At 72.1% G+C, this 111,121-nt stretch carries 108 protein-coding genes (2 of these 108 cut by a window edge); 56 read left to right on the forward strand and 52 right to left on the reverse strand.

The features are described 5' to 3' along the window. From paaZ to EZM51_RS06355, 4 genes are all read right to left on the reverse strand, one after another. Positions 1-880, reverse strand: the 5' portion of a protein-coding gene (paaZ, locus tag EZM51_RS06340; RefSeq protein WP_136707413.1) for a phenylacetic acid degradation bifunctional protein PaaZ. 1,202 nt of this gene lie to the left of the window's left edge; 880 of the gene's 2,082 nt are visible here — the first part of the coding sequence; its start codon is at positions 878-880; its stop codon lies off the left edge, out of view. Positions 881-1,010: 130 nt separating this feature from the next. Continuing rightward, positions 1,011-1,880 carry a 3-hydroxyacyl-CoA dehydrogenase family protein gene (locus tag EZM51_RS06345; protein ID WP_136707414.1) on the reverse strand — a complete coding sequence of 290 codons (870 nt, stop codon included), beginning with the start codon at positions 1,878-1,880 and terminating at the stop codon, positions 1,011-1,013. After that, positions 1,877-2,632, reverse strand: a complete 756-nt coding sequence (locus tag EZM51_RS06350) for an enoyl-CoA hydratase/isomerase family protein (protein WP_136707415.1) — start codon at positions 2,630-2,632, stop codon at positions 1,877-1,879. Before EZM51_RS06350 ends, EZM51_RS06345 begins: the two co-directional genes overlap by 4 nt. After that, complete coding sequence (locus EZM51_RS06355) at positions 2,632-3,831, reverse strand: acetyl-CoA C-acyltransferase (RefSeq protein ID WP_136707416.1); 1,200 nt, start codon at positions 3,829-3,831, stop codon at positions 2,632-2,634. The genes EZM51_RS06350 and EZM51_RS06355 overlap by 1 nt, the downstream gene beginning before the upstream one ends. A gap of 272 nt (positions 3,832-4,103) precedes the next feature. On the opposite strand from EZM51_RS06355, the gene EZM51_RS06360 reads away from it, so the two are divergent. Next, positions 4,104-5,057 (forward strand): virulence protein RhuM/Fic/DOC family protein, encoded by a 954-nt coding sequence (locus tag EZM51_RS06360; RefSeq protein ID WP_248305498.1) that lies wholly within the window; start codon positions 4,104-4,106, stop codon positions 5,055-5,057. Positions 5,058-5,124: 67 nt separating this feature from the next. Here EZM51_RS06360 and EZM51_RS06365 read toward each other — a convergent pair whose 3' ends face one another. Then, entirely contained in the window at positions 5,125-7,218 is a 2,094-nt protein-coding gene (locus EZM51_RS06365) for a DEAD/DEAH box helicase (protein WP_136707417.1), read from the reverse strand. Between the two features lie 286 nt (positions 7,219-7,504). On the opposite strand from EZM51_RS06365, the gene EZM51_RS06370 reads away from it, so the two are divergent. Then, on the forward strand, positions 7,505-8,518 hold the full coding sequence (locus EZM51_RS06370) for an alpha/beta hydrolase (protein WP_136707418.1): 1,014 nt from the start codon (positions 7,505-7,507) through the stop codon (positions 8,516-8,518). A 14-nt stretch (positions 8,519-8,532) separates the two neighbouring features. Here EZM51_RS06370 and EZM51_RS06375 read toward each other — a convergent pair whose 3' ends face one another. Beyond that, the gene (locus tag EZM51_RS06375; RefSeq protein ID WP_136707419.1) at positions 8,533-8,700 is read right to left on the reverse strand and encodes a methionine/alanine import family NSS transporter small subunit; all 168 of its coding nucleotides are present in this window, start codon (positions 8,698-8,700) and stop codon (positions 8,533-8,535) included. Continuing rightward, on the reverse strand, positions 8,697-10,313 hold the full coding sequence (locus EZM51_RS06380; protein WP_136707420.1) for a sodium-dependent transporter: 1,617 nt from the start codon (positions 10,311-10,313) through the stop codon (positions 8,697-8,699). The genes EZM51_RS06375 and EZM51_RS06380 overlap by 4 nt, the downstream gene beginning before the upstream one ends. 152 nt (positions 10,314-10,465) lie before the next feature. Between EZM51_RS06380 and EZM51_RS06390 the strand changes: the two genes are divergently transcribed. The 3 genes from EZM51_RS06390 (at position 10,466) to EZM51_RS06400 (ending at position 13,912) form a co-directional block, all read left to right on the forward strand. Further along, the gene (locus EZM51_RS06390; RefSeq protein ID WP_169053809.1) at positions 10,466-11,764 is read left to right on the forward strand and encodes a histidine kinase; all 1,299 of its coding nucleotides are present in this window, start codon (positions 10,466-10,468) and stop codon (positions 11,762-11,764) included. After that, the gene (locus tag EZM51_RS06395) at positions 11,761-12,432 is read left to right on the forward strand and encodes a response regulator transcription factor (RefSeq protein WP_136707423.1); all 672 of its coding nucleotides are present in this window, start codon (positions 11,761-11,763) and stop codon (positions 12,430-12,432) included. The genes EZM51_RS06390 and EZM51_RS06395 overlap by 4 nt, the downstream gene beginning before the upstream one ends. 118 nt (positions 12,433-12,550) lie before the next feature. Beyond that, positions 12,551-13,912 (forward strand): acyltransferase, encoded by a 1,362-nt coding sequence (locus tag EZM51_RS06400; RefSeq protein WP_136707424.1) that lies wholly within the window; start codon positions 12,551-12,553, stop codon positions 13,910-13,912. 35 nt (positions 13,913-13,947) lie between these two features. On the opposite strand, the gene EZM51_RS06405 is transcribed toward EZM51_RS06400, so the two are convergent. Continuing rightward, positions 13,948-14,892 (reverse strand): NADP-dependent oxidoreductase, encoded by a 945-nt coding sequence (locus EZM51_RS06405; protein ID WP_136707425.1) that lies wholly within the window; start codon positions 14,890-14,892, stop codon positions 13,948-13,950. A 52-nt stretch (positions 14,893-14,944) separates the two neighbouring features. Next, positions 14,945-15,730: an IclR family transcriptional regulator gene (locus tag EZM51_RS06410; RefSeq protein ID WP_211195833.1), complete on the reverse strand. Its 786-nt coding sequence runs from the start codon at positions 15,728-15,730 to the stop codon at positions 14,945-14,947. 179 nt (positions 15,731-15,909) lie between these two features. Between EZM51_RS06410 and hutH the strand changes: the two genes are divergently transcribed. Beyond that, entirely contained in the window at positions 15,910-17,484 is a 1,575-nt protein-coding gene (gene hutH, locus EZM51_RS06415; RefSeq protein WP_136707427.1) for a histidine ammonia-lyase, read from the forward strand. Positions 17,485-17,614: 130 nt separating this feature from the next. Next, positions 17,615-19,711 carry a peptidoglycan DD-metalloendopeptidase family protein gene (locus EZM51_RS21020; RefSeq protein WP_248305499.1) on the forward strand — a complete coding sequence of 699 codons (2,097 nt, stop codon included), beginning with the start codon at positions 17,615-17,617 and terminating at the stop codon, positions 19,709-19,711. Positions 19,712-19,714: 3 nt separating this feature from the next. Here EZM51_RS21020 and EZM51_RS06425 read toward each other — a convergent pair whose 3' ends face one another. From EZM51_RS06425 to EZM51_RS06440, 4 genes are read right to left on the reverse strand one after another with little or no spacing between them, the layout of a single operon-like run. Beyond that, on the reverse strand, positions 19,715-20,929 hold the full coding sequence (locus tag EZM51_RS06425; protein ID WP_136707428.1) for an ABC transporter permease: 1,215 nt from the start codon (positions 20,927-20,929) through the stop codon (positions 19,715-19,717). After that, complete coding sequence (locus EZM51_RS06430) at positions 20,926-21,585, reverse strand: ABC transporter ATP-binding protein (protein ID WP_136707429.1); 660 nt, start codon at positions 21,583-21,585, stop codon at positions 20,926-20,928. Before EZM51_RS06430 ends, EZM51_RS06425 begins: the two co-directional genes overlap by 4 nt. Next, the gene (locus EZM51_RS06435; protein WP_211195834.1) at positions 21,582-22,649 is read right to left on the reverse strand and encodes a peptidoglycan-binding domain-containing protein; all 1,068 of its coding nucleotides are present in this window, start codon (positions 22,647-22,649) and stop codon (positions 21,582-21,584) included. Before EZM51_RS06435 ends, EZM51_RS06430 begins: the two co-directional genes overlap by 4 nt. Then, positions 22,646-23,236, reverse strand: coding sequence for a hypothetical protein (locus EZM51_RS06440; RefSeq protein ID WP_136707430.1), 591 nt, complete (start codon positions 23,234-23,236; stop codon positions 22,646-22,648). The genes EZM51_RS06435 and EZM51_RS06440 overlap by 4 nt, the downstream gene beginning before the upstream one ends. A gap of 127 nt (positions 23,237-23,363) precedes the next feature. Here EZM51_RS06440 and EZM51_RS06445 point away from each other — a divergent pair, with 127 nt between their 5' ends. The 4 genes from EZM51_RS06445 to hutI all read left to right on the forward strand — a co-directional run bounded on the left by EZM51_RS06445 (position 23,364) and on the right by hutI (position 28,428). Continuing rightward, positions 23,364-24,020 carry a response regulator transcription factor gene (locus tag EZM51_RS06445; RefSeq protein WP_136707431.1) on the forward strand — a complete coding sequence of 219 codons (657 nt, stop codon included), beginning with the start codon at positions 23,364-23,366 and terminating at the stop codon, positions 24,018-24,020. 11 nt (positions 24,021-24,031) lie between these two features. After that, positions 24,032-25,231, forward strand: coding sequence for an ATP-binding protein (locus tag EZM51_RS06450; RefSeq protein ID WP_211195835.1), 1,200 nt, complete (start codon positions 24,032-24,034; stop codon positions 25,229-25,231). A 73-nt stretch (positions 25,232-25,304) separates the two neighbouring features. Further along, a complete protein-coding gene (hutU, locus tag EZM51_RS06455) occupies positions 25,305-27,011 on the forward strand; it encodes a urocanate hydratase (RefSeq protein WP_136707433.1) in 1,707 nt (568 codons plus the stop codon). Positions 27,012-27,171: 160 nt separating this feature from the next. Continuing rightward, entirely contained in the window at positions 27,172-28,428 is a 1,257-nt protein-coding gene (gene hutI / locus EZM51_RS06460; RefSeq protein ID WP_136707434.1) for an imidazolonepropionase, read from the forward strand. Positions 28,429-28,465: 37 nt separating this feature from the next. Here the strand turns inward: hutI and EZM51_RS06465 are convergent, their stop codons facing one another. The 4 genes from EZM51_RS06465 to EZM51_RS06480 all read right to left on the reverse strand — a co-directional run bounded on the left by EZM51_RS06465 (position 28,466) and on the right by EZM51_RS06480 (position 30,568). Continuing rightward, positions 28,466-28,762, reverse strand: coding sequence for a DUF503 domain-containing protein (locus tag EZM51_RS06465; protein WP_136707435.1), 297 nt, complete (start codon positions 28,760-28,762; stop codon positions 28,466-28,468). 155 nt (positions 28,763-28,917) lie between these two features. Further along, entirely contained in the window at positions 28,918-29,190 is a 273-nt protein-coding gene (locus EZM51_RS06470; RefSeq protein ID WP_136707436.1) for a DUF6510 family protein, read from the reverse strand. After that, complete coding sequence (locus EZM51_RS06475; protein ID WP_248305500.1) at positions 29,187-29,981, reverse strand: FAD-binding oxidoreductase; 795 nt, start codon at positions 29,979-29,981, stop codon at positions 29,187-29,189. The genes EZM51_RS06470 and EZM51_RS06475 overlap by 4 nt, the downstream gene beginning before the upstream one ends. Continuing rightward, complete coding sequence (locus EZM51_RS06480) at positions 29,978-30,568, reverse strand: sulfite oxidase-like oxidoreductase (RefSeq protein WP_136707437.1); 591 nt, start codon at positions 30,566-30,568, stop codon at positions 29,978-29,980. Before EZM51_RS06480 ends, EZM51_RS06475 begins: the two co-directional genes overlap by 4 nt. A 92-nt stretch (positions 30,569-30,660) precedes the next feature. On the opposite strand from EZM51_RS06480, the gene glp (EZM51_RS06485) reads away from it, so the two are divergent. Continuing rightward, positions 30,661-31,917 carry a gephyrin-like molybdotransferase Glp gene (gene glp, locus EZM51_RS06485; protein WP_136707438.1) on the forward strand — a complete coding sequence of 419 codons (1,257 nt, stop codon included), beginning with the start codon at positions 30,661-30,663 and terminating at the stop codon, positions 31,915-31,917. Further along, positions 31,914-32,786 (forward strand): NTP transferase domain-containing protein, encoded by an 873-nt coding sequence (locus tag EZM51_RS21025; protein ID WP_136707439.1) that lies wholly within the window; start codon positions 31,914-31,916, stop codon positions 32,784-32,786. Before glp (EZM51_RS06485) ends, EZM51_RS21025 begins: the two co-directional genes overlap by 4 nt. Positions 32,787-32,811: 25 nt before the next feature. Here EZM51_RS21025 and EZM51_RS06495 read toward each other — a convergent pair whose 3' ends face one another. After that, entirely contained in the window at positions 32,812-34,029 is a 1,218-nt protein-coding gene (locus EZM51_RS06495; protein WP_136707440.1) for an MFS transporter, read from the reverse strand. 312 nt (positions 34,030-34,341) lie between these two features. Here EZM51_RS06495 and EZM51_RS06500 point away from each other — a divergent pair, with 312 nt between their 5' ends. The 6 genes from EZM51_RS06500 to EZM51_RS06525 all read left to right on the forward strand — a co-directional run bounded on the left by EZM51_RS06500 (position 34,342) and on the right by EZM51_RS06525 (position 42,712). Next, positions 34,342-38,025 (forward strand): nitrate reductase subunit alpha, encoded by a 3,684-nt coding sequence (locus EZM51_RS06500; protein ID WP_136707729.1) that lies wholly within the window; start codon positions 34,342-34,344, stop codon positions 38,023-38,025. Positions 38,026-38,041: 16 nt separating this feature from the next. After that, positions 38,042-39,721, forward strand: coding sequence for a nitrate reductase subunit beta (gene narH, locus EZM51_RS06505; protein ID WP_136707441.1), 1,680 nt, complete (start codon positions 38,042-38,044; stop codon positions 39,719-39,721). Continuing rightward, on the forward strand, positions 39,718-40,431 hold the full coding sequence (gene narJ / locus EZM51_RS06510) for a nitrate reductase molybdenum cofactor assembly chaperone (RefSeq protein ID WP_136707442.1): 714 nt from the start codon (positions 39,718-39,720) through the stop codon (positions 40,429-40,431). The genes narH and narJ overlap by 4 nt, the downstream gene beginning before the upstream one ends. Beyond that, on the forward strand, positions 40,428-41,192 hold the full coding sequence (narI, locus tag EZM51_RS06515) for a respiratory nitrate reductase subunit gamma (RefSeq protein WP_136707443.1): 765 nt from the start codon (positions 40,428-40,430) through the stop codon (positions 41,190-41,192). Before narJ ends, narI begins: the two co-directional genes overlap by 4 nt. Positions 41,193-41,391: 199 nt before the next feature. Continuing rightward, complete coding sequence (gene moaA / locus EZM51_RS06520; RefSeq protein WP_136707444.1) at positions 41,392-42,459, forward strand: GTP 3',8-cyclase MoaA; 1,068 nt, start codon at positions 41,392-41,394, stop codon at positions 42,457-42,459. 1 nt (position 42,460) lies between these two features. Next, positions 42,461-42,712: a MoaD/ThiS family protein gene (locus tag EZM51_RS06525; RefSeq protein WP_136707730.1), complete on the forward strand. Its 252-nt coding sequence runs from the start codon at positions 42,461-42,463 to the stop codon at positions 42,710-42,712. A gap of 447 nt (positions 42,713-43,159) precedes the next feature. On the opposite strand, the gene EZM51_RS06530 is transcribed toward EZM51_RS06525, so the two are convergent. Genes EZM51_RS06530 through EZM51_RS06550 form a run of 5 tightly spaced genes read right to left on the reverse strand, consistent with a single transcriptional unit; the run spans position 43,160 to position 47,660 of the window. Then, positions 43,160-43,579 carry a molybdenum cofactor biosynthesis protein MoaE gene (locus EZM51_RS06530; RefSeq protein WP_136707445.1) on the reverse strand — a complete coding sequence of 140 codons (420 nt, stop codon included), beginning with the start codon at positions 43,577-43,579 and terminating at the stop codon, positions 43,160-43,162. Then, positions 43,572-44,624, reverse strand: a complete 1,053-nt coding sequence (moaCB, locus tag EZM51_RS06535; protein WP_136707446.1) for a bifunctional molybdenum cofactor biosynthesis protein MoaC/MoaB — start codon at positions 44,622-44,624, stop codon at positions 43,572-43,574. The genes EZM51_RS06530 and moaCB overlap by 8 nt, the downstream gene beginning before the upstream one ends. Then, entirely contained in the window at positions 44,621-45,823 is a 1,203-nt protein-coding gene (gene glp, locus EZM51_RS06540; RefSeq protein ID WP_136707447.1) for a gephyrin-like molybdotransferase Glp, read from the reverse strand. The genes moaCB and glp (EZM51_RS06540) overlap by 4 nt, the downstream gene beginning before the upstream one ends. Then, positions 45,823-46,977 (reverse strand): ThiF family adenylyltransferase, encoded by a 1,155-nt coding sequence (locus EZM51_RS06545; protein ID WP_136707448.1) that lies wholly within the window; start codon positions 46,975-46,977, stop codon positions 45,823-45,825. Before EZM51_RS06545 ends, glp (EZM51_RS06540) begins: the two co-directional genes overlap by 1 nt. 47 nt (positions 46,978-47,024) lie before the next feature. Then, complete coding sequence (locus EZM51_RS06550) at positions 47,025-47,660, reverse strand: SRPBCC family protein (RefSeq protein ID WP_248305501.1); 636 nt, start codon at positions 47,658-47,660, stop codon at positions 47,025-47,027. A 166-nt stretch (positions 47,661-47,826) separates the two neighbouring features. Between EZM51_RS06550 and EZM51_RS06555 the strand changes: the two genes are divergently transcribed. Then, the gene (locus EZM51_RS06555) at positions 47,827-48,261 is read left to right on the forward strand and encodes an OsmC family protein (protein WP_136707449.1); all 435 of its coding nucleotides are present in this window, start codon (positions 47,827-47,829) and stop codon (positions 48,259-48,261) included. A 29-nt stretch (positions 48,262-48,290) separates the two neighbouring features. Here EZM51_RS06555 and EZM51_RS06560 read toward each other — a convergent pair whose 3' ends face one another. After that, positions 48,291-49,043, reverse strand: coding sequence for a hypothetical protein (locus tag EZM51_RS06560; RefSeq protein WP_136707450.1), 753 nt, complete (start codon positions 49,041-49,043; stop codon positions 48,291-48,293). Positions 49,044-49,167: 124 nt separating this feature from the next. Here EZM51_RS06560 and EZM51_RS06565 point away from each other — a divergent pair, with 124 nt between their 5' ends. The 4 genes from EZM51_RS06565 to EZM51_RS06580 all read left to right on the forward strand — a co-directional run bounded on the left by EZM51_RS06565 (position 49,168) and on the right by EZM51_RS06580 (position 51,936). Then, positions 49,168-49,584, forward strand: a complete 417-nt coding sequence (locus EZM51_RS06565; RefSeq protein WP_136707451.1) for a helix-turn-helix transcriptional regulator — start codon at positions 49,168-49,170, stop codon at positions 49,582-49,584. Beyond that, positions 49,581-50,360, forward strand: coding sequence for a molybdate ABC transporter substrate-binding protein (modA, locus tag EZM51_RS06570; protein ID WP_136707452.1), 780 nt, complete (start codon positions 49,581-49,583; stop codon positions 50,358-50,360). Before EZM51_RS06565 ends, modA begins: the two co-directional genes overlap by 4 nt. A gap of 80 nt (positions 50,361-50,440) precedes the next feature. After that, on the forward strand, positions 50,441-51,214 hold the full coding sequence (locus tag EZM51_RS06575) for an ABC transporter permease (RefSeq protein WP_248305528.1): 774 nt from the start codon (positions 50,441-50,443) through the stop codon (positions 51,212-51,214). A 5-nt stretch (positions 51,215-51,219) separates the two neighbouring features. Next, a complete protein-coding gene (locus EZM51_RS06580; protein WP_136707454.1) occupies positions 51,220-51,936 on the forward strand; it encodes an ATP-binding cassette domain-containing protein in 717 nt (238 codons plus the stop codon). Between the two features lie 127 nt (positions 51,937-52,063). Here the strand turns inward: EZM51_RS06580 and EZM51_RS06585 are convergent, their stop codons facing one another. The 6 genes from EZM51_RS06585 to EZM51_RS06610 all read right to left on the reverse strand — a co-directional run bounded on the left by EZM51_RS06585 (position 52,064) and on the right by EZM51_RS06610 (position 58,436). Beyond that, entirely contained in the window at positions 52,064-52,549 is a 486-nt protein-coding gene (locus EZM51_RS06585) for a histidine phosphatase family protein (protein WP_136707455.1), read from the reverse strand. Then, positions 52,549-53,487, reverse strand: a complete 939-nt coding sequence (locus tag EZM51_RS06590; protein ID WP_136707456.1) for an arginase family protein — start codon at positions 53,485-53,487, stop codon at positions 52,549-52,551. The genes EZM51_RS06585 and EZM51_RS06590 overlap by 1 nt, the downstream gene beginning before the upstream one ends. A gap of 86 nt (positions 53,488-53,573) precedes the next feature. Then, the gene (locus tag EZM51_RS06595) at positions 53,574-54,113 is read right to left on the reverse strand and encodes a GNAT family protein (protein ID WP_169053810.1); all 540 of its coding nucleotides are present in this window, start codon (positions 54,111-54,113) and stop codon (positions 53,574-53,576) included. Positions 54,114-54,181: 68 nt separating this feature from the next. After that, positions 54,182-54,463, reverse strand: a complete 282-nt coding sequence (locus tag EZM51_RS06600) for an SHOCT domain-containing protein (protein WP_136707458.1) — start codon at positions 54,461-54,463, stop codon at positions 54,182-54,184. A 72-nt stretch (positions 54,464-54,535) separates the two neighbouring features. Then, on the reverse strand, positions 54,536-55,522 hold the full coding sequence (locus EZM51_RS06605; RefSeq protein WP_136707459.1) for an NAD-dependent epimerase/dehydratase family protein: 987 nt from the start codon (positions 55,520-55,522) through the stop codon (positions 54,536-54,538). Positions 55,523-55,583: 61 nt separating this feature from the next. Beyond that, entirely contained in the window at positions 55,584-58,436 is a 2,853-nt protein-coding gene (locus EZM51_RS06610) for a cation-translocating P-type ATPase (RefSeq protein WP_136707460.1), read from the reverse strand. A 310-nt stretch (positions 58,437-58,746) separates the two neighbouring features. On the opposite strand from EZM51_RS06610, the gene EZM51_RS06615 reads away from it, so the two are divergent. The 4 genes from EZM51_RS06615 to EZM51_RS06630 all read left to right on the forward strand — a co-directional run bounded on the left by EZM51_RS06615 (position 58,747) and on the right by EZM51_RS06630 (position 63,252). Beyond that, positions 58,747-60,840 carry a heavy metal translocating P-type ATPase gene (locus tag EZM51_RS06615; protein ID WP_248305529.1) on the forward strand — a complete coding sequence of 698 codons (2,094 nt, stop codon included), beginning with the start codon at positions 58,747-58,749 and terminating at the stop codon, positions 60,838-60,840. 182 nt (positions 60,841-61,022) lie between these two features. Then, positions 61,023-61,391 carry a nuclear transport factor 2 family protein gene (locus tag EZM51_RS06620; protein WP_169053811.1) on the forward strand — a complete coding sequence of 123 codons (369 nt, stop codon included), beginning with the start codon at positions 61,023-61,025 and terminating at the stop codon, positions 61,389-61,391. 116 nt (positions 61,392-61,507) lie between these two features. Continuing rightward, the gene (locus tag EZM51_RS06625) at positions 61,508-61,945 is read left to right on the forward strand and encodes a YciI family protein (protein ID WP_136707463.1); all 438 of its coding nucleotides are present in this window, start codon (positions 61,508-61,510) and stop codon (positions 61,943-61,945) included. Continuing rightward, entirely contained in the window at positions 61,945-63,252 is a 1,308-nt protein-coding gene (locus tag EZM51_RS06630) for an RNA polymerase sigma factor (protein ID WP_136707464.1), read from the forward strand. Before EZM51_RS06625 ends, EZM51_RS06630 begins: the two co-directional genes overlap by 1 nt. A gap of 166 nt (positions 63,253-63,418) precedes the next feature. Here the strand turns inward: EZM51_RS06630 and EZM51_RS06635 are convergent, their stop codons facing one another. Next, on the reverse strand, positions 63,419-66,562 hold the full coding sequence (locus EZM51_RS06635) for an efflux RND transporter permease subunit (RefSeq protein ID WP_136707465.1): 3,144 nt from the start codon (positions 66,560-66,562) through the stop codon (positions 63,419-63,421). Positions 66,563-66,685: 123 nt separating this feature from the next. Between EZM51_RS06635 and EZM51_RS06640 the strand changes: the two genes are divergently transcribed. Continuing rightward, positions 66,686-67,750 (forward strand): hypothetical protein, encoded by a 1,065-nt coding sequence (locus EZM51_RS06640; RefSeq protein WP_136707466.1) that lies wholly within the window; start codon positions 66,686-66,688, stop codon positions 67,748-67,750. Between the two features lie 98 nt (positions 67,751-67,848). Further along, positions 67,849-69,198, forward strand: a complete 1,350-nt coding sequence (locus tag EZM51_RS06645; RefSeq protein ID WP_136707467.1) for a chaplin family protein — start codon at positions 67,849-67,851, stop codon at positions 69,196-69,198. A gap of 53 nt (positions 69,199-69,251) precedes the next feature. Here the strand turns inward: EZM51_RS06645 and EZM51_RS06650 are convergent, their stop codons facing one another. Beyond that, positions 69,252-70,691: a PLP-dependent aminotransferase family protein gene (locus tag EZM51_RS06650; protein ID WP_136707468.1), complete on the reverse strand. Its 1,440-nt coding sequence runs from the start codon at positions 70,689-70,691 to the stop codon at positions 69,252-69,254. A gap of 61 nt (positions 70,692-70,752) precedes the next feature. On the opposite strand from EZM51_RS06650, the gene EZM51_RS06655 reads away from it, so the two are divergent. After that, positions 70,753-71,478: a hypothetical protein gene (locus tag EZM51_RS06655; protein ID WP_136707469.1), complete on the forward strand. Its 726-nt coding sequence runs from the start codon at positions 70,753-70,755 to the stop codon at positions 71,476-71,478. Between the two features lie 55 nt (positions 71,479-71,533). On the opposite strand, the gene EZM51_RS06660 is transcribed toward EZM51_RS06655, so the two are convergent. Next, complete coding sequence (locus EZM51_RS06660) at positions 71,534-72,292, reverse strand: MerR family transcriptional regulator (protein WP_136707470.1); 759 nt, start codon at positions 72,290-72,292, stop codon at positions 71,534-71,536. A 281-nt stretch (positions 72,293-72,573) separates the two neighbouring features. Between EZM51_RS06660 and EZM51_RS06665 the strand changes: the two genes are divergently transcribed. The 5 genes from EZM51_RS06665 to crcB all read left to right on the forward strand — a co-directional run bounded on the left by EZM51_RS06665 (position 72,574) and on the right by crcB (position 75,482). Beyond that, positions 72,574-73,452: a DUF4097 family beta strand repeat-containing protein gene (locus EZM51_RS06665; protein WP_136707471.1), complete on the forward strand. Its 879-nt coding sequence runs from the start codon at positions 72,574-72,576 to the stop codon at positions 73,450-73,452. After that, positions 73,449-74,075, forward strand: coding sequence for a PadR family transcriptional regulator (locus tag EZM51_RS06670; RefSeq protein WP_136707472.1), 627 nt, complete (start codon positions 73,449-73,451; stop codon positions 74,073-74,075). The genes EZM51_RS06665 and EZM51_RS06670 overlap by 4 nt, the downstream gene beginning before the upstream one ends. Positions 74,076-74,160: 85 nt before the next feature. Beyond that, entirely contained in the window at positions 74,161-74,676 is a 516-nt protein-coding gene (locus tag EZM51_RS06675; RefSeq protein WP_136707473.1) for a GNAT family protein, read from the forward strand. A gap of 9 nt (positions 74,677-74,685) precedes the next feature. Further along, a complete protein-coding gene (locus tag EZM51_RS06680) occupies positions 74,686-75,105 on the forward strand; it encodes a CrcB family protein (protein WP_136707474.1) in 420 nt (139 codons plus the stop codon). After that, the gene (gene crcB / locus EZM51_RS06685) at positions 75,102-75,482 is read left to right on the forward strand and encodes a fluoride efflux transporter CrcB (protein WP_248305502.1); all 381 of its coding nucleotides are present in this window, start codon (positions 75,102-75,104) and stop codon (positions 75,480-75,482) included. The genes EZM51_RS06680 and crcB overlap by 4 nt, the downstream gene beginning before the upstream one ends. 89 nt (positions 75,483-75,571) lie before the next feature. On the opposite strand, the gene EZM51_RS06690 is transcribed toward crcB, so the two are convergent. The 4 genes from EZM51_RS06690 to EZM51_RS06705 form a co-directional block, all read right to left on the reverse strand. Then, on the reverse strand, positions 75,572-76,810 hold the full coding sequence (locus tag EZM51_RS06690) for a Dyp-type peroxidase (protein WP_136707475.1): 1,239 nt from the start codon (positions 76,808-76,810) through the stop codon (positions 75,572-75,574). Then, on the reverse strand, positions 76,810-77,358 hold the full coding sequence (locus tag EZM51_RS06695) for a copper chaperone PCu(A)C (protein ID WP_136707476.1): 549 nt from the start codon (positions 77,356-77,358) through the stop codon (positions 76,810-76,812). Before EZM51_RS06695 ends, EZM51_RS06690 begins: the two co-directional genes overlap by 1 nt. Before the next feature lie 12 nt (positions 77,359-77,370). Continuing rightward, on the reverse strand, positions 77,371-78,015 hold the full coding sequence (locus EZM51_RS06700) for a copper resistance CopC family protein (protein WP_136707477.1): 645 nt from the start codon (positions 78,013-78,015) through the stop codon (positions 77,371-77,373). A gap of 100 nt (positions 78,016-78,115) precedes the next feature. Then, on the reverse strand, positions 78,116-78,721 hold the full coding sequence (locus EZM51_RS06705; protein WP_136707478.1) for a hypothetical protein: 606 nt from the start codon (positions 78,719-78,721) through the stop codon (positions 78,116-78,118). 95 nt (positions 78,722-78,816) lie between these two features. Between EZM51_RS06705 and EZM51_RS06710 the strand changes: the two genes are divergently transcribed. Genes EZM51_RS06710 through EZM51_RS06720 form a run of 3 tightly spaced genes read left to right on the forward strand, consistent with a single transcriptional unit; the run spans position 78,817 to position 79,980 of the window. Beyond that, positions 78,817-79,134, forward strand: coding sequence for a metalloregulator ArsR/SmtB family transcription factor (locus EZM51_RS06710; protein WP_136707479.1), 318 nt, complete (start codon positions 78,817-78,819; stop codon positions 79,132-79,134). Positions 79,135-79,136: 2 nt separating this feature from the next. Then, positions 79,137-79,526, forward strand: coding sequence for a VOC family protein (locus EZM51_RS06715; RefSeq protein ID WP_136707480.1), 390 nt, complete (start codon positions 79,137-79,139; stop codon positions 79,524-79,526). 25 nt (positions 79,527-79,551) lie between these two features. Then, entirely contained in the window at positions 79,552-79,980 is a 429-nt protein-coding gene (locus EZM51_RS06720) for a DUF1801 domain-containing protein (RefSeq protein WP_136707481.1), read from the forward strand. A gap of 12 nt (positions 79,981-79,992) precedes the next feature. On the opposite strand, the gene EZM51_RS06725 is transcribed toward EZM51_RS06720, so the two are convergent. After that, on the reverse strand, positions 79,993-81,162 hold the full coding sequence (locus EZM51_RS06725) for an NAD(P)-binding domain-containing protein (RefSeq protein ID WP_136707482.1): 1,170 nt from the start codon (positions 81,160-81,162) through the stop codon (positions 79,993-79,995). Between the two features lie 196 nt (positions 81,163-81,358). Between EZM51_RS06725 and EZM51_RS06730 the strand changes: the two genes are divergently transcribed. Beyond that, positions 81,359-81,562, forward strand: coding sequence for a DUF3073 domain-containing protein (locus EZM51_RS06730; RefSeq protein ID WP_136707483.1), 204 nt, complete (start codon positions 81,359-81,361; stop codon positions 81,560-81,562). 63 nt (positions 81,563-81,625) lie between these two features. Continuing rightward, positions 81,626-82,192, forward strand: a complete 567-nt coding sequence (locus tag EZM51_RS06735; protein ID WP_136707484.1) for an NUDIX hydrolase — start codon at positions 81,626-81,628, stop codon at positions 82,190-82,192. Here the strand turns inward: EZM51_RS06735 and EZM51_RS06740 are convergent. Together EZM51_RS06740 and EZM51_RS06745 are read right to left on the reverse strand one after the other, a co-directional pair. Further along, the gene (locus EZM51_RS06740; protein WP_211195836.1) at positions 82,137-82,790 is read right to left on the reverse strand and encodes a hypothetical protein; all 654 of its coding nucleotides are present in this window, start codon (positions 82,788-82,790) and stop codon (positions 82,137-82,139) included. The two genes, EZM51_RS06735 and EZM51_RS06740, sit on opposite strands and share 56 nt — an antisense overlap. Positions 82,791-82,840: 50 nt before the next feature. Continuing rightward, a complete protein-coding gene (locus tag EZM51_RS06745; RefSeq protein ID WP_136707734.1) occupies positions 82,841-83,206 on the reverse strand; it encodes a MerR family transcriptional regulator in 366 nt (121 codons plus the stop codon). A gap of 178 nt (positions 83,207-83,384) precedes the next feature. On the opposite strand from EZM51_RS06745, the gene EZM51_RS06750 reads away from it, so the two are divergent. Next, positions 83,385-84,905, forward strand: a complete 1,521-nt coding sequence (locus tag EZM51_RS06750) for a SulP family inorganic anion transporter (RefSeq protein ID WP_248305530.1) — start codon at positions 83,385-83,387, stop codon at positions 84,903-84,905. Between the two features lie 115 nt (positions 84,906-85,020). Then, positions 85,021-86,010: a proline dehydrogenase family protein gene (locus EZM51_RS06755; protein WP_136707485.1), complete on the forward strand. Its 990-nt coding sequence runs from the start codon at positions 85,021-85,023 to the stop codon at positions 86,008-86,010. On the opposite strand, the gene EZM51_RS06760 is transcribed toward EZM51_RS06755, so the two are convergent. Further along, positions 85,995-86,753 carry an LLM class flavin-dependent oxidoreductase gene (locus EZM51_RS06760; protein WP_136707486.1) on the reverse strand — a complete coding sequence of 253 codons (759 nt, stop codon included), beginning with the start codon at positions 86,751-86,753 and terminating at the stop codon, positions 85,995-85,997. The genes EZM51_RS06755 and EZM51_RS06760 overlap by 16 nt on opposite strands. A gap of 5 nt (positions 86,754-86,758) precedes the next feature. Next, positions 86,759-87,865, reverse strand: coding sequence for a phosphoribosylformylglycinamidine cyclo-ligase (gene purM, locus EZM51_RS06765; protein ID WP_136707487.1), 1,107 nt, complete (start codon positions 87,863-87,865; stop codon positions 86,759-86,761). Between the two features lie 69 nt (positions 87,866-87,934). Between purM and EZM51_RS06770 the strand changes: the two genes are divergently transcribed. The 4 genes from EZM51_RS06770 (at position 87,935) to EZM51_RS06785 (ending at position 90,111) form a co-directional block, all read left to right on the forward strand. Next, positions 87,935-88,543 (forward strand): zinc-binding alcohol dehydrogenase, encoded by a 609-nt coding sequence (locus tag EZM51_RS06770; protein ID WP_136707488.1) that lies wholly within the window; start codon positions 87,935-87,937, stop codon positions 88,541-88,543. A gap of 78 nt (positions 88,544-88,621) precedes the next feature. After that, positions 88,622-89,167, forward strand: a complete 546-nt coding sequence (locus EZM51_RS06775) for an Rrf2 family transcriptional regulator (protein WP_248305503.1) — start codon at positions 88,622-88,624, stop codon at positions 89,165-89,167. Next, on the forward strand, positions 89,164-89,649 hold the full coding sequence (locus tag EZM51_RS06780) for a cupin domain-containing protein (RefSeq protein ID WP_136707490.1): 486 nt from the start codon (positions 89,164-89,166) through the stop codon (positions 89,647-89,649). Before EZM51_RS06775 ends, EZM51_RS06780 begins: the two co-directional genes overlap by 4 nt. Before the next feature lie 27 nt (positions 89,650-89,676). Next, positions 89,677-90,111 carry a hotdog fold thioesterase gene (locus tag EZM51_RS06785; RefSeq protein ID WP_136707491.1) on the forward strand — a complete coding sequence of 145 codons (435 nt, stop codon included), beginning with the start codon at positions 89,677-89,679 and terminating at the stop codon, positions 90,109-90,111. Positions 90,112-90,367: 256 nt separating this feature from the next. Here the strand turns inward: EZM51_RS06785 and EZM51_RS06790 are convergent, their stop codons facing one another. The 7 genes from EZM51_RS06790 to EZM51_RS06820 form a co-directional block, all read right to left on the reverse strand. Next, positions 90,368-92,617 carry a TIM-barrel domain-containing protein gene (locus tag EZM51_RS06790; RefSeq protein WP_136707492.1) on the reverse strand — a complete coding sequence of 750 codons (2,250 nt, stop codon included), beginning with the start codon at positions 92,615-92,617 and terminating at the stop codon, positions 90,368-90,370. Continuing rightward, a complete protein-coding gene (locus EZM51_RS06795) occupies positions 92,614-93,759 on the reverse strand; it encodes a glycoside hydrolase family 15 protein (protein WP_136707493.1) in 1,146 nt (381 codons plus the stop codon). Before EZM51_RS06795 ends, EZM51_RS06790 begins: the two co-directional genes overlap by 4 nt. Positions 93,760-93,840: 81 nt before the next feature. Continuing rightward, positions 93,841-95,085 carry a sugar ABC transporter substrate-binding protein gene (locus EZM51_RS06800; protein ID WP_136707494.1) on the reverse strand — a complete coding sequence of 415 codons (1,245 nt, stop codon included), beginning with the start codon at positions 95,083-95,085 and terminating at the stop codon, positions 93,841-93,843. 68 nt (positions 95,086-95,153) lie between these two features. Further along, positions 95,154-96,032 (reverse strand): carbohydrate ABC transporter permease, encoded by an 879-nt coding sequence (locus tag EZM51_RS06805; protein ID WP_136707495.1) that lies wholly within the window; start codon positions 96,030-96,032, stop codon positions 95,154-95,156. Continuing rightward, positions 96,025-96,870, reverse strand: a complete 846-nt coding sequence (locus tag EZM51_RS06810; RefSeq protein WP_211195837.1) for a sugar ABC transporter permease — start codon at positions 96,868-96,870, stop codon at positions 96,025-96,027. Before EZM51_RS06810 ends, EZM51_RS06805 begins: the two co-directional genes overlap by 8 nt. A gap of 127 nt (positions 96,871-96,997) precedes the next feature. Then, positions 96,998-98,206, reverse strand: a complete 1,209-nt coding sequence (locus tag EZM51_RS06815; protein ID WP_136707496.1) for an ROK family transcriptional regulator — start codon at positions 98,204-98,206, stop codon at positions 96,998-97,000. A 205-nt stretch (positions 98,207-98,411) separates the two neighbouring features. Next, positions 98,412-98,990 (reverse strand): TetR family transcriptional regulator, encoded by a 579-nt coding sequence (locus EZM51_RS06820; RefSeq protein ID WP_136707497.1) that lies wholly within the window; start codon positions 98,988-98,990, stop codon positions 98,412-98,414. Between the two features lie 71 nt (positions 98,991-99,061). Here EZM51_RS06820 and EZM51_RS06825 point away from each other — a divergent pair, with 71 nt between their 5' ends. Then, positions 99,062-100,489 (forward strand): MFS transporter, encoded by a 1,428-nt coding sequence (locus tag EZM51_RS06825; protein ID WP_136707498.1) that lies wholly within the window; start codon positions 99,062-99,064, stop codon positions 100,487-100,489. Between the two features lie 144 nt (positions 100,490-100,633). Continuing rightward, the gene (purF, locus tag EZM51_RS06830; protein WP_136707499.1) at positions 100,634-102,091 is read left to right on the forward strand and encodes an amidophosphoribosyltransferase; all 1,458 of its coding nucleotides are present in this window, start codon (positions 100,634-100,636) and stop codon (positions 102,089-102,091) included. 119 nt (positions 102,092-102,210) lie between these two features. On the opposite strand, the gene EZM51_RS06835 is transcribed toward purF, so the two are convergent. Together EZM51_RS06835 and EZM51_RS06840 are read right to left on the reverse strand one after the other, a co-directional pair. Then, complete coding sequence (locus EZM51_RS06835) at positions 102,211-102,645, reverse strand: hypothetical protein (protein WP_136707500.1); 435 nt, start codon at positions 102,643-102,645, stop codon at positions 102,211-102,213. Between the two features lie 87 nt (positions 102,646-102,732). Then, positions 102,733-103,161, reverse strand: a complete 429-nt coding sequence (locus EZM51_RS06840; protein ID WP_136707501.1) for a sterol carrier family protein — start codon at positions 103,159-103,161, stop codon at positions 102,733-102,735. A gap of 154 nt (positions 103,162-103,315) precedes the next feature. On the opposite strand from EZM51_RS06840, the gene purD reads away from it, so the two are divergent. The 3 genes from purD (at position 103,316) to EZM51_RS06855 (ending at position 106,522) form a co-directional block, all read left to right on the forward strand. Further along, positions 103,316-104,629, forward strand: a complete 1,314-nt coding sequence (gene purD / locus EZM51_RS06845; RefSeq protein WP_136707502.1) for a phosphoribosylamine--glycine ligase — start codon at positions 103,316-103,318, stop codon at positions 104,627-104,629. Positions 104,630-104,642: 13 nt separating this feature from the next. Then, on the forward strand, positions 104,643-105,587 hold the full coding sequence (locus tag EZM51_RS06850) for a phosphoribosylaminoimidazolesuccinocarboxamide synthase (protein WP_136707503.1): 945 nt from the start codon (positions 104,643-104,645) through the stop codon (positions 105,585-105,587). A gap of 92 nt (positions 105,588-105,679) precedes the next feature. Next, complete coding sequence (locus EZM51_RS06855) at positions 105,680-106,522, forward strand: VOC family protein (RefSeq protein ID WP_136707737.1); 843 nt, start codon at positions 105,680-105,682, stop codon at positions 106,520-106,522. 203 nt (positions 106,523-106,725) lie between these two features. On the opposite strand, the gene EZM51_RS06860 is transcribed toward EZM51_RS06855, so the two are convergent. Continuing rightward, on the reverse strand, positions 106,726-107,379 hold the full coding sequence (locus tag EZM51_RS06860) for a TetR/AcrR family transcriptional regulator (protein ID WP_136707504.1): 654 nt from the start codon (positions 107,377-107,379) through the stop codon (positions 106,726-106,728). 224 nt (positions 107,380-107,603) lie between these two features. Between EZM51_RS06860 and kynA the strand changes: the two genes are divergently transcribed. From kynA to EZM51_RS06880, 4 genes are all read left to right on the forward strand, one after another. Then, the gene (gene kynA, locus EZM51_RS06865; protein ID WP_282568133.1) at positions 107,604-108,482 is read left to right on the forward strand and encodes a tryptophan 2,3-dioxygenase; all 879 of its coding nucleotides are present in this window, start codon (positions 107,604-107,606) and stop codon (positions 108,480-108,482) included. 3 nt (positions 108,483-108,485) lie between these two features. Continuing rightward, positions 108,486-109,505 carry a hypothetical protein gene (locus tag EZM51_RS06870; RefSeq protein WP_136707505.1) on the forward strand — a complete coding sequence of 340 codons (1,020 nt, stop codon included), beginning with the start codon at positions 108,486-108,488 and terminating at the stop codon, positions 109,503-109,505. Positions 109,506-109,537: 32 nt separating this feature from the next. Beyond that, positions 109,538-110,761, forward strand: a complete 1,224-nt coding sequence (locus EZM51_RS06875) for an aminotransferase class V-fold PLP-dependent enzyme (RefSeq protein ID WP_136707739.1) — start codon at positions 109,538-109,540, stop codon at positions 110,759-110,761. A gap of 65 nt (positions 110,762-110,826) precedes the next feature. Further along, positions 110,827-111,121: the 5' portion of an SRPBCC family protein gene (locus EZM51_RS06880; protein WP_211195838.1), read on the forward strand. Its footprint extends 203 nt past the window's final position; 295 of the gene's 498 nt are visible here — the first part of the coding sequence; its start codon is at positions 110,827-110,829; its stop codon lies beyond the right edge, outside the window.

The raw sequence follows: 111,121 nt of genomic DNA on the forward strand, positions 1-111,121 counted from the left end.
TCGTCATCTCGACCACGAGCTGCTTGACGTACGCGTCGAACTCGGGGGTGCCGGGCACGGCATCCGTGCCGAGCACGGAGGCGTTGATCGAGTCGGTCTCGCTCGTGAACCGCACGCCGCCGGTCTGCACCGAGTCGTGGGCGCGCAGGCGCTCGGCCGTCGATGCGGAGCCCGTGAACGCGACGAGGTCGCCGAGTCGCAGGTGGTCGAAGAGGTCGGGAACGCTGCCCGACACGAGCTGGAGCGAGCCCTCGGGCAGGAGGCCCGACTCGACGAGGATGCGCACGAACGCCTCGGCGAGGTACCCGGTGGGCGTCGCGGGCTTCACGAGCGTCGGCATGCCGGCCAGGAACGCGGGTGCGAACTTCTCGAGCGAGCCCCACACGGGGAAGTTGAAGGCGTTGATCTGCACGGCCACGCCGGGCAGACGCGTGTAGATATGCCGACCGAGGAATGAACCGTCCTTCGAGAGGTTCTCGACCGCACCGTCGACGTAGACCTTGGCGTTCGGCATCTCACGCCGGCCCTTGCCCGAATAGTTGAACAGCACGCCGATGCCGCCGTCGATGTCGACCCACGAGTCCTGCTTCGTCGCGCCGGTGCGTACGGAGAGCTCGTATAGCTCGGCCTTGCGCTCGGTGAGCGCGAGCGCCATCTGCTTGAGCAGCACGGCTCGCTGGTGGAACGTCAGCGCCCCGAGCGAGCGCTGCCCGACGGTGCGCGCGTATTCGAGCGCGGCGCCGAGGTCGAGGCCCTCGGTCGAGACGCGGGCGACCACCTCGCCGGTCGACGCGTCACGCACCTCGGTCGCGGATGCCGCGGCTGCACCATCCGGGGTCCACCACTGGCCGTTCACATAGCTCGGCAGGATCTCGGTCATCATGCTCCTTTCAATGGGGAGCCGGGTGCTCCCCTGCGCCAGTTACGCGGCCGGTGCGCCACGTCAAGTGGCGCAGACGCCGCACAAGTGGCGCGGTGCGTGTCGGTGGGGTGGTACGTCGGGACGCCGCTCACGGGGCATCCCACAGGTAGAAGCCCTCGCCGGTCTTACGGCCGAGCTTGCCCTCGGCGACCATGCGGCGCAGCAGGTTCGGCGGGTCGAACCGCTCGCCGAGCGTCGACGAGAGGTACTCGGCGATGCCGAGTCGCACGTCGAGCCCGACGATGTCGGTGAGCCGCAGCGGGCCCACCGGATGCTTGTAGCCGAGCGTCATGGCGTTGTCGATGTCCTCGGCCGACGCGACGCCGTCTTCGAGCATGCGGATGGCCTCGAGCCCGAGGGCGACTCCGAGCCGCGAGGACGCGAAGCCCGGGGCATCCGTGACCACGATCGGCGTCTTGCCGATGGCGTCGACCCACTCCCGGGCCTCGGCCACGAGCACGCCGTCGGTGGCGTCGCCGCTGACGATCTCGACGAGCTGCGACGCCGGCACGGGGTTGAAGAAGTGCATGCCGAGGAACCGCGACGGCCGCTCGAGGAGCGCGGCCAGCTGGTCGATCGAGATCGACGACGTGTTCGACGCGAGCGCCGCGTCGGGGGCCAGCTGCGCCTCCACGCGGGTGAGGGCGTCGATCTTCAGGTCGAGGTCCTCGGGCACCGCCTCGACCACGAGGCCGCAGCGGGCGAAGTCGGCGACGTCGGTGCTCGTCGCGAAGCGGGCGCCGAGGACGCCGGCGTCCTCGTCGGCGGTGCCGCGGGCGACGGATGCCTCGACGGACTCGAGCACCCGCTTCGAGGCCGCCGCCGCGGCATCCGCGTCGCGTTCGACGACCGTGACCCGGGATCCGGCCAGCAGGAACGCGTGCGCGATGCCCGCGCCCATGCGCCCGCCGCCGAGCACGCCGACGTCGGACGGGGCTCCGGTCGTGGTCTCGCTCACTTCTTCCGCCTCTCGAGGAACTCGGTCATGCGTCGGTACTTCTCAGGGCTCTCGAAGAGCACGGCCTGCTCCTCGAGGTCGACCGCGGGGTGCGCTCCGCGCGGCGCCCGGAACACGCGTTTCGTCGCGATCGTCGCGGCGCGGTCGTTGCGCGCGATCCGGTCGGCGATGGCGTGCGCGGCCGGCAGCAGTTCGTCGGCCGGGTGCACCTCGGTCACGAGGCCGATCTCGAGCGCCTCCTCGGCGCCGATCGTGCGGCCGGTGAGCAGCAGCTCGATGGCCCGCGCGTCGCCGACGATCTCCTTGAGCCGCCAGCTCGCGCCCGCGGCGGCGATGATGCCGAGTCCCGTCTCGGGATTTCCGATCTTCAGCGCGGGCGTCGCGATCCGGATGTCGGCCGCGTACGCGAGCTCGGCGCCGCCGCCGAGCGCGTATCCGTCGAGCGCGGCGATCACGGGCATCGGCAGCTCGGCGACGCGCACGAACGCATTGGCGTTGATGCCGGCGCGGGCATCGTCGGCGCGACGCTCGCGCAGCTGCGCGATGTCGGCGCCCGACGCGAACACGCCCGCAGCACCCGTGAGGATCAGGATGCGGGGGTCGGCCTCGAGCTCCGCGCAGAGGGCGTGCAGGGCATCGACGGTCGCCTGGTCGATCGCGTTGCGCACCTCGGGCCGGTTGAGCGTCGCGATGACGCGGTCGTCGCGGCGCTCGACGAGCAGCGGCCCCCCCGCGGCATCCGTCACCGACATCACACGCGCTCCACGATGAGCGCCGTGCCCTGGCCGACGCCGACGCACATGGTCGCAAGGCCGTAGCGCGAGTCCTCGCGCTCCATGCGGCCGAGGAGCGTCACCACCAGTCGCGAGCCCGACGAGCCGAGCGGATGCCCCAGCGCGATCGCCCCGCCGTCGGCGTTGACGCGCGCGGCGTCGAGCCCGAGGCGGCGCATCGACGCGATCGACTGCGTGGCGAACGCCTCGTTGAGTTCGATCGAGCCGAGGTCGTGCACTGTGAGGCCCGAGCGGGCGAGCGCCTTCTGGGTGGCGGGCACCGGGCCGAGGCCCATGATCTCGGGGGCGAGGCCGGCCGCCGCACCGACGACCACGCGGGCACGCGGCGTGAGCCCGTACCGTTCGACGGCCTCGGCGCTGGCGACCACGATGGCGGATGCCCCGTCGTTCAGCGCGCTGGAATTGCCCGCGGTCACGACCGAGCCGCCCGGCACGACCGCGCGCAGCCCCGAGAGCACCTCGAGCGTGGTCTCGGGGCGGGGTCCCTCGTCGACGAGCACCTCGCCGCGTGCGGTGGGCACGCCGACGATCTCGGCCTCGAACCGCCCTGCCTCGATCGCCGCGACGGCGCGCTGCTGCGAGAGCAGGGCGAAGGCGTCGGCCTCCTCGCGGGTGATGCCGTCGACGCGGGCGACCTCCTCGGCCGTCTCGGGCATCGAGAACGTCGCCTTGTCGCGGGCGAGGAGCTTGGGGTTCGGGAAGCGCCATCCGATGGAGGTGTCGTACGCCGCGCCGGGCTTCGCCCACGCCTTCTCGGGCTTGGCCTGCACCCAGGGGGCGCGCGTCATCGACTCGACGCCGCCCGCGACGATGAGGTCGGCGTCGCCCGCGCGGATCGCCTGCGCCGCCATGGTGATGGCCGACATGCCCGAGGCGCAGAGGCGGTTCACCGTGATGCCGGGCACCGAGTCGGGGAGCCCCGCGAGCAGCACCGACATCCGTCCGACGTTGCGGTTGTCCTCGCCGGCCTGGTTGGCGGCCCCGAGAATGACCTCGTCGACCGCGCCCGAGCCGATCGCGTCGGTGTCGAGGCCCGCGCGCTGCAGTGCCTCGCCGACCACGAGGGCCGCGAGGTCGTCGGGTCGCACGCTCGCGAGCGCGCCGCCGTAGCGACCGACCGGGGTGCGCACTCCACCGACGAGGTAGGCCTCCGCCATGTCTCACTCCTGACCGCGTTGTCTGTGATGGATCGCTCTCGCCCAGCGTAGGCGTCCGCCCGCCGTCTGGGCAGGAATAAGTGACCGACCGTTCAGGAAGTAATTATGGCAAACGGATGCCCCGGGCGCCACTCGGTGCCCCGGCATCCGCACCTGCCGCCCACGTCGCCATGTCGGCGGGGACCGATAGCCTGTCGCCGAGCTCGTGCCGAGACATTCAAGGGGCGCTGCATCGGCGGCGACCCGATCGCCTGACCCAGAGGAGTAGACCCTTGAACGAGGCAGAGACGGCACAGGTCGAGCTGTACCAGTCGCAAGACGGCTCGATCGCCCTCGAGGTACGAGCCGACGCCGAGACCGTTTGGCTGACTCGCCACCAGATGGCGTCGCTGTTCGGCCGCGACGTGAAGACGATCGGCAAGCACATCGCCAACGCCCGACGTGAGGAACTGGACGGGATTCCAACTGTCGCAAAATTTGCGACAGTTCAGCGTGAGGGCGACCGCCTCGTCGAACGCACCGTCGAGCATTACAACCTCGACGCGGTCCTCTCGGTCGGCTACCGCGTGAAGTCCGCCGAAGGCATCCACTTCCGCAGATGGGCGAACGCAGTACTGAAGAGGTACATGCTCGAGGGCGCCGCCCTCAACGAGCGCCGCCTCGAGCAACTCGGGTCGATCGTGCGGGTCCTCTCGCGCTCCAGCGACGAACTGGTCGCGGGCGTCGCCGACGTGCTCGCCGGCTACCTGCCTGGCCTCAGGGCACTCCGCGACTACGACGAGGGCACGATCACGTCACCCGCGGGCGACGCCCCGAGCTGGGTGCTGAACTACGACGAGGCGCGCTCGGTGATCGCCCGGATCGCTGCCGAGTTCCCCGACGACCGACTCTTCGGACGTGAGCGCGGAGACGGGCTCAAGAGCGTGGTCGACGCCGTCTACCAGACGTTCGGCGGGCAGCAGCTCTACCCGACGGTGCAAGACCAAGCGGCGAATCTGCTCTACCTCGTCGTGAAAGACCACCCGCTCTCCGACGGCAACAAGCGCAGCGCCGCCGCGCTCTTCGTGCATTTCCTCGCGAAGAACGGCGCCCTCCACGACCATCGCGGACTGCCGCGCATCTCGAACAACGCGCTCGCCGCCATCACGCTCATGGTGGCGATGAGCGACCCGAAGGAGAAGGAACTCATGGTCGCGCTCGTCATGCGCATGCTCTCCGAGGAGTGACCGCCCCGACGACGAAGGCCCGCCCCCCGGCGGGGCGAGCCCTCGTACGATCGGCTGAGCAGATGACTCAGACGGCGAGCTGCTCGCCGGCTGACTCGTCCGCGGCGAACGGGTCGTCGCCGAGCGCGACCCGCTCGAACGCGACGTCGATCTCGGCTCGACCGAGCAGGCCGGTCATGCGACGCTGGCGGTTGCCGGGGATGAGCGTGACGACGCGACCCTCCTTGCCGGCACGACCGGTGCGGCCCGCGCGGTGCAGGTACGTCTTGTACTCGTCGGGCGCGTCGGCCTGGATCACGAGGTCGATGTCGTCGACGTGGATGCCGCGGGCCGCGACATCCGTCGCCACGAGCACGTTCACCCGACCGCTCGTGAGCTGCTGCAGGTTCCGGGTGCGCCGTGACTGGTTGAGGTCGCCGTGCAGCGCGACCGCTCGGATGCCGTAGTCCTCGAGGTGCTCGGTGAGGTCCTCGGCGAAGGCGCGCGTGCGGCTGAACACGAGGGTCTTGCCCTCGCGGTTCGCGAGCTGGGCGACGATGTCGCGCTTCTCCCGGTTCTCGATGATGAACACCCGGTGTTCGATCGTCGACGACGCCTGGTCTTCGCCGGCCACCTCGTGCACGGCCGGCTCGACGAGGAACTCCTCGACGAGTTCGGCCACGCCCGAGTCGAGGGTCGCCGAGAAGAGCAGCTTCTGGCCGCCCTCGGCGGTGCGGCGCAGGATGCGCTGCACGGGCTCGAGGAACCCGAGGTCGCACATGTGGTCGGCCTCGTCGACCACGGTGACGACGACCTCGGAAAGGTCGAGTCGACGCTGCTCGATGAGGTCCTCGATGCGGCCGGGCGTGCCGATCACGATGTCGACGCCGCGCTGGAGCGCGCCGACCTGGCGGCCCTGGGGCACGCCGCCGTAGATCTGGGTGGTGAAGAGCCCGACGCTCTGCGCGATCGGCTGCACCGTGCGGTCGATCTGCAGGGCGAGCTCGCGGGTCGGGGCGAGGATGAGCGCTCGGGGCTTGCGGCCCATCTGGCGCTTCACGCGGCCGGTCCCTGAGCCGGCCGAAGGGCCGGACTCGGTCCACAGCTGCATCAGCCGCTCCACGGTGGGGGCGCCGAAGGCGATGGTCTTGCCCGACCCCGTCCTGCCACGGCCGAGCACGTCACGACCCTCGAGCACGACCGGGATGGTCGCGGCCTGGATCGGGAACGGCGACTCGGCCCCGAGGTCGCGGAGCGCGCGCACGATGTTGCCGCCGAGCCCGAGGTCGGCGAACGTCACGCCGTCGACCTCATCGGCCTGGATGGCCTCGGCCTCGAGACGCTCGAGCACGACGTCGTCGGCGGGTGCGTGGCGGGCCCGGTCCTTGGCGGGATAGAAGTCCGACGCGCGGCGAGCCGACTCGTTGAAGCCCGGGCGGTCGAACTCACGACGCGGGGCGCGGTCCTCGCGGTCGAAGCGGCGCGGACCGCGGTCGTCACGTTCGAAGCGGCGAGGCGCACGGTCGTCGCGGTCGAAGGCACGCGCGGGGCGGGCCGGGCGATCCGCGCGGTCGTTGCGCTCGTAGGAGCGGGCGGGCCGCTCATCGCGATCACGGCGCGGCGCACGGTCGTCGCGGTCGAAGGAGCGCGCCGGGCGGTCGTTCCGGTCGTATGAACGGGCGGGCCGCTCGTCACGGTCGCGACGGGGCGCACGGTCGTCGCGATCGAACGAGCGAGCGGGCCGGTCCTCGCGGTAGTGCGGGCGCGCCGGGCGGTCGCCACGGTCGAACTCGAGACGAGGGGCGCGATCGTCGCGGCCATACGCGCGGGGGGTGCGATCGCTGCGGTCGCTGCGGTCGAACCGGTCACCGCGGTCCGAACGGGCAGGGCGGCCGTCGCGATCGTCGCGACGCGCGGGGCGCTCGCCGGCGCGACCGGCGTCGCGGCCGTCACGGTCGCCGCGGTGCGGCGTGCGACCGGACGCCACGCGCTCGTCTCGCGACCAGCGCTCCTTGCGCGGAGCATCCGTCTCCTCGGGGCGGTAGCCGCGGTGGCCGGCGCTGCGGGAGCCGGGCTTGGCCGATCCGGCGCGCGCCGGACCGCCCTTCGAGCCGCCCTTCGCGTACGAGGGATCGAAGTTCCTGGCGGGGCGTCCGCCTTGGCGCTTGGTGTTCTTGGGCATGGTCGTGCTTCCTGGGTTACTTCGTGTACATGGCAGTACCGCTGCGGGCGCAGCACACTGAGAACCCGGAACATCGTCGACCGGGGCCGTTCACATACGGTGACTATCCGAGGCCCTTGCCTCGGAACCGGCCCTTTGGACTCACAAACCCATCCGCGCACAGCGCGGTGTCCAGAACCGACCCGGCAACGATACCGGATCGAGGCTGGGAAAGCGCCCCGCACCCGTCTCGCACCCAGCGCGCAACGTGAGGTAGCATCACTCCACCCCTGAACCCGGAGCCGGTGTGACCTCGACCCGAACCACAGGCGGCCCCGGCATCCGCGCCAGGCGGATCGCCCCGGCCGCGCTGGCCGTCATCGCGGCGGTCATCGGCGTGGGCGCGCTCTCGGGCTTCCACCTGCCCCTGCGCGAGATCGACCCGCAGGGCCCGGATGTCGCGAGCGAGGTCGCGAGCGCCGAGATCATCGGCATCCGCACGTTCACGGCGCCCGCCGGGCTCGACGTGCACGCCGACCTCGAGTACGGCACCCGCGAGGACGGCACGCTGCTCACCCTCGACGTGTGCGCCCCGCCCGCCGGGGCGCTCGCGACGGCGCGACCGGCGGTGGTGTCGATCCACGGCGGCAGCTGGGCACGCGGCGACAAGGCGAACGCCGACTGGCGCAACGTGTGCCTGTGGCTCGCGAGCGAAGGCTTCGTCGCGGCATCCGTCAACTACCGGCTCGTGCCCGACGTGCGATTCCCGGCCGCGATCGAGGATGTCGCGCTCGCGGTCGAGTGGCTGCGCGCGCCCGAGCAGGTCGAGCGCTTCGGCATCGACCCCGCACGCATCGGCGCGTTCGGCGGCTCGGCCGGCGGCAACCTCGCGGCGCTCCTCGGCACCACGGGCGACGGCCCCCTCGACGAGGGCTCGCGTGTCGCCGCCGTCGCCGAGCTGTCGGGTCCCGTCGGGCTCACCGCCCACGACCTCGACGCCGACGACGCCACGCCGTGGCTGCGCGGCATCATCCGCGATTACCTCGATTGCGAGCCCGACCCGAGTCTCGAGCTCTGCCCCCAGGCGATGGATGCCTCGCCCGCGACGCACATCGATGAGAGCGACCCGCCCGTCTTCATCGGGCACGCCGAGCAGGAGATCGTCCCCGCCGGGCAGTCGCAGCGGTTCGCGTCCGCCCTCGCCGCGGCCGGCGTCCCCGTCGAACTCGCGATCGTGCCGGGCGGCGAGCACTCGATCGGCATCCTCGACGAGGCGCTCCGCGCACGGGTCGCGGCGTTCCTTCGCGCGCACCTCGGCTGAGGCGAGCGGACGGGTCAGGTGTCGCGCTCGACGGGTGCCTCGTCCTCGCGGTGGTCGTCTTCACCACCGGGCGGCAGGCCGTCGGCGTGCGGGCGCCGACTCAGGAAGACGGCGCTCACGACGAGCCCGCCCCACACGAGCAGCATCGCGAGCACGAGGAAGACGACGGCGAGCGGGCTCATGACGCACCTCCGTTCGAGGTCGGTCCTTCAGGCTGCGACCCGGTCGCCGCGGCCATCCCGGCGCGCGGGCCCGGCGGATACGCCGGCCACGCATCGAACCGGTCGGGATCGAACCGCCACCGCATGCCCGTGAGCAGCAGCGCGCCGACCACGATCACGAGGATCGCGCCCCAGCCGACCGCGAGCAGGTACCAGCCCGGCATGTCCGCGTAGCCCTCGACGGTCAGCGTCACGATTCGCGAGACGAGCATGTAGCCGAGCACCACGGGCGCAAGCCCGCCGACGAGCACGATCCAGACCCGGCCGACCTTGAACGTGGAGACCGAGTTGAGGTGGTAGCGCAGCTCCGATCCGCGCCGGAGCACCCACAGCACCACCACGCTCATGAGCACGGCGGATGCCACGATGCCGATGTTGTTGGCCCACTGGTCGGCGACGTCGAGGGCGAGCAGCCCCGTCGTCGTGGAGAACAGCAGGATCGAGAGGATCGCCGCGACGCCGCCCACCCGCACGGCCGCCTGCCGTGCCGAGAGGCCGAACTTCTCCTGGAAGCCCGCCGAGACGACCTGCAGCACCGAGAGCAGCGACGTGAATCCGGCCATCGTGAGCGACCCGAAGAAGAGCACGCCGAAGATCGCCCCGCCTGGCATCTGCGAGACGATCGCGGGGAACGTCACGAACGAGAGCCCGACTCCGGTGAGACCCTCGAGCTCGCCGACGGCGACGCCCTGCTGGAACGCGAAGAACCCGAGCGTCGCGAACACGCCGATGCCCGCGAGGATCTCGAACGACGAGTTCGCGAAGGCGACCACGAGCCCCGGCGTCGTGAGGTTCGAGCGGCGCCTGCGGTACGACGCGTACGTGATCATGATGCCGAAGGCGATCGAGAGCGAGAAGAAGATCTGGCTGTAGGCGGCGATCCACACGTCGGGGTCGGCCAGGGCCGCCCAGTCCGGCGTGAACAGCGCGTTGAGCCCGTCGGCCGCGCCGTCGAGGAAGAGCGCCCGCACGACGAGCACCAGGAACGCGACGACCAGCAATGGCAGGAAGATCACGTTCGCCCGCTGCACGCCCTTCGCGATGCCGGCGGCGAGCACGAGGATGGTCGCGGCCCACACGAAGACGAGCGGGATGAGCACGCTCGGCACGAACTCGAAGCTGACGCCCGGATCGCCGACCTGCAGGTAGTCGCCGATGAGGAACCCTCCCGGGTCGTCACCCCAGCGCAGGTCGAACGAGAACACGAAGTAGCTGAGCGCCCACGCGATCACGACCGTGTAGTAGAGGGCGATGACGAAGCTGATCATCACCTGGAACCAGCCGAGGCTCTCGACCGCGCGGCCGCCGAGCCGGCGGAACGACGTCGGCGCCGAGCCGCGGAACCGGTGGCCGATCGCGTAGTCGAGGAACAGGATCGGGATGCCGGCGGTGATGAGGGCGACGAGGTACGGGATGAGGAACGCGCCGCCGCCGTTCTCGTACGCGACGCCGGGGAACCGCCAGATGTTGCCGAGGCCCACGGCCGACCCGATGGCCGAGAGGATGAATCCGATCTGGCCCGTGAAGAGCTCGCGCGGACGTGCTGCCGACCTGCCGACCTGTGTTTCCGACACGGGACTCCCTCGGATCTCCGCCCGTGACTCCACGGGCGCGCCATCGACCGTTACGGGCACGTTAGCAGAGCCGCCCCGTACCGTCGTAGGGATCTCGGATGGCTCCACGGAGGGATGCAGCGGCCCGACGTGCGTGACAGGCTGCTGCCACCATGGACGACGACCAGCACCCGATCGTGCCGCCGCCGGTGCCGCCGGCACCCCCGCGGCCCGCACAGGTACCCGCACCCGCCGACGCACCCGCCGCAGCACCCGCCGACGCGCCCGCGCCGCCGGCCGAGGCCCCCACCGACGATCGGCTCTTCCGCGCCTGGATGTGGGTCGCGACCTCGCTGCTTGCCGTGATGCTCGTGTCGGTCTCGGTCCCGCTCGCGGCGACCGTCTACGGCGTGCACCTGCTCGCCGCGTTCGCCACGTGCCTCGCGCTGGCGGGGGCGCTGCCGCTCGCCGTGCGCTGGCCGTGGCCCGCCGCGGTGCTGGCGACCGCGGGCGTGCTCGGCTTCGCCCTGCTCTCGGTGGACTCCGACGGCGCGCCGTGGCCCTGGCCCGTCACGACGATCGTCTCGCAGGGCGTGCTGCTCATCGTGCTCGGGCTCATGCGCGCGTGGTGGGTGGGGTTGTCGGCGTGGCTCGCGGGCGTAGTGGTGACCGTGCCGTTCGCCTTCGTCGACCCGGGCGCGGCCGCGAGCGTGGTGACCGCCGCGGCGGTGACCGCACTCGCCCTCGCCGTGGCGCTGCTCGTCGCCCAGCGCCGACTCATCGGCGAGGAGTTGTTCCACGCCCGGGCCGACACCGCATCGGAGCAGCAGCGCCGAGTGCTCGTCGAGGAGCGCAACCGCATCGCGCGCGAGCTCCACGACGTCGTCGCGCACGGGCTGTCGATCATCCACGTGCAGGCGACGAGCGCTCCCTACCGCGTCACGGGGCTGGACGACGCGGCGAAGGCGGAGTTCGCCGAGATCGCGGCATCCGCTCGCACCGCCATGGCCGAGATGCGGCAACTGCTCGGGGTGCTCCGCAGCGACGAGACGGCCGCCGACACCGCGCCGCAGCCCGGGGTCCGCGAACTGCCCGCGCTCGCGGCATCCGTCGAACGCGCGGGCGTGCCCGTGACGCTCGTGCTCGGCGACGGGCTCCCCGAGGCCGGCCTCGCCGCGACGTCCGCCTACCGCATCGTGCAGGAGGCCTTGTCGAACGTGGTGCGGCACGCACCGGGCGCGGCGACCCGAGTCTCCGTCGAGGCCCGAGGGGGCGATCTCATCGTCTCGGTCGAGAACGCGCCGGCGACGGATGCACCGGCGACCGACGCGAATGGCGGCGGCCACGGCCTCATCGGCATCGGCGAGCGCGCGGCACTGCTCGGCGGGCATGCCGAGTACGGGCAGCGGCCCGGCGGGGGCTACCGTGTTCTCGCGACCCTGCCGCTCGGGCCGGAGGGAGGAACGACGTGACGATCTCGGTGCTCGTCGCCGACGACCAGGCGATGGTGCGTGCCGGGTTCGCGGCCGTGCTGGCCGCACAGCCCGGCATCGACGTCGTGGGGCAGGCCGCCGACGGCGCCGAGGCGGTCGAGCTCGCCCGAGAGTTGCGTCCCGACGTCGTCGTCATGGACGTGCGGATGCCGCAGCTGAACGGCATCGAGGCGACTCGCGCCCTGCAGACGCCGCCGCGGAGCTCCGACTACGTGCCGCGCGTGCTCATGCTGACCACCTTCGACATCGACGAGTACGTGTACGAGGCGCTCCGCGCGGGCGCGAGCGGATTCCTGCTGAAGGATGCGACACCCGACGAGCTCACGGCGGCGGTGCGCATCGTCGCGGCCGGCGACGCCCTGCTCGCGCCGAGCGTCACCCGACGGCTCATCGAGGACTTCACCCGTTCGGCACCGCCGGCCCGCCCGTCGGCGACGCGGCTCAACGACCTGACCGAGCGGGAGCGCGAAGTGCTCACGCTCGTCGGCCGTGGCATGTCGAACAGCGAGATCGCCGCGGCGCTCTTCATCGCCGAGCAGACCGTGAAGACGCACGTCTCGAAGATCCTGCAGAAGCTGGGGCTGCGCGACCGCGTGCACGCCGTCGTGCTCGCGTACGATACCGGGCTCGTGCACCCCGGCGGCTGACCAGGCACCCCTACCCCGGTACGGGGGCGGAACGGCCCCGCCGGGTGATGTGCCCGACGGAACCGCGTCCGTAACCTGCCCACGCAGGGCGGAGGGACCGCCCGGATGGGGCACGATCATGACCGACACCCTGGCACGTCCGGTGGGGGCATCCGTTCGCGGCGAGGCATCCGCTCGGCAGCGCTCGGGAGTCGCGCGCGACACCAGCGTCGACGCGATCCGCATCGCGCTGCTCGTCGTCGTCTTCGCGCTGCACGCCATGATGTTCGGCGTCACCATGGGCCCCGACGGCCCGGTGCTCGAGAACGCCCTCGAGAACCAGGCCTGGTTCGCCCCCGTCAGCTGGGTCGTGCAGGTCATGCCGCTGTTCTTCATCGCGGGCGGCTTCTCGAGCCTCCACCACTGGCGTTCGATGCGTTCGCGGGGTGCGACGCCCGCCGACTACGTGCGGGGGCGGCTGGGCCGCCTGGTGCGGCCGGTCATCGCCGTCGTGGTCGTCGTGGCCGCCGGGCTCGTCGCCCTCTCGATCGCGGGGGTTCCGGCGGACGTCGTGGCGACGGCGGGGTTCCGCATCGGCCAGCCGCTGTGGTTCCTGGCCGTGTACGTCGGCCTCTCGGCGCTGGTGCCGCTCACGGTCCGCGCGCACGAGCGAGCCCGCGTGCTCACCCCGCTCGCGCTCCTCGGTGCCGTCGTCGCCGTGGACGTCACGCGCCTCTCGACGGGCATCGAGGCGATCGGGCTGGCGAACCTCCTGCTCGTGTGGCTGCTCGTGCAGCAGCTCGGCTTCCACCTCGCCGACGGCGGCCTCGACCGGCTCTCGCGCCGCACCCTGTGGGGCATCGCCGGCGGCGCGCTCTCGCTCCTCGCGGTGCTCACGGTGATCGGCCCGTACCCCGTCGACATGTACGACAACCTCAACCCGCCCACGGTCGGCCTCGTCGTGCTCGGCGTCGCGCAGCTCGCGCTCTTCCAGCTGACTCGCCCACGCATCCGCGCCTGGGTCGGGCGAGCGGATGCCTCGCGCGCCATCGCCGCGCTCGGCGACCGTGCCATGACCGTGTACCTGTGGCACATGCCCGTGCTGGTCGCCCTCGCCGGCGTGCTGCTCGTCGCGAACGCGACCTTCGGATTCGCGTTGCCCGAGCCGCTGAGCGCCGCGTGGTGGGCGTCCCGTCCGCTGTGGCTCGGCGTGGGCGCGGCCGCCGTGGTGCCCGTCGTGCTCGTGTTCGCGCGGTTCGAGCGGGGGCGCCGGATGTCCCGCACGGGATCGCCCGCGGCATCCGCAGCCCCGTCGAACCGGCCGACTGCGGCGGCCGCGTGGTCGACGGCGTTCGACGCCGCGTGCGGAGTTGCGGGGGTCGCGGTCGTGCTCGTGGCCGGGTTCGGTCCGCTGCAGGCTGTCGTCGCACTCGCACTGCTCGCGATCGCGCTGCGCGGCAGCGGACCGCTGCTGGCCGCGGTTCAGCGCAGGTCGCGGTAGCGCGACGTGCCCACGGGCCGGCCCGCGCCGCCGACTCAGGGGATCAGCACGATCTTGCCCCGCACGTGCCCGGCTTCGCTCTCGCGTTGCGCGTCCGCCGCCTCGGCGAGCGGGTAGCGCGCGCTGACCTCGACGTGGAACCGGCCCTCGGCCGCGAGCCGTGCCGCCTCGGCGACGCCCTCGGCGCGCAGCCGCAGCTCCTCCGGTCCCATGGTCGACGGGATGGCGCTCGACCACGTGCGGATGCCGAGATCCGCGGCGTCCATCATGCGCACGATCGTCGCGATGCGCGACCGATCGGCGACGAGCTCCAGGCAGGCCTCGATGGCCTCGTCGGTGCCGGCCGCGTCGAGTGCGACGTCGTACCCGCGCGGCGACGCCGCGCGCAGTCGATCGACGAGACCCGGGCCGTACGACACCGGCACCGCGCCCAGCTCGTGCAGCCGCTCGTGGTTGCCGGGCGACGCCGTCGCGACGACGTTGGCGCCCCACGCCCGGGCGAACTGGATCGCCGCCTGGCCGACCCCGCCCGACCCGGCATGCAGGAGCAGCGTCTCCCCCTCGCGGAGGCCGAGCGAACGCAGCACCTGGTAGGCCGTGCCCGCCGGGATCCCGAGCGCGGCGCCCTGCTCGAAGCTCAGCGCCGCGGGCTTGGGCGTGAGCTGCGAGGGCTTCGCCACCACGTGGCTCGCGTACGCGCCGGATGCGCTGTGCACGATCACCTCGTCGCCGGCCCGCACCCCGTCGACGCCCTCGCCGACGGCGACGACGACGCCCGAGGCATCCGCCCCCAGCCCCTGCGGTTCGCTGAAGTCGCGTGTGCCGCGCCTGCCGCTGCGGATCTTCGAGTCGACGGGATTCACGCCCGCCGCACGCACCTCGACGACCACGCTGCCGGCGGGCGCCTCGGGCACTGGTCCCTCGACCAGGGTGAGCACCTCGGGACCGCCGTGCTCGCGGTATCGGATGAACTGCGCCATGTGCCATCTCCTCGTCGTCGACTCTCCGTCCACGCTAGCCATCCCACAGGCGCTACCGGGCGCCGAGGATGCGCTTCGAGAGGGTCGCGGTCGCCTCCCGCACGGCCGGAACCACGAGCGGCTGCAGCTCGGGCGCCGAGTCCTCGGGGTACGTGATCGCGATGGCCGCGGCCGGCCAGCCGAGGTGGTCGAGCACGGCGGCGCCGACCGAGGCGAGCCCGCCCGTCACCTCCCCGTGCTCGCCCGCCCAGCCCTGCTCGCGGACGGTGGCGAGGACGCGCTTCAACCGGCCGTAGCTCCAGTCGTCATCGGCCTCCCCCTCGCCCCGGGGATGCCGCGTCGCGAACGCGGCCCGGTCGGGATACAGGGCGCGCAACTGCGCGGGCGGCAGTTCGGCGAGCATCGCGCGACCCGTCGCGGTGAGGTGTGCGGGCAGGCGCACGCCCACGTCGGTCACGAGCGAGGGACGGCGCGGGGCGCGCTCCTCGACGAGGTAGAGCACGTCGCGTCCGTGCAGCACGGCGAGGTGCCCCGACTCGCCGAGCCGGTCGACCAGCCCGGCCACGAGCGGACGCCCGAGCCTGGCGAGCGGCTGCTGGCGGCTGAACCCGCTCGAGAGCTCGAAGGCGGCGATGCCGAGGCCGTAGCGGCGCTCCTCGGGGAGGTGCACGACGAAGCCGCGCTGCTGCATGACCGCGAGCAGGTGGTACACCGTCGAGCGGGGCAGGGCGAGGGCGCTCGCGATGGTGGCGGCCGGAACCGGCCCGCGCTGCGCCGCGAGGTGCGCGAGGATCGCGAGCGCCTGGTCGGCCGCCGGCACCTTCGACACGTGTTCCATCCCCACCCCCGCCCTTCATCGACTCGTCGGTGATGGCTGCCTCCCGTGCCGATCCGGCGCCATCACTGACGACTCTGCGAACAGGCAGCCGCGGCCAGCCTACGCCGAGTCTGGGATCCCGGACGGATGCCGCGACGGCACCGTTCCCGCTCGCGCGGGCGCGGTGTGGAATCGGAGGCATGAGCACCATCGCGCCCACGCCCGCCCGTGCCGCTGCGGCATCCGTCACCGTCGGCACCGGACCGCTCGCGATCGAGGACGTCGTGGCGGTCGCCCGCCACGGGGCATCCGTCACACTCGACCCGGCCGCGCTCGACGGCGTCGCCGCGAGCCGCGCGGTCATCGAAGGACTCGCCGCCGACCCCGAGCCGCACTACGGCATCTCGACCGGGTTCGGCGCGCTCGCGACCACGTTCATCGCCGAGGACCGCCGCGCCCAACTGCAGGCGAGCCTCGTGCGCTCGCACGCCGCCGGCTCGGGTGCCGAGGTCGAGCGCGAGGTCGTGCGCGCGCTCATGCTGCTGCGCCTGTCGACGCTCATGACCGGACGCACCGGCGTGCGCCGCGAGACCGCCGAGACGTACGCGGCGATCCTCAACGCCGGCATCACGCCGGTCGTGCGCGAGTACGGCTCGCTCGGCTGCTCGGGCGACCTGGCGCCGCTCGCGCACTGCGCGCTCGTCGCCATGGGCGAGGGCGAGGTGCGGGTCGGTTCGGGCGAGCCGACGGATGCCGCGACCGCACTCAGCGCCGCCGGCATCACGCCGCTGCGCCTCGGCGAGAAGGAGGGCCTCGCGCTCATCAACGGCACCGACGGGATGCTCGGCATGCTCGCCCTCGCGATCGACGACCTCCGGATGCTCCTCGCCACCGCCGACGTCGCGGCGGCCATGAGCATCGAGGGGCTGCTCGGCACCGACGCGGTGTTCGCCGAGGACCTGCACGCCCTGCGCCCGCAGCGCGGGCAGGCGGCATCCGCGTCGAACCTGCGGCGCCTGCTCGCCGGGTCGCCGATCGTCGCGAGCCACAAGGGTCCCGAGTGCACGCGCGTGCAGGACGCGTACTCGCTGCGCTGCGCGCCGCAGGTGCACGGCGCCGCGCGCGACACGCTCGCGCACGCGGCATCCGTCGCCGACGCCGAGCTCGCGAGCGCCATCGACAACCCGGTGCTCACGCTCGACGGTCGCGTCGAGTCGAACGGCAACTTCCACGGCGCGCCGGTCGGGTACGTGCTCGACTTCCTGGCGATCGCGGTGGCGGATGTCGCGAGCATGAGCGAGCGGCGCACCGACCGGTTCCTCGACCGCTCGCGCAACCAGGGGCTGCCGCCGTTCCTCGCGCACGAGGTGGGCGTCGACTCGGGCCTGATGATCGCGCAGTACACGGCGGCGGGGATCGTGTCGGAACTGAAGCGGCTCGCGGTGCCGGCATCTGTCGACTCGATCCCGTCGTCGGCCATGCAGGAGGACCACGTGTCGATGGGCTGGGCGGCGGCGCGGAAGCTCCGGCGCGCGATCGACGGACTCACGCGCGTGCTCGCGATCGAGATCATGACGGCGGCGCGCGGCCTCGCACTGCGTGCCCCGCTCGAGCCCGGCGCGGCGACCGGGGCGGTGGTGTCGCTCGTGGCGCAGGTCGGCGGTGTGCCCGGCCCCGATCGGTTCCTCTCGCCCGAGATCGAGGCGATCGCCGGCCTCGTCGCCTCCGGCGCCGTGCTCGACCGCGCCGGAGCGGCGTCGGGGCGGCTCGACTGAGTCGGTTCGGGAGCCGCATTCCCTGTGCCCCGAACGGGGTGGATACCGGGGACTGGGGGTGTTGTCTCACCCGGGCGGCGATGTCAGACTGGACCCGATCGGCTCCCGGGCCGACGCCGAACGGAACCATATGACGCCCGACCGCATGGACTTCACTCCACAACGCCCGTGGTACGCACGCGGCGGCGGTCATCGAGGCGTCGTCGTCGCCACCGTCACGGCCGTCGCGTTGTTCGGCCTCGGCGGCGCCACGCCCGCGTACGCGGAAGAGGTCCAGCCGACCGATCCGGCGGTGTCGACGGAGACGTCGACCACCGAGGAGCCGACGCCGAGCGACCCGCCGACGACCGAGGAACCCACCGAACCACCCGCGACCGAAGAACCCACCGAACCACCCACCACCGAAGAACCCACCCAACCACCCGCCACCGAAGAACCCACCCAACCACCCGCCACCGAAGAACCCACCCAACCACCCGCCACCGAAGAACCCACCCAACCACCCGCCACCGAAGAACCCACCCAACCACCCGCCACCGAAGAACCCACCCAACCACCCGCCACCGAAGAACCCACCCAACCACCCGCCACCGAAGAACCCACCCAACCACCCGCCACCGAAGAACCCACCCAACCACCCGCCACCGAAGAACCCACCCAACCACCCGCCACCGAAGAACCCACCCAACCACCCGCCACCGAAGAACCCACCCAACCACCCGCCACCGAAGAACCCACCCAACCACCCGCCACCGAAGAACCCACCCAACCACCCGCCACCGAAGAACCCACCCAACCACCCGCCACCGAAGAACCCACCCAACCACCCGCCACCGAAGAACCCACCCAACCACCCGCCACCGAAGAACCCACCCAACCACCCGCCACCGAAGAACCCACCCAACCACCCGCCACCGAAGAACCCACCCAACCACCCGCCACCGAAGAACCCACCCAACCACCCGCCACCGAAGAACCCACCCAACCACCCGCCACCGAAGAACCCACCCAACCACCCGCCACCGAAGAACCCACCCAACCACCCGCCACCGAAGAACCCACCGAACCACCCGCCACCGAAGAACCCACCCAACCACCCGCCACCGAAGAACCCACCCAACCACCCGCCACCGAAGAACCCACCGAACCACCCGCGACCAGCACTCCGCTGCCGAGCGCGCCAGTCACGTTCTCCGGCGACGGGCCCGTCGTACAGGTGACCTCGCCGAACACCACCACGAGCGCCCAGTCGGCGGCGCTCGTCGCCGCCCGCGCGAAGATCGACCGTGCCATGGCCGCCCTGCGTACCGCCGAGGCGGCCCTCGCCGACGCCCGATCGATGCGCGTGGAGGCGCGTGCGGTCGCCGAGCTCATGCAGGAGACCGCCGACGCGGCGCAGCTCGAGGCCGATGCGGCCGGCCGCGTCTACTTCGCCGCCGCACAGGGCGACGGCACCACGATCTCGTCGATGGACGCCGTGTTCGGAGCCGGCAACGACCTGCTCGCCGGTCTCGGCGGCGTCGCGCGGGTCGCGCAGATCCACGGTGACGCCGAGGCGCTGCTCGCCATCGCCGAGGAGCGCGCCGACGAGGCGGAGGCCGCTCAGGAGCGCGCCGACGCCGCATGGGCCGCGGTCGACGCGGTGCCGGTCGAGGAGCGTGAGCGCGACGTCACCGCCGCGGAGCGGGCACTGGCCGACGCTCGCGCCGCACTCGCCGCGCTGCAGGAGCGCGCCGCCGACCAGAGCCGGCTCGCCGCGAGCAGTCTGTCGCTCATCGCCTCGCTGCCGTCCGACACCGGGCAGCTCAGCGACCAGGGCTGGGCGCTCCCCGTCACCGGTCGGCTCACCGACGGCTTCGGGCCGCGACCGAACAAGCCGCTGCCGGGCGTCAACGACTTCCACCGCGGCACCGACATCTCGGCCTCGTGCGGGTCGCCGATCTTCGCCGCGACGAGCGGCGTGGTCGTCGAGGCCCGCCGCAACGGGACCTACGGCAACTGGATCCTGATCGACCACGGCTCGGGCGTCTCCACCGGATACGCGCACCTCGTCGACGGCGGGTACGCGGTGAGCGCCGGGCAGACCGTGGCGGCCGGCCAGCTCATCGGCGCCGTGGGCTCGACGGGCGCGTCGACCGGATGCCACCTGCACTTCGAGGTGCGCCTCGGCGGCATCGCGGTCGACGCGATCCCGTTCATGGCGGCCCGCGGCATCACGCTCGGCTGAGGCTCACGGCGCGGCCAGCGCCTCCGTCGGCGACAGACGCGCCGCGCGCGCCGCCGGGTAGAGCCCCGCGATGACCCCCACGAGCACGGTCGCCGCGACGCCGCCCAGCGACGCCCAGAGCGGCACGAGGGTCGGCCACGACTGCACGGCCGAGAAGACCGTCGTGGCCGCGACGCCGAGGACGACCCCCGCCACCCCGCCCACGAGCGCGAGCAGCAGCGACTCCGCGAGGAACTGCGACCGGATGTGCCCGCGGGTGGCGCCGAGCGAGCGGCGCAGGCCGATCTCGCCACGGCGCTCGATCACCGAAATCACCATGGTGTTCGCCACGCCGACCCCGCCCACGACGAGCGCCACGGCACCGAGGCCGAGCAGGAGGCCCGTGAACGCCTGGTCGGCGGCGGCCTTCGCGGCGAGCGCGTCCGACGGCCGGGAGACGTCGACTTCGTTGGGAGCCTCGGGATTCGCGGTCGCGGCGAGGACGCTGCGCACGGCGTCGACGGATGCCTCGTCCGACCGTGTGTACACGGTCGTGGGGTGCCCGTCGAAGCCGAGCACCTCTTCGGCGACGGGCCAGCCCACCAATGCCCCGAAGTCGAGCTCGGGCGCGAGCGGAACGGGATCGAGGATGCCGACGACCGTGAACCACTCGTCGCCGACGAGGACCTGCACGTCGGCGGCCGCCCGGTGGATGCCGAGCTGGCGAGCGGTGGTCGCACCGAGCACCACGACGGGATACTGCGCCGTCGCCGCGTTGAGCCAGGTGCCGTTGCGGAGCGTCGCCCCGAGCGTCTCCGGCAGGTCGAGGCTCACGGCGTAGGTCGCGATCCCGCCCGACTCCATCTCCGGGATGAGGTCGCTGCGATACACCTTGGCGCTGACCGAGCCGATGGACGAGACATCCGTCACCGGGCCGATCCGTTCGATCATCGCAAGCGCTTCGTCTGGAAGCGTCGCGTCACCGCCGAAGAAGTCGCTTCCGGGCGCCACGCGAAGCAGATCGGTGCCGAGCCGGTCGAGCTGCCGCTCGAGCTCGGCGCGCCCCGAGCTCGAGATGCCGACGACGGCGATCATCGCCGCGATCCCGATCGCGATGCCGAGCGCCGAGAGCACCACGCGCAGGGGCCGGGCACGCAACCCCGCGCCGCCGACGCGCACGATGTCTCCGAGCCGGAGCCGGGCGGGCGACAGTCCATCGTTCGCGGCACCCCGGCTCATGACAGCACCTCCCCGTCGCGCAACGCGATGCGCCGGCCGGCGCTCGCCGCGATCTCGTGATCGTGGGTGATCACGACGACGGTCGTGCCGTCCCGGTTGAGTCCCGCAAGCAGGGCGATCACCTCACCGCCCGACACCGAGTCCAGGTTTCCCGTGGGCTCGTCGGCCAACAGGATGCCGGGCGAGCCGGCGATCGCACGAGCGACCGCGACGCGCTGCCGCTCACCGCCCGACAGCTCATGCGGGCGGTGCGCGAGTCGATGCCCCAGCCCGACCCGCTCCAGCGCCTCGCCGGCGAGCTGCCGTCGCCTCGCGAGCGGGATGCCCTGGTAGAGCATGCCCTCTGCGACGTTGTCCATCGCACTCACGCCGGCGGCGAGGTGGAACTGCTGGAAGACGAAACCGATGCGGCGCGCCCGCAGGCCCGACAACTGTCGATCGCCGAGTTTCGACACGTCGTGGCCGTCGACCCTGATCGTGCCGGCGCTCGGCCGGTCGAGCGTGCCGATGAGCTGCAGCAGCGTGGACTTGCCCGAACCCGACGGTCCGACGATGGCGACGAACTCGCCCGCGTCGACGACCAGGCTCGCGTCGTGCAGCGCCGTCACCCCGTCGTACTGCTTGCCGACGCGCTCCAGTTCGACGATCGCGCTCATTCGGGGACCACCACCCGGTCGCCCTCGGCGATGTCGTCGCCCGTGATCTCCACGCGTCCGTCGGCGAACATCCCCGTCTCCACGGCGACAAGGGTCGACGTGTCGTCATGCACGATCTCGACCCCGTAGCCGCCCTCGGCGAGCGCGAGGAGCGCGGCGACCGGCACCGTGAGCACCGCGTCGCGCCGATCCGCCACGAACTCGACCTTCGCGGTCGATGAGCCGTATGCGGTGAGGTCTGCCGGGTCGTCGGGAGCGACGGTCACGCGAAGCACGGTCGTGTCGTCGCCGCCACCGCCCATCAGGTCCTCCTCACCGGGGATCACCACGGTCTCGGCGCTCGAGATCGCAGCCGGGAACGACGATCCGTCCGGCAGCGTCACGGTGACCGCGGTGCCGACCACGGCGTAACGCACATCCGACTCCTCGAGGTCGACGGTCACCATCCGGCTCTGGCTCGCGACGCCGAGCAGGTCACCGCCGGCGTCGTCGCCGACCGCCGCCGAGACCTCGCTGACCTGCACCGGTCCGCTCGCGTAATGCACGCTGCCCGGCGCGATGCTGCCGGTTTCCTCGACGCCGAGCGTCTCCTGCCATTCCATGACCGCTTCAGCGGTGGCCCAGGTGAACGACGTGTCCACGTCGAAACCCGTGTACCCGAGGGCGGCGAGGTTCTCCTCGAACTGCTGCACGTCGGCGCCGGTCGCGCCGATCTCGAGCGCCCGATAGGCGGGCAGTTCCCCGTACAGCAGCACGATCGGGCGCTCGTCGATGCGGACCAGCTGGCCACCCCGTTCGATCACCGAGCCGGCGGCGGGCAGCCATGTCACCACGCCGCCCCGCCCCCGAAGGGTGCGCTCCCCCGTGTTGGCGACCTCACCCGACTTCTCGGTGGTCGCGATGAGATCCTGCCTGGTGACCTCGGCGGTCACAGGCGGTGCCTGCTCGTCGCCCGAGGTGGCTGGAGCGAACCCGAAGCCGGCGCCGGCCGCCGCGGTCAGCCCGATCCCGGCGACCGCGACGACGCCCAGTGCGACCCAGCCCACGCGCCTCACGGCGCTCACGATTCGCTCCCACCGGTCTGCGTGCTCGGCCCCTCCGGCTCGCCGCCGCCGGGCGGCGCCGGCCGGACCCGGGCGCACGACTCCTCGGCGTCCCTGAACTCCTGGCTCATGGGGTCGATCGCGTCGGGGTCGCCTGGGCTCGACGGGATCTGGAAGCCGCCGTCAGCGCTGGGATCCGGGAAGTCCTCGATGCCGTTCTCGCGCATGCACTTCGCGAACTCGCGCATCCCCTCGAGGTCCTCCGCGCTCAGCTGCACGGGTTCCCCGCCGTTGGGCGCGAACTCCTTGCACGCCTCCACCGCGGCATCCGCCTCCTCCTCGGAGGTGCCGCGGGGAATCGACATGGAGAAGCCGTCCGCGTCGGGGTCGGGGTCGGGTACGTCGATGCCGTGCTCGCGCATGCACGCCGCGAACTTCACCGCATCGCCCTCGGCCGGTGCCTCGCTCGCGGTGGGGCTCGTCGTCGACCCGTCACCGAGCGAGGCCACCCCGGGTGTCTCCCCCCGGGCGCATCCGGCGAGGGCGAGCGTGGCGAAGATGACGAACACCGCGAATCCGGATGCCGCGCGCCTCCGTGTGCGGAACATGTCGTGTCCTTTCGTCGAGGGGACACCGGTCGCGTCCCCGGTCACCAGATCAGCAGGCGGCGCGTTTCCCGGTCGTGACCGTTTCCGCTAACGCCCGCGAAACACGCGGCAGGGTGACAATGGGCAGGTGCGCATCCTGATCGCCGAAGACGAGCCGCTGCTCGCCGATGCCGTGGCCGAGTGGCTGCGCGGTTCGGCGCACGCGGTCGACGTCGTCGGCGACGGTGGTTCGGCGCTCGAGCGGGTCAGCGTCAACGACTACGACCTCGTGATCCTCGACCGCGATCTGCCGGTCGTGCACGGCGATGAGGTCTGCCGTCAGGTTGCGGCATCCGATGCATCCACGCGCGTGCTCATGCTCACCGCGGCCGGCAGCATCGACGATCGGGTCGCGGGCCTCTCGATGGGCGCCGACGACTACCTGCCGAAGCCGTTCGCGTTCGCGGAGCTCGGCGCTCGAGTGGAGGCGCTGGGCCGGCGTTCGCGCCCCGCGACGCCTCCGGTGCTCGAGCGAGCCGACCTGCGCGTCGACACGCATCGCCGGGAGGTGGTGCGTGACGGACGCTACGTGCCGCTGTCGAAGAAGGAGTTCGCGGTGCTCGTCGAGCTGCTGCGAGCCGACGGCGCGTCGGTCTCGGCCGAACAGCTGCTCGAGAAGGCCTGGGACGAGCACATCGACCCCTTCACCGGCGTGGTGCGCATCACGATCCTCAAGCTGCGGCGCAAGCTCGGTGATCCGCCGATCATCGAGACCGAGAACGGCGTGGGGTATCGCATCCGATGAGACGTTTCCACATGACGCTGCGCACCCGGCTGACCCTCGTCTACGGCACGCTCTTCCTCGTCGCCGGCGTCGGGATGCTCGCCGTCACGTGGGCGCTCGTACAGCAGCGATTCCTCGCCGACGGAAGCGGGCCGATCGTGCAGCAGGCGGGCTGGCTGGAGGCGGACGGAAGGTCGGAGGTCTCGGAGGGACCCGGCTGGTCGGGCACGGCAGGGCCGACGGAGGACTACGTCATCCAAGTGGTCGACGCCGCCCGAGACGACGCGTTGGGCACGTTCCTCACGCAGGGCGCGCTCGCCGTCGTGCTCGTCGGCGGCCTGGCGGTGGGGATCGGCTGGCTCGTCGCCGGACGGATGCTGCATCCGCTCGCCACGATCACGGCGACCGCCCGGCGCATCGCCGACGCCCCCGATGCCGACCGGCGGATGCACGAACGCATCGGCCTCGAGGGTCCGCGCGACGAGATCACCGAGCTCGCGAACACCTTCGACGGAATGCTCGCGCGGCTCGACACGAGCTTCGATGCGCAGCGCCGTTTCATCGCGAACGCCTCGCATGAGCTGCGTACTCCCCTCACCCTGAACCGTGCGCTGCTCGAGGTGTCGACGCACCGGCCGGATGCGTCGGCCGACGTGCGGCTCCTGGGCGACGCGCTGCTCGTGATCAACGCCCGGCACGAGCGTCTCATCGACGGGCTCCTGCTGCTCGCACGCTCCGAGCGGGAGCTGCCGGAGCGCCGCTTCGTCGACCTCGCCGACGTCGTGGAGCACGTCCGCGACGGCGAGTTCGCGGACTCGGGCATCGACGTGCAGGTCGTCGTCGATGAGGCGCCCACCGCGGGCGACCCGGTGCTGCTCGAGCATCTGGTGCGCAACCTGCTCGAGAACGGCGTACGGCACAACATCGCCGAGGGCGGCTGGGTGCACGTCGAGACCCGCACCGACGCCGACGGGCGCGCGGTGCTCGAGGTGTCGAACACCGGGCCCGTCGTACCGCCGTACGAGCTCAGGAGCCTCTTCGAGCCCTTCCATCGCCTCGACGGCGAACGCATGGCGGATGCCCCGAGCGTGGGCCTCGGATTGTCGATCGTACGCTCCATCGTGCAGGCGCACGACGGCACCGTCGAGCTCGCGGCGCGGCCCGACGGGGGGCTCGTGGTCACCGTCGTACTGCCGGGCGAGCAGTACGAGCCCGGTCGATCGGGCGAGTAGCCCGTCTGGGATCCCGGACGCCCGCCACGCGACATCCGTTGTCGCCCGATGCCGGGTGCGGTGTGATCGAGGCATGACCGACGCATCCATCGCCCCCGCGCGCACGGTGCGTGCCGCCCGCGGCTCGCAGCTGAGCGCGAAGAGCTGGCAGACCGAGGCACCGCTGCGCATGCTCATGAACAACCTCGACCCCGAGGTCGCCGAACGCCCCGAGGATCTCATCGTCTACGGCGGCACGGGCAAGGCCGCCCGCAACTGGGAGGCGTTCGACGCGATCGTGCGCACCCTCGAGGGCCTCGAGCCCGACGAGACGCTGCTGGTGCAGTCGGGCAAGCCCGTCGGGGTGTTCCGCACGCACGAGTGGGCGCCGCGCGTGCTCATCGCGAACTCGAACCTCGTGGGCGACTGGGCGACGTGGCCCGAGTTCCGACGCCTCGAAGCACTCGGGCTCACCATGTACGGACAGATGACCGCGGGCTCGTGGATCTACATCGGCACCCAGGGCATCCTGCAGGGCACGTACGAGACGTTCGGTGCGGTCGCCCGCTCCCTCGCCGCCCGCGAGGGCGAGCCGTATGAGCACAGTGGCGGGTCCCTCGCCGGCACACTGACCCTCACCGCCGGATGCGGTGGCATGGGCGGCGCGCAGCCGCTCGCGGTCACCATGAACGAGGGGGTCGTGCTCATCGTCGACGTCGACGAGACGCGCCTGCGCCGCCGCGTCGACCACGGGTACCTCGACGAGCTGGCCGACGACCTCGACGACGCGGTCGCGCGCGTGCTCGCCGCGAAGGCATCGCGCACTCCGCTCAGCGTCGGGCTCGTCGGCAATGCGGCCACGGTGTTCCCCGAGCTCCTCTCGCGAGGCGTCGCCATCGACATCGTCACCGACCAGACGAGCGCGCACGATCCGCTCTCGTACCTCCCCGAGGGGGTTACCGTCGACGAGTGGCACGGGCTCGCGGCATCCGACCCCGAGGTGTTCACCACACGGGCCCGGGCGAGCATGGCCAAGCACGTCGAAGCCATGGTGGGCTTCATGGAGGCGGGCGCCGAGGTGTTCGACTACGGCAACTCGATCCGGCGCGAGGCCGAGCTCGGCGGACTCGCGCACGATCGCGCGTTCGCCTTCCCCGGCTTCGTGCCGGCGTACATCCGACCGCTCTTCGCCGAGGGCAAGGGGCCGTTCCGGTGGGCCGCGCTCTCGGGCGATCCCGCCGACATCGCCGCGACCGACCGCGCGATCCTCGAGCTGTTCCCCGACAACGAGCACTTGCGGCGCTGGATCACGCAGGCCGGCGAGAAGGTGCACTTCGAGGGGCTGCCCGCACGCATCTGCTGGCTCGGGTACCAGGAGCGGCACCTCGCGGGGCTCAGGTTCAACGAGATGGTCGCGTCGGGCGAGCTCAGCGCGCCGGTCGTGATCGGTCGCGACCACCTCGACTCGGGCTCGGTCGCCTCGCCGTACCGCGAGACCGAGGCGATGGCCGACGGCTCCGACGCCATCGCCGACTGGCCGCTGCTCAACGCGCTGCTCAACACCGCCTCGGGCTCGACGTGGGTTTCCATCCACCACGGCGGCGGCGTCGGCATCGGCCGCTCGATCCACGCGGGCCAGGTCGTCGTCGCCGACGGCACCGATCTCGCGGCGGAGAAGATCGCGCGGGTGCTCGTGAACGACCCGGGCTCGGGCGTCATGCGACACGTCGACGCGGGCTACGAGCGCGCCATCGAGGTCGCGCGCGATCGCGGCCTGCGCGTTCCGATGATGGAAGGGTGACGGATGCCGCGAGCCGCCGCCGCCCAGTATGCAGTTGCCGCCCGCCGACGGGCGGCAACTGCACCCTCGACGGCCGCCCCTCCCAGCCGCGGCCCCAGCCTCACGCCCAGAGTGCACTCGAAGCCCTTCAGGCGGCGCGACCTGCACACTCGATGACAGGATGGGCCGCGTGAGCATGCTCATCACGAACATCGGGGAACTCGTCACGAACGAACCGGCGCCCGACCGCGAGGGTGGCCCGCTCGGCCTCGTTCGCGACGCCGCCGTGCTCATCGAGGATGGGCGCATCGCCTGGGTCGGGCCTTCGACGCACGCGACCGAACGCCTCGCCCGGCCCGGCGAGCGGCGGGATCGCCAGGAGGCAGACGAGTATCGAGCGCACTGGAACGACGTCGTCGACGTCGTCGACGCGGGCGGCCGCGCCGTCATCCCGGGATTCGTCGACAGCCACACGCACCTCGTGTTCGGCGGCGACCGCGCCGAGGAGTTCGCCGCCCGCATGGCGGGACGGCGGTACGAGGCGGGCGGCATCCGCTCGACCGTCGCGGCGACGAGGGCCGCCACCGACGACGAGCTGCGCACGCGACTGGCCGGATTCGTGGCCGAGCTGCACTCACAGGGCACCACCACGTTCGAGGTGAAGAGCGGCTACGGCCTGTCCGTCGCCGACGAGGCGCGGCTCGTACGCCTCGCCCGCGAAGTCACCGACGAGGTCACATTCCTCGGCGCGCATGTGGTTCCCACCGAGTTCGCCGACGCATCCGACGACTACGTCGACCTGGTCGTCGGCGACATGCTGGCGGCCTGTGCACCGCACGCGCGCTGGATCGACGCATTCTGCGAGCGCGGCGCGTTCACGGCCGAGCAGTCGCGGCGCGTGCTCGAGGCGGGGGCGGCGGCCGGCCTCGGGATCCGGGTGCACGGCAATCAACTCGGTGAGGGTGACGGAGTTCGCCTCGCGGTCGAGCTCGGCGCGGCATCCGTCGACCACTGCACCTTCCTCGGCGACGCGGATGTCGCGGCGCTCGCGGCATCCGACACCGTGGCCACGCTGCTGCCGGGCGTCGAGTTCTCGACTCGCCAGCCGTACCCCGATGCGCGCCGCCTCATCGACGCGGGAGTGACGGTCGCGCTCGCGAGCGACTGCAACCCGGGATCGAGCTTCACGAGTTCGATGCCCTTCTGCATCGCCGTCGCCGTGCGCGACATGGGGATGACGCCGGCCGAGGCTGTCTGGGCGTCGACAGCGGGTGGCGCTGCGGCGCTGCGGCGCACGGATGTCGGGGCGATCCGCCCGGGCGCGCGTGCCGACCTCGTGCTCCTCGACGCGCCGAGCCACGTGCACCTGGTCTACAGGCCGGGCGTGCCGCTCGTCGCGCGCGTCTGGAAGGACGGGGCCATCATCTCCGGGCGGTGAGCTCGCGGCATCCGTCGCGCCGGCCCTGCTCGGCCCGTCAGTCGTCGTCGCCGCGCCGCATCCGCCGCCGGGCCGAAAGCAGCGTGACGTCGGGCCGCGCCGCCATGAGCCGCTCGGCACGGTCGAGCACCTCGGTCACCCGGTCGGCGCCCGACGCGACCACGCCGACGCCGACCGCCGCGCGCCGATGCAGGTCCTGGTCGCCGACCTCGGCGACGCTCGCCTCGGTCGCCCGACGCAGCTCGGCGAGGATCGGGCGCAGCACCGCGCGCTTGCCCTTCAACGAGTGCACGTCGCCGAGCAGCAGGTCGAACTCGATCCAGCCGATCCACATGCGCCAAGCCTCGCAGATCCGCGCCCGCCGCGCCTCGGAGCGCTCCCCTCTGCGGATATCCGATCCGGCGCGCCGAGACGCGCTCCGAATGCCCGGGGTGGCGGATCGTATATCCGCAGAATCGTGCGCGAAGCGGCCCAGAAGGCTGACGCCGCTCAGGAGGAGGCCGGCGCTCGCCGTACCTCGATCGTGCTCACGCCGCTGAACCCGATCCACGCCCGATCCTCCGATTCGACGAGCGTCGCGAGCACCTGACCGCATGAACCGCACCGAACGACCGCGCCCGCATCGCTCCGGTAGACCATCGCACGCGCGAGTTCGGCGACCTCGCCGCATCCGTTGCAGCGTGCCCTGGCCGTCGTGACGTCGAACGCGAAGAACTCGGCGAGCGGACCGGCGAGCGAGTTGCCGTCGAGGTGCTGCATCATGTGCCTCCGTAACGCTCGGTGCGGATCGAACGCGCGTCGTGGCCGAGCTCGACCAACCAGTCGGCGACGCGTTCGACGAACCCGGTGGATCCGCAGACGTAGACGAGCGGGCGCTCGGCGGCCGGGATCACCGCGACCTCCAGCGCCTCGCGCGTGATGCGCCCCGCCTGCAGCGGCCAGCCGTCGGGCGTGCTCCGCGTGTACACGAGATCGAGACGGAACGGGGCGGATGCCGCGACGAGCCCGTGCAGCTCGTCGGCGAAGTAGACGTCGGCGGGGGTGCGCACCGAATACAGCAGCCGGAACGCCGACGGGTCGTCGGCATCGGCGTGCGCCTGCGCGATCGCGTAGAGCGGCACGACGCCCGAGCCGCCCGCGATGAGCTGCACGGGGCGAGGATCGGCGCCGGACGCCGCGGGCCGCCACACGAAGTACGCGCCGAGCGGTCCGTGCACCTCGAGCAGGTCGCCCGCCCGCACCTCGTCGACGAGGAACGGCGACACCTCGCCGTCGGGAAGCTTGTCGATCGCGAGCACCACCCGCCGCGACGGCCCCGACGAGGCGATCGAGTACGACCTGGTGGCCGTGTACCCGTCGGGGGCGGTGAGCCGCACGTCGAGGTGCTGGCCGGGGGCGTTGCCGGGCCACCCCTCGACCTCGAGCTCGAGGCGTGTCGCGTTCGGTGTCTCGCGACGCGTCGCGGCCACGGTGGCGACGTGCCAGCCGGCCCGAGGCGCGGCCCGCACCCCGCCGGCCGCCGTGGGCCCGACAGAGAGCGCGGCGTCGCTCACCAGTACCGCTCCTCCTTCCACGGATCGCCGTGGAGGTGGTAGCCGTTCTGCTCCCAGAAGCCGGGTTCGTCCTGGTCCATCATCTCGAGTCCGCGCACCCACTTCGCGCTCTTCCAGAAGTAGAGGGCCGGCACGAGCAGCCGCGCGGGCCCGCCGTGCTCGGGATCCAGCGGCTCGCCGTCGAACTCGAACGCGATCCACGCCTTGCCGTCGAGGAGCTCGTCGAGGGGGATGTTCGTGGTGTAACCCCCATAGCTGTGCGCCATGACGTACTCCTGCTCGGTCTCGACATCGGCGAAGAGCGTGTCGAGGGACACGCCTCGCCAGCTCGTGCCGAGCTTCGACCAGTGCGTCACGCAATGGATGTCGGTCGACACGTCCTCGATGTCGAGCGCCATGAACTCGTCCCAGCTCCAGCGGTGCTCGCCCGACTCGGTGCGGATCGTGAACTCCCAGTCGGCGGTGTCGACGTCGGGCGTGGGGCCGGCCGACAGTACCGGGAAGTCGTGCACGAGCGTCTGGCCCGGAGGCAGGCGATCGTCGCGTTCCCGACTGCGCCCGCTGAACCCTCTCGTGATGAATGACATCGCGGCTCCCTCCCGCTCGGGCTGCGCTTCGTGCGCTTCACACTAGTGACCTCGGCGTCTCGTGTCACCGGTCGGCGACTAGCGTGGAGGGCATGTCGACGTTCCAGTCGGCGCCCGACGGCGTGGCGCCCCTCGTTCCGGTGCCGGCGCACCTCGAGCGGATCCTCGCGAGCGTCGCGCCGCTGCGCACGGTCGAGCCGATACGACTCGCGGATGCCGCGGGCCGCACGCTCGCGACATCCGTCGACGCACTCGTGGACCTGCCCTCGTTCGACAATTCCGCCATGGACGGTTACGCCGTGCGACGGGTGGATGTCGCGGCCGCCGCGGACGACGCTCCGGTCGTGCTCGACGTGGTCGCCGACCTGCCCGCCGGCAGCGGCGAGGACGTGACCATCGGCCCGGGCCAGGCCGCCCGCATCATGACCGGCGCGCCGGTCCCGGCCGGCGCCGACGCCGTCGTGCCGGTCGAGCGCACGGATGCCGGCACCGCACGGGTCTCGATCCACGCCGCTCCCCGACCCGGGCACCACATCCGCCGCCGCGGGGAGGATCTCCGCGCCGGCGACCGCGTGCTCACGGCCGGCATGGAGCTCGGCGCACGCCGCGTCGCCGCCGCCGCCGCGGCCGGCCTCGCGGAGCTTCCCGTCGTCGCCGTACCGAGGGTCGCGGTCGTCGCGACGGGCAGCGAACTCGTCGAGCCGGGCGCGCCGCTCGCCCACGGGCAGATCCACGACTCGAACTCACTGCTGCTGTCAACCCTCGTGGCCGAGACGGGGTGCGCGGTGAGCGAGGTGCGGCGCCTCCCCGATGACCCGCACGAACTGCGCGCGTGGCTCGAGACCCGCACGGCGTGCGACGCGGTGGTGTTCTCGGGCGGCGTCAGCGTCGGAGCGTACGATGTCGTGCGGCAGGTGCTCGGCGAGCTCGGCACGGTGGACTTCGTGCGCGTGGCGATGCAGCCCGGCAAGCCGCAGGCGTTCGGCACGCTGCCGGGCGGCATCCCGGTCTTCGGCCTGCCCGGCAACCCCGTGAGCGTCGCGGTGTCGTTCGAGGCGTTCGTGCGGCCGGCGCTCCTGCGTCTCGCGGGTCGGGCCGACGTCCGGCGCCCGACGTGGCGCGTCGCCGCCTCGGTCGGGTGGCGGTCGCCGTCGGGTCGTCGCCAGTACATGCCCATCGCCCTCGGCACCGACGACGACGGCACGCCGAACGTGCGCCCGGCGACCGGCGGCGGATCGGGCTCGCACCTCGTCGGCGGGCTCGCCCTGGCAGACGGGTTCGCGATCATCCCCGAAGAGGTCGAACACGTCGGCGCGGGCGACCTCGTCGAGGTGGCGGTGACGCGATGAGCGTGTCCGGGCGGGGCGCCGTCGACGCGATCATCCTCGCCGGCGGTCGCGCCGGGCGACTCGGCGGCGCATCGAAACCCGACCTCGTCGTCGGCGGTCGGCGCCTGCTCGCCACTGCGATCGACGCCGCCAGGTCGGCCGGATGCCGCGACATCGTCGTCGTGGGTCCGCCCACGCTCGACGCTCCCGGCTGCCTCGTCGTGCGCGAGGACCCGCCGTTCGGCGGCCCGGTCGCCGGCCTCGCAGCCGGCCTCGCCGCCCTCGACCCGCAGGGGGCCGACGTGCTCGTGCTCGCCTGCGACATGCCCGACGCGGGCCCAGCAGCACAGCGCCTCATCGCCACCCGCACCGCGAACCCCGGCTCCGACGGCGTCTGCCTCGTCGACGAATCCGGCCGTGAGCAGTGGCTCGCCGCGATCTACTCGCGGTCGGCCCTGGATCGGGCGTTCGGCGCGCTGGCGGGCGACGTCGACGGCGCATCGATGCGCCGGCTCGCGGCATCCGTCGACCTCGTCACCGCGGCCGACGAGGGCACGACGCACGACATCGACACGTGGGACGACCTCTCCCGCGCCACCCGACAGGAGGAGCACGACATGCCCGAGACCCCGCAGTCCCAGTCCCCCGAGACGCTCGACCGGTGGCTCGCCGCCCTCGCGACCGAGCTCGGGATCGACCCCGCCTCCGTTCCGGTCGGCGTCGTGCTCGATCTCGCGCGCGACGTCGCCCACGGGGTGGCCCGGCCGGCCGCTCCGCTGAGCACGTTCGTCGTCGGGCTCGCGGTCGGCGCCGGCAAGGGCTCGCTCGCGGAGCTGTCGGCGCGGGCGACCGCGCTCGCCGAGGGCTGGTCGCCCGACGAGACGGCCTGACCACGGAAGGTCGTCGACCGCTCGATCAGGAACCGGGCCGCGCGTCGCGCAGCATCCCGGCGACGACGAGCGCGAACGCCCCGACGAGCACGAGCAGCCACAGCCCGAGCGCGTAGGAGTTCGTCTCGGGGGAGTAGGTGGCCCCCATCACGAGGGGCGGGAAGTACCCGCCGAGCCCGCCCGCCGCCGCGACGACGCCCGTGACCGCGCCCACCCTGTCCTTCGGGGTCGACGGGCCGACCCATGCGAACACCGCGCCCATGCCGAGCCCCATCGCCCCGGCCATCGCGATGAAGGTGGCGCCGGTGAGGATGCCCTCGGGCGGCTGCTGGCCGACCACGTAGGCGAGCGACACGATGCCGGCGAGCGAGACGAGCGAGACGATCTTCGGCCCGAACCGGTCGGAGAGCACGCCGCCGATCGGACGGGCGATCACCGCCGCCGTCGCGAACATCGCCGTGCGAGTGCCCGCACCGATCGCGTCGACCTCGTCGGGGTAGATCGTGGTGAGGTACTTCGGCAGGAAGGTCGAGAACGCGACGAAGCCGCCGAAGACGATCGCATAGAGGAACGACATCTCCCACGTGACACGGAGGCGCAGCGCCCCCATGACCTTCGGGATGAGCGCCTGGTGACTCGGCTCCCAGGCGGGCGAGTCCCGCAGGAAGACCCACGCCGCGACCGCGGTCGCCACCATCACCGCCGCGATGAGCAGGTGGGTCGGGAGGAATCCGATGCTCTCGGCGAGGCGCGGCGTGAAGAACGCCGAGACCGCGGTGCCGATCATCCCCATGCCGAACACGCCCGTCGCGAACCCGCGACGCTTCGCGTCGTACCAGGCGCTCGAGAACGGCACGCCGACCGCGAAGATCGTGCCCGCGATGCCGAGGAGGAAACCGGCCACCAGGAGGAGCGGGAAGCTCCGCAGGGTGCCGGCCAGCGCGACGAGCAGCACGGGCGGCACGGCACCGAGCAGCACGAACGTGAACATCCTGCGCCCGCCGAACCGGTCGGTGAGCGCGCCGGTGACGATGCGGCCGAGCGCGCCGACCAGCACCGGCATGGCCAGCATGAGCGAGATCTGCCCCTCGTCGAGACCCATCTCGGTCGCGTAGGTCTTCTGGAGCGGTGCGATCACCATCCACGCCCAGAAGCCGATCGTCGACGCGAAGGTCGCCAGGAGGACCTGGCCGAACTGCCCGTTCAGCGCGGTGCGTTCCGGTTGCGTCGACGTTGACTGCATGGTGCCCCCTCGCTCGGCGGGAATCGTTCGGCCGCGCTGCCTGGTGCCGACGATATCCGCGCACTGCATGCGGCGCCAGCACCCTCGCGGGTTCGCCCTGGGGTTCGTGCGCGGTTCCTGCGCGGGATCGATGAATCCCAGCGAGGTCGTTCCGATGTGATCGCCCGCTGGGCATAATGGGCAGGACTGCGGCAGCATCGCCGAGGATCACGGTGACACTGCCGCCTGTTCAAGGAGGCCTCCGTGAGCCAAGCGCCCAGCACCTCGACAGAGCCGGCAACCGACGGGCCGCTCGCCTCGGCGCTGCTCTCGATGGGGCGATTCCTCCGCCCGGGCGAGTTCTCGGCCGACCAGCGGTCGGTCTTCCTCGAGGGCGGACGCCAGGGCGACGCGTTCTACCGCGATCGGTGGTCGCACGACAAGGTGGTGCGCTCGACCCACGGCGTGAACTGCACGGGCTCGTGCTCGTGGAAGGTGTACGTCAAGGACGGCATCATCACGTGGGAGACGCAGCAGACCGACTACCCGACGGTCGGTCCAGACTCGCCCGAGTACGAACCACGCGGATGCCCCCGCGGCGCCGCCTTCAGCTGGTACACGTACTCCCCCACCCGCGTGCGCTACCCCTACATCCGCGACACGCTCGCCGCGGCGTACCGCGAGGCGAAGTCCCGGCTGGGGGACCCGGTGCTGGCATGGGCCGAGATCACGTCCGACCCCGAGACCTCCCGGCGCTACAAGCGCTCCCGCGGCAAGGGCGGCCTCGTGCGCACCACGTGGGACGAGGCCGCCGAGATCGTCGCGGCCGCGCACGTGCACACCATCAAGCAGTACGGGCCCGACCGCATCGCGGGCTTCTCGCCGATCCCGGCGATGTCGATGGTCTCGCACGGTGTGGGGGCGCGATTCATCAACCTCATCGGCGGCACCATGCTGTCGTTCTACGACTGGTACGCCGACCTGCCGGTCGCGAGCCCGCAGGTGTTCGGCGACCAGACCGACGTGCCCGAATCCGCCGACTGGTGGAACGCGTCGTACCTCATGATGTGGGGCTCGAACGTGCCGGTGACGCGCACGCCCGATGCGCACTTCATGACCGAGGCCCGGTACCGCGGCCAGAAGGTCGTGACCGTGTCGCCCGACTACGCCGACAACACGAAGTTCGCCGACGAGTGGCTGGCACCGCACCCCGGCACCGACGGCGCGCTCGCCATGGCGATGGGTCACGTCATCCTCAGGGAGTTCCTCGTCGACCGGCGCACGCCGCGCTTCGCCGACTACCTCAAGCGGTTCTCGGATGCCCCGTACCTCATCACGCTCGAACAGCGCGGCGACGCGTGGGTGCCGGGCAAGTTCCTGACCGCGGCGGAGCTCGGCGGCTTCGGCTCACGGGTCGCGAACGCGGCGTTCAAGACGGTGGTCCTCACCGCCGACAGCGAGCCGTTCGTGCCGAACGGCTCGCTCGGCCACCGCTTCGACACCGACGAGCCGGGTGCGTGGAACCTCGACCTCGGCGACGTCGACCCGCTGCTGTCGATCGCCGACGGCGAGGTCTGGCGGGGGGCATCCGTCGCCGTCGACCTGCCGCGCTTCGACGTGGCTCCCGAACCGGGCGCCGAGCACGAGGGCGGCGCGGGCACGATCCGCCGCGGCGTGCCGGTCGCGCAGGTCGGCGATCGCACGGTGACCACGGTGTTCGACCTGCTGCTCGCGCAGTACGGCGTCGGGCGCGACGGCCTGCCGGGGCAGTGGCCGACCGGCTACGACGACGCGACCTCGCCCGGCACGCCCGCGTGGCAGGAGGAGATCACCTCGGTGCCGGCCGCGAAGGCCGAGCGCATCGGCCGCGAGTTCGCCGACAACGCCGAGCGGTCGGGCGGGCGCTCGATGATCCTGATGGGCGCCGGCACCAACCACTGGTTCCACTCCGACACGATCTACCGCACGTTCCTCGCCCTCACGACGATGACCGGGTGCCAGGGCGTGAACGGCGGCGGCTGGGCGCACTACGTGGGGCAGGAGAAGGTGCGCCCCGTCACCGGGTCGAACCAGTACGGCGGCGCGGCCGACTGGGTGCGCCCGCCCCGCGCGATGATCGGCACCGCGTTCTGGTATCTCGCCACCGACCAGTGGCGGTACGACGGCCTGCCCGCCGACCAGCTCGCCTCGCCGCTCGCGAAGGGCCTCTTCGCCGGACGCACCACGGCCGACTGCCTCGTCGAGTCCGCGAAGCGGGGCTGGATGCCGAGCTACCCGACCTTCGACCGCAATCCACTCGACCTCGTCGACGAGGCGGATGCCGCGGGCGCCGACCCCGCGCAGTACGTGGTCGACCGTCTGAAGGACGGCACGCTGCACTTCGCCGCCGAGGACCCCGATGCGCCCGAGAACTTCCCGCGCATCATCAACATCTGGCGTGCGAACATCCTCGGGTCGTCGGGCAAGGGCAACGAGTACTTCCTGAAGCACCTGCTGGGCGCGGATGCCTCGGTGCTGGCCTCGGAGGCCGCCCCCGACCGCCGGCCACGCGACATCCGCTGGCACGACGACGCGCCCGCCGGCAAGCTCGACCTGCTGGTGACGAGCGACTTCCGGATGACGAGCACGACCCTGTTCTCCGACGTCGTGCTGCCGGCGGCCACCTGGTACGAGAAGCACGACCTCTCCTCGACCGACATGCACCCGTTCGTGCACGCGTTCAATCCGGCGATCTCGCCGCCCTGGCAGACGCGCACCGACTTCGACATCTTCCACACGATCGCCGCGAAGCTGGGCCAACTCGCGTCCGTGCACCTCGGCGTGCGGCGCGACCTGGTGGCGGCGCCGCTCCTGCACGACACCCCCGACGCGATGGCCACCCCCCACGGCACGGTCGTGGCGGGCGCCCCCCTCGTGCCCGGGGTGACGATGCCGAAGCTCGTGGTCGTCGAGCGCGACTACCCCGCGACGGCCGCGCGACTGGGCTCGCTCGGCCCGCTCACCGCGAAGCTCGGCATGGTCACGAAAGGCATCACGTTCCACCCCGAGCCCGAGCTCGCCGACCTCGCGCGGCGCAACGGCACCGTGACCTCCGGACCCACGGCGGGCGCGACGCGGCTCGACACCGACGTGCGCGCGTGCGAGATGATCCTCGCCCTGTCGGGCACGACGAACGGGCGGCTCGCGGTGCAGGGCTTCCGCCAGCTCGAGGCCCAGACCGGGCAGCAGATCGCGCAGTTGGCGCTCGACCACGAGGCATCCCGCATCACCTTCGCCGACGTGCAGTCCCGGCCGGTGAGCGTCATGACCTCGCCCGAGTGGTCGGGATCCGAGCACGGCGGCCGCCGCTACACGGCGTTCTCGATCAACGTCGAGCACCTGAAGCCGTGGCACACGCTGACCGGCCGCATGCACTTCTATCTCGACCACGACTGGATGGCCGAGCTCGGCGAGCAGATGCCGATCTTCCGCCCGCCGCTCGACCTGCACCGCCTGTTCGGCGACTCGCCCACCGTCGGATCGACCGATCCGAGCGGCGCCCCGAACTCGGCCGGCCACGCCGAGGTGGCCGTGCGCTACCTCACGCCGCACTCGAAGTGGTCGATCCACTCGGAGTACCAGGACAACCTCTTCATGCTCTCGCTCTCGCGCGGCGGGCCGACCATCTGGATGAGTCCGCAGGACGCCGCGAAGATCGGCGTGCGCGACAACGAGTGGATCGAGTCGTACAACCGCAACGGCGTCGTCGTCGCCCGCGCGATCGTGTCGCACCGCATGCCCGAGGGCACCGTGTACATGTACCACGCGAAGGATCGCACGGTCGACGTGCCGCGTACCGAGACGAGCGGCCGGCGCGGCGGCATCCACAACTCGCTCACTCGCATCCTGCTGAAGCCGAGCCACCTCATCGGCGGCTACGCGCAGCTCTCGTTCGCGTTCAACTACCTCGGACCGACGGGCAACCAGCGCGACGAGGTCACCGTCATCCGCCGCCGCAGCCAGGAGGTCACGTACTGATGAGGGGCACAGTCTGATGAAGGTCATGGCGCAGATGTCGATGGTGATGAACCTCGACAAGTGCATCGGATGCCACACCTGCAGCGTCACCTGCAAGCAGGCGTGGACCAACCGCACCGGTGTCGAGTACGTGTGGTTCAACAACGTCGAGACGCGGCCGGGCATCGGCTACCCGCGCGGCTACGAGGATCAGGAGGAGTGGCAGGGCGGCTGGGAGCGCACGAGGCGCGGCCGCCTCAAGCTGAAGGCCGGCGGGCGGTTCTCGAAGCTGTCGAAGATCTTCTCCAACCCGAAGCTGCCCGAGATCAGCGACTACTACGAGCCGTGGACGTACGAGTACGACATGCTGCTCAACGCCCCCGCCGGCGACCACACCCCGGTGGCGAGGCCGAAGAGCCTCATCACGGGCGACGACATGAACATCTCGTGGTCGGCCAACTGGGACGACAACCTCGGCGGGTCCACCGCGACCGCGGTCGACGACCCGATCCTGCAGCACATGAGCGAACACGTCGCCATGGAGTTCGAGCAGACGTTCATGTTCTACCTGCCGCGCATCTGCGAGCACTGCCTGAATCCGTCGTGCGTGGCGTCGTGCCCGTCGGGCGCGATGTACAAGCGCGTCGAGGACGGCATCGTGCTCGTCGACCAGGACCGGTGCCGCGGCTGGCGCATGTGCGTGACCGGATGTCCCTACAAGAAGGTGTACTTCAACCACAAGACCGGCAAGGCGGAGAAGTGCACGCTCTGCTATCCGCGCATCGAGGTGGGCCTGCCCACCGTCTGCTCGGAGACGTGCGTGGGGCGCCTGCGGTACCTCGGCCTCGTGCTGTACGACGCCGACCGGGTCGCGGCCGCGGCATCCGTCGAGGACGAGCACGAGCTGCTGGAGTCGCAGCGCTCGGTGTTCCTCGACCCGTACGACCCGGAGGTCGTCCGTGCCGCGCGTGCCGAGGGCATCCCCGAGGACTGGATCGACGCCGCGCAGCGCAGCCCGATCTGGAAGCTCATCCAGGAGTACAAGGTGGCGCTGCCGCTGCATCCCGAGTACCGCACGATGCCGATGGTCTGGTACATCCCGCCGCTCTCCCCCGTGGTCGACGTGGTGGCCGATTCGGGTGCCGACGGCGAGGATGCGCGCAACCTGTTCGCCGCGATCGACAAGCTCCGCATCCCCGTCGAGTACCTGGCCGGGCTGTTCACGGCCGGCGATGTGGCGCCGGTGCAGGCGACCCTCCGCAGGCTCGCGGCGATGCGCTCGTACATGCGCGACCTCAATCTCGGCGACGAGCCGAACGAGGCGATCGCCCGGTCGGTGGGCATGACGGGAACCGAGGTCGAGGACATGTACCGGCTGCTCGCGATCGCGAAGTACGAGCAGCGGTACGTCATCCCGACCGCGCACGTCGAGCAGGCCGAGGCGCTCGAGGAGCTCGCGTGCTCGCTCGACTTCGAGGGCGGGCCGGGCATGGGCGGTGCGGGGCCGTTCGGGTCGTCGAGCGGACCTGCGGTGCCCGTCGCGGTGGAGACGTTCCACGCCCTGCAGAAGCGGCAGACGGCCGACCGGCCGTCGACGCCGGGTCGGGTGAACCTGCTGAACTGGGACGGGCTCGGGGACCCGCCCGAGGGGCTCTTCCCGCCGAGATCGTCGGATGCCGAGAATCCGGCGTCGTCGGATTCGGAGCCGAGGCCATGAGCGGCATCCGGACCCCGCAGATCCGCGTGCGGCAGGCGCCCGAGCCGGTGCGGTCGGTGCGGATGTCGCCCGCCGAGCGGGCGACGACGCAGATGGCGGTCTCGCTGCTGCTCGACTACCCCGACGCGGCGTACGGTTCGCGGCTGCGGATGCTCCGCGCCGAGGTGGCCGGGCTTCCGACGCCGGTGCGCGAGGCCGTCGTCGAGTTCCTCGACGCCATCGAACCGCTCGAGATCGTCGAACGCGAGCGGCGCTACGTCGCGACGTTCGACCTCAAGCGCAAGTGCTGCATGTACCTGAGCTACTACGCCGCCGGCGACACGCGCCGTCGCGGCGCCGCCCTCGTCGCGTTCCACGAGGCCTACCGGGCCGCGGGCTGGGAGTTCGACGCCGAAGAACTGCCCGACTACCTGCCGGCCGTGCTCGAGTTCGCCGCCCGCAGCGGATCGCCGATCGCGGATCGGCTGCTCGCCGCCCACCGGGAGGGCATCGAGGTGCTGCGCGCCGCACTCCTCGCGGTCGGCAGTCCCTACGCGAGGCTCATCGAGGCGGTGGGGATGTCGCTCGCCGAGATCGACGAGGGCACCCGGGAGCGGTACCTGCGGCTGATCAACGAGGGCCCGCCGTCGGAGTCGGTGGGACTCGGCGGCCCGGTGGAGCTGCCGCCCTTCATCCCCGTCGGCGGCGCCGCCCAGGAGGTGCACGGATGACCCCCCTCGACGTCCTGCTCTGGGTCGCGTTCCCGTACGCCGCCGCGGCGGTCTTCATCGTCGGGCACGTCTGGCGGTACCGATACGACAAGTTCGGCTGGACGACGCGGTCGAGCCAGGTCTACGAGAACCGGCTGTTGCGCATCGGGTCGCCCGCGTTCCACCTCGGCATCCTGTTCGTGCTCGTCGGGCACTTGGTCGGCCTGCTCGTGCCGGCGGAGTGGCTCGAGGCGATCGGCATCTCGCACGAGATGTACCACATCGGGGCGACCGTGCTCGGCACGGCCGCAGCGGTGCTCACGATCGTGGGGCTCACGATCCTCATCTACCGGCGACGCATGACAGGACCGGTGTTCCTCGCGACGACCCGCATGGACAAGACGATGTACGTGTTCCTCGGCGCCACGATCGCGTTCGGCACCGCGGCGACGGTGCTGTACCAGGTGTTCGGGGCGGGCTACGAGTATCGCGGCACGGTGGGCCCGTGGACGCGGAGCCTCATCGTGTTCCAGCCGCAGCCCGAGCTCATGACGACGGTGCCGCTCGCGTTCCAGCTGCACGTGATCACGGCGACCGCGCTGTTCGCGCTGTGGCCGTTCACGCGGCTCGTGCACGTGTTCTCGGCTCCGGTCGGGTACTTCTTCCGCCCCTACATCGTGTACCGGTCGCGCGATGAGGGACGGGCGTCGCAGCCGGCACGCCGCGGCTGGGAGCCGATGGCGCCGCCCGAGCATCGTCAGCGGAGCCGCGCGCGGCGGTGACGCCGCGCGGGCGACGGAGCGGCGCAGCGGCGTCTCGAAGCCCGCCGCGATCCCGATCGAACGGGCGCGGATGCACGGTACGACCCAGCATCTGCGCCCGTTCGATCGTCGGCCACGACCGAGGGTGCTGGGTTTCGCCGCGCTTCGGCTGGTGGAAACGCGCGGACGCGTTCCGGCAGACGGCGCTTAGGGTGGATGCATGACGACGCTCGCACTCGGGATGCCGACGGTCAGGCGGTCGCCCCTCGTGGCACCGCCGGTCGACGGCCGCCCCGACGTGCCCGGCCTCGTCGATCGCTTCGGCCGGGTCGCCCACGACCTGCGGGTCTCGATCACGACCGCGTGCTCGCTCCGGTGCACCTATTGCATGCCCGCCGAGGGGCTGCCCCTCGTCCCGCGTGACGAGCTGCTCTCGGCCCCCGAGATCGCCCGTCTCGTCGGGATCGCGGTGCGCGACCTCGGCGTGCGCGAGGTTCGGTTCACCGGCGGTGAGCCGCTCACCCGCGCCGACCTCGTCGACATCATCGCGCTGAGCGCCGCAGCCGCGCCGGGCACCCCGCTCGCGCTCACGACGAACGGCATCGGGCTCGACGCCAAGGCCGACGCGCTCGCGGCCGCGGGACTCACCCGCGTGAACGTGTCGCTCGACACCCTGGACCGCGAGCACTTCGCCCGGCTCACCCGCCGCGACCGGCTGCCCCGCGTGCTCGACGGCATCGCCGCAGCGCACCGCGCCGGGCTCGGGCCGCTCAAGATCAACGCCGTCGCGATGCGCGAGACGCTGCACGACGCGCCGACCCTGCTCGCGTGGGCGATCGAGCACGGATGCCGTCTCCGCTTCATCGAGCAGATGCCGCTCGACGCCGACGAGACGTGGGTACGCGAGAACATGGTCGATGCGGAGGAACTCCTCGCCGTGCTCGGCGAGGTGTTCTCGCTCGAACCGATCGGCCGGGACGACCCGTCAGCGCCCGCCGAGGAGTGGCTCGTCGACGGCGGCCCCGCAACGGTCGGCATCATCGCCTCGGTGACGCGTTCGTTCTGCGGCGCGTGCGACCGCACCCGCCTCACCGCCGAAGGCTCGGTGCGCTCGTGCCTGTTCGGCGACGACGAGACCGACCTGCGCGGGCTGCTGCGCGGCGGCGCCGACGATGCCGAGATCGCCGACCGCTGGCGTGCCGCGATGTGGGGCAAGAAGGCCGGTCACGGCATCGACCACGAGGACTTCGTGCGCCCCATGCGCTCGATGGGCGGGATCGGTGGCTGACGTGGCAGCCCTGACCGTGCGCTACTTCGCAGCGGCCGCCGAGGCCGCCGGTGTCGAGGAGGAGACCTTCGCGCCCGATGCCGTGGGCGGCACGGTCGGAGAACTCCGCGACCTGCTGGTGGACCGGTATGGTGCCGAGATGGCGCGGGTCGTCGCGAACGGCTCGTTCCTCGTCGACGGTGTCGTGCAACGCGACGCGGCGGCGCCGCTCGGCGCGATCGTCGACGTGCTGCCGCCCTTCGCGGGCGGCTGACGCGTTCGGCCTCCGCTCACCCCTGCGGCGACGCGCAACCGGCGCCGCGAGGCCGCCCAGTCGTCCGGTTCCTCGATCTGAAGCGACCTTCTCTCGCGCCACCCCGGTGCCGCGATGCCGAAGTGCCGCTGTGCCGCAGTGCCGACGTGCCGAAGTCTCGAAGTGCCGACCTGCCGACGTGCCGCAGTCTCGAAGTGCCGACCTGCCGACGTGCCGACGTGCCGACGTGCCGACGTGCCGCAGTGCCGCAGTGCCGCAGTGCCGCAGTGCCGAAGTGCCGACGTCTCGAAGTGCCGACGTGCCGCAGCGCCGCAGTGCCGAAGTACCGCAGTGCCGAAGTGCCGAAGTCCCGGAGTGGCGGCGCGTTCGAAACGAAACCGTCTCGCGCGGACGCGAGGAGCGAGCGCAGCCGGTGAGCGAAAGCCGGGGCTCAGCGCACGGTCCGGCTCAGAGGTTCACCCACTCCGTGGTGCCGCCCTCGAGGTACTGGCGCTTCCAGATCGGCGTGCGCTCCTTGATGCGATCCACGAGCAGGGCGCACGCGGCGAACGCCTCGGCACGATGCGGGGCCGCCACGCACGCGACGAGCGCCACGTCGCCGATGGCGAGCGCGCCCACCCGGTGCGCGGCCCCCACGCGGAGCCCCGTCTCGCGCGCGACGTCGGCGCATGTCTCGCGCAGGAAACGCTGCGCCTCCGGGTGCGCCTCGTAGTCGAGCGACGTCACGGACTCACCGTGGTCGTGATCGCGGATCACGCCCTCGAAGGACACGACCGCGCCATCTTGGCGCGTGGTCACGAACGCCTCGATCGCCACCCGGTCGAGCGGCTCGGTCGTGACGAGGGCGAAGACGTCGTGCTCAGACATCGGGAACCTCCGAAGATGCGGGGCGGGCCGCATGGTCGCCTCCCGCGAGCTGGTCGATGAGGTGCAGCAGCAGGTCGTCGAGCACTCGCAGCCCGTCGGCGACGCCGCCACGGGAGCCCGGCAGGTTCACGACGACCGTGTGCCCCGCGATCCCGGCACGCGCCCGGCTGAGCGCCGCCATCGGCGTCACCGCTCGTCCGGCGGCACGGATGGCCTCGGCCACGCCCGGCAGCTCCTGGTCGAGCACCGCGAGCGTCGCCTCGGGCGTGAGGTCGGTGGGATTCACGCCGGTACCGCCCGTCGTGATGAGCACCGAGGGCGCAGCGGCGACCGCTCGGCGCAGGGCGTCGGCGACGTCCGCATCGGCGACCACCACGGGTTCCGCGGTGTCGAACCCGCGCTCGCGCAGCCATCCGGCGATGAGCGGTCCGGTGGTGTCGTCGGCCGCACCCGCGGCCGCGCGGGTCGAGGCCACGAGCACGAGAGCCGTACGACCATCCGGCGGCACGGCTGCCGCGGCATCCGTCGCATCCACGGCCGCTGCGGCGCCCGGCTCGGTCGCGGGCTCCGCCGTGGCATCCGCTCGCCAGATGCCGCGCTTGCCGCCGCGCTTCTCGACGAGGTGGATGCCGCCCAGGCGGGCGGCCGGGTCGACCGCCTTCACCATGTCGTGCAGCGTGAGCCCGGCGATCGCGACGGCGGTGAGCGCTTCCATCTCGATGCCCGTGCGTGCCGTGGTCGACACCGTCGCCCGGATCGTCACCGCGGCGTCCTCGAAGCCGAAGTCGATCGACACCGCGTCGAGCGGCACGATGTGCGCCAACGGAATCAGCTCGCTGGTGCGCTTCGCCCCCGAGATGCCCGCGATGCGCGCCGTCGGCAGGACGTCGGCCTTCTTCAGCCCGTCGCTGCGCACGAGACCGACGACCTCGGGAGTCGTGTCGAGCCGACCCTCGGCGATCGCGACCCGCCTCGTGACGGGCTTCGAACCGACGTCGACCATGCGGGCGCGGCCGTCGTCGTCGAGATGGGTGAGCGACGTCATAACACCACGGTATCCACCACGGCGCCCGCGCCGAGTTCCGTGACGTCCTCGGGCACGACGATGAGCAGGTCGGATGCTGCGAGCGCGGCCACCAGGTGCGACCCGGGTCCGCCCACCACCAGCGCCCGACCGTCGTCGGTGCGGCGGCCGCGGAGGAACTGCCGGCGGCCCGCGACCGACACGATCGGCTCGGCGAGTTCGAGTCGCTTTGTCGCCGCCGGCGGGAGACCCGCGATCGCCCGCAGCGTCGGTGCCACGAACAGCTCGAACGACAATTGCGCGCTGACGGGGTTGCCCGGGAAGCCGACCACGGGCATGCCGCGATACGCGCCCGTCGCCTGCGGGCCGCCGGGCTGCATCGCGACGCTGCCGACCCAGCCGCCGGCCGGCTCGAGCAACTCGCGCACCACCTCGTACGCCCCCTTCGAGACCCCGCCGCTCGTGAGCACCAGCTCGGCGCCCTGCTCGCGGGCGGCGTCGAGCTCGGCGCGCAGGCGGTCGACCTCGTCGCGCACGCGCCCCTCGTGCACCACGACGGCGCCGACCGCCCGCACCGCCGCGGCGAGCGCGACGCCGTTCGCGTCGGGGATCTCCCCCGGCCCGAGCGGCGCGCCCGGGGCCACCAGCTCGCTCCCCGTGCTCACCACGGCGACGCGCACGCGCTCACGCACGAGGAGCTCGGTGAGCCCGGATGCCGCGGCCGCGGCGAGATGGCGCGAGGCGAGCCGGACGCCGGCGGGCAGCACGTCGGAGCCCGCGTCGAGGTCGGATCCGGCTTCGCGCACGTACTCGCCGGCGGCGCGTGGGCGCAGGATCAGCACACCGGCGACGTCGCCGCCGACCGGCTCGGTGTCCTCGACGGGGATCACGGCGTCGGCGCCCTCGGGCACGGGCGCGCCCGTCATGATCCGCACGGCCGTTCCCGGGTCGAGCGGCGCCGGCACGCCGGGTGCCGCGGCGACCTCGCCCACCACGGGCAGGGTCACCGGGGCATCCGCCACGTCGGCGGAACGCACGGCGAACCCGTCCATCTGCGAGTTGCGGAAGGGCGGCAGAGCGATGGGCGACTCCACCGGCGACGCCGTGATGCGGCCGAGCGCGTCGGCGAGCGCGACTCGTTCGGTGGGCCGGGCGCCGAGTCCGGCCAGCAGCGACCGCACGAACGCGGCGTGCTCGTCGACCGGGATACGGGCGCCCATCAGTACCTCGCCACGGCGGAATCGACCGTGCGCGACCAGGCGTCGATGCCGCCGGCGAGATTCCGCACGACGCCGAAGCCGGCGCTCACGAGCTGCTGCGCCGCACGCTGCGAGCGCACGCCGAGGTGGCAGTAGACGACGACGGATGCCGCGGGGTCGAGCTCGCTCGCCCGCTCGCCGAGCTCGCCGAGCGGGATGAGCACGGACCCCGGGATGGCGGCGATCTCGGCCTCCCAGGGCTCACGCACGTCGACGAGGACCGGCGGCGCGTCGGAGGCGAGCTCGTCGGCGAGCGCGGGCGCCTCGACCTCGGCAGGCGCTTCGGGTCGCGGAGGCGCGCCGGCGCCGTCTCGAGGCCCCGCCCCCGCCAGCGGGCCTCGAGACGCGCCTTCGGCGCTCCGCGACCCGCGGGGTGGGGCCGCGACATCCCCCGCCCGCCGGTACCTGACCTCCCGCGTGCGACCGCTCAGCGCGTCGTAGACGAGCACGCGTCCGATGAGCGGCTCCCCGATGCCGGTGAGGAGCTTCAGCGCCTCGCCCGCCATCATCCCGCCGGTGACCGTGCAGACCGTCGGCAGGATGCCGTCGATCTCGCAGCTCAGGCCGCCGTCTGCGGGCGGCTCGGGGAAGAGGTCGCGGTAGGAGACGCCGCGTTCCTCCCACGAGACGCCGACCTGCCCCGAGAACCGCGCCGCCGAACCCCAGACGAGCGGGATCCCCGCTCGTGCCGCGGCATCGTCGGCGACGTAGAGCGTCGGCAGGTCGTCGGTCCCGTCGATCACGAGGTCGGCGTCCGCGAGCAGGGCGTCGGCGTTCTCGGCCGTGTAGCGGTGCGGCACGGGGTGCACGGCGGTCTCGGGGGAGAGCGCGGCCGCGGCATCCGCCGCCGAATCGACCTTGGTGCGCCCGACGTCGGCGTGCCCGTGCAGCAGTTGCCGGTGCAGGTTGGTGACGTCGACGACATCGTCGTCGACGATGGTGAGGCGGCCGACGCCCGCCGCGACGAGCACGGGCACGACCGCACTGCCGAGCCCGCCGGCGCCGAGCACCACGACGTGCGCGTCGGCGAGCCGGCGCTGCCCGGCGTCCCCGAAGCCCGGCAGCACGCGCTGGCGCGCGTAACGCGGGGAGCCGGGATCGATCGCGTCGTCCATCCTTCGATTCTCGCAGGATGCGACGGCACCGGGACCCGGAGTGGACGTCACACCGTCGGCAGCGACGCGGTGCGCTCGGCCCGATCGCGGATGCCCCGCAGCATCCGTTCGGTCATCAGGAAGCTGACCATCTCGACCGGCTCGACCAGCGCGGCGGCCCACCCGGTGAGGTACGCGTACCGCTCGCGGACGACGAGCCGCGTGGACCCGTCGAACCGATGGAGGAGCACGAATGCCCAGGTGAAGTCGTACGGCGCACCGGCGCTCGTGCCGTCGACCGCGACGGCACCGCGCAGCACGAGGTGCCGTTCCGGCTCGATCGCCGCGACCTCCAACGCCACCTCGGGGGCGAGGTTGACGGCGTCGCCGACGGCCCGAACCTGCAGGTCGGGCACGACGCGGTCGGCGGTGCGGACGTCGACGCCGACGAGGTTCTCGAGCCAGTCGTAGCTGTAGAAGCCGCCGCGATTCTGGCCGAGCTGCGCGATCCACGGCCACACCTCGGCGGGCGTCGCGGCGATGGAGATCGCCCGCGTGGCCTGGAGGTCTGGCTCGGGGAGCAGGTCGTCGCCCGGGAGCGCCATGCGCACCTCGCCGTCGCTCGCACCCCAGCGCAGCGATGCCCGACGAAGGAGGGCGACCGCCCCGACGGCCACCGCAGCGACCGCGACGCCCTTCGCCATCCCCCGCATCCACCCCATCGGCCCAGTATCCCAACCGGCTCGCAGCGCGACAACCGGCTCGCAGCTCGACAACCGGATGTCGCGTGCCGCGTGCCGGATATCCTTGCGGGAAACACGGGCGTGCGGCATCCGCTCGCCACCGTGACGCCGCGCGAAGGGAGCCGACATGGCCGCAGCGCCCTCGACCTACCGCGTCAGCGCCGCCAGCACGAGCGGCGGGAGTGCCGTCGCCACCGCGGCGAGCACCACGATCCCGTTCGACGCGAGCTGGGGCCGCGATGAGCCGTCGGGGCTTCCGGGACCGGCCGAGCTGCTCGCGAGCGCGTTCACGGCATGCATGCTGAAGAACCTGGAGCGCGCGGGCGCCCTGCTCGGGTTCACGTACGAGTCGGCCGAGGTCGACGTCGTCGCCCGCCGGCAGGATGCGCCGCCGATGTTCGTCGAACTGCGGTACGAGTTGCGCGTCACCACGTCGGAGACGCAGCACCGCGTCGACCTCGTGCACCAGAACCTGCGGAAGTTCGGCACCGTCTACAACACGCTCGCGGCGGTCTGCGACGTCGACGGCATGGTCGTCGCCGTGGCGCCGTCGGGCGGATGAGGCGCTGACGACCGGCTTCCGGCGCGTTGTCAGAACACGACCACGAGGCTGAGCTCGACGGCTCCGGAGTGCTTCAGGCGGGCCACCGCGTTCCCGTACTCCTCCGACTCGTAACGGACACCCAGCCCGTCGGCCGGCAGCCGCCCGTCGACGGAGCACGCGAGGGGTGACGGCTCGGCGGGCGGCAGCAACACGAGGCACACGTCCTCCCCGCCGACCGTGCGCGCCAGGTACGCGTCCGGAGCATCGCTCGGGGTGACGAGTCGGCGCACCGATGCGGGGTCGATCGTGTCGTCGACCCTCGCCACCTGCGACGATTCGGCCGCCGGCGGCAATCGGTCGAACAACTCGATCAGGCCGGTGTCCTCGAGCGGCACGCCGAGATCGGCGGACGACGGATCGTCGCCCAGGGGCAGGAAGTCCGCCGGGGTCTGCCGACCGACGGCCCAGCCGAGGGCTGCACCCAGGACGAGGCCGATCCCGGCGGCAGCGATGGTCCACCGTCCCAACCGTCCGGGCCGGGGCGCATCGTCGTCCCAGGCGCGCCCGCCATGCGGCCGATCGTGGGCGACATCCGCCGGATCGGTCGACACCCTGCCGGCACCACGCGCGTGGGCGATCCGTTCACCGACGACGGCTTCACCGCCGACGGCTTCAGCACCGACGGCGGGCACGGCATGCACGGCGAGCTCGTCGATCGCCCGGGCGCGTTGCGCCTCGGTCGCATCGGCGCCGTACGCGAGACGCTGCAACTCTCGGATTCGGCGTTCGGTCACGTCCACGCGGTCCCCCTTCCGCGTTCAATGCCAGCATGCAACGCGGCACGCTCCCGCGCAACGGGATCTCTCGGGACCTCCGCGGTCGCGGATAGAATGCCTGCATGGACACGCATCTGCGGACCAGATCATGACGCAGTTCCGCATCAGCGAAGCCGCCGCGCTGCTCGGCGTGAGCGATGACACCGTGCGGCGCTGGGCCGAACAGGGCCGGCTCGCGGTGACCCGCGGCGCGAACGGCAGGCGGGTCGTCGAGGGCGCCGACCTCGTGCCGCTCATGGAGGAACTCGGCTCCGGCGGCGCACTCGCCGAGGCGTTCCCGCTCGCGCGGGCGTCGGCACGCAACCGCTTCGTCGGCCTCGTCACCCGCGTGCGGCGCGACGGGGTCATGGCACAGGTCGACCTGCAGGCGGGCCCGTTCCGCGTCGTCTCGCTCATGAGCGCCGAGGCCGCCGACGACCTCGGCCTCGAGCCCGGCATGCTCGCCGCGGCAAGCGCGAAGGCCACCACCGTGTCGATCGAGCTGCCGCCGGGGCCCGACTCGTGAGACGTCACCGCGCGCCGGCGCCGGTGCTCGCGCTCGCCGTCGCCGCAGCCCTGGCCGGGTGCGCGACCGGCGGGACGCCCGAACCCGGGTCATCGGATGCCGCGCCGTCGACGGTGACCGTCTTCGCCGCCGCCTCCCTCACGCACGTGTTCGACGTGCTCGCCGAGCGGTTCGAGGCGACGCGCCCGGGCGTCGAGGTCGTGCTGAGCTCGGGCGGGAGCGGCGCCCTCGCCCAGCAGATCGTGGCGGGCGCACCGGCCGACGTGTTCGCGTCGGCCGCCGAGGCGCCCATGCAGACGGTCGCCGACGCGGGACTCGCCGGCCCTCCCGTCGTGTTCGCGACGAACACCCTCCAGCTCGTGGTGCCGGCCGGCAACCCCGCCGGCGTGTCGGGCCTCGACGACCTCGCGCGTGACGAACTCCGCGTCGCCCTCTGCGACGACTCGGTGCCCTGCGGCGCCGCCACCGTCGACCTGCTCGCGCGGCAGGGGGTGACCGCCGCGCCCGACACGCTCGAGGCCGACGTGACGAGCGTCGTCACGAAGGTCGTGCTCGGCGAGGTCGACGCCGCCCTCGTGTACCGCACCGACGTGATCGCTGCGGGCGACGCGGTCGAGGGCATCGAGGTGTCCGGCGCGGCATCCGTCGTCAATCGCTACCCCATCGCGGTGATGACGGATGCCGCGAGCCCCGACGCCGCCGCCGAGTTCGTCGCGTTCGTGGCGGGCGCCGAGGGCCGCGCCGCGCTCGACGCCGCGGGATTCGGGGCACCGTGACGGCACCCGGCCCGCGCCCCGTCCGCACGTCGCCCGCACGTCGCCGCACGCCCCGCCCCGGCGGCCGCCTCGCGTGGCCGATCGCCGCCGTGGCCGCCATCGCCCTCGCCCTGCTCGTGCTGCCGCTGGTGTCGCTCGTGCTGCGCGCGCCATGGGCCGACCTGCCCCGGCTCCTCGCCCGCGAGTCCGTGCTGCAGGCCCTCGTGCTGTCGTTCGGCACCGCGCTCGCCGCGACCGCCCTGTGTCTCGTGCTCGGGGTACCGCTCGCGGCCGTGCTCGCGCGCGCGAGCGGCTGGCCGTCGCTGCCGAGGCGGCTCCTGCGCGCGGCGGTCACGGTGCCCCTGGTGCTCCCGCCCGTGGTCGGCGGCATCGCGCTCCTGCAGTTCCTCGGGCGTCGCGGCGTCGTCGGCGGCCTGCTCGACGACCGGTTCGGCATCACGGTGCCGTTCACGACGGGGGCGGTCGTCATCGCACAGGTCTTCGTGGCGCTGCCCTTCCTCGTGTTCGCCGTCGAGGGCGCGCTGCGCACGGCCGACCGCCGAACCGAGCTCGCCGCGGCGACGCTCGGCGCCTCGCGGTGGCAGGTGTTCCGGCACGTGACGCTCCCCCTCGTCGCACCCGGCGTGGCCGCGGGCGCCGTGCTCTGCTTCAGCCGCGCCCTCGGGGAGTTCGGCGCCACCATCACGTTCGCCGGGTCGCTGCCGGGGGTCACCCGCACCCTGCCGATCGCGAGCTACCTCGCGATGCAGTCCGATCCCGACGAGGCGATCGCGCTGGCGCTGCTCCTGCTCGCAGTGTCGATCGCGGTGCTCATCGGGCTCCGCGACCGGTGGCTGCCCGGAGTGCGCGGATGACCCGGATGCCGCGGCCCGTCCTCCACGCCGATGTGCACGTCGCACGCGGCGGCCTGCACGTCGAGGCCGCGTTCGACGTGACGCCGGGGCATCCGCTCGCCGTCATCGGACCGAACGGGGCCGGCAAGTCGACCGTGCTCGCCGCGATCGCGGGGCTCGTGCCGCTCGACGCCGGGGGCGTCTCGATCGGCGACCGGGTGATCGACGGGCTGCCGCCCGAGGCGCGGCGCATCGGCGTGGTCTTCCAGGACTACGTGCTGTTCCCGCATCTCGACGTGCGCGACAACATCGCGTTCGCGGCCCGCATGCGGGGCGGCTCACGCGCGGCCGCCCGCGCCGCCGCCGAGCCCTGGCTCGAACGCTACGGCCTGACCCTGCTCGCCGAGCGGTTCCCCGCCGAGCTCTCGGGCGGGCAGGCACAGCGCGTGGCGCTCGCCAGGGCCCTCGCCGCCGAGCCCGAGGTGCTGCTGCTCGACGAACCCATGTCGGCGCTCGACGTCGAGGTGCGCGCCGAGATGCGTGACGAGCTCGCGACGCACGTGCGCGAGTTCGGCGGCGCCACGGTGCTCGTCACGCACAGCCCGGCGGATGCCGCGGCCCTCGCCGACTCGGTGCTCGTGCTCGAGGCGGGGCGGGTGACGCAGCGCGGCACGCTCGCCGACCTGCGCGCCGCGCCGGCGACGCCGTACGTGGGCCGGATGCTCGCGGCATCCCACGACTGAGCTCGTGCAGGAGAATTGCCGCGACAAGCTCCCACACGGCTCATCCGGCCGATTCTCCTTCACCAGCTCTGGCTACGGCCACCGGCTCTGGCTACCGCCACCGGCTCTCGAGGCGGCGCGCCGGGCGCTACGACCGCGGCGTGTCGAACCGCACGCCGCGCACGAGCCCCTCGTCGAGCTCGTTCCACGCATCGGCGTCGAACCGGAGCTCGGCGACCGCGCACGTGGCCATGTGCCCGATCTCGTCGGTGAAGCGGTGCACGAGCGACGTCATCTCGGGGTTGTGGCCGACGACGAACGCCGTGCCCACCGAGGCGTCGAGCTCACCGATGACGTCGAGCAGGCCCGCCGCCGAGGTCGCGTAGAGCCGTTCGTCGGCGACGATCCCGTCGCGGTCCATGCCCAGCGCCTGTGCCATGAGTTGCGCCGTCGTCAGCGCCCGTACGGCCGTGCTCGACAGGATGAGGTCGGGCACGAGTCCCTGCTCGGCGAGCCGCCGGCCCATCTTCGGCGCGTCACGGCGGCCGCGGTCGTTGAGGGGCCGCTCGTGGTCGTCGAGGCCCGGGTGATCCCAGCTCGACTTCGCGTGGCGCACCAGCACGAGGGTCTTCATCAGCGCAACCCGACCCCGGTCGCCACCTCGAGCACGCACAGCGCGGCGAGCCGCACGGTGCGGCCGTCGGGGGCGTCGGCCGTGGCATCCACCTCGGCGAGGTCGACCGACTCGACCAGCGGTGCGGCACCGGCCGCACGCGCCGCCGCTCGCAGCTCCCACGCCGAGATGCCACCGGGCACGGAGGCGGGGCAGCCGGGCGCCACCGACCGGTCGCACACGTCGACGTCGAGGTCGACGTGGACGGGTCCGCCCGCCGCGCCGGCGATCTCGAGCGCCTCGGCCAAGACGTCCGCGATCGGGCGCCGATGCAGCTCGTCGCGATGCACGACCGTGATGCCGAACTCCTCGGCTCGATCGGCGTAGTGGCGCGAATTCGCGAAATCGGCGATGCCGATCTGCACCACCCGCCGACCGTCGAGCCCGGCCTCGATCAGCCGTCGCACGGGCGACCCGTTGCTCACGCCGTCGCGAAGGTCGTAGTGCGCGTCGAGCGTGATGAGCCCGCCGGTGCGGAGCCGATCACCCCAGACGCCGAGCGCCACGGGCATCGTGAGCGAGTTGTCACCGCCGAGTGCCATGACGACGCTCGACCGCGCGGCGGCGGTCGCCGCCGCGGCGCGCACCCGGGCCTCCCCCTCTGGGCCGTCGGGCTCATCGACGTCGCCCGCGTCGACGAGGGTCAGCACGTCGAGGTCCTCGGCCTCCTCCCTCGAGTCCACGCCGCGATCGGGCATGAGCGCCGGGCTGTAGCGGGCGAGCGCCTCGCGGATCGCCGCCGGGGTCGCGTGCGCGCCCGTCGGCGAGAGCGACGTGCGCCAGGCCGGCACGCCGAGGAGTGCGAGGTCGGCGGTCTCCTCGGGTTCGAGGTCGGCGAGCGCGGGCCAGCCGCCCGCGCGGGGCCAGAGGGGGTCGTGCGAGAGCTTCGCCATGGTCATGACGCTAGCAATGCCGGATGTCGCAGGCCGAGGCACCCCTCGACCGCGATGTCTGCGATTCCAGACCAGCGTGCATGACCCGACCCTCAGCGCCCGGCGTGCCATGGACGCGGATCGGTGCGAACCAACCCGTACAGCTCCACGTCGTGGTTCCGTCCGTCGTTGAAGAACGCCCCGCGCACCAGCCCCTCGTAGCTGAATCCGCACTTCTCGGCGATGCGCTTGCTCGCGACGTTGCCGGGGGCGATGACCAGCTGGATGCGGTGCTGCTTCTTGCTGGCGAACAGGTAGTCGACGAGCAGCTGCACCGCCTCGGTCGTGTACCCGCGACCTGCGTGCACGGGATCGTAGAGCTGGTACGACAACTCGAACGCGTCCCAGTAGCCGACCGGGGGGAAGAACTCGATATGACCGACCATCTCGCCGTCATGGTTGCGGATGAGCAGTGTGCCCTCGTCGCGCTCCCAGAACCCGGTCTCGGCGAACCGTGCCCGCATCGTCGACTCGGACAGGACGCCCATGGGGAAGAACGCTCCGCGACTCCTGATGTCGACGTGCGCCTCGTAGAACCCAGGCAGATCCGCCTCGCGCACCGGCGTGAGCACCGTCTTCTCGCCCCTCAGCACTGGATCGCCCCTCGATGCGTACGCGCGCCGATGCAGCCATGGACCATGCGGATGCCGCTTTCAGACCGTCAGCCTGCGGGCGGTGGAGGCGGCGACGACGTCTCGTCGAGCGCACGCCGGATCTCGCGGTACTCGTCGGGCGTGATCTCACCGCGCGCGAGCCGTTCCTCGGCGATGGCGCGGGCGTCGCTCCGCGGCGGCTGTCCATGCGACGGGGGCGACCCGGGCGGCCCCGAGGAGCCCGACGTGAACGACCGCACCACCAGCACGACGAGCGCCGCGAGCGCGAGCAGTCCGAACAGGATCAGGATCCAGCCCCAGCCCATGCCGTAGCCGTAGTCCCACATCATGCAGCATCACCTCCGATGCCGGGCGGAGCGGAGCCGCTCCGCCTTCATGCTACGCCCGGGCCGCTCCGGGCGTCAGGCTCGAAGCGCCGCGAGCAGCTCGCGCTCGCGCTCGGCGCTGAGACCCGCGCCGCGCGGGCGGCCGAGCCCCTGCGCGACCTCCCATTCGAGCACGTCCTCGAGCAGGTCGTCGAGCGGACGCAGCCGGAGCCCGGCGGCCCGGGCGGCCGCGTTCGACCGGTCGAGGAACGCGTTCCACTCGGGGTCGATGATCCAGAGCGGCAGCGAGTCCGTCCCCGACCACTCGGCGACGCCCCGCTGCGCGAGCCACGCGGTCGGGGCCGCGACGACCTCGCCGCGGTGCCCGCCGATCGCCCGGGAGCGCTCGAGCCAGTCTGCGAACGTGATCCGGTCGCCGACCGCGTTGAACCGGCCGGTCAGCCCGCGTTCGACCGCGTCGAGCGTGAAGCGCACCAGGTCGCCCACGTGGATCGCCTGCACGGGAGCTTCGGGCATGTCGGGCACGAGCATCGGCCCGTCGTCGCGGGCGGCGCGCGCGACCCAGTACCCGCTGCGTCCCGAGGCATCACCGGCGCCCGCGATCAGGCCGGGCCTGATGACGAGCAGCCGATCGTCGAGCGCCTGGCGGTAGGCGAGCTCGATCGCCGACTTCGCCTCGCCGTAGGTCTCGGGCGTCGACACGTCGGCCTCGAGCGGCGGCATCAGGTCGGCGGCCTCGTCGGCCCCCGGCTCGTCGTGCCGGGCGTACACGTTCCCCGACGAGATGAACGTCCAGTGCCTGGCGTGCGGTGCGAGGTCGGCCGCGGCGCGGCGCGCGAATCCGGGCTGGCGGGTCACGTCGATCACGGCGTCCCATTCCCGGCGGGCAACGTCGTCGTAGGCGCCGGGCGCCGAGCGGTCGGCCCGCACCAGGCGCGCACCCTCGGCGACGCCGCCCGCCTCGCCGCGCGCGAGGCACGTCACCCGATGTCCACGGGCGAGCGCCTCCCGCGCGAGTCCCCGTCCGAGCCACTGCGTGCCACCGAGGATGAGCAGGTCCATGCGTTCATCCCAGCACGGGACGGATGCCCCGCGCCCGCCTGTTCTCGCAACGCGAACCCGCTCAGCCGGCCCCGCCCGCGACATCCGATCGCCGTCGCTCGATCATGCGGATGCCGAGCTTGCGCAACTCCTCGAACCAGAGCACGACGGAGGCCATGGCCGCGCACACGAGCCAGTGCTCGAGGTCGAGGCTCTGCGTGCCGAACGCCACCTGCAGCGGCGGCAGCGACACCACCGCGATCTGCAGGAGCACCGCGAGCGCGACCGCGCCCCACAGCCACCGGTTCGCGAACAGGGCGCGGAACGCGCTGGTGGTGGCCGAACGCGCGTTGAACGCCGTGAAGAGCCCGGCGAACACGAGCGTCGTGAAGCCCGCGGTGCGTGCGGTGTCGAAGGAGTCCGTGCCGCCCGGGATGAGTCCGCCCGGGAGGAAGATGTCGATGGTGAGCAGCGTGATGATCGAGATCACGAGGCCCGTGGTGGCGATGCCGATCCACATGCTCAGGTCGATGGCCCGATCGTGGATGCCACGTGGCGGGCGTGCCATCACGTCGTCGATCTCGGGGTCGACGCCCATCGCGAGCGCCGGTCCCGAATCGGTGACGAGGTTCATCCACAGGATCTGCGTCGCGAGGAGCGGCAGCACGAGCCCGTCGCCGCCCGCATCGGTGAATCCGAGCACCCCGGCGAAGACGACGCCGAGGAACACCGTCAGCACCTCGCCCATGTTCGAGAACAACAGGTAGCGCAGGAACTTGCGGATGTTGTCGAAGATCACCCGACCCTCGCGCACGGCGTGCACGATGGTCGCGAAGTCGTCGTCGGCGAGCACCATCTTGGCCGCCTCCTTCGTGACCTCGGTGCCCGCGATGCCCATGGCGATGCCGATGTCGGCGGACTTCAACGCGGGCGCGTCGTTCACGCCGTCGCCGGTCATGGCCACGACCTGGCCGTCGGCCTGCAGGGCGTCGACGATGCGCAGCTTGTGCTGCGGCGCCACGCGGGCGAACACCGACGCGGTGCGCACGGCGTCGCGCAACTGGTGTTCGTCCATGCCGTCGATGCGCGCGCCGGGCAGCGCGATGCCCTCGTCGTCGATGATGCCGAGGTCGCGGGCGATGCGGCTCGCGGTCGCGGGGTGGTCGCCCGTGATCATGATGATCCGGATGCCGGCGGCGTGCGCCTCGGCGATCGCCGGTCGCACCTCGGGGCGCGGCGGGTCGATGATGCCGACCACGCCCGCGTAGACGAGATCCTCCTCCGAGGACTCGTCGAAGGACGCGGCATCCGCTGCCTCGCCGGTGGCGGCGAGCTCGGGCGCCGGCCGGTACGCGACTCCCAGGGTGCGGAAGGACTCCTCCGAGAGCGCCTCCATGTCGGCCAGGCACCTGGCTCGCCGGAGGGGGTCGAGCGGCACGATCTCAGTGCCGACCTGCAGCCGCGTGCAGTGCCTGAGCAGCACGTCGGGCGCGCCCTTGCTCAGCACCACGAGGTCGCCGCTCTCGTGGCGGTGGGCCGTCGACATCATCTTGCGCTCGGAGCTGAACGGCACCTCGCCGACGCGGCCGTAGCGGGCCGCCTCCTCCGCGGTGCCGGCGAGCTTGCCCGCCGCGACGAGGAATGCCGCTTCGGTCGGGTCCCCCTCGATCTCCCACACGCCATCGCGTTCGGTGAGCTGCGCGTCGTTCGCGAGCGACCCGACGCCGATCACGATCTGCGCCTCGGCGCGCAGGGGGCCCTCGCCGAGCTCCGCACCCCTCGACATCGCGCGACCGACGGGTGCGTAGCCGACGCCCTCGAGGTCGACGGTGCCCGAGGCGGTGACGATCCGCTGGATGGTCATCTGGTTCGTCGTGAGCGTGCCGGTCTTGTCGGTGCAGATGACGGATGCCGATCCGAGCGTCTCGACGCTCGAGAGCTTCTTCACCACGGCATTCCGCTTCGCCATGCGCTGCACGCCGAGGGCGAGCACGAGCGAAAGGATCGCCGGCAGCCCCTCGGGCACGGCGGCGACGGCGAGCGAGACGCCGAGCAGCAGCACGGTCACGAGGTCGGCCGCCGAGTCGATGCCCTGCACGAGTGCGACCGTGATCATCACGACGATCGCGATGACGACGACGATGCGGCCGAGCATGCGACCGAGGTGGGCGACCTCGTTCTGCAGCGGCGTGGGCTCCTCCAGCGTCTCGTCGAGCATGGTCGCGATCGCACCCATCTCGGTGGACATGCCGGTGGCCGTCACGACCGCGCGCCCGGTGCCGCGGCTCACCGCGGTGCCCTTGTAGACCATGTCGAACCGGTCGCCGAGGGGCACCACCGCGTCGATCGTGTCGACCCGCTTCTCGACGGCCTCGCTCTCGCCGGTGAGCGACGCCTCGGCGATCCGCAGCGAGCTCGCCCGGAACAGGCGGCCGTCGGCGCCGACCTGGTCGCCCTCGGAGAGCACCAGCACGTCGCCCGGCACGAGGTCGGTGCTCGGCACGGTGCGCAGCTCACCGTCGCGGAGGACCGTGGAATGCGCCTGCGTCATCACGGCGAGCGCGGCCACGGCGCGCTCGGCTCGCGATTCCTGCACGAGTCCGAGCACCCCGTTCAGCAGGATGATCGCGAGGATCACGGTCGCGTCGATCGGCCAGCCCTCGGCGCCCTCGATGATCCATGCGATCAGCGAGATCACCACCGCGGCGAGCAGCAGCATGATCAGCGGGTCGGTGAACTGGGCGACCACCCGGCGCCAGAGCGGATTCCGCGCGACGCTCCGCAGCTCGTTCGGGCCGTGCTCGGCGAACCGGTCGGATGCCTCGGCCGACGTCAGTCCGCGTTCGGGGTCCACACCCATGACGCGCGCGACGTCCGCGGCATCCGTTCGCACCGGGTCGAACGTGTCGGCGGACGCTTCCCGAGGGCTCGTCATGCCTCCATCCTCGCAAGCTCCGGCGGGAGCGGCCGGAATTCCCTCGCCGATGCGGGAACAGATCGGCGAGGCGACGCGTTGTCGTGGGTGAGTGATACCCATAGGGGGTATTCGCGGACCGGGTGGCAACGGAGGAAGATCGATGAGCATGACCCGAGATGACATGCACGAGCACCACGACGGGCACACCGGGCACGAGGGCCACGACGCGCACTCGACCCCAGACGCGCACGCAGCCCACGACCCGGCCGGCCACGACATGGACGACGTGGCCGAGATGACCGACCACGCCGGCCACGCGCAGCACGGCATGTCCGCCCCCGGCGCACCCGCCGGCCACGACGCGCACGCCGGCCACGACATGGCCGGGCACGGCGGGCACGGCGGGCACGGCGACCATGTCGCCCAGTTCCGCCGCCTGTTCTGGATCATGCTCGTCATCGCGATCCCGACGATCGCATTCAGCCCGATGTTCGCCGCGATCCTGGGCTACTCCCTGCCCGACGCTCCACTGGTCTCGTGGATCTCGCCGGTGCTCGGCACGGTCCTGTACGTCTGGGGCGGGAAGCCGTTCCTCACCGGCGCCTGGTCGGAGCTGAAGGCCCGCAAGCCCGGCATGATGCTCCTCATCGGCCTCGCCATCACCGTGGGGTACTTCGCCTCACTCGGGGCGACGCTCGGCATCCTGCCGCACGACCTCGACTTCTGGTGGGAGCTCGCGCTCCTCATCGTGATCATGCTGCTCGGCCACTGGATCGAGATGCGCTCGATCGCGGCCACCTCGTCGGCGCTCGACGCACTCGCCGCGCTGCTGCCCGACGAGGCCGAGCGCGTGGTGACGGACTCGACCACCGGCCCCTCGGCAGGCTCGGGGACCGAGATCGTCTCGCCGTCCGACCTCGTCGTCGGCGACATCGTGATCGTGCGGCCCGGCGGACGCGTGCCCGCCGACGGCGACGTGATCGACGGCACGGCCGCGATGGACGAGTCGATGATCACGGGCGAGTCGACCACGGTGAGCCGTGGCCCCGGCGACCACGTCGTCGCCGGCACCGTCGCCACCGACACCGCGATCCGCGTACGCGTCGACGCGATCGGCGACGACACCGCGCTCGCCGGCATCCAGCGACTCGTCGCCGAGGCGCAGGCCTCGAGCTCGCGCGCACAGCGCATCGCCGATCGAGCGGCCGGCTGGCTGTTCTGGTTCGCGCTCGGCGCCGCCGCCATCACGGCAGCCGTCTGGTGGGCCATCGGACTCCCCGACGAGGGCGTCGTCCACACCGTCACCGTGCTCGTGATCGCCTGCCCCCACGCCCTCGGCCTGGCGATCCCGCTCGTCGTGTCGATCGCCACCGAACGCGCGGCCCGCGGCGGCGTGCTCGTCACCGATCGGCTCGCGCTCGAGACCATGCGCACGGTCGACGCGGTGCTCTTCGACAAGACCGGCACCCTCACCAAGGGCGAGCCGGCGGTCACGGATGTCGCGGCCGCGGCCGGTCACGACCTCGACGAGGTGCTCGCGCTCGCGGCATCCGCCGAGCACGACTCGGAGCACCCCCTCGCGAAGGCGATCGTCTCGCACGCCGGCCACCGGCAGCTCGCGCTGGCGGCGGCATCCGGATTCGAGGCATCGGCGGCGATCGGCGTGAGTGCCGAGGTGGGCGGGCGCACCGTGCACGTGGGCGGGCCGGGCATGCTCGCCCGCGAGGGCCTCGAGTCGCTGCCCGAGTCGCGGGAGTGGGCGGAACGCGGTTCCACCGTGCTGCACGTCGTGGTCGACGGCGAGGTCGCCGGTGCGATCGCCCTGGCCGACGAGGTTCGACCCGAGTCGAAGGAGGCGGTCGACGCCCTGCACGCCCTCGGATTGAGCGTCGTGATGATCACGGGCGACGCGGAGCCGGTGGCCCGCACCGTGGCCGGCCAGCTCGGCATCGATCGCGTCTTCGCGGGCGTGCGACCCGAGGACAAGGCCGCCAAGGTGCAGGAACTCCAGCACGAAGGCCTCTCGGTCGCGATGGTCGGCGACGGTGTGAACGACGCGCCGGCGCTGGCACAGGCCGACGTCGGCATCGCGATCGGTGCGGGCACGGATGTCGCGATCGCGTCGGCCGGCGTCATCCTCGCGTCGAGCGACCCGCGTTCGGTGGTCTCGGTCATCGAGTTGTCGCGCGCGAGCTACCGCAAGATGACGCAGAACCTGTGGTGGGCCGCCGGCTACAACCTCGTGTCGGTGCCGCTCGCCGCCGGCGTGCTCGCGCCGATCGGTTTCGTGCTGCCGATGTCGGTCGGCGCGATCCTGATGTCGCTGTCGACCGTGATCGTCGCGGCGAACGCGCAGCTGCTGCGTCGCCTCGACCTGCGACCCGAGGAGTCGACGCGGGCAGTACTCGAGCGCGCGAGCTGATCCCCGAGCTCCTGCAGGAGTGATCCCCGAGCTCCTGCAGGAGAATGGGCCCCATCCCCCGTCAGGGCGAGGATGGGGCCCATTCTCCTGCACTGGCGTGGCATCCGCTTCGCTCCCCGCTTCGCCCCCCGCTTCGCTCCCCGCTCTGGGCACCTGCCGCGTGGACGGGTAGCGTGCTGGTCATGGACGACTCGATCGCGGTGCTCGTCGCGGGCGCCGAACGCAGGCTGCTGGAACCCGAGGTGCGCCGAGACCCCGAATCGCTCGGTGAACTCCTGCACGAATCGTTCCGCGAGGTCGGCAAGAGCGGACGGCTCTGGACGCGCGACGAGCTCATCGACGTGATGACGGGCTCGGACGCGGTCGAGCTGCAGTCGGCCGTCGTCACGGGCGAGCACGTCGAGCTCGTGGCATCCGACCTCGCGCTGCTCACCTACACGCTCGACGCGAACGGCGAACGCAGCCGGCGCAGCTCGCTGTGGCGCATCGCCGACGGGCGCCCGCAACTGGTGTTCCACCAGGGCACGCCGCTCGGCCCCGGGGTGGCCTGAGCCGACGCGGGCGCATCGACGAGAGAAAAGTTCGCGCCCATGTCGATCCGGGACGTCTCCCGTTCGACGCCAGGGTGAGGCGGGCAGTTCGGCCCGCACCGACAAGGGAGAAGACGATGAAGTACATGCTGATCATGCGGGCCAACGAGCAGGGCCTCGAGGCGTACCAGGAGATGGACTTCAGCGAGGTCATCGCCGCGATGGGCCGCTACAACGAGTCCCTCATCAAGGCCGGCGTGCTGCTCGCCGGTGAGGGCCTGGCCGACGCGAAGGAGGGGTTCGTGGTCGACTTCGACTCGACGCCGCCCGTGGTCACCGACGGCCCGTACGCCGAGGCGAAGGAGCTCTTCAACGGCTTCTGGATCCTCCAGGTGTCGAGCAAGGAGGAGGCCGCGGAGTGGGCCAAGCGCTGCCCGCTCGGCCCCGGGGCCCGGCTCGAGGTGCGCCGCGTCACCGAGCTCGAGGACTTCCCGCAGGACAACGAGTGGATCCAGAAGGAAGCGGAGTGGCGCGCCGAGGCCGAGGCCGGCCAACTGGCACGACCGGCTGAGTGATGCACGCGGATGCCTCGGGCTCGGTCGAGTCGGCGTCCGACGCCGACGCCGACCGGGCCCGGCGCGCCCTCGCCGCCGTCTGGCGCATCGAATCGGCCCGCATCGTCGCCACGCTGACGCGCTTCGCCGGCGATGTCGGGGAGGCCGAGGACCTCGCCCAGGAGGCGATGCTCGAGGCGCTCCGTCAGTGGCCGGAGCAGGGCGTGCCGGACAACCCCGGCGCGTGGCTCACGACCGTCGCGAAGCGGCGCGCCATCGACGGCTGGCGACGCCGCGAACGACTCGACGACCGGTATGCGGCGATGGCGCGCGATCTCGAGCAGCAGGGCGGCGAGGCATCCGGCGACTTCTTCGATCCCGACACCATCGACGACGACGTGCTGCGACTGGTCTTCGTCGCGTGCCACCCCGTGCTCTCGCGGGAGGCGCAGATCGCGCTGACGCTCCGGATCGTGGGCGGCCTCTCGAGCGAGGAGATCGCGCGCGCGTTCCTCGTGCCCGTCGCCACCGTGCAGCAGCGCATCGTGCGGGCGAAGAAGACCCTCGCGGCGGCCAACGTGCCGTTCGCGGTGCCCGAGCCGCAGGACTACGCCGAGCGCCTCGGCTCGGTGCTGAGCGTGCTGTACCTGATCTTCAACGAGGGCTACCTGCCGGCCTCGGGCGAGGAATGGGTGCGACCGGATGTCTCGGCCGAGGCGTTGCGGCTCGCCCGCGTGGTCGCGAACCTCATGCCCCGAGAGCCCGAGGCGTGGTCGCTCGTGGCGCTCATGGAGTTCCACGCGTCGCGGTTCGCCGCGCGCGTCGGGCGAGACGGCACCCCGATCCCCCTCGACGAGCAGGACCGCAGCCGCTGGGATCGTGCGCAGATCGAGCGCGGGCGGATCGCCCTCGCCCGGGCCGACCTCGTCGGCCGGGGCCGCGCCTCGTACGGGCTCCAGGCGGCGATCGCCGAGTGCCACGCCGTCGCGCCGACCGCCGCCGACACCGACTGGGCGCGCATCGTGGTGCTCTACGAGGCGCTCGGACGCCTCGCGCCGTCACCCGTGGTCGAGCTGAACCGCGCCGTGGCCGTCGCGATGGCCACCGGGCCCGCGAGCGCGTTGCGCCTCGTCGACGAGCTCGAGCGCAGCGGCCGGCTGGCCGGGTATCCGGGGCTCCCCGCGGTGCGCGGCGAGTTGCTCGCCCGGCTCGGGCGCGCGCAGGAGGCGCGCGGCGAACTCGAGACGGCCGCCCGGCTCACCGGAAACGAGCGCGAGCGCGCGGCGCTCCTCGCGAAGGCGGCGGCCCTCCGCGGCTCCGCGGGTTGAGAGGCCGCCCCGGCCGTCTCGAAACCTGCACCCTGGGCCGATCTTGGGCGGCGGAATACCGAGCCGGATTCGAGCGGGCGCAGATGCAGGGTCGCACCCTGCATCTGCGCCTTCTCGATTCGGGTCCAGACGAAGGGTCGACCGCGATGCCGAGGCCGCCGCGCCCTCAACCCGCGAGCGCCTCCGCACGCCGCGCCGCCCGACGCTCGCGCGCGCCCTCGACGAGGTTGTACAGCACGGGCAGCACGATGAGCGTGAGCGCGGTCGACGACACGAGGCCGCCGATCACCACGAGCGCGAGCGGCTGCGAGATGAAGCCGCTGTGGCCGGTGACGCCGAGCGCCATCGGCAGCAGCGCGAAGATCGTCGCGAGCGCCGTCATGAGGATCGGCCGCAGACGACGCGATGAGCCGTGCAGCAACGCGTCGCGCACGTTCATGCCGCGGTCGCGGTACTGGTTCACGAGGTCGACGAGCACGATCGCGTTCGTCACCACGATGCCGACGAGCATGAGCACGCCGACGAGCGATGCGACGCCGAGCGGAATGCCCGTGACGACCTGCAGCGCGATCGCGCCCGTGGCCGCGAACGGCACCGAGACGAGCAGCAGCAGCGGCTGCAGGAGCGACCGGAACGTCGCCACCATCACGATGTACACGATGAGGATGGCCGCGAGGAGGGCGAGCCCGAGCTGCGAGAACGACTCCGCCTGGTCGGCCGAGACGCCGCCGATCGACGCGGTCGCGCCGGCGGGGAGGTCGGCGCGCTCGATCGCCTGCGCCACCTGGGCGCTCGCGGTGCCGAGGTCCTCGTCGTTCGGCGTCGCCGACACGGTCGCGCTGCGCAGGCGCTGCACGGTGGTGACGGTCGACGGGCCGTCGACCTCGCCGACGGTCGCGAGCGAGTCGAGTCGCACGATCCCCGCCGGGGTCGGCACGTCGAGGGCCGAGAGCTCCTCGACCGTGGCGGGCGGATTCTCGGTGGCCAGGTAGATCGTGAGCGTCTTCTCGTCGATCACGACCGATCCGGCGGACTGCGGCTGCATGGCGGCCGAGACGTATCCGCCGAGCGCGACCTCCGAATAACCTGCGGCCGCGGCATCCGCCCGGTTCACCTCGACGGCGATGTACCGGCGCGACTCCGACAGGTTCGACGTGGTCTGCGCCAGCGCGTCGAGCCCCTCGATCTCGTCGCGCACCGCCTGGGTCGCGGCGGCGAGGTCCTCGGCGTTCGACGCCGTCACGTCGACCTCGATGTCGGTCGACGCGCCGAACCCGCTCGATGCGGCGAGCGTGATCTCGCCGACGTCGTCGAGGTCGTCGAGGTCCGCGCGGACCGACGCCTGGAGCTCCTCCTGGTCGGCGTCCTCGTCGGTGGTCACCGAGTAGGTGACCGTGGCGCCGCCCCCGCCGCCGAGCACCGCCGCGAGGCCGCGCCCGCCGGAGCCGATCGACGTCTGCACGGTCTCGACGCCCTCCGTCTCGCGGATCACCTGCTCGACGGGCTGCGACGCCTCGTCCATGGCCTCGAGGCTCGAGCCGACGGGGAGTTCCTGGGTGACCTGGAACGTGTTCTGGCCCGAGGAGCCGAGGAAGTTCGTCTTCATGAACGGCGTGAGGGCGATGGTGCCGCCCAGGATGAGCACGGCGATGATGATCGTCGCCACGCTGTGCCGCAGCGTCCACTCGATGATGGGCAGGTAGCCGCGCTGCAGGCGCGACGGGTGCTCGAGCTCGTCGGCGGTGCGCGCTGCGCCCGTCGACGCGGCCGCGGGGCCGGTCTCGTCGACGAAGGCCGCGGCCGCGGCCGCGTCCTCGTGCTTGTGGAGCTTCGCCGGCCTCAGGAACCAGTACGCGAGCACCGGCACGATGGTGAGCGAGACGAGCAGCGACGCGAGGAGCGCGATCGTGACCGTGAGCGAGAACGGCCGGAACAGCTCGCCCGTCACGCCCTCGACGAGGGCGATGGGCAGGAACACGGCGACGGTCGTGATGGTCGACGCCGTGATGGCGCCCGCGACCTCGCGCACGGCGTGGATGATCGTCGACGCCTTGTCGGAGCCCTCGACGAGATGCCGCTTGATGTTCTCGATGACGACGATCGAGTCGTCGACCACGCGCCCGATCGCGATGGTGAGCGCGCCGAGCGTGAGGATGTTGAGCGTGTAGTCGGCCGCCTGCAACCCGATGAACGTGATGAGCACCGATGTCGGGATGGAGATCGCGGTGACGAGCGTCGCCCGGATCGACATCAGGAACACGAGGATGACGATCACCGCGAACGCGAGGCCGAGCATGCCCTCGGTCGCGAGCGCCTCGATCGACCGCTCGATGTACGGCGCCTGGTCGAACACGACCGTGAACGTCGCGCCCGGGTTCGTGGTGTCGAGTGAGGACTCGAGATCGGGCAGGAGCGCCCGCACGGCGTTCGACACCTCGACGGTGTTGGCGGCGGGGAGCTTCGTCACCGAGATCGTGAGGGCGGGCTCGCCGTTCACGCGGGAGAGGCTCGTCACCGGGTTGTCGGCGAGTTCGACGGATGCCACGTCGCCGATGCTCGTGGCCGCGGGCGCGCCGACCAGCGGCAGCGCGGCGACGTCGTCGACGCTGCCGAGCCGCACGCCGGCCTGCACCGCGAACGTCGAGTCGCCCTCGGTGATCGTGCCGGCGGGGACGAGCAGGCCGTTCTGCTGCAGCGCCTCGCGGATCGCCTGCTGCGTCAGCCCGCGCGCGGCGAGCTCGGCCGGCTCGGGCGTGATGGTGACGCGCTGGCCGACGTCGCCGATGAGCGACGCCTCGCGCACGCCGTCGAGGTCGTTGATCTCGCCGAGCGTGGTGCGCGTGATCTCGTCTGAGAGGGCGCTCACGTCGTCGACCCCCGTCACGGCGACGGCGATGACGGGGAAGTCGTCGAGGCTCAGGGCGAGTACCTGCGGATCGACGTCCTCGGGAAGGTCGGGGGCGATGCGGTTGACGGCCGAGAGGAGCTTCTGCTCGGCGAACGCGAGGTCGGTGCCGTAGGTGAAGCTCGCCGTGACCCGCGAGAGCCCGGTCGAGCTGGTGGTCGACGTGGTCTCGAGGCCGGTGATGCCCTGGATGGCGGTCTCGATCGGCGTCGAGACGTCGGCGTTCACGACGTCGGGGGAGGCGCCGGGATACGCGGTGACGATGGACAGCTGCGGGAACGCGATCGACGGCGCGAGCTCCTGCTTGAGGTTCATGAGCGAGATGCCGCCGAAGATCGCGACCACCACGGTGACGAGTGCGATGAGCGCACGGTTCTTCATGCTGAGGGCGGCAAGCAGGTGCATTCCCCGATTCTCGCAGGGGCATGGCCGCCCGGATGTCACGGGCCGCTGTGAATACTCCGGCGAGGATGCTGGACTCGGGCACGCCGAGACCGCTAACGTCGGAACGGCATGGGGGGTGAGCGGATGACGTCAGCGGACGCCGGGCGGCGATTGCCGTGGCTCCGCTACGCCCTGCTCGGGGCCACGATCTCGGTGGTGTGGCTCGCGCTCAGCCTGTTCTCGACGGCTTCGAGCGCGTCGGCCGAGGAATCGGAGCCGAGCGGGCTGCTCGGCACGACCGGCTCGCTGCTCGGCGGCGTCACCACCGTCACGTCGACGCTCGGCGACACGCTGGGCGAGGTGGTCGAGCCGGTGGGACAGGTTCTCGCACCGGTCGTCGACGCGGCCCCCGAGCCGGTCGCCGAGGTCGTCCCGGCGGTCGTCGACACGACGACGGATGCCGCGAACGGCACGATCTCAGGCGTGAACACGACCGTCGCGACGGTCGTCAACGGCATCACGGGTTCGCTCTCCGACGTCGCCGGCGGCGGCACGGTCGGCGCGATCGCCGATCCGATCACGGGCACGCTCGACGGCGTGATCGGCGCGGTGCCGATCGTCGGCGACGTGCTCGGCGACGACACCCTCGGCGGCGTGATCGACCCGCTCACGGGCGCCGTCGACGACACGCTCGGCGCGGTCGTGGGCTCGACGAGCGGCCTGCCGACGGACGGCACCGGCGTGCTCCCGCAGCTTCCCGAGGTCCCGATCCTGCCCGGCGACGCCGAGGTTCCGGGTGGACCGGCCGGACCCGCAGAGCCGGGCGACCCGGGTGTCGTCACGCCCGCACCGGCCGACGCCGCACCGCAGGGCGTCGCGGGTCTCGCGCTCCCGCCGGGGGCGTCCGGTGCGTCGACAACGGCTGACGGCGACCCGCCGCTCGACGACGTGGGCACGATCCTGCCCGCCGATGGCGGAGCGCCGCCGGGCGGCACGCTTCCGCCGACACTCGCTGCGCCCGCCGGTGGCGCGGGCTCGGGCTCGGGCTCGGGCTCGGCCGGTGCAAGCGGCTCGGGCGGGGCATCCGGAACCTCCGACGCGGCGTTCGCCGCGCTCGAACTCGACGCACTCGCGTCGCTGGTGCTGCACGCGGTCGACGACGAACTTCCGTCGTCGCCGGTGTACGACACCGACACCACCCCTGACTGACGGGGGCCGCTCCGCCTGCACGCGCCCGCGTGCACGTGGACACGGTCATCGCTCCCTGCCCGGGAGCGACATTTCCCATCAGTCAGGAGGACTGGAACATGAAGCGATTGATGCTGAGGGCGCTCTACGCGACCCTCTTCACCGGGGGGCTCACGCTCCTCGGAGCCGGCGTCGCGCACGCCTCGGAGACGAGCGGCGACGACGGCATCCTGTCGGGCACGCAACTCGGGATCTCGATCGAGGCGCCGATCACGCTCGCCGGGAACGCGATCTCCGTCATCGGGGATTCGTCGTCGTCGGATGCCACGACCGACGTCGCGACCGGCACCGGCGACTCCGGGCCGGTCGCCGTCACCTCGGGTGACGGCGGCATCGGCTCGGGCAGCCAGGCGCTCATCGACGTGTCGATCCCGGTGACGGTCGGCGGCAACGCCATCTCCGTCATCGGCGACTCGTCGAGCGACGACGCCACCACCACGGTGGAGTCGCGCACGGGCTCCGCAGGCACCGACGCGACCACGAGCGGCGACGGCTCGATCCTCGGCGGCACCCAGGGCATCATCGACGTGTCGGTCCCGGTGACGGTCGGCGGCAACGCCATCTCCGTCCTCGGCGACTCGTCGAGCGACGACGCCCCCACCACGGTGGAGTCGAGCACGGGCTCCGCCGGCACCGACGCGACCACGAGCGGCGTCGGCTCGATCCTCGGCGGCACCCAGGGCATCATCGACGTGTCGGTCCCGGTGACGGTCGGCGGCAACGCCATCTCCGTCATCGGCGACTCGTCGAGCGACGACGCCACCACCACGGTGGAGTCGAGCACGGGCTCCGGCGGCACCGACGCGACCACGAGCGGCATCGGCTCGATCCTCGGCGGCACCCAGGTGCTGCCGACGATCGACCTGCCGATCACGGTCGGGGGCAATGCGATCTCGGTGATCGGCGACAGCACGTCGTCGGACGCCGAGACGGTCGTCGTGACGGGAACCGGGGGCGGTTCGGCGACGACGGACGGAACGGGTGGGCTGCTCGGGGGAACACAGCTCATTCCGAACCTGTCCCTGCCCATCACGATCGGCGGCAACGCGATCTCGGTGATCGGCGACAGCGTGACGGACGGCTCGACGGTCATCGTCGGCCCGACCGACCCGACGGATCCGACCGATCCGACCGACCCGACCGACCCGACCGACCCGACCGACCCGACCGACCCGACCGATCCGACCGACCCCACGGACCCGACCGACCCGACGACACCCGTCACCCCCGGTGGCGGCGGCTCGGGTTCGGGCTCCACGGGCGTCTCGTCGTCCACGTCGATGACGTCGGCTTCGGCGGCACTCGCGTCGACCGGACTCGACTCGGGATTCTGGGAGCGGCTCGCGCTGGTCCTGGTGCTCACGGGTCTGGCCCTCGTCGCGGTGCGGAAGTTCGCCTTCCGCCGCTGATCGGGTGAAGCCCGGTGCCGCCCTACCGGCACCGGGTCTCCCCGCACGTCAGCTCAGACCACCGAGGCCAGCAGGTCGGGTTCGGGCTCGGCGACGGGCGTGCGCGCGAGCGACCGCCAGGCGCGGGCGAGCGCCTGCACCGCGGCATCCGTGGTCTCGGGGGAGTAGCAGATCGGCAGGCGGATGAACCGCTCGAACGCGCCGTCGATGCCGAACCGCGGGCCGGCGGCCACGAGGAGCCCCTCTTGGCGTGCGGCGAGCGCGAGTTGCGAACTCACCGGCGCGCCGAGGCCGACCCACGTCACGATGCCGCCGTCGACGTGCGGCACCTCCCACTCTGGGATCGCATCCGCGAGGAGTTCCTCGAGCCGCTCGCGCCCGGCGCGCAACTGCTCGCGGCGCAGGTCGAGCACCTCGTCCATGCGCGCGAGCGCCCGCGTGACCAGGAGCTGCTCGAGGATCGGGGTGCCGAGGTCGCCCGGCGAGCGCACCGCGAGGAGGCGTCGGATCAGGGGTCGCTCGGCTCGGATCCAGCCCACGCGCAGGCCGCCCCAGATCGACTTGCCGACCGAGCCGATCATCACCGCCTGCCCGTCGGCGGCCATCGGCGGGAACTCGCCCGGCCGGTCGATCGAGAGTTCGGCGGTGGTCTCGTCGGCCACGACGACCGTGCCCTGGCTGGCGGCGGCGTCGAGCACGCGCGCCCGGGCCTCTCGGCTGAGGGTGCGGCCGGTCGGGTTCTGGAAGTCGGGCATCAGGTAGGCCATGGCCGGGTTGGAGTGCCGGATCGCCTGCACGAGTGCGGCGGTCTCCTCGCGTTCGTCGGCGCCCGAGCCGCAGGGCGGGGCGGGCACGGGCACCAGCCGGGCGCCCGCGGCGCGGAGCGCCTCGTAGGCGTGCGGATACGTCGGCACCTCGATGAGGGCGCGGTCGCCGCGGCCGAGGAGCGCGCGGGAGAGCAGGGCGATGGCATGCTGGGCGCCGATCGTCACCAGGATCTGCTCGGGGGCCGTCGGCAGCCCGCGCGCCGTGTACCGGTCGGCGATCGCAGCACGCAGCCCGGGCGTTCCGATGGGGTCGTAGCCCGAGCCGGAGAGGTGCGCCGGCAAGTCGTCGGCTGCCTGTCGGGCGAGTTCGGGAAGCCAGGGCAGCGCGGGCGGCGACGCCTTGGAGAAGTCGACGTACTCGATCTCGGGCGGTGCGGGGAGCATCGAGGGGGCGCCCGGAAGGCGGGCGACGCTGCCGGAGCCGCGCACGCTGTGCAGCAGGCCCTGCTCGCGAAGGTGGCGGTAGGCGGCCGTCACGGTGGTGCGACTGAGGCCGAGCCGCTCGGCGAGTTCGCGTTCCGCCGGGATCCGGGTGTCGACCGCGATGCGCCCGTCGAGGATGAGCAGGCGGATGCGCTCCGCGAGCGCTTCGTAGGCGCTGCCCGAACCTCGCCAGTCGCCGAGCAGCAGCTGGAGGGAGCGCGCGGTGAGCGTCAGGTCGGCCATGAGGCCACTCTACGTCGATTGGCTCTTTGCGAAAAGGCCAATCTTGCAATTGGATTGCATCATGTCTCGCCGACCCACCCGCCCCGCCGAATCCCCCGCCCTGCTCGTTCGGCGCCTCGCGCAGCTGTTCGTCGGGCTGTTCCTCTACGGCATCGGCATCGCCCTCATCGTGCGCGGCGAGCTCGGGGTCGCGCCCTGGGACGTGCTCACCCAGGGCATCGCGAAGCAGACCGGCTGGTCGTTCGGTGTCATCACCGTCGTCACGAGCGCCGTGGTGCTGCTCTTGTGGATACCCATCCGCCAGAAGCCCGGCTTCGGCACCGTGATGAACGCCCTCCTCGTCGGCCCGTTCGCCGACGTGGGGCTGTGGCTCATCCCGCCGGGCCTCGACCTCTGGGTGCGCGCACTGCTGCTCCCGGCCGGCATCGTCGTGCTGGCGATCGCCACCGGCCTCTACATCGGCGCCCACTTCGGACCCGGGCCGCGCGACGGACTCATGACGGGCCTGCACCGCGTGACCGGCTGGAAGATCTGGATCGTGCGCACCGGCATCGAGGTCGTCGTGCTCGCCGCGGGTTGGCTGCTGGGCGGCAACGTCGGCATCGGCACGCTCGCCTTCGCGCTGCTCATCGGTCCGCTCTGCGGCGTCACGATCCCGCTCTTCGCGATCAAGAAACCATCGGGTCGGATGCCGCAGGCCGCCGCCGCGGCTCCGGCCACGGCCACGACGGGCCGCGACGCCGCGACGCCGACCGGCCCCGTGGCATCCGTCACGCCCGCCTCCTGACGCGGATCGCCCCCGAGGACGGGACACCTCGGGGGCGATCAGGCGTGCGCGTGCGCTACAGGTTGCGCTCGGCGTAGACGGTCATCGCGTCCCGCACGAATTCCGCGCCGGCCTGGCCGCCGTAGTTCGCGCCGAAGCGCTCGTCGGCGACGTACATGTCGGCGAGGCCGAGGAAGTACTCCTTCGTCGGGCCGGCCGCACCACCGCCGGGCGTGCCCGGGATGCCGCGCAGCCACTCGAAGTGGCGCTGCGCGAGGGCCTGGGCCTCGTCGCCCGCGGGGTCGACGCCCCGCTCGAACGCCGCCGTCCAGTCGCTGCCGAGCCGCGCGGCCCGCTGTTGCCATGCCGACTTCTCGTCGGCGCTCAACGAGCGCCACCACGCGTCGCCCTTCGCGTACGCGTCCTTGCCCCAGCGCTCCTCGACCTCGTCCTTGTACTGCGTGTGGTCGAAGCCGTCGAACATCTGCTCTGCCATGAGTCGTTCACCTCCTTCCAGTGCTCCGATGGTCCGTTCGACCGACGCGATCTGTCGCGCCAGTCGGTCCTGTTCCTCCTGCAGCCACCCGAGGTGGGCGCGCAGGGCCTGCGGGGCACTCTCCTCGCGGTCGAGCACCTCCGCGATCACCGGCAGCCCGAGCCCGAGCTCGCGGAGCAGCATGATGCGCTGCAGCCGCACGAGGGCGCGGTCGTCGTAGTACCGGTAGCCGTTGCCGCCGATGCGACTCGGCGGCAGCAGGCCGATGTCGTCGTAGTGACGCAGCGTTCGGCTCGTCGTGCCCGCGATCTTCGCGATCTCCTGGATCGACCAGTCCACTGCGTCCTCCTCGCACTCTCGGCCGTGGCCCGGCGGTCGCCGTGCCATGACAGCCACGGTAAAGGTTGACGTTACGTCAAAGTCAAGCGACCGCGACATCCCCTGCGGTCGGATTCCCGCCCCCTTCTGCGGATATACGATCCGACCCCCCGGCGGAGCGGCCGGATCCGCGGCGCGCCCGATCGTATATCCGCAGAATCGAACGGTTGCGTTCGGGCAAGACGCGATATATCGTGACATCGAAGGCAAACGCGATATATCGCGAGAACAGGGGAACCACCATGGCCATCGAGAAGTGGGTCATCGCACCCGGAGAGTCCCGGGTCATCGACCTCGAGCTCGTACGCAAGCTCAAGGTGAGCCTCATCGGCGGCAAGGTCGACGTCATCGCGCACGATGAGCCGGGCGCCCGCATCGAGATCAGGGGCGTCACCGGCAAGGACCTCAAGGTCGAGATCGACGGCGACGTGCTCGAGGTCGACCACCCGCAGTTGCGCTGGGACAACTTCATCGAGGCGTTCAAGGGCTTCGTGGGCAGCGCCAAGGCCGAGGTCTCGATCCTCGCGCCGCGCTCGGTCGCACTGAAGCTCGGCGTCGTCTCGGGCGATGCGCTCGTGTCGGGCTTCACGGGCGACGCCAGGCTCAACACCGTGTCGGGCGACATCGTGGTCGACAGCCACGAGGGCGACGTCGAGCTCTCGAGCGTGTCGGGCGAGGTCTCGGCGGGCAACCACACCGGCCGCATCACGGCGCACTCGGTCTCGGGCGACGTCGTCGCGACGGGCGACATCGTGTCGTTCAACGCCGACACGGTCTCGGGCAACATGATCGTCGACACCGAGGGCACACCCGACCGCATCGACACCAACACCGTCTCGGGCGACCTCACGGTGCGGTTCGAGCCGGGTACCGGTGCGCGCTACCGCATCAACACCGTGGGCGGCACGGTGCTGCTCGACGACGTGACCATGAAGGGCATGCTCGGCAAGGGCTTCGAGCGCGTCGTCGGCGAACTCGCGGGTCGCTGGCTCGACCTCGGCGCCAACAGCGTCTCGGGCAACATCTCGATCATGCGGCGCGAGGCCGGGAGGAGCGGGACGACGGATGCCGCAGCCGGCGCCGCCCCGTCCGACCCGAGCGACGGCGAGGCGTCGGCATGACTCCCCCCGTCTTCGCCCACGGCAACCTGCGCCTGTACCTGCTGGCGCTGCTCGAGGAGCGTCCACGCCACGGCTACGAGCTCATCCAGGCGCTCTCCGACCGGTTCGGCGGCACCTACAGCCCGAGTGCCGGCACCATCTACCCGCGCCTCTCGAAGCTCGAGGAGGAGGGCCTCGTGACGAAGTCGGCCGACGGCCGCAAGACCGTCTACGAGATCACGGATGCCGGTCGGGCCGAACTCGACGCCAGGCGGCACGAGCTCGACGCCATCGAGGACGACCTCACCGACTCGGTCCGGCGCCTCGCCGACGGCGTTCGCGCCGAGGTGAACGACGCGATGCGATCGCTCCGCGCCGAACTCGCATCGGCCGCGCGCGAGGCGAAGCGCCAGGCCACGAGCGCCTCGGCGACCGCGACGGCCGCCGCCAACGCGGCACACGTGGAATCCGCCCGCGCGGTGCACGAGGCCGACCTCGTGCTCAACGAGTTCCGCCAGCAGCTCCGCACCGACCTGCGCACGCACGCGAACCGGGGCGGCGTCGGTCCCGAATCGGTGGCGTTGCTGAAGGCGCGGCTCGCGCAGGTCCGCGACGACGTGCTCGCCACGCTCGCCGAGCGCTGACGCGGGTCGAGGAGCGAGCGCAGCGACGCCTCGAGACCCGCCGCTCAGACGAGCGAGTGTCGGTGGGGCGTGCTTCGCTCGTTCCATGACCGACGTCACGCTCCGCCCCTGGTCGGCCGACGACCTCGACCTCCTGCGCCGGGCGAACACGCCCGAGCTCATGGATCAGCTCGGCGGCGCCGAGACCGACGAGGAGGTGATCGCGAGACACGAGCGCTACCTCCGCATGCAGCAGGAGGGCACGGCCTTCCAGTTCCGCATCGAGGTGCCGGGTCATCCCGAGGGCGTCGGCGTCATCGGGTACTGGCGGCGCGATCATCACGGGCGGCCCGTGCTCGAGGCCGGATGGTCGGTCGAGGCGGCCTATCGCGGACAGGGCATCGCCCCGGCCGCCGTGGTCGCCATGCTCGAGCGCGCCCGTGACTCGGGCGAGACGCTGCCGGTCTACGCCTACCCGCGTGTCGACAATCCCGCCTCGAACTCGGTCTGCCGCAAGGCCGGATTCACGCTCGTCGGCGAAGAGGACTTCGAGGTACGGCCCGGACTCGTGCTGCACGCCAACGTGTGGGTGTTCGAGCTCGACGGGGCATCCCGGGCGTAGGCTCGAGAGGTGCGCGCGTACCTCGCCGTCGCCCTCGGCGGCCTCATCGGCACCGGCCTGCGGCTCGCGAGCGACCTCGCGTTCCCGCACTCCGACGGCGAGTTGCCCGTCGAGACGTTCGTCGTGAACCTCCTCGGCGCGTTCGTGCTCGGCTGGCTCGTCGGCGGCCTGTGGACCAGGCCGTCAACGCCGATGTGGCTGAAGGCGGGCCTCGGGCCGGGCGTACTCGGCTCGTTCACGACCCTCTCGGCCGTGCTCGCCTCGGTGCTCGTGCTCACCCGCGTCGGCGAACCCGGCCTCGCGGCCCTGTACCTGGGCATCTCGGTGGTCGGCGGCCTCGCCCTCGCCGCGGCTGGTCTCCGGCTCGGTTCGCTCATCGCGCACCGGCCGATGCCCACCGAGGTGACGGATGCCGGAGAGACCCTGTGACCGGCGGCCTGACCCCGCTCATCGTGGCCGCCGTGCTCGTGGCCGGAGCGATCGGCGCCGTGCTCCGGTACGCGTTGTCGCGCGCGTTCCCCGTGCGGCCAGGGCACCTGCCGGGCGGCATCCTCATCGTGAACGTGCTCGGATCTGGGCTCGCGGGCGCGCTCATCGGTCTCGCCGAGCGGGCCGAACTCGCAGGCGACGTGCGCCTCATCCTGGTCACCGGGTTCTGCGGTGGACTCACGACGTTCAGCACGTGGACCGTGGAGACCATCGAGCTCTTCGACGGCGGACGATGGCGAGCGGCGATCCTCAACGTGGTCGTGACGCTCGTGCTCGGCCTCGCCGCGGCCGCCGCGGCGTACGTCGCCGCGCGCTGAGCCGAGCGGATGCCGCGCGCTGAGCCGAGCGGATGCCGCGACGCCGAGCCGCGATATGCGCCCGCCCCGCGGCATCCGCTCGTCCCGCGTCAGACGATCGTCTCGCCGACGTACCCGCCCTCCGCGCACCCGGGCGGGATCGCGAACACGGCCGACCCGATCGGCGTCGTCCATTCGTTGAGCAGGTCGGCCTCGTCGAGCCGGCGCTGGATGGGCACGAACTGCAGGTCGACGTCGGCCTGATAGGCGGCGAAGAGCAGCCCCGCGTCCGACACCGACGACCCGACCGGCGCGTCGTCGTAGTTGTAGCCGCGCCGGAAGATCCGCTCGCGCGGGTCGTCGCTGCGCGACCTGCGCAGGTGGGAGACCTCCGAGATCACGGGGAAGCCGAGCTTCGAGACGGCCCCGAAGTCGGGCTCGTCATGCTCGGCCTCGCCCGTCAGCGGCGCGCCGGTGTCGAGTCGGCGGCCGACGGCGAACTCGCGGCCGGGACGGTCGACCCGGTCCCATCCGTCGAGGTCCATCGCGATGCGCCGGAGCACCATGCCCGTGCCGCCCTCGAGCCACCGCGGCCCGTCGCCGATCCAGACCACGTCCGCGAAGTCCGCGCTGCCCGGTGCGGGGTTGACGGTGCCGTCCACCTGGCCGAAGAGGTTCCGCATGGTGGTTCCGGATGCCTCGGCGCCGGCCGCCCGCCGGAACCCCCGCTGCGACCACCGCACGGTGCCGAAGGCGCGGGCGTCCTTCAGGAGCATCCGTGCGGCGTGCGCCAGGGTCACGGGATCGTCGGCGCCGAGCTGGATCAGCAGGTCCCCGTCGCTCCACGCGGACTGCAACCGGTCGATCGCGAACGCGGGCAGCGGGCGCAGCCAACTCGGTGCCGTGGCTCCGGCCCGGGCCACGAAGCCGGGCCCGAATCCGAACGTCACGGTGAGGCGCGCCGGCACGAGGGCCAGCTCGGGCTCGCTGTCGGCGAGCGCGGGCTCGCCGCGGGTGAGGCGGGCCGCGTCGTCGCTGAGGATGCGCATCAGGCGGCGGAGCGCGGCGCCGTCGACTCCATCGAGCAGGTCGAGCGCGATGAAGAGCGCGTGCGCCTGCGGCGTGGTCTCGATGCCGGCCTGGTGCTCGCCGTGGAACGGCACGACCGCGTCGCCGACCGTCGTCGCGGAGGCCACGACGCTCGCCGCCGGCGACGCCTCGCCCCCCGCCGAGGCGCGCCATGCCGCCTCGGCGCCGAGGGCCGTCGCGGCACCGGCGCCCGCGGCGGCAGCTCCCCCGAGGAGGAGCTGCCGTCGCGAGAACCCGCCGCCTGCGGATTCACGGGTCATCAGTGCGCCCCGTGCTCGCCGCCGTCGTAGCTCTCGTTCGCGCCCTCGTAGTCCTTCACCGGCACGGTGAGGTCGAGGCTCGAGCCGTCGTCGAACGTGATCGTGAGATCGAGTTCGTCGCCCGGGAGGAGCGGGCCGGTGAGCCCCATCAGCATGATGTGGTCCCCTCCGGGCTCGAGGTGGGCGTGGTCGCCCGCGGGGATCGGGAACCCGCCCTCCTTCTCTCGCATGGTCATGGTGCCGCTGCCGTCGGCGACCACCTCGTGGAGTTCGATGGCATCGGCGGCATCGGTCGCGGCGGAAACGACGACGACGTCCTCGGCTCCGGCGTTCTCGAGCGAGCCGAACACGGCGGTCATGCCGCTCTCGGCGGCCTTCGCCCAGCCGTCGGTCAGGGTCACGGATGCCGCGGCATCCGCCACCGGACTTGCGGGGGCTTCGGCGGCGGCCGACTCGACGACGGCGCCGGTGACCGCGCATCCGGAGAAGGAGAGCGCGGCGACGGCGACGAACGCGGAGGCGAGGAGGGATCGGTGGATGGTTCGCATGTTGGATGTTCCTTAGGAAGGAGTTCCGCCGTTGCGGCGGATGGTACGGATGATGAGGGTGACGACGAGCGCGATCGCGGCGAGGCCGCCGACGATGCCGGCGACGATCGGCCAGGACCCGGATGCCGGAGAGGTCTCGCCTGAGTCCTGGGCGTCGGTCTGCTCTGCGTCGTCGGGTTGATCGCTCGCGTCGTCCGATGCCGTTGCGGCCGCGTAGTCGCCGGTCGCGCCGACGCCGACGCCGAAGTCGATCGTGCCCTCGATGGGGTGGCCGTCTGAGGAGACGACGCGCCAGCGCAGCTGGTAGTCACCGTCGGCGACGTCGGGCGGAAGCGTCGCGGTCACGGTACGACCGGCGATCACGGGTTCGCCCACCGCGAGCTGATCGCCCGCGGTGTCGAAGAGGATGATCGCCGTTCCCATCTCGATGATGTCGTTCGAGAACTCGAGCTCGACGGCGGCGGGGGCCGTCTCGACGACCTGGCCGTCCTCGGGGCTCGCGGCGAGCAGCTCGTCGTGGGCGACGGCCGGTGCGATATCGGCGAGGCCGATGACGGCGGCGAGCACGGTGCCGGCGAGCACAGCGATGCGCACCCGATTCATGCGCCGGGCAGGCGGCTCGATTCCGCTGACGGCGGCTGAGGTCTGTTCGGTCATGTGTCAGGATCCTGTCTTCCGACGGATACGCGGACGGCACGGAGGCGTGCTCCTGCCGACGTATCCGGACTACTGTGCATCGCCGCGACGGCGGCGGGGATCAGGCGAAGACGGGGCCTGCGGGCGGACCGCGGTAACGCAGCGCCGAGTTGAGGAGCCGAGAGCGAGCAGGCACCGGTGCGGCGCCTGCAGAGGGCCGCGGCACCAGGACGGCGACCGGCACGAGGGTGATCGCCCCCGTGAGCCGACCGACGAGACGGCGAGCCGTGCCGGCGAGCGAACGCCACGCGGCGGCCTCGACGGCGAGGAGGTAGATGACGGTGAGCACCGCGGCGAGCGCGTGCGCAGCGAGCATGGCGATGTCGGTGTGCGCGGTGTGGGCCGCGGCCGGCGCCGCGCCCTCGACGAGCGTCACCACCTGGTGGTGGCCGCTGCCGCTCACGGCGAGCCGATCGCCGCTGCCCGCGCCGACGCCGAAGAGCAGGTGGAACGCGGCCTGGCTCACGACGACCGCGAGCGCGACGCGCACCGGCGTGCTGCGCCGGCCGACGAACGCGACGGATGCCGCGAGCGCGACGATCCCGGCGAACACGAGCCCGACGCCCCCGGGCGCCTCGCCGGCGGCGACGCCGTGCGAGAAGGCCGCGAGGAACAGGGCGACCGCAGCCGTGGTCGCGCCACGCGCAAGCTGCGTCGCACGGTTCACGTCGGGGCCCTTCGGTCGGGATTCGCTCAACTCTAGCAACCACTTCTGTGCTCGGGCCGTTGACAGGTAACCAACTGGTTGCCTATGCTGATGCCGTGGACGACGTGTTCCGCGCACTGGCCGATCCGACGAGGCGCATCCTGATCGATGAGCTCGCCGAGCGCGACGACCAGACCCTGTTCGAGCTGTGCGCACGACTGATCTCGCGCCACGGCCTCGAGGTGTCGCGACAGGCCGTCGCGAAGCACCTCGACGTGCTCGAGCGTGCGGGCCTCGTCGAGACCCGTCGTGACGGACGCTTCCGACGCCACACCCTGAACCGCGTACCTCTCCGGGACGTGTGGCGGGGTTGGCTCCGAGCGCACGTCGACCACCCCGACCCGGGGGATCCGACCGACCAGGCAAAGGAATGACCATGCGCATCAACGTCACGAGCGTCCTCGTGGACGACCAATCCAAGGCACTCGACTTCTACACCCGCGTGCTCGGCTTCGAGAAGAAGACCGACGTGCCCGCCGGCGAGTTCCGCTGGCTCACGGTCGTCTCCCCCGAGGCTCCCGACGGCGTCGAGCTCCTGCTCGAGCCCGATCAGCACCCGGCGGCCGGGCCCTACAAGCGGGCACTCGTCGCCGACGGCATCCCCTTCACCTCGTTCGCGGTCGACGACGTGAACGCCGAGCACGACCGGCTCGTCGCCGCGGGCGTCCAGTTCACCCAGCCGCCCACCGCGATGGGTCCCGTCACGACGGCCGTCTTCGACGACACGTGCGGCAACCTCATCCAGATCGCGAGCATGCCGGGCTAGCGGCGTACGGTCGTAGACTTCCGCCATGGTGACGGACGCCGACGTGCGGGCATTCCTCGACCGGGTCGAGCACCCGGTGCGGCGACGCGACGCAGAGACGATGCTGGGGCTCATGACGCGCGTTACCGGGCAGCCGGCGAAAATGTGGGGACCGTCCATCGTGGGCTTCGGGTCGTACCACTACCGGTACGCGAGCGGACGCGAAGGCGACGCCCCGGCAGCGGCCTTCGCACCGCGCAAGGCCGCGACCACGATCTACCTCTACGACGGCATCGACGCGCACGCCGACCTCGTCGAGCGGGTCGGCCCGCACACCACGGGCGTCGGATGCCTCTACCTGAAGGACCTCGCCCGGGTCGACCTCGCGGCGCTCGAGGAGCTCGTCGCGGCGTCGTATCGCACGCTCACGGCCGGCACGTTCGGGCCGGGCGCCGACGACCAGGGCCGCGGCTGAGGCATCCGCTCGCTAGAGCATCGCCATGATCTGGCGCGCGATCATGCGGCCCGCGCGGCTGGCGCCGATGGTGGAGGCCTGCGGGCCGTAGCCGGCGAGGAAGATGCGCGGGTCGTTCCACGCGGCGCCCTGGCCGACCTGCACGCCGCCCGCCTTCTCGCGGAGTTTCAACGGGGCGAGGTGTCGCAGCTCGGGCCGGAACCCCGTCGCCCAGATGATCGCGTCGGCGCGGGCCATGCCGCCGTCGGGGCCGTCCCACACCACGCGGTCGGCCTCGATGCGATCGAACATGGGTCGCGCGACGAGGAGGCCCCGCTCGATGCCCGCGGCGATGCGGCGGCTCTTCGGCACGCCCGTGCCGCTCACGATCGACGGAAGGGCACGACCCGCCCGCGCCGCCTCATCCTGCTTGGCGACGGCGGCGGATGCGCCCTCGAGGTCGAGCTCGTGCCGGTCGAGCCAGTCGATCGGACGGCGGGACACCCAGGTGAGCCCCGACGCCACGCTCTCGAGTTCGAGCATGAAGCCGATCGCAGAGGTGCCGCCCCCGACGACCACGACGTGCTTGTCGCGGAAGTCCTCGGCATCGGTGTAATCGGAGGTGTGCACGTGGCGGCCCGCGAAGTCCGCCATGCCCGGGTAGTAGGGGACGAACGGCGAGCCCCACGTACCCGTGGCGTTCACGAGGAACTGCGACGTGATCTCATGCCGCGGGGGCGGCGGCGGGCCCTCGTCGAGCGACCGGCGGCGTCGACCGAACAGGCCGCGCGCCTTCTGCTCCTCGATGGGCTGCGGCGTGAGGTCCTCGTAGTGCACGCGCAGGTCGACGCCGTCGTTCTCGACGGTGCGCACGTTCATGGGGCGGCGCACCCGGAGGTCGAAGTGCTCCTCGTAGCGGCCGTAGTAGTCGGCGACGACCTCCTTGGCCGGCAGCGACCGATCGGCGGTGTCGAAGCTCAGGCCGAGGTCGGACATTCCCGGAAGATCGTTGACCCGATGCGCGGTGCCGAGGCGCAGCGACGACCAGCGGTGCTGCCACGCGCCGCCCGGACCGGGTGCGCGGTCGAGCATGACGAAGTCCTCGCCGGCGACGAGCTCGAAGCGCCGGAGATAGTAGGCGACGGAGAGTCCGGCCTGTCCAGCGCCGATCACCACGATCTTCACGCGCTCCGGGCTCGACATCACCTCACCATCTCAGCACGTCCGGCTGTATGCGCGCACAACTGATCGGCTCGAATTCCGCCGTTCGACCCCGATGTGGATGACGCCGGAGTGCATGATCGGCGGTGCTAAACTGGCGTCCGGACGAATTTCATTTATCAGATGAGCGCCGGGTGAAGACCATCCCACCCGGCCAGATGTCGTAAGGGGGTCACGCATGGGGCGCGGCCGTCAGAAAGCCAAGCACACGAAGGTCGCTCGGGAGCTGAAGTACTTCAGCCCGAACACCGACTACACCGCGCTTGAGCGCGAGCTCACCGGCTCGAAGCATGACGAGTACGACGACGAGGCGTCGAAGTGGGCGGAGTACGCCGCCGACGACGACGACACCTACGTCACGGGCGACGAGCAGCGCGCGTAACCACCGCCTCCCCTGCGCTCTCCCCGCACCACCCCTCCGCGAGGCGCGTCCTAGGCTGAGCGGATGACCGAGTCTCCGCGCGCCCTCACGACCCGACTTGCCTACGCCAATCCCTGGATGCGCGTGCGCGAGGACCTGGTGCGCTGGCCCGGCGGGCACGAGTCCGTGTACGGCGTCGTGGAGAAGCCCGACTTCGCCGTCATCCTCCCTCGCGACGGCGACGGCTGGTGGATGGTGGAGCAGTACCGTTACCCGATCGGCCGGCGCGTGCTCGAGTTCCCGCAGGGTTCGTGGCCCGCCGGGCACGCTGGCGACACGCTCGCCCTCGCCACGGCCGAGCTGCGCGAGGAGACCGGCTTCACGGCGCGCACGATGCGACGGATCGGCCGGATGCAGGAGGCCTACGGCTTCGTCGATCAGGCCTGCGACGTGTTCCTCGCGACCGACCTCGAGCCCGGCGACCCCGATCGCGAGGCGACCGAGCTGCACATGGAGCACCGGTTGGTGGGCGACGACGAGCTCGCCGACCTCATCCGCGCGGGCGAGGTCGTCGACGCGGTGACGATCGCGGCGCTCACGCTGCACCGGCTCGACGCGGCCGCGTCATCCGGCGCAACCCCAGCCCCGTGATGACCGCGACCGTCGTCGCCATCAGCACCCCGCCCACGGCGAACAGCGAGAAGACGACCCCGGCCGGCGTGGACTCGTCGATGAACGGCGACGGGAGGAACGTGAACACGATTCCGATGAGCCACGCGACCATGTTGAGGGGGATCCACCGCCACGCGTGCGGCACGCTGCCCGCGAGCACCGGCCACTGCGCGCCCGGGATGGTCGCGAGCAGCACGAGCCCCGCCGACCCGGCGACGACCCAGGTGACCGGTGCGCCCCAGTCGATCGCGACGCCGAGGTCGGCGAGGGTCGTCGGCAGCATCCCGATGGACCAGGCGACGGATGCCGCGACCGCCGTCGCCCCGATCCAGCGCCCGATCGGCACCGCGGCGCTCGACCCGCGCAGCGCCAGCGACTGTCCGAGCCCGAGCAGCGCGCCCTCCCCGGCGCCCATGACGACGAGGAGCGCCCACGCCGGCCAGCCGTGGAGGCCCAGGATCGCGGCGAGCGCGAATCCGGTGACCGGAACGAGGAAGCCGGCGCTCTCGCCCGCCACCATGAGACCCACCCATCGCCCGAGCGATGGTGCGGCGGCATCCACGCGACCAGCGGTCATGGGCACACGATAGCGACCGGCATCGCGACACCCCGCGATGCAGCCCCGGGTCACTGGAGACGGGAGATCCGATCGACGAACTCGTCGGCCATCGCCAGCTGTTCCCGCAGCTTCTCGCGCCGAGCGCGTGCCTCCTCGAGATAGCGCCGGAAGGCGTCTTCGGCGTCGCGATCCACGCCCGGGTCGGATGCCACGGCACGGGCCTCGATGATGCGCAGCAGCTCGATCATGTCCTCGAGCGCGAAGCCGAGGGGTTTCATGCGACGGATCAGGAGCAGTCGTTCGAGATCGGGCTCCGTGTACAGCCGGAATCCGCCCTCGGTGCGGCCCGACGGCTTGAGCAGCCCGATCTCGTCGTAGTGCCGGATCGTGCGCAGCGACAGGCCCGTGCGTTCGGCGAGTTCGCCGATGTGCATCGTCCGCTCGGACTCGGTCACGTGATCCTCGATTCGCACTCAACCCTCACGTCAGGGTAGGTTTGGGCGGGCCGGTCGAGCCGGCATCGCTTTCGCCGGTTCTCGGCACACGCGCAACGGGGCGCTCCACGACTCTATCCACGGCTTTCTCGGAGCCCCCACCTTGACGGAGACCATCTTGGCCATCCTGCAGCGCTCGGACGCGCCCTCGCGGTACCGTCCGGAGCCATCGGTCCTGACCGCCCTGCGCACCCCGCGCATCCTCACCCGCGAGGTCCTCGCGGGCCTCGTCGTCGCCCTCGCCCTCATCCCCGAGGCGATCTCGTTCTCGATCCTCGCCGGCGTCGACCCCCGCGTCGGCCTGTTCTCGTCGTTCGTGATGGCGGTGTCGATCGCCTTCCTCGGCGGTCGCCCCGCCATGATCACCGCCGCGACCGGCGCGGTCGCCCTCGTCATCGCCCCGGTGGCGCGCGATCACGGGATGGACTACTTCATCGCCACGGTCATCCTCGCCGGGATCTTCCAGCTCGTCATGGGGCTGCTCGGCGTCGCGAAGCTCATGCGCTTCATCCCGCGGAGCGTGATGATCGGCTTCGTCAACGCCCTCGCCATCCTCATCTTCAGTGCACAGCTGCCGCACCTGATCGGCGTGCCGTGGATGGTCTACCCGCTCGTCGCGGCGGGGATCATCATCATGGTCGTCATGCCGCGGTTCACCAAGGTGGTCCCCGCGCCGCTCGTCGCGATCGTGCTGATCACCGTGGCGACCGTGGTCACCGCCCTCCACGTGCCGACGGTCGGCGACGAGGGCGAGCTGCCCGAGAGCCTGCCCGAGCTGTTCATCCCGAACGTGCCGCTCACCTGGGAGACGTTCACGATCATCGCGCCGTACGCGCTCGCGATGGCCCTCGTCGGCCTGCTCGAGTCGCTCATGACCGCCAAGCTCGTCGACGAGGTCACCGACACCCACTCCCGCAAGACCCGCGAGGCCCTCGGGCAGGGCGCCGCGAACGTGCTCTCGGGGTTCTTCGGCGGCATGGGCGGCTGCGCGATGATCGGCCAGACGATGATCAACGTGAAGGCCTCGGGCGCCCGCACCCGGATCTCCACGTTCCTCGCCGGCGCGTTCCTGCTCATCCTCGTCGTCGCGCTCGGCGACGTCGTCGCGATCATTCCCATGGCCGCGCTCGTCGCCGTGATGGTCATGGTGTCGGTCGCGACGTTCGATTGGCACTCCGTGCGCTGGTCGACGCTCAAGCGGATGCCGAAGAGCGAGACGACCGTCATGGTCGCCACCGTCGCGATCGTCGTGATCACCCACAACCTCGCCATCGGCGTCATCGTCGGCGTGATCGTCGCGATGATCGCGTTCGCCCGCCGGGTCGCGCACTTCGCGACCGTCGAGCGTCGTGTCGCGCTCGACGAGCCGGTGCCGACCGCGTACTACACGGTCATCGGCGAGCTGTTCTTCGCCTCCAGCAACGACCTCACCACCCAGTTCGAGTACGCCGACGACCCCGAACGGGTGGTCATCGACATGTCGGGATCGCACATCTGGGACGCGTCCACGGTCGCCGCCCTCGACAGCATCACCACCAAGTACGAGCACCACGGCAAGCGCGCCGTCATCGTCGGCATGAACGAGGCCAGCACCATGCTGCACGGCCGGCTCGCCGGCAACCTCGGCGCCGGTCACTAGCCCGTCCCGCCCGAACCGCCCGCCGCGCGCGTCGCGCGGCGGGGCTCTTCGGCGGAGCGCGTGGCGGGTGCCTGAGGCAGTACGGTGGCACCTGCGACGAATTGGAGGTCCCCGCATGTCAGATCACCGTTCACCCGCCGCCGAGGTGCTTCGCGCATGGGCGCTCGACGAGCGGCTCAAGGCCCGCGCCATGGCCGACCCCACGCTGGCGGCGGTCGCACGCCGGATCGCCGCCCGGTACGTCGCCGGCGACACCGTGGACGACGCACTCGCGGCCGCCCGAGCCATCGCCGGGCGCGGACACCGCGTGAGCCTCGAGTACACCGGGGAGAGCGTGCGCGATGCCGAGGTCGCCGATCGGGAGACCGAGGTCTTCGTCGCGCTCATCGGCCGGCTGCGCGAGATCGAACTGCCCGCCACGATCTCGTTCGACCTCAGCCACATCGGACTGCTGCAGGGGGCCGACCACGTGCATCGCAACGGGATGCGCCTCGCGGAGGCGATCGCGCCGCTCGGCACGGAGCTCATGGTCTCGGCCGAGGCATCCGATCGCACCGATCTCGTGCTCGAGGCGACCGGACGGCTCGCCGCGGCGGGTGCCCCGATCGGGCTCACGTTGCAGGCGCGGCTGCACCGCACCCCCACCGACCTCGACCGGGCGCTCGCCCTTCCGGGCCCGCTGCGCCTGGTGAAGGGCGCGTTCCTCGAATCGGCGGGCGCGGCACTGGCCCGCGACGCCGCCGAACTCCCGAGCCGCTACCTCGAACTCGGCGGCGCGCTGATCGGATCGGGGCATCGGGTGAACATCGCCACGCACGACCCCGACCTCGTCGACGCGGTGCTGCGCGATCACCCCGAGGCGGTTCGATCCGGGCAGGTGGAGTTCGAGATGCTCCGCGGCCTCGGCACCGAACTCCTCGACCGCCTGCACCACGACGGCCACCCGACTCGCGAGTACGCGCTCTTCGGCACCGAGTGGTGGCTCTACGTGCTCAACCGCATCGCCGAGCAGCCCGACCGGGTGTTCGACGCCATCCTCGACGCGGGCGGGCGATCGGATGCCGCGGGGCAGACGGCCGGCGTCGCGGCCTACGCCGCCTCCTGAGACCAGCGCGCGGTCTCCTCGACGAAGTCCTCGAGTTCGGCGAGCGATCCCGCCGGCGTGACGGCGCGCAGAACGACCTCGTCGACCACGTCGAAGGCGGCGAGGTCGGCCGCGGCCGAGATCGTGGTGTCGATCGGCCGCACGCCGAGGCGCTCGAAGTTCTCGGCGTACGACGGCACGGCGGCGTAGCGTTCGGCCTCACGCTCGAGCGCGGCGCGCGCGGCGGGCTCCGCGATGGTGCGCACGTACAGCACGCCGCGCACCGCGCGTCCGGCGGCCGCGTCGCGCAGCTCGGTCATCGCCTCGGCCGCGGCCGCGGGCGTGAGCCAGTTGAACAGCACGCCGTCGGCGCGCTCGGCCGCCAGCCGCCGCATGCGCGGACCCAACGCGCCGACGACGATGGCGGCATCCGTCGCCCTGCGTACCGTCGCGATGCCGTCGCGCACGAGGGCGAGCGGATGCCGCGCGGCACCGGAGCCGATGCCGATGGTGGTGCGCTCGGTGGGGAGGTCGCCGATGTCGAGGGTGTCGGCGGGGCGCCGGTCGAGCGGGATCACGCCCGTCGCGAGACGTAGCGTCTCGGTCGCTGTCGCGGCGACGCGGAGACCGGCCAGCGAGTCGCCGCGCGGCACGTCGTTCAGCCAGAGTGCCGAGAAGCCGAGTCGCTCGATGCGCGGCGCGAGCGCCCGGATCGTGGCGGGATCGGTGGTGCCGGGGATTCCGATCGAGACGGCCGCGCGCATACGGCTCAGCTCGCGTACGAGCCGACGAGTCGCACGGCGCCGCCGTCGACGCCTTTCGCGCCCTGCTCGAAGCCCGAGAGGTCGCGGTCGCCGGTCGTGACGTTGCCGGCCTGCCACGCGGGCAGGCCGAGCGTGTCGAGCTCGGCCATGACGTCGGCCGCGGCATCCGCTGCCACCACCGCGAAGAAGCCGATGCCGAGGTTCCAGGTGCCCTCGGTCGACTCGAGCGTGGTGCCGGCCAGGTCGTTCAGCACTCGGAAGACCGGGGCGGGCGACCACGTCGAGCGGTCGACCTCGACCCAGGTGCCGCGCGGCAGCACGCGCGCGAGGTTCGCCGCGATGCCGCCTCCGGTCACGTGCGAGAGCGAGTGCACGGATGCCGCGAGCCGATCGTGCTCGAGGAGCTTCACGAGCGGCCCGGAGTACAGCCGCGTCGGCTCGAGCAGCGCCTCCCCCCAGGTCGCGCCGAGATCGGGTGCGGCATCCGTGTAGGACAGTCCCGCGTTCTGCAGGATGTGCCGCACGAGCGAGAACCCGTTGGAGTGCAGGCCGCTCGACGCGATGGCGAGCACGGCGTCGCCGTCGGCCACGCGCTCGGCGCCGAGGAGGCGGTCGGCCTCGACGACCCCGACCGCCGCACCCGCGACGTCGTAGTCGTCGACGCCCATGAGCCCGGGGTGCTCGGCGGTCTCGCCGCCGACGAGCGCGGTGCCGGTCTCGGCGCAGGCGCGCGCGATGCCGGTGACGATCGCGGCGATGCGCTCGGGCACGACCCTGCCGCACGCGATGTAGTCGGTCATGAAGAGCGGCTTCGCGCCGACCACGACGATGTCGTCGACGACCATGCCGACGAGGTCCTGCCCGATCGTGTCGTGGATGTCGAGCGCCTGCGCGATCGCGATCTTCGTGCCGACGCCGTCGGTGGAGGTCGCCAGCAGCGGCCGCTCGAACGCCTTCGCGAAGGAGAGGTCGAACAGGCCGGCGAAGCCGCCGACGCCACCGAGCACGTTCGGCCCGTGGGTCTTCGCGACCGCCTCCTTCATGAGCTCGACGGCGAGGTCGCCGGCCGCGGTGTCGACTCCGGCGGCGGCGTAGGACGAGTTCGCGGTCACCTGTCAAGCGTACCCGCGGCCCGCGCGGCGAACGGTGACGTGCCCGCCGCACGGGACTAAAATGAGGTCATGTCGGGGGCCACGCCGTCGTGGGTGATTCGCGAGAACGCGAGTCGCTCGGTTCTCCTCGCCCTCTACCTGCGCGAGGTGCTCGGCATCGCGTCGCCCGTCGAACTGCCCCGGCTCCGGGATGTCGGCGCCGTCGGCGACCGGCTCGAGATCGACCGGCACGACCTGCTCGAACGCCAGTGGCGCGCCTGGTGGGCGATGACCGTCGAACCCGAGGCGCATCCGTCGCCCGTGCCGCTCGAGCTCGTCGACGCGTATGACACCGACGTCGCCCTGCCGGTCTCGGACGCCGAAGTGCTCGCCGCCGCGATCGTGCCGCATGCCGAGGCGGCGCGGGCGTGGGCGGAGTGGGCGCACCAGACCTACCGTTCGGCGTCCGCCGCGCGACGCGGGGATTCCTACCGCGCGTACGCCGGCACGATCGCCGAGCACGAACGCGAGGTCGGTCGGCGAGCGCACTCGTTCGAGCTCAACGTCGAGGTCATGCCCTTCACGGCGCCCGGCGTCTGGTGGATCGGCGCCATGACCGTGGCGGTCACCGACTCGCTGCGGTCGGATGCCTCGGCCTTCGACGACGCGATCCACCCGATCATCGCCGAGCTCGCGTAGCCGCCGGCGGATGCACGCCGGCGAGAGCCGCGGTCTTGCGTCTCGCTATTCTGGATGTGTAATATCCAGAATATGCAGATGAGCGAAGGCGTCGAGTGGGCGCTCCACACCTGCCTGAACCTGAGCTGGGTGCCCGAGGGCGAAGCGAAGACGACGGCACAGGTCGCGGCGTTCTACGACCTTCCGCCGGCCTACCTGAACAAGCAGCTCCAGGCGTTGGTTCGCGCCGGAATCCTCACCTCGGTCTCGGGGCCGCGGGGCGGCTTCCGCCTGGCACGCGAGCCCGACGACGTGAGCCTCCTCGACGTCGTCGTCGCGATCGAGGGTCGCACCGAGGCGTTCGCGTGCGCGAACCTGCTGGCCGAGGGGCCCGGCGGAGACCCGTCGGTCGACTACGCGGTGACGTGCATCCTCTCGCAGGCGATGTCGCGAGCCGACCTGGCATGGCGTCGCGAACTCGCAAGCCGCACGCTGGGCGACATCCGCCGCGACGTCGAGCAGGCCTACCCGGGAACCCCCGAGGCCACGCGCGACTGGTTCGCGAACGCCCGACCGGCCCGTCGCCCCACGATCCCCGAACGACCCGCAACCGAGAACACGATCCAGAACACGGAGAGATCATGACCACGACCATCACCCACACCATCGTCCGCGGCGACGAGGCCGAACAGGTCGTCGACGGCCCCACGAGCACCATCACGCTCCTCGCCGACCGCGAGCACACGAACGGCACCACGAGCATCAACCGCGCATACCTCGCCGCAGGGTCGCCCGGTGCTCCGGCGCACCGGCACGACCACGCGACGGAGACGATCTTCGTCATCGCGGGCTCGCTCGACGTGCTCATCGACGACGAGGTGCACACCCTCGCCGCCGGCGACCTCGCCTTCATCGCCGCGGGCACCACGCACGCCTTCGCTCCCACCGCGGGCCGCGAGGCCGACATGCTGGCGATCTACACCCCCGGCCAGGAACGCTTCCCCTACTACCGGATGCTCGAGCAGCTGCACCGCGGTGAGATCACCCTCGCCGACCTGCAGGCGACGTCGGACCGGTTCGACAACCGCTACGTCGACAGTGCGGCCTGGCGGGCGTCGCGAGCCTGACCGTCACGTCGTGCCAGACTCGATCGCATGAGCATCTGGTTCGGCGAACCCTCCGTCGAGTGGGCCAACTCCCGCTGCGACGGCACCGCGATCCGTGCGCTCGGCATCGAGATGACCGAGCTCACGGCGGACTCCCTCAAGGGCCGCATGCCCGTCGACGAGCGCACCAGGCAGCCGGGCGGGGTGCTGCACGGCGGGGCATCCGTCGTCCTCGCGGAGACGCTCGCGAGCTGGGGCGCGAGCTTCACGGTGGATCCCGCCGCGAACTACTGCGTCGGCATGGAGATCAACGCCAACCACGTGCGACCGGTGGCCGACGGCTGGGTCTACGGCGAGGCGCGGCCGATCACCCGCGGGCGCACGACGCAGGTGTGGGACATCCGCATCACCGACGAGCAGGACCGGCTCGTGTGCGTCTCGCGCTGCACCATGGCCGTGCTCGCGAAGCCGTCGGAGTACTGAGGCGCGCGGGCGCCGACCTCACCAGCCGAGACGCCCCCGCACCGCGGCGAGGCCCCTGGCCGGCACGCCGGCGGCGCCGCCTCGAACGTGCGCGCCGGATCGAGCGAGTCCGACCGCGCCCGCGACTCGGACCACTCGTCGACGCGGTCCCGCTCGGCGGTCGAGCCCATGCCCACGAGACCGACGACGTCGTCGCGCTCGGCGAGGCCGTGCTCGACCGCGTCGAGGAACTCCTCGAACCTCGCCCGCGCGTCGGTCACGACGGCTCCGCGAACACCTCGCGCAGCCGCGGCCACGCGTCGGCCCGTACGAAGACCGGCACGCGGTCGATGGGCACGGCCGCGCGCACGAGTTCGCCGCCGGCCCGGCGTTCGCCCGTCCACGCGTCGATCCACTCGCCCGGCGGCAGCGCCGTCTCGTGCTCCCGCTCACCCTCGACGACGACCGGCGAGACGAACAGGTCGCGCCCGAGGAACCACTGCAGCGGGTGCGTCCACGCCGTCTCGAGATCCGGATGGTCGAAGTACACCGGCCGCATGAGCGGCGCCGAGGTGCGGATGCTCTCGACCGCCTCCGCGGCCAGGTACGGCACGAGCCGCTCGCGCAGCTTCGCGAAGCCGCGGAACACGGGCACCACGCGATCGTCGCCCGTCTGCTCGGCCACGTTCCACGGCGTGCGGTCACGCGACGGGCGGCGGTGGTGGTTGAACTCGGAGTGGTACTGCATGATCGGCACGAACGTCGAGGCGGCCGTCGCCCGCAGGTAGAGCTCAGGGCTCGGCAGCGGACCCGAGAACCCGGCGATGTCCCAGCCCCAGTAGAGGATGCCGCACGCCGCCGCCGAGAGCCCGGCGAACATCGACCAGCGGAACGCGTCCCACGTCGAGTTCTCGTCGCCCGCCCAGAACGCGCCGTGCGCCTGCGATCCGGTGAACCCCGCGCGACTGAACGTCACCGGCGCCTTGCCGGCCGAGCGGAGCAGGTCGCCGTAGGCCTTCGCGTACGCGACGGGGAAGCGATTGTTGCCCTCGTCGCCTCGCGTGCCGTCGAGGTAGACGAGCTCGCGACCCCACGCGTGCTCGCCGCCGTCGGTCTTGAACCCGTCGATGCCGATCTCCTCGACGAGGTAGCGGCGCTTCTCGGTCCACCAGCGGGCGGCCCGCTCGTCGGTGAGGTCGGGCATCGTCGACAGCGGGAACCACCAGCCGCGGTTGCGGTACGGGTGCAGTTCGCCACGCGCATCGGGCTCGCGGATGAGCACGCCCTCGCGGGCCGCGGCGACCGCGTCGGCCCGCGCCTGGCCGGTGGGGTGGGGCCTCGCCTTCAGCAGGGGGATCTGCCAGAGATGCAGTCGGATGTCGCGGGCGTGCAGTTCGTCGACCATCCCCTTCGGGTCGGGCCACGCGCCATCGGCCGGAAACGTGAAGTCGGCGAGCCGGTGCGGCGCGCCATCCTCGGCGACCTCGTACTCGGCGTCGCGGAATGCGGTGAAGGTGCGCTCGTCGCTCCACGCCTCGATGACGATCGACCCGACCGGCACGTCGTGGTCGCGGTGCAGGTCGACCTGCCGCATCACCTCGGCCTGCGTGTTCCACTCGTTGCCGCTCGCCCAGAGCCGGAAGACCCAGTCGGGCAGCTCCTCGGGGCGGCCGACCTCGGCGAGGAACGCGTCGAGCACGGCCGTCGGCGTGCCGTCGTAGAACGCGACGGTCGCGGCGGGCTCGCCGGCCGCGGCATCCGTCTCGACCTCGACGACGATCGCGTCGGGAGCGCTCGCGCCCACGTCGAACCAGACGCGGCGCGACGTGCGCACGTGGAATCCCCAGCCCTCGCCGCCGACGACGTGCGCGAACGGCATGGGCAGGTAGGTCCTGCGCTCGGCGCCCTGGCTCTTGTACTGCTCGAAGACCACGGAGTCGAGGCTCGTGCCCCGGTGGTCGAGCGCGTCGAAGCGCTCGCCGAACCCGGTCACGTGCTCGCGGGTCGCGAGCGGCAGGGCGAAGCGCACCCGGCGCACGCGCTCGCCGTCGGTGAGCACCGACACGCTGCCGGGCAGCACCCGGTCGCCGCCCGCGGTCGCGACGGTCTCGTCGGGCACCGACGTCCACGCCGAGGTGCGCGCCTCGAACCAGCGGGTGCGCTGCGTCGCGCCCTCCGCGGTGCGCCCCACCAGGCGGTACCGGATGTCGCTACCGGCCGCCGGCGCGTCGAACGTGACCGCCCAGCCACCGGCCGAGCGGGCGAGCCGCGCCTGCGCCGACGCGAGGTGCCCGCCGTCGATGGTCTTGCCTCGTGAGGTGCGGGCGACGCGCTCGAGGGGCATCCGCTGCTCGGCGGCCTCGCCGGTGGGCCGCGTGATCACGAGTTCCGCGTCGACCTCGACGAGGTCGGGCGTCGTCCGGGCGCCGAGCGTGAGCGGAGACCCGGCGACGGGATCGACGGGCCGGCGCTGCTCGGTGTCGATCGAGTACGGGTGCCCGGACCCGTTGGGACGGTGGCGGATCATTCGCGGGTCTCTCCTGCGTTCGGGGCGTCTGCGACGCCGAGCTCGACGGCGAGGCGCATGAACATGGCGTGGCTCCAGAGCAGCGGTTGCGCGACCGGGCCCCAGCGCTCGACCCACTCGTCGACGCGCTCGGGCGCCAAAAGGTGCCCGCCGACCTGCTCGGGCATGGCGCCGTCGGGGGCTGCGGTGCCCGCCGCCCAGTCGAGCAGTTCGCGGGCCCGATCGACGTCGCCGGCACGCGCGTGCGCGACGCCGAGCATGCACGACAGCAGGGGCCAGCGCCCGCCGCCGTAGAAGGAGTCGTCGAGGTAGCGGTGCACGCCGCCGTCGAACGTGAGGTCCCGCTCGATCGCCGCGACGGTCGCGCGGCCGGTATCGGATGCCGCGGGCACGACCTCGAGGAGCCCGACGACCGACGCGAGGCTCGCGTCGACGGCGCTCGAACCGAGCCACTTCGCGAGGTGGCCGTCGGCGACGCCCTCGGTGCGGATGAGCTCGACGATCTCGGCTTCGGCTTCGGCGGCGGATGCCTCGTGGTCGGCGTCGAGCACGCCGAGCGCGACCGCCTCGCGGAGTCCTGCCGCGATGCATCCGAGGGTCGAGACGTGCACGTGCATCGCGTGCTCCTCCCACCAGTCGAAGCAGGGACGCCGCCACGACGAGCACAGGTACTCCACGCTGAGCTCCACGGCGCGCGCCCAACGCGCGGCATCCGTGCCATGACGACGCACGTGCTCGCCGACCGCCCACAGCCACGTGCCGTAGCCGTCGAGCTGGAAGTCCCACCACTCGTCGAGGCCCGCCCTACCCTCGAACGTGAACCGCGTCGGCAGCATCGCGCCGTCGGCGACGGGTCGCCCGTCCTCGGCCGCCGCCGTGATCGCGGCGATCTCGTCGGCGCGCGACTCGAGCACGCGGGCGCACCAGTCGAAGAAGCGCTCGGCCGACTCCGTCCGGCCGTAGCTCGACATGCCGTCGGCGATGAACGCCCCGTCGCGGAACCAGCTGTATCCCGCATAGGCGGAGAACGTCGGGCTCGCCGGATAGGCGCCGCCCGCGTCCTGCAGGGCGGCGATGAGGTCGGCGCTCGACTCGACGAGTCGGGCGATCGATCGCGGTCGGTCGATCTCGGGCAGGGTCATCCGTGGGCTGCTTTCGTGGTCGTGCGCTGGTGGCGGGTGACGGGGCCGGGCGCTGGTGACGCGCCCGGCCCCGGTGGGAGATCAGCGCCCGATGACGGCGTTGATGCGCTCCTCGGCGGAGGCGAGGGCCTCCTCCACGGTCTTGCGACCCGACTGCGCCTCGACGAGCTCCTCGGTCATGATGTCCTGCATCTCCTGCTGGCCTTCGGCCACGACCGGGGGCAGGGCGATGCCGTCGAGCGAGTCGAACACCGCCTGGCGGTTCGCCGGCTTGTCCTTCTCGAGGTAGGTGGCGAGCGCCGCCTCGTCGGAGATCGGCGGGAGCTCCCAGCCCGAGTCGAGGCGGACCTGCACCATCACGTCGCTCGACGTGAGGAACTCGGCGAACTTCGCCGCAGCCTCCGGGTGCTCGGATCCCGACGAGACGCCGACCGCGTTCGAGAACACGGCGCTCGCCTGCTGGGCGTTGCCCGGCTCGACCGCGATGTCCCAGCCGAACGGCACGTCGGCGACGGCGCCGAACACCCAGATGCCGGTGTGCAGCATCGCGAGCTTGCCGTCCTTGAACAGGTTGGTGTCGAAGTCGGGCGTGCCCTGACCCTGCTCGATGGTCGGCATCACGGTGCCGCTCTTGCCGACGAGCCACTGCGCGGCCTCGATGCCCTCTGGCGTGTTGAAGGCGACCTCGGTGCCGTCCTCGCTGAGGAAGTCACCGCCGTTCTGCGCGAGCGCCTTGTAGAACTCGTAGAAGCTCACGGGCTGGTGGTCGCCCCAGACGCCGGCCGCGGCATCCGTCAGCTGCTCGGCCGCGGCCTGCTCGTCGGCCCAGGTCCAGTCGGACGTCGGGTACTCGAGTCCCGCCGCGTCGAACAGGTCGGCGTTGTAGTAGAGCACGACGGCCGAGAACGAGCTCGGCAGCGCGAACTGCGTGCCGTCGGTCTGGTACGCCTCGAGGAGGCTCTGCCGGTAGGCGTCGGTGTTCTCGACCGGCAGCTCGGCGAGCACGCCGTTCGCCTGGTACTGCGCGTAGTTGGCGTACTCGATGTCGAACAGGTCGGCGACGGTGCCCGCCGCGAGGTCGGTCTGCAGCGCCGTTCCGTAGTCGGCGTACGGGAGCGTGGTGACCTCCACGGTGATATCGGGGTTCTCCTCCTCGAACGCGTCGACGATGGCCTGGAGGTTCTCCTCGTTGCCGTCGTTCGAGATGAAGTTCGTGTAGGTGATGGTCACCTGGCCGTCGTCGGCGGCGTCGCCGGCGGCGCAACCGCTCAGGGCGATCGCCGCGGCGGCCGCGATGCCGACGGCGGCGAATGCTGTGGTCCTCATGGTGGGTATCTCCTTCGATAGGGGTGAGGGGTGGATGGATGGATGCGCGGGGCCGCGGTGCGGCCCGCCTACTTCAGCCCGGTGTTCGCGACGCCTTGGATGACGTACTTCTGGGCGAAGAGGTAGATGGCGAGCATCGGCAGGATGCTGATGACCGAGCCGGCCATGACGACGTCCCACTCGGTCGTGTACTGCCCCTGCAACCCCGCGAGGGCGACGGGGAGGGTCTGCAGCTCGGGCGAGCGCAGCACGACGAGCGGCCACAGGAAGCTGTTCCAGCTGCCCATGAACGCGAACACCGCGAGGGTCGCGAGCGCGGGCCTGATGTTCGGGAGCACGACGGTCCAGAAGATCCGGAAGTGGCCGGCTCCGTCGATCGCGGCGGCCTCGTCGAGCTCGACGGGCACCTGGTTCATCGCCTGCCGCAGCAGGAAGATGCCGAACGCCGCCGCGAAGGTCGGCAGCAGCGCGCCCAGGTAGGTGTCGACCAGCCCGAATGCGCGGAACTCGGCGAACAGCGGCACGACGAGCACCTGCAGCGGGATCATCATCGTCGCGAGGTAGACGCCGAACACGATCGTGCGCCCGGGGAACGGCAGCCTGCTGAACGCGTACGCCGCCGTCGCGCTCGTGAACAGCTGCACGAGCGTGGTGACCGTGGCGAGCAGCACGCTGTTGGCGACGACGCGCGCGAACGGGACCTCGGAGAACAGCTGCACGTAGGCGTCGAGGCCGGGGTCGTCCGGAACGATCCGGGGCGTCGAGCTGAGCCCGGTGCCGGGGCTGAACGAGGCGACGAGGGTCCAGTAGAACGGGAAGAACATCGCGAGCGCCCCGAGCACCATCACGACGTGCAACAGCACGCTCCGGGTGAGGGCGGCGCGGGCCGCCGGGCTGCGGCGCGCGGTCGTCGGCTCCGTACGGGTGTCGGTCGTCGCGTCAGCCATAGTTCACCCACCTCCGCTGACCGCGGATCTGCACCACCGTGACCGCGAGGATGACCAGGAACAGGAGCCAGGAGAGCGCGGATGCCTCGCCGGCGCTGCCGTATCGGAAGGTGAGGTCGTAGATCTGCTGCACGACGACCTGCGACGCGCCGCCCGGGCCTCCCCCGGTCATCGCGTAGACCTGGTCGAACACCTGGAAGCCGTTGATGAGCGAGATCACGACGACGAAGAACGTGGCCGGCGAGAGCAGCGGCAGGGTCACCGAGAAGAGGCGCCGCCACCAGCCTGCGCCGTCGACGCGGGCGGCATCGACGAGTTCGGGGTCGATCGCCTGCAGTCCCGCCAGCAGGATGACCATCACGAATCCGACGTCCTTCCACGCCGAGGCGAGGATGATCGACGGCATCGCCCATGCGGGATCGGACCACCAGCCGGGTCCCTCGATGCCGAAGAAGCCGAGCACGGTGTTCACGACGCCGTTCGACGGGTTGAGCAGCCATCGCCAGACCAGCGCGACCACGATCCAGCTCGTGATGACGGGCAGGAAGTACACGCCGCGCAGCAGGGTTCGGCCGCGGAGGGCGGTATTGAGCGCGAGCGCGATCGCGAGGCCGCCGACGTAGACGAGCGGCAGGTAGCCGACGATGTACATCGCGGTGTGCAGGAACACGTCGGCGGTACCCGGGTCGGTGAGGAGCTTCGCGTAGTTGTCGAGCCCCACCCAGGTCGCCGGCGCGAGCAGGTTCCATTCGGTGAGGCTGATCCAGGCCGCCGCGACCATGGGGCCGAGCACGAAGAGCGCGAGCGGGATCGCGCTCGGCAGCAGGAACACGAGCACCGTGAGGGCGTAGCGGAGGCGGCGCGACCGACGCGGGCGATGCGCGCCCGGTCGGCCCGGCCACCCGCGCGGGGTCCGCGTGCGGGGCCGTCGGCGACCTCCGCCGCGGCCTCGCCGATGAGGGCGGTCATGGCCGTGCCGCCTGCTCCACCAGTCGCGCGCGGATGAGCCGACCCTGGTCGCCCGCGGCGCCTGCGGCGTCGAACGGCGTCGCGAGCACGAGCGCGGCGGCGCCCTGGGCCCAGCTCTCGTCCTGCCACGTCTCGACCTCGACCGGGAGGCTGCGCCGGTGCCGCAGCAGGTGCGACCGGAACGCGGGCTCGAAGCCGTACGACCAGTGCCGCCAGGCGACGACGCCCTCGCCGAGCACCACGACGAACGCGGGGTCGATCGTGTGCACGACGCCGGCCAGGGTCCGCCCGAGCAGGGCTCCGGCCTCGCTGAAGATCTGCGCGGCACGCGCGTCGCCGGCCTCGGCCGCCGCCTGGAGCGCGGCGACGCCGGCCGTCGCGGAGATCACGCCCCGTTCACGGGCCCGGGAGACGAGGGCCGCCTCGCCGATGTGGGCTTCGAGGCATCCGTCGTTGCCGCAGCTGCATCGGGGACCGTCGTCGGTGATCGGGATGTGGCCGATCTCGCCCGCGCCACCCGACGCGGCGCGCAGCACGCTGCCCTCCACGACGATGCCGGCGCCGATGCCCGTGCCGATCGTGACCACGAGGAAGTTGTCGTGCGAACGGCCGAGTCCGAACAGCCGCTCGGCGACGGCCAGTGCGTTCACGTTGTTCTCGACGATGACGGGCAGCTCGAGCGCGCGGCGGAGCGCGTCGCCGAGCTCGACGCCGCTCCAGCCGAGCTGGGGCGCGTCGACGATGCCGCTGCCGGGGAGATCCACGCTGCCGGGCACGCCCACGCCGACCCCGAGCAGGGTCGCGCCCGCGCCGCCGGAGATGAAGTGGCGGATGCGCTCGACGAGCTCGGTGAGGTACGTGCTCGAGGCGGCGTCGAACGGCTCGCTCGCCGAGCGCAGCACGCGCCCGTCGATGCCGACCTCGACGAAGGCGACATGGTCGGCGACGACCTTGACGCCGATCGCGCGGCTCGAGGAGGCCGCCAGGCCGAGCAGCCGCGCGGGTCGTCCGCCGTTCGAGGGCGCCTGCTCGAGTTCGACCAGGAGTCCGTCGGCGAGCAGGTCCTTGACGAGCTGCGTCATGAGTGCGGGCGAGACCCCCAGCACGCGGGCGAGCTCGGCACGGGAGGCCGGGCCGTTGGCGCCGAGCTGGGCGAGGATCGCCGAGCGGTTGACGTCGGTGCGGGTGGTTGAGCGGATCGCCATCGATACCTCGGGTCGGGTGCTGGGGTGTGGGGTTACTTTAGAACTAAATAAACTCCAAAAGCAAGCCCTAGAGCACACACTCGCCTCGAGTCGTCAGTGACGGCGGGCTGCGGCGGCCTGGAGCCGCCATCAGTGACGACTGGGTGGTTCGGGCGACGACTGGGCGGTTCGGGCGGCGACGGCGCGGGCGGCGCCCGCGCCGTCGTCAGCCGGCGGGCGCGGTGAGCAGCGAGACCACGGTCGTCGCGACGACGCGATCCGCGTCCGCCTCGGCGAGCCGACCGGCGCGCAACTCCGCCGCCGCCGAGTGCAGCAGCGCCGAGAAGCAGGTCGTCAGCCACTCGGCGCTGAGATCGCGCCGCATCGACCCCTCGCGCTGGCCGCGTTCGATGAGGGCCTGCACGCGCGCCATCGGCTCGGCGTGGTGGGCCATGATGCGCTCGTTCGAGAGGGCCTCCTCGGCCGCGCCGAGCAGCCGGTGGAACGTGTCGACGATGCGCCAGGACCTGCGCACGAGGCGGTCGAGGGCGGCCACCGGGTCTCCCTCGAGATCGAGCTCGGCGAGCTCCGCCTCCGACCGGTCGATGGTGCGGATGAGCACGGCTTCGACCAGTTCTTCACGCGAGGCGAAATGCCCGTAGATGGTGACCCGGACGACGCCGGCCGCCTTCGCGATGTCGGACATGCTCGCGCCGGGATCGTCGCTGAGGCACCGGGCCGCGGCGTCGAGGATGGCGTCGCGGTTCCGCAGGGCATCACGGCGCGTGGATCGGGAGCTCGTCACGCCTTGATCTTATCTCGACACCGATGTATAAGTTAATACCTTGACAGCCCTGTAAAAGATCGGAGCCGCACATGACGCACACCCATGCAGACCGACTCGCCCCCGCGCGCAGTCCGGGTCGCCTCGACACCCTGGCCCTCGTCGTGCTCGCGCTCGCCCAGGCGATGCTCGTGCTCGACGTCACCGTGGTCAACGTCGCGCTCCCGGTGATGAGCGCGGAGCTCGGGCTCGCGACCGAGCTCGCCGGATGGGCCGTGGCGGCCTACGCCGTGCCGTTCGGCGGCCTCCTGCTCCTCGGCGGGCGCCTCGCCGACGTCGCCGGCACCAGACGGATGCTCCTCGCCGGCCTCCTGCTGTTCACGATCGCCTCGCTCGCCGTCGGGCTGGCGACCAGCGCCGAGTGGTTCCTCGCCGCCCGCGCACTGCAGGGCGCCGGAGCCGCGCTCCTCTCGCCGGCGGCGCTCGCCGCCCTCCTGCATCGCTTCCAGGCCGGCGCCCGCCACCGCGCCCTCGCCGTCTGGGGCGCGGTCGGCGGCGGCGGTGCCGCCCTCGGGGTGCTCCTCGGCGGGCTCCTCACCGGCGGCCCGGGCTGGCGCTGGATCTTCTTCGTCAACGTCCCCATCGGCATCCTCGTGGCCGCAGGCGTCGTCGTGTTCGCGGTCGCCCCACGCGTAACCCCACGCCGCGAGCGCGTCGACCTCGCGGGTGCGCTGCTCGCGACGGCGGGGCTCGGCAGCCTCGTGGCGGCGCTCTCGGCGACGGCCACGGGCGAGCCCCTGCTCTCCGCGGGGCTCGCGGCGGTCGGGATCGCCCTGCTCGCCGCCTTCGTGGCGGTCGGGATCGCCCTGCGCGCCGCCTTCGTGGCGGTCGAGCGCCGATCGGCGCAGCCGCTCGTGCGGCTCGGGCTCATCCGCTCGCGGTCGGTCGCGACCGGCTCCCTGCTCATGCTCGTCGCGACCGGCCTCCTCGTGGGCGCACTGTTCATGTTCTCATTCGAACTGCAGGCCGAATCCGGGTGGTCGCCGATCGCGACGGGGCTCGCCTTCCTCCCCATCTCGGTCGCGATCGTCGCCGGCTCGCACACGGCGGGGCGACTCGTCGGTCGGCTCGGGCCGCGCATCGTGGGATCCGTCGCCCTGCTCGTCGCGGCGATCGGCCTCGGCGTCGCCGCGACCGCGATCACGGTCGGCTGGCCGGAGGCGATCGCGATCGTCGGCGTGGCACTGACCGCCCTCGGCCTCGGCGCCGCCCTGGTCTGCGCGAGCACGACCGCGCTCGGCGGCGTCGAGCAGGACGAGGCGGGCGCGGCATCCGGTGTGCTCAACTCCTTCCACGAACTCGGCAGCGCCGCGGGCGTCGCCGGTCTCGGGGCGATCGCCGCCGCCGGCATCGGGATCGGGTTCCAGGCGGCCGCGGGTGCGGCGGCCGTCGCGGCGCTCCTCGCCATGGCCCTCATCGCGCCCGGGGCGCCGCGCACGACCGGCCGGTTCGTGCACTGAATCCGCCATCGGGTGGCCGCCGGCCACGGGACATCCGCTCACGTGCGCATCGGCGGCCACTCAGCCGGCTCACACGCGCACATGTGGGAGGATGGATCGTCCAGCTCGGACGCATCACCCCACACCCGAGGAGCCATTGCTCGCATGTGCGGCATCGTCGGCATCGTCTCCACCGAACCCGTCAACCAGCAGATCTACGACAGCCTGCTCCTGCTGCAGCACCGCGGCCAGGACTCCACCGGCATCGCCACCGCCGACGGGCCGGTGTTCCACATGGCGAAGGCGCGCGGGCAGGTGCGCGAGGCGTTCCGCACGCGCGACATGCGGTCGCTCCTCGGCGACATGGGGCTCGGGCACGTGCGCTACACCACGAAGGGTGCGGCCGAGCGCGAGGAGGAGGCGCAGCCGTTCTACGTGAACGCGCCGTACGGCATCATCCTCGTGCACAACGGCAACCTCACGAACACGCGCGAACTCTCGGAAGACCTCTTCCGCATCGACCGCCGCCACGTGAACTCCACGAGCGACACCGAGATGCTGCTCAACGTGCTCGCCACCGAGCTGCAGGGGCAGATCACGGGCCTCGAGCTCGACCATGACCAGGTGTTCCGCGCCGTCGAGCTCGTGCACGAGCGCGTCGAAGGCTCCTACGCCGTCATCGCGCTGATCGCCGGCTACGGACTCCTCGCGTTCCGCGACCCGTTCGGCATCCGCCCGCTCATCCTCGGCCGCCGCACGACCGAGGCCGGCAAGGACGAATGGATCGTGGCATCCGAATCGCTAGTGCTCGAGAACGGCGACTACGAGATCGTGCGCGACGTCGAACCCGGCGAGGCGATCTTCATCACGCTCGACGGCCAGATGATCTCGCGGCAGTGCGCCCGCAATCCGCGCCTGGTGCCGTGCTCGTTCGAGTACGTGTACCTCGCCCGCCCCGACTCCGTCATGAACGGCATCTCGGTGTACGAGGCGCGCCTGCGCATGGGCGACCGGCTCGCGACCACCATCGAGACCCACATGGACAAGGGCGACATCGACGTCGTCATGCCCATCCCCGACTCGTCGCGCCCCGCCGCCATGCAGGTCGCGCAGAAGCTCGGCATCGAGTACCGCGAGGGCTTCTACAAGAACCGCTACGTCGGCCGCACGTTCATCATGCCCGGGCAGGCGCAGCGCCGCCGCTCGGTGCGTCAGAAGCTCAACGCCATGGGCACCGAGTTCCGGGGCAAGAACATCCTCATCGTCGACGACTCGATCGTGCGGGGCACGACCTCGAAGGAGATCGTCGAGATGGCCCGCGCCGCCGGCGCCAACAAGGTCACGTTCACCTCGGCGGCTCCCCCGGTGCGCTACCCGCACGTCTACGGCATCAACATGCCGAGCCGGCAGGAACTCGTCGCCCACGGTCGCAAGATCCCCGAGATCGCCCGCGAACTCGGCGCCGACCACATGATCTACCAGGAGGTCGCCGACCTGCAGGCCGCGATCACCGAGGGCACGTCGATCAAGCAGCTCGACCTGTCGTGCTTCACGGGCGAGTACGTCACGGGCACGGTCACCGAGGAGTACCTCGAGTGGGTGGAGCAGACGCAGCTGAGCTGAGCGGATGCCGCGGCGCGGCGTTCGTGGCGGCGCACGTCGTCGCCGTGGCGGCCGTTCCTCGCCGCGGCGCACCGAGTTCGGCCGCCGTCGCGCGTTCGGACCGCCGCCGTGCGGCGCGGCTACTCGCCGGCGCGGTGCGTGGACTCGTGCTCGGCGATCGCCGCCGCCGCCCGGCGGGCGAGCGCCCGGTCGAGCAGGAGCGCCGTGAGCGCACCGAGCGCGGCGCCCACGGTCGCGCAGATGAGGAGCAGGAACCCGAATATCTGGCCCTTGTCGAACTCCACCAGCTGCCCCTCCGGGGGCTCGCCCGAGAACGCGAACGTGAGGATGAGCGCCACGACCGCACCGACCAGCGCACCGAGCGTGATGAAGCGCCCGTAGCAGGGGGCTCGCCGCACCATGACCGCGTCGCTCGTGACCTCGGTCTCGACGGGCTCGGCGGGCGCGGGGACGTCTCCGCCGGCACTGGCCGCGGCACTGGCCGCACCGTTTCCGCCGACGCCGGACGCGGAGATCGGTTCGGGCGTCTCGGGGGAGTTCTGCGTGTCGCTCACTCCCCCATTGTCCCGCACCGCCGAGCCACCCGCGTCCGGCGCGTCGGCTCGGCCGGCCCGCCCGCCCGGCTCAAGCCGGGGCCACGATCAGGGGATGCGCAGCACGGGCAGTTGTCCGTCGAGGTCCGCGCGTTGGCCGGACGCATGCACTCGACCCGACGCCCGGGCGTCGGCCCACGACAGGTCGCCCACCGCCAGGGCGAGCCACGTGGCGGCATCCGTCTCGACGACGTTCGGCGGCGTGCCGCGCGTGTGCTTCGGGCCCTCGATGCACTGCACCGCGCCGTGCGGCGGAACGCGCACCTCGACGGTGCCGCCGGGCGCCTGCTCGGCGAGGAGCTGCAACGTGTACCGCACGGCGAGCGCGAGGGTCGAACGGTCGACGGCGATGCCCTGAGGCCCTCGACGGGATGCCCCGAGCGCCGCGCCGGCGCCATCGCCCTGCTGCGCGGCGATCGCCTGCACCGTGCTCACCGCTGCCCGCCCCAACCCGTCGTCGATCCGTGCCCGTGCCATGCCTCCATCCTCCACCCTGCGCACCCGACCCCTCTCGGCGACCTGAATTCAGGAGCTCGGCGGGGTCGGCGAATGGTCGGAGCGCGGTTCCGACCGGGATTCGGGAGCACCCGCGCGCCCGTTCCTGAATCCTGAAACGGGGTAGCCTGAACCGGTGAGAATCCTCGTCCTCGGCTCGGGCGCGCGCGAGCACGCCATCATCCTCGCGCTCCTCGACGAGGAGGCCGGTCACGAGATCATCGCGGCTCCCGGCAACGCCGGCATTGCGGCATCCGAAACCTCGTCGGCACGCGGCAGCGTGACCACCATCGCACTCGACCCGACCGACCCCGTGCTCGTCGCCGACTACGCGTTCGACAACGACGTCGAGCTCGTCGTCATCGGCCCCGAGGCGCCGCTCGTCGCCGGTGTGGCCGACGCCCTCCGCCCCCGCGGCATCGCCGTGTTCGGGCCGGGCCGGGCCGCCGCCGCACTCGAGGGCTCGAAGACCTTCGCCAAGCGCGTCATGGAGGCCGCGGGCGTGCCCACCGGACGCGCGACGCTCGCCGACACCCTCGCCGAGGTCGAGGCGACGCTCGACGACTTCGGCGCTCCCTACGTCGTGAAGGCCGACGGGCTCGCCGCCGGCAAGGGCGTGCTCGTCACCGACGACCGCGACGCCGCGCTCGCGCACGCCACCCACTACCTGCAGCAGGGGCCCGTGCTCGTCGAGGAGTTCCTCGACGGCCAGGAGGTCTCGCTGTTCCTGCTGTCCGACGGCACGAACGTGGTGCCCCTCTCGCCCGCGCAGGACTACAAGCGTCTGCGCGACGGCGACCGGGGACCCAACACGGGCGGCATGGGCGCCTACTCGCCGCTGCCGTGGCTCGCCGACCGCTTCGGCAGCGAGCAGGCCTTCGTCGACGAGGTCATCGAGACCATCGCGAAGCCGACGGTGAAGCAGCTCGCCGAAGAGCAGACGCCGTTCATCGGGCTGCTGTACGCGGGCCTCATCCTGACCCCGCGCGGCATCCGCGTCATCGAGTTCAACGCGCGGTTCGGCGACCCCGAGACGCAGGTCGTGCTGCCCCGTCTCGAGACCCCGCTGTCGGGCCTGCTGTTCGCCGCCGCGACGGGCGGCCTGGGGCAGGCGCCGCGTCCGGTGTTCCGCCCGGATGCCGCGGTCACGGTCGTGCTCGCGAGCGAGGGGTATCCCGAGGCCCCCGAGACGGGCCGCGTGATCGAGGGCGTCGAGGCCGCGGCATCCGTTCCCGGAGTGCACCTGGCGCATGCCGCGACCGCCATCGGCGCACCCGCGACGCCCGACGCGATCCCGCGGCTCATGGCGACCGGCGGGCGCGTGCTGAACGTCGTGGCCGTCGGCGCCGACTTCGCCGAGGCGCGCCGCCGCGCTTACGAGGCGCTCGGCCACCTCCGCCTCGAGGGCGGGCAGTACCGCACCGACATCGCCGCGCGCGTCGCGGAGTGAGGGGAACGCACGCATGAGCGACGCGACGGACCTGCCCGGCTGGACGCACGTGTACTCGGGCAAGGTGCGCGACCTGTACGTGCCCGCGACGACGCCCGACGATGACGACGACTGGACCGGTGACCCGCTGCGGCGCTCGCGCGTCGTGCTCGTGGTCGCGAGCGATCGGGTCAGCGCGTTCGACCGCGTGCTCGAACCCGCGATCCCGGGCAAGGGCGCCATGCTCACGAAGCTCACCCACTGGTGGTTCGACCAGCTGCCCGAGGTGCCCAACCACCTCGCCTATGCCGAGGACGACCGGCTGGCGGACCTGCCCGAGATCCCGGCCGGCGTGGCCGAACGCTCGATGCTGTGCCGCACCCTCGACATGTTCCCCATCGAGTGCGTCGTGCGCGGCTACCTCGCGGGCGGAGGCTGGACGGAGTACCAGGCCACGGGAGGCATCGGCGGCATCCCACTGCCCGAGGGCCTCTCGAACGGCGACCGCCTGCCCGAACCCGTGTACACGCCCGCGTGGAAGGCTCCGCTCGGCCAGCACGACGAGAACATCTCGTTCGAGCGCACCGTCGAGCTCGTCGGCGAGACCGTCGCCGATCAGCTGCGTGCGCTGTCGCTCGAGATCTTCACGCACGCCTCCGGGGTCGCCGAGGATCGCGGCGTGATCCTCGCCGACACGAAGTTCGAGTTCGGCGCCGACCGCGACACGGGCATCGTCACCCTCGCCGACGAGGTGCTCACGAGCGACTCCAGCCGGTACTGGGACGCCGAGGCGTACCTCACCGCCCCCACCCCCGAGCTGCGCATGGCGAGCTTCGACAAGCAGATCGTGCGCGACTGGCTCGCCGCGAACTGGGACCAGGCCGAGGCCGAGGCACCGCCGCCGCTGCCCGGCGAGATCGTCGAGCGCACCGCCGAGCGCTACCGCGCCCTGTTCGAGCGGTTGACGCTCGGCCTCTGAGGGAATGCAGCACACCCCGCGCGGGGTTATCATTAGTTGTGAGTACAACCAATGGCACGCCGTCGACGGGTCTCCTCGCCGCCGACACCGGCATGGGCGCCGTGACGCTGAAGGTCGGCGACCTCGACGCGATGATCCGCTACTACCGCGACGGCGTGACACTCGAACTGCTCAGCCACGACGGCCCCGTGGCCGTGCTCGGCCGCGGCACGACGCCCATCGTGATCCTCGAGTACGCGCCCGAGCTGAAGCACCCCGGTCCCCGCAGCGCGGGCCTGTTCCACACCGCGATCCTCTTCGACTCGCGTGAGGCGCTCGCGGCCGCCGTCTACTCCGTCGCACTGAAGCATCCGGGGACCTTCACCGGAAGCTCCGACCACCTCGTGAGCGAGGCGTTCTACTTCACCGACCCCGAGGGCAACGGCGTCGAGCTCTACTTCGATCGCGACCGCTCGCAGTGGAGCTGGACGCACGGGCAGATCGAGATGGCCACGATGTTCCTCGACCCGAATCGCTACCTCAGCGAGCACCTCACGCAGGGGGCAGCGGATGCCGCGACCGCGGGCACCGGGCTCGGCGACGCGATCGTCGGCCACGTGCACCTCTCGGTCGGCGACATCCCGAGCGCCCGCGAGTTCTACGTCGACCGCCTCGGCTTCGAGACGACCACGGTGTACGGCAGCCAGGCGCTGTTCGTGGCGGCCGGCGGCTACCACCACCACATGGCCATGAACACGTGGAACAGCGCCGGCGCCGGCCGGCGGGGGCCGGCGCTCGGCCTTGGCAAGGTCGAGATCGTCGTGCCCGGCGCCGACGACCTGGGCGAGCTCGGCGAGCGGATGTCGCACTACGGCCTCGCGACCCGCGACGACGGTCGCACACTCCGGTTCGACGACCCGTGGGCGAACCTCATCGAGGTGCGGGCGGCCGACTGACCCGGCGACGCCGGGCTGGGCCGGCCGGGCCGGGCCGCGCCGGGCCGCGCCGGGCCGCGCCGGTCCCGGATGCACCGCCCCGCCCGATCCTGCGGATATACGATCCGGCGCGCCGCGGTCCGCCGCACCGGCGCGGGGTGTCCGATCGTATATCCGCAGAATCGGGCGGCATGGGTCCCCGGATCGCGTCGGCCGGGAGCCGGTCAGGCCCCCGGGGCGGGGCGCGGGCCCTTCCGGTGCGACATGTCGTGGAAGGTGTCGAAGTCGAGCCCCGCGCCGGGCAGCGGCGTCAGGTCGGGCCGCGCGCGCAGGCCGTCGAGCACGATCGCGAGCTGTCGCCGCCAGTACGGCAGGTAGGTGCCGCCGTACTGGCCGAGCGAGCCGAGCATGTCGACGAGCACGGCGAGGTCGACCGCCGTGACATCGGGGCGGAGCGATCCCTCGGCCTGCGCTCGCTCGACGAGGCCATCGATCGGCTCGGCGAACTCGGCGCCGGGCCGGTAGTCGGGGTCGATCTCGCCCATCCGCCGCATGACGGCCGGAACGTACGGCGCGTTCGCGAGCCACTCCGCGAGACGCTCCAGGTAGAGCTCGACCGATCGCCATCCGGTCTCCGCGGCCAGGATCTCGGGCGCGAGGTCGCGCAACTCGCCGACGCCGAGGTCGTAGAGCTCGCGCACCAGGGCGTCCCTGTTCGGGAAGTGGCGATACACCGTTCCCGCGCCGACGCCCGCCCGGACGGCGAGTTCGTCGAGCGGCGCCTCGACGCCGCGCTCGGCGAAGAGCTTCCTCGCCTCGACGAGGAGCTTCTCGTGGTTTCGTCGGGCATCACGCCGCGACGACACGGCCGCGTTCACGCATTCACCTTATCCGGTCGGTCGGGTATGATTCGGAGGGTCATCTCCGAATCACCGACGCGGCAGATGACGGCCCCTCGGGGGAGGGGGTTTCGGTGCGGCGGGTGGCGGGCCGGTCCGACCGGCCTGGGGGCGCCCGCCGCACCTTCGGCGCCGTGCGCATCCGGCGCCGTGCGCATCCGCCCTCACGATGCGCCGTCGCGCCGCGCGGCTAGGCTGAACGCGTGGCCGACCCCGATGAGCACGAGCGCCCCGTCGCCGAGAACACACGTCGGATCGAGGCATCCGTCGTCACCGACTTCAGCGACCGCATGAGCTACGGCGGCTACCTCGACCTCGACACCCTGCTGGCGGCGCAACGACCGATCTCGCGGCCCGAGCACCACGACGAGCTGCTGTTCATCATCCAGCACCAGACCACCGAGCTCTGGCTGAAGCTCGTGCTGCACGAGCTCGAGACCGCGCGCGACCTGATGCGCGCCGACGAGCTCGCACCGGCGCTGAAGTGCATCGCGCGCGTGAAGCACATCCAGAAGACGCTCACCGAGCAGTGGTCGGTGCTGGCGACCCTCACCCCCACCGAGTACGCGCAGTTCCGCGGCGTGCTCGGCAACGCCAGCGGATTCCAGTCGTACCAGTACCGTGCCGTCGAGTTCGTGCTCGGCAACAAGAACGCGAAGATGATGCAGATCTTCGAGTCGGATGCCGCGGCCACCGCCATCCTCCGGCACGCGCTCGAGTCGCCGAGCGTGTACGACGAGTTCCTGCGGCTCCTCGCCCGGGCCGGGTATCCGATCCCGGCCGAGGTGCTCGATCGGGACGTGACGCTCGCGTGGACCTTCCGTCCCGAGCTCGTCCCGGTGTTCGCGTCGATCTACCGGAACCCCGACGAGCACTGGTCGGCGTACGAGACCTGCGAGGAGCTCGTCGACCTGGAGGACAACTTCCAGCTCTGGCGGTTCCGACACCTGAAGACCGTCGAGCGCATCATCGGCATGAAGACCGGAACGGGCGGGTCGAGCGGCGCGCCGTTCCTGAAGCGTGCGCTCGAGCTCACCTTCTTTCCCGAGCTCTACGCGGTGCGCACCGAGATCCCGGGATGACGGATGCCGCACGCTGAGCACCCTTCGGTCCCCGAGCCGGTCGGCGGGCTCGACCTCGGCCCGCTCGCCGAGCCCGTTCGGCGCTCGTTGAACGGGGAGCACCCCGGCGACACCGGCACGCGGCTGCCGCCCCTCGTCGACCACCACGTGCACCTCATGATCGTCGGGGCGCATGCGCTGGCCGACACCGCGCTCGCGGGCGTCGTCGACCTCGGCGCACCGCTCGACCTCCTGACGGCACGGCGTGCCCACGACGGCCTGCCGCACGTGGAGTTCGCCGGCGCATTCCTCACGGCGCCCGGCGGATACCCGGCCGGGCGTCCATGGGCGGTCGCCGGCTGCACGCGCGAGGTCTCCGCCGCGACGGGCGACGGCCGGGGGTCGCTGCCCGGCCCCGCCGAGACCGCCGTGTCGGAGCAGCGGGCGTTCGGGGCATCCGTCATCAAGGTCGCGCTGAACGCCGCCGCGGGCCCGGTGTTCGACCGGGCGACGCTCGACGCGGTCGTCGCCGCGGCGCACGGACGCGGCATGCCCGTCGTCGCGCACGTCGAGGGCGACGGGATGACGCGGCTCGCGATCGAGGCGGGCGTCGACGCGCTCGCGCACACGCCGTTCACCGAGCGCATCGACGACGACCTCGTCGCGCGCGCCGCGGCCCTCGGGCAGCGGTGGATCTCGACGCTCTTCGTCACGAGCCACGGCGAGCCGTCGCCCGAGCGCGACCTCGCGATCGACAACCTGCGCCGGTTCCGTGCCGCGGGCGGGCGGGTGCTCTACGGCACCGATCTCGGCAACGGCGACCAGCCGCTCGGCGTGAACCCAGCCGAGGTCGCCCTGCTCACCGAGGCGGGGCTCGAGGCATCCGCCGTGCTCGACGCCATCTGCGACCCGTGGCCGCGGGGCGAGCGCGACGACGCCGTCGCGACGTTCGTGCCCGGCGCACCCCCCACGACGCTCGACGGACTCGCCGGCTGGCTCGCCTCGGCGTGCCTCGTGCCGGCCGAAGAACTGGAGGCCCTGTGACCCACGACCCGCATCTCGCCTACGCCCGCCGGATGGACCGCGCCGACGGGCTCGCGCATTACCGCAAGCGATTCGCGGGCGCCGATACCGACCTCGTCTACTTCGACGGGAACTCGCTCGGCCGCCCGCCGCTGTCGGCGATCGAACGCATGGAGCGGTTCCTGCGCGAGGAGTGGGGCGGGCGCCTCATCCGCGGCTGGGATGAATCGTGGATGCAGCTGCCGTTCGAGATCGGCGACCTCATCGGCCGCGCCGTCATCGAGGCCAAGCCCGGGCAGACCGTGATCGGCGACTCCACCACCGTGCTCCTCTACAAGCTCGCGCGCGCGGCCGTCGACGCGCAGCTCCTGCGCGATCCCGATCGCCGCGAGATCGTCGTCGACAGCGACAACTTCCCCACCGACCGGTACGTGCTCGAGGGCATCGCCCGCGAGCGCGGCATGCGCCTGAGGTGGATCGAGGCGGACACCGCCGGCGGCGTGACGAGCGAGCACCTCGCGGAGGCGGCCGGACCCGAGACGGCCCTCGTGGTCATCAGCCACGTCGCCTACCGATCCGCGTACCTCGCCGACGCCCGCGAGCTCACGCGCATCGCGCACGACGCCGGCGCCCTCGTCATGTGGGACCTCTGCCATTCCGCGGGCTCGGTGCCCGTGAAGGCCGACCTGTGGGGGTTCGACCTCGCCGTCGGATGCACCTACAAGTACCTGAACGGCGGTCCGGGCTCTCCGGCGTTCGCGTACGTGCGCGACGACCTGCAGGAGGTGCTCGAACAGCCGATCCAGGGCTGGATGGGCACCGCCGACGTGTTCGCGATGGGGCCCGAGTACGTGCCGGCGCGCGGCATCCGTCGCTTCCTGAGCGGAACGCCGCCCATCGTGGGCATGCTCGCGATGCAGGAGACGCTCGCGATGATCGAGGAGGCGGGCATGCCCGCCATCCGCGCGAAATCCGTCGCCCTCACGGAGTTCGCGGTCTCGGTCGCCGAGGAGTGGCTCGCCCCGCTCGGCGTGACGCTCGCGTCGCCGCTGGACCCCGCCGAGCGCGGCGGGCACGTGACGCTCCAGCACCCCGCCATGCGGGAGGTCACGGCGCGGCTGTGGCAGCAGGACGTGATCCCCGACTACCGCGACCCCGGCGGCCTGCGAATCGGGCTCTCGCCGCTCTCGACGAGCTTCGAGGAGGTGCACCGCGGGCTCGCGGCCGCCCGGGACACGCTCCGGACGGTGCTCACCGAGCGCGCCGGGCTGGCGTAGGCGCGACCGGGTCGCGTCGGGCTGGTCGGGTTGACCTGAAGTTAGTATGCGCGCATACTAACTTCATGAGAACACTCGCAACGGGGAGCGCGACCTCGACGGCATCTGCCGACGGATTCTTCGCACGGTGGATCGACCACGACACCTGGTCGGAGTGGTCGCCCGACACCGAATGGGCCCGCGTCGAGGGCCCGGTCGCCACCGGAGCACGAGGCGTCCTGAAGCCGAAGGGCGGCCCCAGGACCCGCTTCACCGTCAGCGCCTGCACCCCGGGCCGGGAGTACACCGATACCGCCCGATTCCCGGGCGCGCGACTGGTGTTCCAGCACACGGCGGAAGCCGTGGGCGGCGAGACGGTAC

It is taken from the genome of Agromyces sp. H66, assembly GCF_004959775.1.
GTDB lineage: Bacteria > Actinomycetota > Actinomycetes > Actinomycetales > Microbacteriaceae > Agromyces.

What these genes read in the sequence shown, in the direction of transcription:
- EZM51_RS21020 (WP_248305499.1), top strand. Translation starts at nt 17,615, where the DNA reads ATGACGCCCGACCGCATGGACTTCACTCCACAACGCCCGTGGTACGCA.
- EZM51_RS06365 (WP_136707417.1), bottom strand. Translation starts at nt 7,218, where the DNA reads ATGCCCAAGAACACCAAGCGCCAAGGCGGACGCCCCGCCAGGAACTTC.
- EZM51_RS06740 (WP_211195836.1), bottom strand. Translation starts at nt 82,790, where the DNA reads ATGACCGCTGGTCGCGTGGATGCCGCCGCACCATCGCTCGGGCGATGG.
- EZM51_RS06620 (WP_169053811.1), top strand. Translation starts at nt 61,023, where the DNA reads ATGGACGACTCGATCGCGGTGCTCGTCGCGGGCGCCGAACGCAGGCTG.
- EZM51_RS06690 (WP_136707475.1), bottom strand. Translation starts at nt 76,810, where the DNA reads ATGACCCGTGAATCCGCAGGCGGCGGGTTCTCGCGACGGCAGCTCCTC.
- EZM51_RS06675 (WP_136707473.1), top strand. Translation starts at nt 74,161, where the DNA reads ATGACCGACGTCACGCTCCGCCCCTGGTCGGCCGACGACCTCGACCTC.
- narJ (WP_136707442.1), top strand. Translation starts at nt 39,718, where the DNA reads ATGAGCGGCATCCGGACCCCGCAGATCCGCGTGCGGCAGGCGCCCGAG.
- EZM51_RS06800 (WP_136707494.1), bottom strand. Translation starts at nt 95,085, where the DNA reads ATGAGGACCACAGCATTCGCCGCCGTCGGCATCGCGGCCGCCGCGGCG.
- EZM51_RS06650 (WP_136707468.1), bottom strand. Translation starts at nt 70,691, where the DNA reads ATGGCCGACCTGACGCTCACCGCGCGCTCCCTCCAGCTGCTGCTCGGC.
- EZM51_RS06625 (WP_136707463.1), top strand. Translation starts at nt 61,508, where the DNA reads ATGAAGTACATGCTGATCATGCGGGCCAACGAGCAGGGCCTCGAGGCG.
- EZM51_RS06755 (WP_136707485.1), top strand. Translation starts at nt 85,021, where the DNA reads ATGTCAGATCACCGTTCACCCGCCGCCGAGGTGCTTCGCGCATGGGCG.
- EZM51_RS06450 (WP_211195835.1), top strand. Translation starts at nt 24,032, where the DNA reads ATGACGCTGCGCACCCGGCTGACCCTCGTCTACGGCACGCTCTTCCTC.
- EZM51_RS06425 (WP_136707428.1), bottom strand. Translation starts at nt 20,929, where the DNA reads ATGAGCCGGGGTGCCGCGAACGATGGACTGTCGCCCGCCCGGCTCCGG.
- EZM51_RS06730 (WP_136707483.1), top strand. Translation starts at nt 81,359, where the DNA reads ATGGGGCGCGGCCGTCAGAAAGCCAAGCACACGAAGGTCGCTCGGGAG.
- EZM51_RS06875 (WP_136707739.1), top strand. Translation starts at nt 109,538, where the DNA reads ATGGACCGCGCCGACGGGCTCGCGCATTACCGCAAGCGATTCGCGGGC.
- EZM51_RS06565 (WP_136707451.1), top strand. Translation starts at nt 49,168, where the DNA reads ATGACGCAGTTCCGCATCAGCGAAGCCGCCGCGCTGCTCGGCGTGAGC.
- glp (WP_136707438.1), top strand. Translation starts at nt 30,661, where the DNA reads ATGTCGACGTTCCAGTCGGCGCCCGACGGCGTGGCGCCCCTCGTTCCG.
- EZM51_RS06470 (WP_136707436.1), bottom strand. Translation starts at nt 29,190, where the DNA reads ATGATGCAGCACCTCGACGGCAACTCGCTCGCCGGTCCGCTCGCCGAG.
- EZM51_RS06775 (WP_248305503.1), top strand. Translation starts at nt 88,622, where the DNA reads ATGAGCGAAGGCGTCGAGTGGGCGCTCCACACCTGCCTGAACCTGAGC.
- purF (WP_136707499.1), top strand. Translation starts at nt 100,634, where the DNA reads ATGTGCGGCATCGTCGGCATCGTCTCCACCGAACCCGTCAACCAGCAG.
- narI (WP_136707443.1), top strand. Translation starts at nt 40,428, where the DNA reads ATGACCCCCCTCGACGTCCTGCTCTGGGTCGCGTTCCCGTACGCCGCC.
- EZM51_RS06630 (WP_136707464.1), top strand. Translation starts at nt 61,945, where the DNA reads ATGCACGCGGATGCCTCGGGCTCGGTCGAGTCGGCGTCCGACGCCGAC.
- EZM51_RS06790 (WP_136707492.1), bottom strand. Translation starts at nt 92,617, where the DNA reads ATGATCCGCCACCGTCCCAACGGGTCCGGGCACCCGTACTCGATCGAC.
- EZM51_RS06640 (WP_136707466.1), top strand. Translation starts at nt 66,686, where the DNA reads ATGACGTCAGCGGACGCCGGGCGGCGATTGCCGTGGCTCCGCTACGCC.
- EZM51_RS06720 (WP_136707481.1), top strand. Translation starts at nt 79,552, where the DNA reads ATGGTGACGGACGCCGACGTGCGGGCATTCCTCGACCGGGTCGAGCAC.
- EZM51_RS06500 (WP_136707729.1), top strand. Translation starts at nt 34,342, where the DNA reads ATGGGGCGATTCCTCCGCCCGGGCGAGTTCTCGGCCGACCAGCGGTCG.
- EZM51_RS06760 (WP_136707486.1), bottom strand. Translation starts at nt 86,753, where the DNA reads ATGCGCGCGGCCGTCTCGATCGGAATCCCCGGCACCACCGATCCCGCC.
- EZM51_RS06645 (WP_136707467.1), top strand. Translation starts at nt 67,849, where the DNA reads ATGAAGCGATTGATGCTGAGGGCGCTCTACGCGACCCTCTTCACCGGG.
- EZM51_RS06695 (WP_136707476.1), bottom strand. Translation starts at nt 77,358, where the DNA reads ATGCGAACCATCCACCGATCCCTCCTCGCCTCCGCGTTCGTCGCCGTC.
- moaA (WP_136707444.1), top strand. Translation starts at nt 41,392, where the DNA reads ATGACGACGCTCGCACTCGGGATGCCGACGGTCAGGCGGTCGCCCCTC.
- EZM51_RS06530 (WP_136707445.1), bottom strand. Translation starts at nt 43,579, where the DNA reads ATGTCTGAGCACGACGTCTTCGCCCTCGTCACGACCGAGCCGCTCGAC.
- EZM51_RS06545 (WP_136707448.1), bottom strand. Translation starts at nt 46,977, where the DNA reads ATGGACGACGCGATCGATCCCGGCTCCCCGCGTTACGCGCGCCAGCGC.
- EZM51_RS06770 (WP_136707488.1), top strand. Translation starts at nt 87,935, where the DNA reads ATGTCGGGGGCCACGCCGTCGTGGGTGATTCGCGAGAACGCGAGTCGC.
- EZM51_RS06590 (WP_136707456.1), bottom strand. Translation starts at nt 53,487, where the DNA reads ATGACCATGGCGAAGCTCTCGCACGACCCCCTCTGGCCCCGCGCGGGC.
- EZM51_RS06795 (WP_136707493.1), bottom strand. Translation starts at nt 93,759, where the DNA reads ATGACCCTGCCCGAGATCGACCGACCGCGATCGATCGCCCGACTCGTC.
- narH (WP_136707441.1), top strand. Translation starts at nt 38,042, where the DNA reads ATGAAGGTCATGGCGCAGATGTCGATGGTGATGAACCTCGACAAGTGC.
- EZM51_RS06390 (WP_169053809.1), top strand. Translation starts at nt 10,466, where the DNA reads ATGGACGACGACCAGCACCCGATCGTGCCGCCGCCGGTGCCGCCGGCA.
- EZM51_RS06480 (WP_136707437.1), bottom strand. Translation starts at nt 30,568, where the DNA reads ATGTCATTCATCACGAGAGGGTTCAGCGGGCGCAGTCGGGAACGCGAC.
- EZM51_RS06715 (WP_136707480.1), top strand. Translation starts at nt 79,137, where the DNA reads ATGCGCATCAACGTCACGAGCGTCCTCGTGGACGACCAATCCAAGGCA.
- EZM51_RS06600 (WP_136707458.1), bottom strand. Translation starts at nt 54,463, where the DNA reads ATGATGTGGGACTACGGCTACGGCATGGGCTGGGGCTGGATCCTGATC.
- hutH (WP_136707427.1), top strand. Translation starts at nt 15,910, where the DNA reads ATGAGCACCATCGCGCCCACGCCCGCCCGTGCCGCTGCGGCATCCGTC.
- EZM51_RS06350 (WP_136707415.1), bottom strand. Translation starts at nt 2,632, where the DNA reads ATGTCGGTGACGGATGCCGCGGGGGGGCCGCTGCTCGTCGAGCGCCGC.
- EZM51_RS06410 (WP_211195833.1), bottom strand. Translation starts at nt 15,730, where the DNA reads ATGGAACACGTGTCGAAGGTGCCGGCGGCCGACCAGGCGCTCGCGATC.
- EZM51_RS06400 (WP_136707424.1), top strand. Translation starts at nt 12,551, where the DNA reads ATGACCGACACCCTGGCACGTCCGGTGGGGGCATCCGTTCGCGGCGAG.
- EZM51_RS06665 (WP_136707471.1), top strand. Translation starts at nt 72,574, where the DNA reads ATGGCCATCGAGAAGTGGGTCATCGCACCCGGAGAGTCCCGGGTCATC.
- EZM51_RS06780 (WP_136707490.1), top strand. Translation starts at nt 89,164, where the DNA reads ATGACCACGACCATCACCCACACCATCGTCCGCGGCGACGAGGCCGAA.
- EZM51_RS06465 (WP_136707435.1), bottom strand. Translation starts at nt 28,762, where the DNA reads ATGTGGATCGGCTGGATCGAGTTCGACCTGCTGCTCGGCGACGTGCAC.
- EZM51_RS06870 (WP_136707505.1), top strand. Translation starts at nt 108,486, where the DNA reads ATGCCGCACGCTGAGCACCCTTCGGTCCCCGAGCCGGTCGGCGGGCTC.
- EZM51_RS06825 (WP_136707498.1), top strand. Translation starts at nt 99,062, where the DNA reads ATGACGCACACCCATGCAGACCGACTCGCCCCCGCGCGCAGTCCGGGT.
- EZM51_RS06735 (WP_136707484.1), top strand. Translation starts at nt 81,626, where the DNA reads ATGACCGAGTCTCCGCGCGCCCTCACGACCCGACTTGCCTACGCCAAT.
- EZM51_RS06785 (WP_136707491.1), top strand. Translation starts at nt 89,677, where the DNA reads ATGAGCATCTGGTTCGGCGAACCCTCCGTCGAGTGGGCCAACTCCCGC.
- moaCB (WP_136707446.1), bottom strand. Translation starts at nt 44,624, where the DNA reads ATGACGTCGCTCACCCATCTCGACGACGACGGCCGCGCCCGCATGGTC.
- hutU (WP_136707433.1), top strand. Translation starts at nt 25,305, where the DNA reads ATGACCGACGCATCCATCGCCCCCGCGCGCACGGTGCGTGCCGCCCGC.
- EZM51_RS06670 (WP_136707472.1), top strand. Translation starts at nt 73,449, where the DNA reads ATGACTCCCCCCGTCTTCGCCCACGGCAACCTGCGCCTGTACCTGCTG.
- EZM51_RS06805 (WP_136707495.1), bottom strand. Translation starts at nt 96,032, where the DNA reads ATGGCTGACGCGACGACCGACACCCGTACGGAGCCGACGACCGCGCGC.
- EZM51_RS06355 (WP_136707416.1), bottom strand. Translation starts at nt 3,831, where the DNA reads ATGGCGGAGGCCTACCTCGTCGGTGGAGTGCGCACCCCGGTCGGTCGC.
- EZM51_RS06655 (WP_136707469.1), top strand. Translation starts at nt 70,753, where the DNA reads ATGTCTCGCCGACCCACCCGCCCCGCCGAATCCCCCGCCCTGCTCGTT.
- EZM51_RS06745 (WP_136707734.1), bottom strand. Translation starts at nt 83,206, where the DNA reads ATGCACATCGGCGAACTCGCCGAACGCACGGGCCTGTCGCTGCGCACG.
- EZM51_RS06430 (WP_136707429.1), bottom strand. Translation starts at nt 21,585, where the DNA reads ATGAGCGCGATCGTCGAACTGGAGCGCGTCGGCAAGCAGTACGACGGG.
- EZM51_RS06850 (WP_136707503.1), top strand. Translation starts at nt 104,643, where the DNA reads ATGAGCGACGCGACGGACCTGCCCGGCTGGACGCACGTGTACTCGGGC.
- EZM51_RS06700 (WP_136707477.1), bottom strand. Translation starts at nt 78,015, where the DNA reads ATGACCGAACAGACCTCAGCCGCCGTCAGCGGAATCGAGCCGCCTGCC.
- EZM51_RS06615 (WP_248305529.1), top strand. Translation starts at nt 58,747, where the DNA reads ATGTCCGCCCCCGGCGCACCCGCCGGCCACGACGCGCACGCCGGCCAC.
- EZM51_RS06605 (WP_136707459.1), bottom strand. Translation starts at nt 55,522, where the DNA reads ATGGACCTGCTCATCCTCGGTGGCACGCAGTGGCTCGGACGGGGACTC.
- hutI (WP_136707434.1), top strand. Translation starts at nt 27,172, where the DNA reads ATGGGCCGCGTGAGCATGCTCATCACGAACATCGGGGAACTCGTCACG.
- EZM51_RS06815 (WP_136707496.1), bottom strand. Translation starts at nt 98,206, where the DNA reads ATGGCGATCCGCTCAACCACCCGCACCGACGTCAACCGCTCGGCGATC.
- EZM51_RS06375 (WP_136707419.1), bottom strand. Translation starts at nt 8,700, where the DNA reads ATGAGCCCGCTCGCCGTCGTCTTCCTCGTGCTCGCGATGCTGCTCGTG.
- EZM51_RS06495 (WP_136707440.1), bottom strand. Translation starts at nt 34,029, where the DNA reads ATGCAGTCAACGTCGACGCAACCGGAACGCACCGCGCTGAACGGGCAG.
- glp (WP_136707447.1), bottom strand. Translation starts at nt 45,823, where the DNA reads ATGGGCGCCCGTATCCCGGTCGACGAGCACGCCGCGTTCGTGCGGTCG.
- EZM51_RS06725 (WP_136707482.1), bottom strand. Translation starts at nt 81,162, where the DNA reads ATGTCGAGCCCGGAGCGCGTGAAGATCGTGGTGATCGGCGCTGGACAG.
- EZM51_RS06585 (WP_136707455.1), bottom strand. Translation starts at nt 52,549, where the DNA reads ATGAAGACCCTCGTGCTGGTGCGCCACGCGAAGTCGAGCTGGGATCAC.
- EZM51_RS06555 (WP_136707449.1), top strand. Translation starts at nt 47,827, where the DNA reads ATGGCCGCAGCGCCCTCGACCTACCGCGTCAGCGCCGCCAGCACGAGC.
- EZM51_RS06840 (WP_136707501.1), bottom strand. Translation starts at nt 103,161, where the DNA reads ATGGCACGGGCACGGATCGACGACGGGTTGGGGCGGGCAGCGGTGAGC.
- EZM51_RS06855 (WP_136707737.1), top strand. Translation starts at nt 105,680, where the DNA reads ATGGGCGCCGTGACGCTGAAGGTCGGCGACCTCGACGCGATGATCCGC.
- EZM51_RS06405 (WP_136707425.1), bottom strand. Translation starts at nt 14,892, where the DNA reads ATGGCGCAGTTCATCCGATACCGCGAGCACGGCGGTCCCGAGGTGCTC.
- EZM51_RS06550 (WP_248305501.1), bottom strand. Translation starts at nt 47,660, where the DNA reads ATGGCGAAGGGCGTCGCGGTCGCTGCGGTGGCCGTCGGGGCGGTCGCC.
- EZM51_RS06440 (WP_136707430.1), bottom strand. Translation starts at nt 23,236, where the DNA reads ATGTTCCGCACACGGAGGCGCGCGGCATCCGGATTCGCGGTGTTCGTC.
- EZM51_RS21025 (WP_136707439.1), top strand. Translation starts at nt 31,914, where the DNA reads ATGAGCGTGTCCGGGCGGGGCGCCGTCGACGCGATCATCCTCGCCGGC.
- EZM51_RS06580 (WP_136707454.1), top strand. Translation starts at nt 51,220, where the DNA reads ATGCCGCGGCCCGTCCTCCACGCCGATGTGCACGTCGCACGCGGCGGC.
- EZM51_RS06635 (WP_136707465.1), bottom strand. Translation starts at nt 66,562, where the DNA reads ATGCACCTGCTTGCCGCCCTCAGCATGAAGAACCGTGCGCTCATCGCA.
- EZM51_RS06610 (WP_136707460.1), bottom strand. Translation starts at nt 58,436, where the DNA reads ATGACGAGCCCTCGGGAAGCGTCCGCCGACACGTTCGACCCGGTGCGA.